Annotated in this window: 101 protein-coding genes, 2 tRNA genes, 4 rRNA genes and 3 pseudogenes (2 of these 110 only partly in view); 53 read left to right on the plus strand and 57 right to left on the minus strand. The window is 58.0% G+C overall.

What is annotated here, in order from left to right; all coding sequences use genetic code 11:
- The 4 genes in view from RHP74_RS00245 to RHP74_RS00260 are tightly spaced (at most 1 nt apart) and all read left to right on the plus strand, a layout consistent with a single transcriptional unit that may run on beyond the window.
- Positions 1-546, plus strand: the end of a protein-coding gene (locus RHP74_RS00245; RefSeq protein ID WP_010465565.1) for an ABC transporter permease. It extends 603 nt beyond the left edge of the window; the window shows 546 of its 1,149 coding nt (coding positions 604-1,149); its start codon lies off the left edge, out of view; the stop codon is at positions 544-546.
- Positions 543-1,346, plus strand: coding sequence for an ABC transporter ATP-binding protein (locus RHP74_RS00250; RefSeq protein ID WP_010465567.1), 804 nt, complete (start codon positions 543-545; stop codon positions 1,344-1,346). The genes RHP74_RS00245 and RHP74_RS00250 overlap by 4 nt, the downstream gene beginning before the upstream one ends.
- Position 1,347: 1 nt before the next feature.
- Entirely contained in the window at positions 1,348-2,286 is a 939-nt protein-coding gene (locus RHP74_RS00255; protein WP_010465569.1) for an MlaD family protein, read from the plus strand.
- The gene (locus RHP74_RS00260) at positions 2,283-2,918 is read left to right on the plus strand and encodes an ABC-type transport auxiliary lipoprotein family protein (RefSeq protein WP_154502403.1); all 636 of its coding nucleotides are present in this window, start codon (positions 2,283-2,285) and stop codon (positions 2,916-2,918) included. The genes RHP74_RS00255 and RHP74_RS00260 overlap by 4 nt, the downstream gene beginning before the upstream one ends.
- Before the next feature lie 97 nt (positions 2,919-3,015).
- On the opposite strand, the gene RHP74_RS00265 is transcribed toward RHP74_RS00260, so the two are convergent.
- The 5 genes from RHP74_RS00265 to RHP74_RS00285 all read right to left on the minus strand — a co-directional run bounded on the left by RHP74_RS00265 (position 3,016) and on the right by RHP74_RS00285 (position 7,480).
- Positions 3,016-4,245: a nucleoside recognition domain-containing protein gene (locus RHP74_RS00265; RefSeq protein ID WP_010465573.1), complete on the minus strand. Its 1,230-nt coding sequence runs from the start codon at positions 4,243-4,245 to the stop codon at positions 3,016-3,018.
- A 202-nt stretch (positions 4,246-4,447) separates the two neighbouring features.
- Positions 4,448-5,779, minus strand: coding sequence for a glutamate/aspartate:proton symporter GltP (gene gltP / locus RHP74_RS00270; RefSeq protein WP_010465575.1), 1,332 nt, complete (start codon positions 5,777-5,779; stop codon positions 4,448-4,450).
- Positions 5,780-6,478: 699 nt separating this feature from the next.
- Positions 6,479-6,943: an inhibitor of vertebrate lysozyme family protein gene (locus RHP74_RS00275; protein ID WP_102594694.1), complete on the minus strand. Its 465-nt coding sequence runs from the start codon at positions 6,941-6,943 to the stop codon at positions 6,479-6,481.
- 2 nt (positions 6,944-6,945) lie between these two features.
- Positions 6,946-7,110: a DUF1328 domain-containing protein gene (locus RHP74_RS00280; protein WP_003177151.1), complete on the minus strand. Its 165-nt coding sequence runs from the start codon at positions 7,108-7,110 to the stop codon at positions 6,946-6,948.
- An 82-nt stretch (positions 7,111-7,192) separates the two neighbouring features.
- A complete protein-coding gene (locus RHP74_RS00285; protein ID WP_010465600.1) occupies positions 7,193-7,480 on the minus strand; it encodes a hypothetical protein in 288 nt (95 codons plus the stop codon).
- A 442-nt stretch (positions 7,481-7,922) separates the two neighbouring features.
- Here RHP74_RS00285 and algB point away from each other — a divergent pair, with 442 nt between their 5' ends.
- Both algB and RHP74_RS00295 read left to right on the plus strand, forming a co-directional pair.
- The gene (gene algB, locus RHP74_RS00290) at positions 7,923-9,269 is read left to right on the plus strand and encodes a sigma-54-dependent response regulator transcription factor AlgB (RefSeq protein WP_010465602.1); all 1,347 of its coding nucleotides are present in this window, start codon (positions 7,923-7,925) and stop codon (positions 9,267-9,269) included.
- Between the two features lie 7 nt (positions 9,270-9,276).
- Positions 9,277-11,064 carry an ATP-binding protein gene (locus RHP74_RS00295; RefSeq protein WP_311097118.1) on the plus strand — a complete coding sequence of 596 codons (1,788 nt, stop codon included), beginning with the start codon at positions 9,277-9,279 and terminating at the stop codon, positions 11,062-11,064.
- Positions 11,065-11,078: 14 nt separating this feature from the next.
- On the opposite strand, the gene RHP74_RS00300 is transcribed toward RHP74_RS00295, so the two are convergent.
- The 7 genes from RHP74_RS00300 to RHP74_RS00330 form a co-directional block, all read right to left on the minus strand.
- The gene (locus RHP74_RS00300) at positions 11,079-12,692 is read right to left on the minus strand and encodes an EAL domain-containing protein (RefSeq protein WP_311097120.1); all 1,614 of its coding nucleotides are present in this window, start codon (positions 12,690-12,692) and stop codon (positions 11,079-11,081) included.
- Between the two features lie 75 nt (positions 12,693-12,767).
- The gene (locus tag RHP74_RS00305; RefSeq protein WP_077748832.1) at positions 12,768-13,547 is read right to left on the minus strand and encodes an N-acetylmuramoyl-L-alanine amidase; all 780 of its coding nucleotides are present in this window, start codon (positions 13,545-13,547) and stop codon (positions 12,768-12,770) included.
- Between the two features lie 103 nt (positions 13,548-13,650).
- Complete coding sequence (locus RHP74_RS00310; protein ID WP_311097123.1) at positions 13,651-15,654, minus strand: diguanylate cyclase; 2,004 nt, start codon at positions 15,652-15,654, stop codon at positions 13,651-13,653.
- Positions 15,655-16,530, minus strand: coding sequence for an endonuclease/exonuclease/phosphatase family protein (locus RHP74_RS00315; protein ID WP_010465613.1), 876 nt, complete (start codon positions 16,528-16,530; stop codon positions 15,655-15,657).
- Positions 16,531-16,544: 14 nt separating this feature from the next.
- Entirely contained in the window at positions 16,545-17,186 is a 642-nt protein-coding gene (locus tag RHP74_RS00320; RefSeq protein WP_311097127.1) for a thiol:disulfide interchange protein DsbA/DsbL, read from the minus strand.
- 200 nt (positions 17,187-17,386) lie between these two features.
- On the minus strand, positions 17,387-17,998 hold the full coding sequence (locus RHP74_RS00325; protein ID WP_010465618.1) for a cytochrome c4: 612 nt from the start codon (positions 17,996-17,998) through the stop codon (positions 17,387-17,389).
- A 46-nt stretch (positions 17,999-18,044) separates the two neighbouring features.
- Positions 18,045-18,335, minus strand: coding sequence for a cytochrome c5 family protein (locus RHP74_RS00330; RefSeq protein WP_010465620.1), 291 nt, complete (start codon positions 18,333-18,335; stop codon positions 18,045-18,047).
- Between the two features lie 191 nt (positions 18,336-18,526).
- Between RHP74_RS00330 and yihA the strand changes: the two genes are divergently transcribed.
- Positions 18,527-19,171: a ribosome biogenesis GTP-binding protein YihA/YsxC gene (yihA, locus tag RHP74_RS00335; RefSeq protein WP_010465622.1), complete on the plus strand. Its 645-nt coding sequence runs from the start codon at positions 18,527-18,529 to the stop codon at positions 19,169-19,171.
- Positions 19,172-19,455: 284 nt separating this feature from the next.
- On the opposite strand, the gene polA is transcribed toward yihA, so the two are convergent.
- The gene (polA, locus tag RHP74_RS00340; RefSeq protein WP_102594698.1) at positions 19,456-22,227 is read right to left on the minus strand and encodes a DNA polymerase I; all 2,772 of its coding nucleotides are present in this window, start codon (positions 22,225-22,227) and stop codon (positions 19,456-19,458) included.
- A gap of 74 nt (positions 22,228-22,301) precedes the next feature.
- Between polA and RHP74_RS00345 the strand changes: the two genes are divergently transcribed.
- Positions 22,302-22,592: a DUF2782 domain-containing protein gene (locus tag RHP74_RS00345; protein WP_010465626.1), complete on the plus strand. Its 291-nt coding sequence runs from the start codon at positions 22,302-22,304 to the stop codon at positions 22,590-22,592.
- Between the two features lie 58 nt (positions 22,593-22,650).
- On the plus strand, positions 22,651-23,601 hold the full coding sequence (locus RHP74_RS00350; RefSeq protein WP_083375345.1) for a homoserine kinase: 951 nt from the start codon (positions 22,651-22,653) through the stop codon (positions 23,599-23,601).
- A gap of 116 nt (positions 23,602-23,717) precedes the next feature.
- On the opposite strand, the gene RHP74_RS00355 is transcribed toward RHP74_RS00350, so the two are convergent.
- Positions 23,718-24,638 carry a metal ABC transporter solute-binding protein, Zn/Mn family gene (locus RHP74_RS00355; protein WP_311097132.1) on the minus strand — a complete coding sequence of 307 codons (921 nt, stop codon included), beginning with the start codon at positions 24,636-24,638 and terminating at the stop codon, positions 23,718-23,720.
- 66 nt (positions 24,639-24,704) lie between these two features.
- Here RHP74_RS00355 and zur point away from each other — a divergent pair, with 66 nt between their 5' ends.
- From zur to RHP74_RS00375, 4 genes are read left to right on the plus strand one after another with little or no spacing between them, the layout of a single operon-like run.
- Positions 24,705-25,187 (plus strand): zinc uptake transcriptional repressor Zur, encoded by a 483-nt coding sequence (gene zur / locus RHP74_RS00360; protein WP_010465632.1) that lies wholly within the window; start codon positions 24,705-24,707, stop codon positions 25,185-25,187.
- The gene (gene znuC, locus RHP74_RS00365) at positions 25,187-25,972 is read left to right on the plus strand and encodes a zinc ABC transporter ATP-binding protein ZnuC (RefSeq protein ID WP_010465634.1); all 786 of its coding nucleotides are present in this window, start codon (positions 25,187-25,189) and stop codon (positions 25,970-25,972) included. The genes zur and znuC overlap by 1 nt, the downstream gene beginning before the upstream one ends.
- Positions 25,965-26,753 carry a zinc ABC transporter permease subunit ZnuB gene (znuB, locus tag RHP74_RS00370; RefSeq protein ID WP_010465635.1) on the plus strand — a complete coding sequence of 263 codons (789 nt, stop codon included), beginning with the start codon at positions 25,965-25,967 and terminating at the stop codon, positions 26,751-26,753. The genes znuC and znuB overlap by 8 nt, the downstream gene beginning before the upstream one ends.
- A gap of 37 nt (positions 26,754-26,790) precedes the next feature.
- Entirely contained in the window at positions 26,791-27,507 is a 717-nt protein-coding gene (locus RHP74_RS00375; RefSeq protein ID WP_154502437.1) for a PA5502 family lipoprotein, read from the plus strand.
- A gap of 122 nt (positions 27,508-27,629) precedes the next feature.
- On the opposite strand, the gene katE is transcribed toward RHP74_RS00375, so the two are convergent.
- A complete protein-coding gene (gene katE, locus RHP74_RS00380; RefSeq protein ID WP_311097137.1) occupies positions 27,630-29,768 on the minus strand; it encodes a catalase HPII in 2,139 nt (712 codons plus the stop codon).
- Between the two features lie 260 nt (positions 29,769-30,028).
- On the opposite strand from katE, the gene RHP74_RS00385 reads away from it, so the two are divergent.
- The 3 genes from RHP74_RS00385 to RHP74_RS00395 all read left to right on the plus strand — a co-directional run bounded on the left by RHP74_RS00385 (position 30,029) and on the right by RHP74_RS00395 (position 32,572).
- Positions 30,029-31,036 carry a methionine ABC transporter ATP-binding protein gene (locus RHP74_RS00385; RefSeq protein WP_010465641.1) on the plus strand — a complete coding sequence of 336 codons (1,008 nt, stop codon included), beginning with the start codon at positions 30,029-30,031 and terminating at the stop codon, positions 31,034-31,036.
- A complete protein-coding gene (locus RHP74_RS00390; protein ID WP_010465643.1) occupies positions 31,036-31,710 on the plus strand; it encodes a methionine ABC transporter permease in 675 nt (224 codons plus the stop codon). Before RHP74_RS00385 ends, RHP74_RS00390 begins: the two co-directional genes overlap by 1 nt.
- 91 nt (positions 31,711-31,801) lie before the next feature.
- Entirely contained in the window at positions 31,802-32,572 is a 771-nt protein-coding gene (locus RHP74_RS00395; RefSeq protein ID WP_154502443.1) for a MetQ/NlpA family ABC transporter substrate-binding protein, read from the plus strand.
- A gap of 151 nt (positions 32,573-32,723) precedes the next feature.
- Here the strand turns inward: RHP74_RS00395 and RHP74_RS00400 are convergent, their stop codons facing one another.
- The 5 genes from RHP74_RS00400 to RHP74_RS00420 are packed head-to-tail and all read right to left on the minus strand — an operon-like array spanning position 32,724 to position 36,632.
- A complete protein-coding gene (locus RHP74_RS00400) occupies positions 32,724-33,359 on the minus strand; it encodes an SCO family protein (RefSeq protein WP_010465646.1) in 636 nt (211 codons plus the stop codon).
- Positions 33,356-34,255 carry a heme o synthase gene (cyoE, locus tag RHP74_RS00405; protein WP_083375341.1) on the minus strand — a complete coding sequence of 300 codons (900 nt, stop codon included), beginning with the start codon at positions 34,253-34,255 and terminating at the stop codon, positions 33,356-33,358. The genes RHP74_RS00400 and cyoE overlap by 4 nt, the downstream gene beginning before the upstream one ends.
- Entirely contained in the window at positions 34,243-35,322 is a 1,080-nt protein-coding gene (locus RHP74_RS00410) for a heme A synthase (RefSeq protein ID WP_077748827.1), read from the minus strand. The genes cyoE and RHP74_RS00410 overlap by 13 nt, the downstream gene beginning before the upstream one ends.
- A 10-nt stretch (positions 35,323-35,332) precedes the next feature.
- On the minus strand, positions 35,333-35,926 hold the full coding sequence (locus RHP74_RS00415; protein WP_042932974.1) for a hypothetical protein: 594 nt from the start codon (positions 35,924-35,926) through the stop codon (positions 35,333-35,335).
- Positions 35,892-36,632, minus strand: a complete 741-nt coding sequence (locus RHP74_RS00420) for an SURF1 family protein (RefSeq protein ID WP_083375340.1) — start codon at positions 36,630-36,632, stop codon at positions 35,892-35,894. Before RHP74_RS00420 ends, RHP74_RS00415 begins: the two co-directional genes overlap by 35 nt.
- Before the next feature lie 70 nt (positions 36,633-36,702).
- Between RHP74_RS00420 and RHP74_RS00425 the strand changes: the two genes are divergently transcribed.
- Positions 36,703-36,906, plus strand: coding sequence for a twin transmembrane helix small protein (locus RHP74_RS00425; RefSeq protein WP_010465658.1), 204 nt, complete (start codon positions 36,703-36,705; stop codon positions 36,904-36,906).
- Between the two features lie 4 nt (positions 36,907-36,910).
- On the opposite strand, the gene RHP74_RS00430 is transcribed toward RHP74_RS00425, so the two are convergent.
- The 4 genes from RHP74_RS00430 to coxB form a co-directional block, all read right to left on the minus strand.
- Positions 36,911-37,798: a cytochrome c oxidase subunit 3 gene (locus tag RHP74_RS00430; RefSeq protein WP_154913656.1), complete on the minus strand. Its 888-nt coding sequence runs from the start codon at positions 37,796-37,798 to the stop codon at positions 36,911-36,913.
- A 25-nt stretch (positions 37,799-37,823) separates the two neighbouring features.
- A complete protein-coding gene (locus RHP74_RS00435; protein WP_010465661.1) occupies positions 37,824-38,375 on the minus strand; it encodes a cytochrome c oxidase assembly protein in 552 nt (183 codons plus the stop codon).
- A 126-nt stretch (positions 38,376-38,501) separates the two neighbouring features.
- Positions 38,502-40,088, minus strand: coding sequence for a cytochrome c oxidase subunit I (gene ctaD / locus RHP74_RS00440; RefSeq protein ID WP_010465663.1), 1,587 nt, complete (start codon positions 40,086-40,088; stop codon positions 38,502-38,504).
- Positions 40,089-40,170: 82 nt separating this feature from the next.
- Positions 40,171-41,298: a cytochrome c oxidase subunit II gene (gene coxB, locus RHP74_RS00445; protein ID WP_010465665.1), complete on the minus strand. Its 1,128-nt coding sequence runs from the start codon at positions 41,296-41,298 to the stop codon at positions 40,171-40,173.
- A 372-nt stretch (positions 41,299-41,670) separates the two neighbouring features.
- Between coxB and RHP74_RS00450 the strand changes: the two genes are divergently transcribed.
- The gene (locus tag RHP74_RS00450; RefSeq protein ID WP_010465667.1) at positions 41,671-42,321 is read left to right on the plus strand and encodes a hypothetical protein; all 651 of its coding nucleotides are present in this window, start codon (positions 41,671-41,673) and stop codon (positions 42,319-42,321) included.
- A 124-nt stretch (positions 42,322-42,445) separates the two neighbouring features.
- On the opposite strand, the gene RHP74_RS00455 is transcribed toward RHP74_RS00450, so the two are convergent.
- From RHP74_RS00455 to RHP74_RS00465, 3 genes and pseudogenes are all read right to left on the minus strand, one after another.
- Positions 42,446-43,972 carry a SulP family inorganic anion transporter gene (locus tag RHP74_RS00455; RefSeq protein WP_010465670.1) on the minus strand — a complete coding sequence of 509 codons (1,527 nt, stop codon included), beginning with the start codon at positions 43,970-43,972 and terminating at the stop codon, positions 42,446-42,448.
- An 84-nt stretch (positions 43,973-44,056) separates the two neighbouring features.
- On the minus strand, positions 44,057-44,788 hold the full coding sequence (locus tag RHP74_RS00460) for a carbonic anhydrase (RefSeq protein WP_010465672.1): 732 nt from the start codon (positions 44,786-44,788) through the stop codon (positions 44,057-44,059).
- Positions 44,789-45,031: 243 nt separating this feature from the next.
- A pseudogene (locus tag RHP74_RS00465) lies at positions 45,032-45,871 on the minus strand (PA0069 family radical SAM protein); the annotation flags it as partial.
- A 30-nt stretch (positions 45,872-45,901) separates the two neighbouring features.
- Here RHP74_RS00465 and RHP74_RS00470 point away from each other — a divergent pair.
- The 12 genes from RHP74_RS00470 to RHP74_RS00525 all read left to right on the plus strand — a co-directional run bounded on the left by RHP74_RS00470 (position 45,902) and on the right by RHP74_RS00525 (position 56,442).
- Positions 45,902-47,605, plus strand: a complete 1,704-nt coding sequence (locus RHP74_RS00470) for a recombinase family protein (RefSeq protein WP_311097152.1) — start codon at positions 45,902-45,904, stop codon at positions 47,603-47,605.
- 804 nt (positions 47,606-48,409) lie between these two features.
- Entirely contained in the window at positions 48,410-48,988 is a 579-nt protein-coding gene (locus RHP74_RS00475; protein ID WP_311097153.1) for a hypothetical protein, read from the plus strand.
- Positions 48,985-49,197 carry a hypothetical protein gene (locus RHP74_RS00480; protein ID WP_311097154.1) on the plus strand — a complete coding sequence of 71 codons (213 nt, stop codon included), beginning with the start codon at positions 48,985-48,987 and terminating at the stop codon, positions 49,195-49,197. Before RHP74_RS00475 ends, RHP74_RS00480 begins: the two co-directional genes overlap by 4 nt.
- Entirely contained in the window at positions 49,197-49,553 is a 357-nt protein-coding gene (locus RHP74_RS00485; protein ID WP_311097155.1) for a hypothetical protein, read from the plus strand. The genes RHP74_RS00480 and RHP74_RS00485 overlap by 1 nt, the downstream gene beginning before the upstream one ends.
- Positions 49,553-49,948 (plus strand): hypothetical protein, encoded by a 396-nt coding sequence (locus RHP74_RS00490; protein WP_311097156.1) that lies wholly within the window; start codon positions 49,553-49,555, stop codon positions 49,946-49,948. The genes RHP74_RS00485 and RHP74_RS00490 overlap by 1 nt, the downstream gene beginning before the upstream one ends.
- Positions 49,945-52,170, plus strand: coding sequence for a hypothetical protein (locus tag RHP74_RS00495; RefSeq protein WP_311097157.1), 2,226 nt, complete (start codon positions 49,945-49,947; stop codon positions 52,168-52,170). The genes RHP74_RS00490 and RHP74_RS00495 overlap by 4 nt, the downstream gene beginning before the upstream one ends.
- Positions 52,170-52,412 carry a hypothetical protein gene (locus tag RHP74_RS00500; protein WP_311097158.1) on the plus strand — a complete coding sequence of 81 codons (243 nt, stop codon included), beginning with the start codon at positions 52,170-52,172 and terminating at the stop codon, positions 52,410-52,412. The genes RHP74_RS00495 and RHP74_RS00500 overlap by 1 nt, the downstream gene beginning before the upstream one ends.
- Positions 52,409-52,618, plus strand: a complete 210-nt coding sequence (locus tag RHP74_RS00505; RefSeq protein ID WP_311097159.1) for a hypothetical protein — start codon at positions 52,409-52,411, stop codon at positions 52,616-52,618. The genes RHP74_RS00500 and RHP74_RS00505 overlap by 4 nt, the downstream gene beginning before the upstream one ends.
- Before the next feature lie 329 nt (positions 52,619-52,947).
- Positions 52,948-54,078, plus strand: a complete 1,131-nt coding sequence (locus RHP74_RS00510) for a hypothetical protein (protein WP_311097160.1) — start codon at positions 52,948-52,950, stop codon at positions 54,076-54,078.
- Positions 54,079-54,353: 275 nt separating this feature from the next.
- Positions 54,354-55,166, plus strand: a complete 813-nt coding sequence (locus RHP74_RS00515; protein WP_311097162.1) for a hypothetical protein — start codon at positions 54,354-54,356, stop codon at positions 55,164-55,166.
- 291 nt (positions 55,167-55,457) lie between these two features.
- Positions 55,458-55,673, plus strand: coding sequence for a hypothetical protein (locus tag RHP74_RS00520; protein WP_311097163.1), 216 nt, complete (start codon positions 55,458-55,460; stop codon positions 55,671-55,673).
- A gap of 148 nt (positions 55,674-55,821) precedes the next feature.
- A complete protein-coding gene (locus tag RHP74_RS00525; protein WP_311097165.1) occupies positions 55,822-56,442 on the plus strand; it encodes a recombinase family protein in 621 nt (206 codons plus the stop codon).
- Positions 56,443-56,847: 405 nt separating this feature from the next.
- On the opposite strand, the gene RHP74_RS00530 is transcribed toward RHP74_RS00525, so the two are convergent.
- The 3 genes and pseudogenes from RHP74_RS00530 to RHP74_RS00540 all read right to left on the minus strand — a co-directional run.
- Positions 56,848-57,393 (minus strand): hypothetical protein, encoded by a 546-nt coding sequence (locus tag RHP74_RS00530; protein ID WP_311100616.1) that lies wholly within the window; start codon positions 57,391-57,393, stop codon positions 56,848-56,850.
- 168 nt (positions 57,394-57,561) lie between these two features.
- Positions 57,562-57,864, minus strand: coding sequence for a hypothetical protein (locus RHP74_RS00535; RefSeq protein WP_311097166.1), 303 nt, complete (start codon positions 57,862-57,864; stop codon positions 57,562-57,564).
- 456 nt (positions 57,865-58,320) lie between these two features.
- Positions 58,321-58,548: pseudogene (locus RHP74_RS00540) on the minus strand (radical SAM protein); the annotation flags it as partial.
- Positions 58,549-58,770: 222 nt separating this feature from the next.
- Between RHP74_RS00540 and RHP74_RS00545 the strand changes: the two are divergent.
- Together RHP74_RS00545 and RHP74_RS00550 are read left to right on the plus strand one after the other, a co-directional pair.
- Positions 58,771-59,072: pseudogene (locus RHP74_RS00545) on the plus strand (hypothetical protein).
- 234 nt (positions 59,073-59,306) lie between these two features.
- Positions 59,307-59,954, plus strand: a complete 648-nt coding sequence (locus RHP74_RS00550) for a dual specificity protein phosphatase family protein (RefSeq protein WP_145306388.1) — start codon at positions 59,307-59,309, stop codon at positions 59,952-59,954.
- A 3-nt stretch (positions 59,955-59,957) separates the two neighbouring features.
- Here the strand turns inward: RHP74_RS00550 and RHP74_RS00555 are convergent, their stop codons facing one another.
- From RHP74_RS00555 to prlC, 3 genes are all read right to left on the minus strand, one after another.
- Positions 59,958-62,006 (minus strand): M3 family metallopeptidase, encoded by a 2,049-nt coding sequence (locus RHP74_RS00555; protein WP_311097169.1) that lies wholly within the window; start codon positions 62,004-62,006, stop codon positions 59,958-59,960.
- Positions 62,007-62,118: 112 nt separating this feature from the next.
- Positions 62,119-62,406: a YheV family putative zinc ribbon protein gene (locus RHP74_RS00560; RefSeq protein WP_010465685.1), complete on the minus strand. Its 288-nt coding sequence runs from the start codon at positions 62,404-62,406 to the stop codon at positions 62,119-62,121.
- Positions 62,403-64,481 (minus strand): oligopeptidase A, encoded by a 2,079-nt coding sequence (prlC, locus tag RHP74_RS00565; RefSeq protein WP_311097170.1) that lies wholly within the window; start codon positions 64,479-64,481, stop codon positions 62,403-62,405. The genes RHP74_RS00560 and prlC overlap by 4 nt, the downstream gene beginning before the upstream one ends.
- A gap of 62 nt (positions 64,482-64,543) precedes the next feature.
- Here prlC and RHP74_RS00570 point away from each other — a divergent pair, with 62 nt between their 5' ends.
- The 3 genes from RHP74_RS00570 to RHP74_RS00580 all read left to right on the plus strand — a co-directional run bounded on the left by RHP74_RS00570 (position 64,544) and on the right by RHP74_RS00580 (position 66,400).
- Positions 64,544-65,089, plus strand: coding sequence for a gamma carbonic anhydrase family protein (locus RHP74_RS00570; protein ID WP_010465689.1), 546 nt, complete (start codon positions 64,544-64,546; stop codon positions 65,087-65,089).
- Between the two features lie 26 nt (positions 65,090-65,115).
- A complete protein-coding gene (locus RHP74_RS00575; RefSeq protein ID WP_145306384.1) occupies positions 65,116-65,766 on the plus strand; it encodes an HAD family hydrolase in 651 nt (216 codons plus the stop codon).
- Between the two features lie 175 nt (positions 65,767-65,941).
- Positions 65,942-66,400 (plus strand): REP-associated tyrosine transposase, encoded by a 459-nt coding sequence (locus RHP74_RS00580; RefSeq protein ID WP_311097173.1) that lies wholly within the window; start codon positions 65,942-65,944, stop codon positions 66,398-66,400.
- Between the two features lie 102 nt (positions 66,401-66,502).
- On the opposite strand, the gene RHP74_RS00585 is transcribed toward RHP74_RS00580, so the two are convergent.
- Entirely contained in the window at positions 66,503-67,579 is a 1,077-nt protein-coding gene (locus RHP74_RS00585; RefSeq protein ID WP_311097174.1) for an aminopeptidase, read from the minus strand.
- 60 nt (positions 67,580-67,639) lie between these two features.
- On the opposite strand from RHP74_RS00585, the gene RHP74_RS00590 reads away from it, so the two are divergent.
- Together RHP74_RS00590 and RHP74_RS00595 are read left to right on the plus strand one after the other, a co-directional pair.
- Positions 67,640-68,062, plus strand: coding sequence for a hypothetical protein (locus RHP74_RS00590; protein ID WP_077748817.1), 423 nt, complete (start codon positions 67,640-67,642; stop codon positions 68,060-68,062).
- A gap of 40 nt (positions 68,063-68,102) precedes the next feature.
- Positions 68,103-68,525: a hypothetical protein gene (locus RHP74_RS00595; protein ID WP_311097175.1), complete on the plus strand. Its 423-nt coding sequence runs from the start codon at positions 68,103-68,105 to the stop codon at positions 68,523-68,525.
- A 6-nt stretch (positions 68,526-68,531) separates the two neighbouring features.
- On the opposite strand, the gene RHP74_RS00600 is transcribed toward RHP74_RS00595, so the two are convergent.
- Complete coding sequence (locus tag RHP74_RS00600; protein WP_010465702.1) at positions 68,532-68,765, minus strand: DUF1161 domain-containing protein; 234 nt, start codon at positions 68,763-68,765, stop codon at positions 68,532-68,534.
- Positions 68,766-68,958: 193 nt separating this feature from the next.
- Entirely contained in the window at positions 68,959-69,390 is a 432-nt protein-coding gene (locus RHP74_RS00605; RefSeq protein ID WP_008152515.1) for an OsmC family protein, read from the minus strand.
- A 242-nt stretch (positions 69,391-69,632) separates the two neighbouring features.
- Between RHP74_RS00605 and RHP74_RS00610 the strand changes: the two genes are divergently transcribed.
- Positions 69,633-70,634, plus strand: coding sequence for an LLM class flavin-dependent oxidoreductase (locus tag RHP74_RS00610; RefSeq protein ID WP_010465706.1), 1,002 nt, complete (start codon positions 69,633-69,635; stop codon positions 70,632-70,634).
- Between the two features lie 64 nt (positions 70,635-70,698).
- Here RHP74_RS00610 and RHP74_RS00615 read toward each other — a convergent pair whose 3' ends face one another.
- A complete protein-coding gene (locus tag RHP74_RS00615) occupies positions 70,699-70,923 on the minus strand; it encodes a DUF1161 domain-containing protein (RefSeq protein ID WP_282411264.1) in 225 nt (74 codons plus the stop codon).
- Positions 70,924-71,046: 123 nt separating this feature from the next.
- Positions 71,047-71,262 carry a dodecin gene (locus RHP74_RS00620; RefSeq protein ID WP_010465710.1) on the minus strand — a complete coding sequence of 72 codons (216 nt, stop codon included), beginning with the start codon at positions 71,260-71,262 and terminating at the stop codon, positions 71,047-71,049.
- 156 nt (positions 71,263-71,418) lie between these two features.
- Between RHP74_RS00620 and RHP74_RS00625 the strand changes: the two genes are divergently transcribed.
- Positions 71,419-71,745 (plus strand): YqjD family protein, encoded by a 327-nt coding sequence (locus RHP74_RS00625; RefSeq protein WP_010465712.1) that lies wholly within the window; start codon positions 71,419-71,421, stop codon positions 71,743-71,745.
- Here the strand turns inward: RHP74_RS00625 and RHP74_RS00630 are convergent.
- A complete protein-coding gene (locus tag RHP74_RS00630; protein WP_311097177.1) occupies positions 71,718-72,635 on the minus strand; it encodes a LysR family transcriptional regulator in 918 nt (305 codons plus the stop codon). The two genes, RHP74_RS00625 and RHP74_RS00630, sit on opposite strands and share 28 nt — an antisense overlap.
- Before the next feature lie 112 nt (positions 72,636-72,747).
- Between RHP74_RS00630 and trpB the strand changes: the two genes are divergently transcribed.
- The 3 genes from trpB to RHP74_RS00645 all read left to right on the plus strand — a co-directional run bounded on the left by trpB (position 72,748) and on the right by RHP74_RS00645 (position 75,357).
- On the plus strand, positions 72,748-73,968 hold the full coding sequence (gene trpB, locus RHP74_RS00635; RefSeq protein WP_010465716.1) for a tryptophan synthase subunit beta: 1,221 nt from the start codon (positions 72,748-72,750) through the stop codon (positions 73,966-73,968).
- On the plus strand, positions 73,968-74,780 hold the full coding sequence (gene trpA, locus RHP74_RS00640) for a tryptophan synthase subunit alpha (RefSeq protein WP_010465718.1): 813 nt from the start codon (positions 73,968-73,970) through the stop codon (positions 74,778-74,780). Before trpB ends, trpA begins: the two co-directional genes overlap by 1 nt.
- 121 nt (positions 74,781-74,901) lie before the next feature.
- The gene (locus RHP74_RS00645) at positions 74,902-75,357 is read left to right on the plus strand and encodes an anti-virulence regulator CigR family protein (protein WP_083375334.1); all 456 of its coding nucleotides are present in this window, start codon (positions 74,902-74,904) and stop codon (positions 75,355-75,357) included.
- A gap of 54 nt (positions 75,358-75,411) precedes the next feature.
- On the opposite strand, the gene RHP74_RS00650 is transcribed toward RHP74_RS00645, so the two are convergent.
- The 11 genes from RHP74_RS00650 to RHP74_RS00700 all read right to left on the minus strand — a co-directional run bounded on the left by RHP74_RS00650 (position 75,412) and on the right by RHP74_RS00700 (position 85,512).
- Positions 75,412-77,373, minus strand: a complete 1,962-nt coding sequence (locus tag RHP74_RS00650) for a DUF4105 domain-containing protein (RefSeq protein WP_311097182.1) — start codon at positions 77,371-77,373, stop codon at positions 75,412-75,414.
- Positions 77,370-77,690: a DUF2388 domain-containing protein gene (locus RHP74_RS00655; protein WP_010465724.1), complete on the minus strand. Its 321-nt coding sequence runs from the start codon at positions 77,688-77,690 to the stop codon at positions 77,370-77,372. Before RHP74_RS00655 ends, RHP74_RS00650 begins: the two co-directional genes overlap by 4 nt.
- 28 nt (positions 77,691-77,718) lie before the next feature.
- Positions 77,719-78,036 (minus strand): DUF2388 domain-containing protein, encoded by a 318-nt coding sequence (locus tag RHP74_RS00660; protein WP_010465727.1) that lies wholly within the window; start codon positions 78,034-78,036, stop codon positions 77,719-77,721.
- A 106-nt stretch (positions 78,037-78,142) separates the two neighbouring features.
- Positions 78,143-78,460, minus strand: coding sequence for a DUF2388 domain-containing protein (locus tag RHP74_RS00665; RefSeq protein WP_010465729.1), 318 nt, complete (start codon positions 78,458-78,460; stop codon positions 78,143-78,145).
- Positions 78,461-78,604: 144 nt separating this feature from the next.
- Positions 78,605-78,814 carry a DUF1127 domain-containing protein gene (locus tag RHP74_RS00670; protein ID WP_304817396.1) on the minus strand — a complete coding sequence of 70 codons (210 nt, stop codon included), beginning with the start codon at positions 78,812-78,814 and terminating at the stop codon, positions 78,605-78,607.
- A gap of 260 nt (positions 78,815-79,074) precedes the next feature.
- Complete coding sequence (locus RHP74_RS00675; RefSeq protein WP_370694728.1) at positions 79,075-79,227, minus strand: DUF1127 domain-containing protein; 153 nt, start codon at positions 79,225-79,227, stop codon at positions 79,075-79,077.
- A 382-nt stretch (positions 79,228-79,609) separates the two neighbouring features.
- Positions 79,610-81,103, minus strand: coding sequence for an acetyl-CoA hydrolase/transferase family protein (locus RHP74_RS00680; RefSeq protein ID WP_010465734.1), 1,494 nt, complete (start codon positions 81,101-81,103; stop codon positions 79,610-79,612).
- Between the two features lie 180 nt (positions 81,104-81,283).
- Complete coding sequence (locus RHP74_RS00685) at positions 81,284-82,720, minus strand: NAD(P)(+) transhydrogenase (Re/Si-specific) subunit beta (RefSeq protein ID WP_311097187.1); 1,437 nt, start codon at positions 82,718-82,720, stop codon at positions 81,284-81,286.
- Entirely contained in the window at positions 82,720-83,040 is a 321-nt protein-coding gene (locus RHP74_RS00690) for an NAD(P) transhydrogenase subunit alpha (RefSeq protein ID WP_003187417.1), read from the minus strand. The genes RHP74_RS00685 and RHP74_RS00690 overlap by 1 nt, the downstream gene beginning before the upstream one ends.
- 15 nt (positions 83,041-83,055) lie before the next feature.
- The gene (locus RHP74_RS00695; RefSeq protein WP_010465739.1) at positions 83,056-84,177 is read right to left on the minus strand and encodes a Re/Si-specific NAD(P)(+) transhydrogenase subunit alpha; all 1,122 of its coding nucleotides are present in this window, start codon (positions 84,175-84,177) and stop codon (positions 83,056-83,058) included.
- A gap of 435 nt (positions 84,178-84,612) precedes the next feature.
- Positions 84,613-85,512 carry a LysR family transcriptional regulator gene (locus RHP74_RS00700; RefSeq protein ID WP_010465740.1) on the minus strand — a complete coding sequence of 300 codons (900 nt, stop codon included), beginning with the start codon at positions 85,510-85,512 and terminating at the stop codon, positions 84,613-84,615.
- A gap of 157 nt (positions 85,513-85,669) precedes the next feature.
- On the opposite strand from RHP74_RS00700, the gene RHP74_RS00705 reads away from it, so the two are divergent.
- The 9 genes from RHP74_RS00705 (at position 85,670) to RHP74_RS00745 (ending at position 96,385) form a co-directional block, all read left to right on the plus strand.
- Positions 85,670-86,851, plus strand: a complete 1,182-nt coding sequence (locus tag RHP74_RS00705) for an acyl-CoA dehydrogenase (RefSeq protein WP_010465741.1) — start codon at positions 85,670-85,672, stop codon at positions 86,849-86,851.
- Between the two features lie 13 nt (positions 86,852-86,864).
- The gene (locus RHP74_RS00710; protein WP_010465742.1) at positions 86,865-88,085 is read left to right on the plus strand and encodes a CaiB/BaiF CoA-transferase family protein; all 1,221 of its coding nucleotides are present in this window, start codon (positions 86,865-86,867) and stop codon (positions 88,083-88,085) included.
- A gap of 636 nt (positions 88,086-88,721) precedes the next feature.
- Positions 88,722-90,260 (plus strand): 16S ribosomal RNA (locus RHP74_RS00715).
- Between the two features lie 82 nt (positions 90,261-90,342).
- Positions 90,343-90,419, plus strand: a tRNA-Ile gene (locus tag RHP74_RS00720).
- 27 nt (positions 90,420-90,446) lie between these two features.
- Positions 90,447-90,522: transfer RNA gene (locus tag RHP74_RS00725), tRNA-Ala, on the plus strand.
- A gap of 249 nt (positions 90,523-90,771) precedes the next feature.
- Positions 90,772-93,663 (plus strand): 23S ribosomal RNA (locus RHP74_RS00730).
- Between the two features lie 158 nt (positions 93,664-93,821).
- Positions 93,822-93,937 (plus strand): 5S ribosomal RNA (rrf, locus tag RHP74_RS00735).
- A gap of 107 nt (positions 93,938-94,044) precedes the next feature.
- A 5S ribosomal RNA gene (gene rrf, locus RHP74_RS00740) occupies positions 94,045-94,160 on the plus strand.
- Together the 16S, 23S and 5S rRNA genes with 2 tRNA genes alongside form the textbook arrangement of a ribosomal RNA operon.
- A 344-nt stretch (positions 94,161-94,504) precedes the next feature.
- A complete protein-coding gene (locus RHP74_RS00745; RefSeq protein WP_172791990.1) occupies positions 94,505-96,385 on the plus strand; it encodes a methyl-accepting chemotaxis protein in 1,881 nt (626 codons plus the stop codon).
- 126 nt (positions 96,386-96,511) lie between these two features.
- On the opposite strand, the gene RHP74_RS00750 is transcribed toward RHP74_RS00745, so the two are convergent.
- The 5 genes from RHP74_RS00750 to RHP74_RS00770 form a co-directional block, all read right to left on the minus strand.
- Positions 96,512-96,979 (minus strand): SRPBCC family protein, encoded by a 468-nt coding sequence (locus tag RHP74_RS00750; RefSeq protein ID WP_169857441.1) that lies wholly within the window; start codon positions 96,977-96,979, stop codon positions 96,512-96,514.
- A gap of 27 nt (positions 96,980-97,006) precedes the next feature.
- Complete coding sequence (locus tag RHP74_RS00755) at positions 97,007-100,417, minus strand: non-ribosomal peptide synthetase (protein WP_311097192.1); 3,411 nt, start codon at positions 100,415-100,417, stop codon at positions 97,007-97,009.
- A 13-nt stretch (positions 100,418-100,430) separates the two neighbouring features.
- Positions 100,431-101,360: a diiron oxygenase gene (locus RHP74_RS00760; RefSeq protein WP_083375329.1), complete on the minus strand. Its 930-nt coding sequence runs from the start codon at positions 101,358-101,360 to the stop codon at positions 100,431-100,433.
- The gene (locus tag RHP74_RS00765) at positions 101,357-102,133 is read right to left on the minus strand and encodes a DUF3050 domain-containing protein (RefSeq protein WP_077750431.1); all 777 of its coding nucleotides are present in this window, start codon (positions 102,131-102,133) and stop codon (positions 101,357-101,359) included. Before RHP74_RS00765 ends, RHP74_RS00760 begins: the two co-directional genes overlap by 4 nt.
- 697 nt (positions 102,134-102,830) lie before the next feature.
- Positions 102,831-103,541 (minus strand): GntR family transcriptional regulator, encoded by a 711-nt coding sequence (locus tag RHP74_RS00770; RefSeq protein ID WP_102594829.1) that lies wholly within the window; start codon positions 103,539-103,541, stop codon positions 102,831-102,833.
- A 220-nt stretch (positions 103,542-103,761) separates the two neighbouring features.
- Between RHP74_RS00770 and lapG the strand changes: the two genes are divergently transcribed.
- Both lapG and lapD read left to right on the plus strand, forming a co-directional pair.
- On the plus strand, positions 103,762-104,454 hold the full coding sequence (lapG, locus tag RHP74_RS00775) for a cysteine protease LapG (protein WP_010464935.1): 693 nt from the start codon (positions 103,762-103,764) through the stop codon (positions 104,452-104,454).
- 14 nt (positions 104,455-104,468) lie between these two features.
- The gene (gene lapD / locus RHP74_RS00780; protein ID WP_200667390.1) at positions 104,469-106,415 is read left to right on the plus strand and encodes a cyclic di-GMP receptor LapD; all 1,947 of its coding nucleotides are present in this window, start codon (positions 104,469-104,471) and stop codon (positions 106,413-106,415) included.
- 137 nt (positions 106,416-106,552) lie between these two features.
- Here lapD and RHP74_RS00785 read toward each other — a convergent pair whose 3' ends face one another.
- Both RHP74_RS00785 and RHP74_RS00790 read right to left on the minus strand, forming a co-directional pair.
- Positions 106,553-106,891, minus strand: a complete 339-nt coding sequence (locus tag RHP74_RS00785; RefSeq protein ID WP_083375326.1) for a tryptophan synthase subunit beta — start codon at positions 106,889-106,891, stop codon at positions 106,553-106,555.
- A 147-nt stretch (positions 106,892-107,038) separates the two neighbouring features.
- Positions 107,039-113,590, minus strand: the 3' end of a protein-coding gene (locus tag RHP74_RS00790) for a LapA family giant adhesin (RefSeq protein WP_311097200.1). 9,990 nt of this gene lie beyond the right edge of the window; 6,552 of the gene's 16,542 nt are visible here — the last part of the coding sequence; its start codon lies off the right edge, out of view; the stop codon is at positions 107,039-107,041.

Raw genomic sequence — 113,590 nt, forward strand, 5'->3', positions numbered from 1 at the left:
TTCGGTGCGAGTATTTTTACCGTGGACCTGGTGGCGTTCTCCTTCCTGCGAGAGTTCGGTGTGTTGCTGACCGCGATTCTGATGGCCGGCCGCACCGCCAGTGCGTTCACCGCGCAAATCGGTTCGATGAAGGCTAACGAAGAAATCGACGCGATCCGCACACTGGGCCTCGACCCGATGGAATTGCTCGTGGTGCCACGGGTGCTGGCGCTGCTGGTGGCGTTGCCGATGCTGACCTTCCTGGCCATGCTCTCGGGGATCATCGGCGGTGGCGTGGTCTGCGCCGTGTCGCTGGGTATCTCGCCGGCGATGTTCTTGTCGCTGCTGCAAACCGATATCGGCGTTCAGCACTTTCTGGTGGGGATCGTCAAAGCGCCGATCTTCGCGTTCCTGATCGCTGCAATCGGTTGCCTCGAAGGCTTCAAGGTCAGTGGCAGCGCCGAGTCCGTGGGCGCGCACACCACGTCGAGTGTGGTGCAGTCGATTTTCGTGGTGATCGTGCTCGATGCCGTGGCCGCGCTGTTTTTCATGGAGATGGGCTGGTGAGTCGTTTACCCCGAGCGCCCTCCGAGGCGGTGATCGAAGTCCGTGGGCTGTGCAATCGCTTCGGCAGCCAGAGCGTGCACGAAAACCTCGACCTCGATTTGTACAAAGGTGAAATCCTTGCCGTGGTCGGCGGTTCCGGCAGCGGGAAATCGGTGCTGCTGCGCAGCATCGTCGGCTTACGCCAGCCCAGCGAGGGTGTGGTGAAGGTCTTTGGCAAGAACCTGCCGACGCTGCCCGAACATGAACGCTCGATGGTCGAACGGCGTTTCGGCGTGCTGTTCCAGAAAGGCGCCCTGTTTTCTTCGCTGACCGTGACCGAGAACGTCGCCCTGCCCCTGATCGAACACGCCGGCCTGAGCCGTGAAGACGCCGAGCATCTGGCGGCGGTGAAACTGGCGTTGGCCGGGTTGCCGCTGTCCGCGGCGGACAAATACCCTGCCTCGCTGTCTGGCGGCATGATCAAGCGCGCGGCGCTGGCCCGGGCGTTGGCGCTGGACCCGGACATTCTGTTTCTCGACGAACCCACCGCCGGCCTCGACCCGATTGGCGCCGCAGCCTTTGATCAATTGATCCTGACGTTGCGCGATGCGTTAGGCCTGAGTGTGTTTCTGGTGACCCATGACCTCGACACGCTCTACACCATTACCGACCGGGTGGCGGTGCTGGCGCAGAAAAAGGTGCTGGTGGCGGACGCCATCGACAAGGTTTCGGAAACCGACGACCCGTGGATTCACGAATACTTCCATGGCCCTCGCGGCCGCGCGGCGCTGACCGCCGCTCAACAGTTGAAAGAGGTCTGACATGGAAACCCGAGCCCATCATGTATTGATCGGCCTGTTCACCGTGATTGTGGTGGCAGGTGCCCTGCTCTTCGGCCTGTGGCTGGCCAAGTCCAGTGTCGACACCGAGTTCAAGGATTACGAAGTCGTCTTCAACGAGGCGGTCAGTGGCTTGTCCAAGGGCAGCGCCGTGCAGTACAGCGGGATCAAGGTCGGTGATGTGGTGACGTTGCGCCTGGACCCGAAAGACCCGCGCCGGGTGCTGGCGCGGATTCGCCTGGGCGGCGATACGCCGATCAAGGAAGACACCCGGGCCATCCTGGCGCTGACCGGGATCACCGGTACATCGATCATTCAACTCAGTGGCGGTACGCCGCAAAGCCCGACCCTCAAAGGCAAGGACGGCCATCTGCCGGTGATTGTCGCTTCACCCTCGCCTATCGCTCGCTTGCTCAATGACAGCGGCGACCTGATGGCCGGTGTGAACACACTGATGCATAACGCCAACCTGATGTTTTCCACGGAGAACGTCGAGCGCATCAGCAAGACGCTGGAACATCTGGAACAAACCACCGGGACCATCGCCGACCAGCGCGGTGATATTCGTCAGGCGATGCAGCAACTGGCCTCCGTCGGCAAGCAGGCTGGCGCCATGCTGGAACAGACGTCGACGCTGATGCGCAACGCCAACGGCTTGCTCAACGATCAGGGCAAGCAGATGTTCGGCAGCGCCGAGCAGGCGATGAAATCACTGGAACAAAGCAGCGCGACCATCAACAAGTTGCTCACGACCAACCAGGATTCCCTGAACAGCGGCTTGCAGGGCCTCAATGGCCTGGCGCCAGCGGTGCGCGAGCTGCGCGACACCCTGACGTCGTTGCGAGCGATCTCCCAGCGCCTGGAAGCCAACCCCAGCGGTTATTTGCTGGGCAATGACAAGAACAAGGAGTTCACGCCATGAAGCTTGCGACCTTCGCCCTCCTCGCCAGCTTCACGTTGGTCAGCGCCTGCTCGATCCTGCCCAAGTCCGAGCCCTCCGATGTCTATCGCTTGCCGTCGGCCCAGAGCAGCGTTTCGGCCAGCCACGGCACGCCGCAAGGCTGGTCGCTGCGCCTGACCAAGCCGCAGGCCAGCGAAGCCTTGAACAGCCCGAAAATCGCCGTGATCCCGCAAGGTGATCTGATCAGCAGCTACACCGCCTCGCGCTGGAGTGATCCGGCGCCGGTGTTGCTGCGTAATCGGTTGCTGGATGGTTTCCAGCGGGACGGCCGGGTGCCGTTGCTGAGCACGGATGACAGCAACTTCCAGGCAGATCTGGAGTTGGGCGGGAGCCTGCAAGCATTTCAGACTGAGTACCAAGGCACCGCTGCGAGCGTGGTCGTGCGGCTGGATGCCTTGCTGGTGCGCGGGTATGACCAGCGCATCCTCGCCAGCCGCCGCTTTGAAGTGCGTCAGCCATTGAGCGATGTGAAAGTGCCGGCGGTGGTGGCCGGATTTGGCCAGGCGAGTGATCAGTTGACGGCGCAGGTGGTGGCTTGGACGGTAGAGCAAGGCCAGAAAGTCGCCCTTAAAGCCAACACGGGACCCCTGTAGGCGTGAGCCTGCTTGCGATAGCGGTAAATCAGTCACCACTAATGTTGACTGTCACACCGCTATCGCGAGCAGGCTCGCTCCCACAGGGGATCGTTGGTTAACCGAAGAACCAGTAGCAAACGCCGATGGCGCCCAGTACGCCAGCAAACTCCGCCAGCAACGCACACCCCACCGCGTGCCGCGCCCGCTGGATGCCCACCGCGCCGAAGTACACCGCCAACACATAGAATGTCGTTTCCGTACTGCCCTGGACCGTCGCCGCCACCAGCGCCGGGAAGCTGTCCACGCCAGAGGTCTTCATCGTTTCGATCAGCATCGCCCGCGCGGCGCTGCCGGAGAACGGTTTGACCATCGCTGTCGGCAGTGCGTCGACGAAGCGCGTGTCCCAACCGGCCCACTCCACCAGATGCCGAATCCCGTCCAGACCAAAATCCAGCGCCCCGGACGCCCGCAGTACACCGACGGCGCAGAGCATCGCCACCAGATACGGCAGCAGGTTCTTGGCCACGTCGAAGCCCTCCTTGGCGCCTTCGACGAACGCTTCGTAGACCTTCACTTTGCGCAATGCGCCAACCACCAGAAACAGCATGATCAACCCGAACAGCGTCAGGTTGCCGAGGATCGATGACAGGCCGGCCAGAGCGGTCGCCGAGAGCGTCGCCAGCAGCGCCATGAAGCCACCGAGGGCCAAGGCACCGGGAATCAGGTACGCGAGCACCACGGGGTCCCACAGTCGCAGACGTTGCATGAACGCCACCGACAGCAGGCCCACCAGTGTCGAGCAGCTGGTTGCCAGCAAAATCGGCAAGAACACCAGCGTCGGATCGGGCGCACCTTGCTGGGCGCGGTACATGAAGATCGTCACCGGCAGCAGGGTCAGGGAGGAGGCGTTGAGGACCAGGAACAGGATCTGCGCATTGCTGGCGATGGTGGCGCTGGGGTTGAGTTCTTGCAGCGCCTTCATGGCTTTGAGGCCGATTGGCGTGGCGGCGTTGTCCAGGCCCAGGCCGTTGGCGGCAAAGTTCAGCGTGATCAGGCCGATGGCCGGGTGACCGGCCGGCACTTCCGGCATCAGGCGCAAAAACAAGGGGCCCAGCGCCTTGGCCAGCCATTCGACGATCCCGGCCTTCTCGGCAATTCGCAGAAAGCCCAGCCAGAGGGTCAGGGTGCCGAACAGCAGGACCATGACTTCGACCGATAACTTGGCCATGGCGAAAATGCTTTCCACCATCGCCGCGAAGATCCCGGCGTTACCGCCGATCAGCCATTGCGCCAGTGCCGAAACGGCAGCCACGATGAAAAAGCCAAGCCACAGGCCATTGAGCACAGTTAAATCCCCCGAAGAATGCCGCGAATGATAGCGGGGTGTGCAGAAACGACAAACCCCGGATTTCTCCGGGGTTTGTTTGTTCGGCTTACACCGGACCTTTGTAGGAGTGAGCGTGCTCGCGATGGGGGCGGCACTTCCAACATCTCTGTTGTTTGATGCACCGCTATCGCGAGCAGGCTCACTCCTGCAAGGTTTTGCGTTAGTTCTTGGAAACCTCGCCAACTGGCAGCTTTTCCTTGCTGCGCCAATGCGGCAGCGAATTCCAGTAGCGTTGGCCCTTGGCGTCGTCGTACATGCCTTCCCAGCGGGAGATGACCAGCACGGCCAAGGCATTGCCGATCACGTTCAAGGCAGTACGCGCCATGTCCATGATGCGGTCTACACCGGCGATGAAGGCCAGGCCTTCCAGCGGAATACCCACGCTGCCCAAGGTGGCCAGCAGCACTACGAAGGACACGCCCGGTACGCCGGCGATGCCTTTGGACGTCACCATCAGGGTCAGCACCAGCAGCAATTGCTGGCTGATCGACAGGTCGATGCCGTACAACTGGGCAATGAAGATCGCCGCGATGCTCTGGTACAGGGTCGAGCCGTCGAGGTTGAACGAGTAACCGGTCGGCACCACGAAGCTGCAAATGGCTTTCGGCGCGCCGTAGGCTTCCATCTTCTCGATCACGCGCGGCAGCACGGTTTCGGAACTGGCGGTGGAGTAGGCCAGCACCAGCTCATCCTTGAAGATGCGCATCAGCTTGATCACCGAGAAGCCAAACATCCTGGCAATCAGGCCGAGAATGACAAAGGCGAAGAAGGCGATGGCGACGTAAACCAGGATCACCAGTTTGGCCAGCGGTATCAGAGAAGCGAAACCGAAGTTGGCCACGGTCACCGCGATCAGTGCGAACACGCCGATCGGGGCATAGTTCATGATCATGTGGGTGACTTTGAACATGCTCTCGGATACGCCCTGGAACATCTTCACCAGCGGCTCGCGCAGGTCCGATTGCAGGCTCGACAGACCGAGGCCGAACAATACGGAGAAGAAGATGATCGGCAGCATTTCGCCGCGGGCCATGGCCGCGAAGATGTTCGACGGGATCAGGTTGAGGATGGTTTCGATGAACGCGTGTTCATGCTGAACCTCGGCAGCTGTGGCCTGGTACTTGGAAATATCCACCGTACCCAGGGTGCTCATGTCGATGCCGGTGCCCGGATGGAACACGTTGGCCAGCACCAGACCGACCACGATGGCGATGGTGGTGACGATCTCGAAGTAAATGATGGTCTTGAGGCCGATACGCCCGAGTTTCTTCGCATCGCCTACGCCAGCGATGCCGACGATCAACGAGGAGATGACGATCGGGATCACGATCATCTTGATCAGACGGATAAAGATATCGCCTGCCGGTTGCAGGACGTTGCTGATCCACCAGGCTTTTTCGGCACTGAAATGGTTGAGCAGCGCACCGATTGCTATCCCCAGAACCAGACCGATGAGGATCTGCCAGGCGAGGCTGAGCTTTGCCTTCTTCATATCTTTACCCTTACTTGCGTTTGACTCAGGCGAATGCAAGAACTGGAACGCTCGTGGCGAAAAAGTCTGCGCATCTGCCCCCGTATAAGGTGCCCCGGAGCGCTTTGTTTCGGCTCTCTGGCAGGCGAAAAAAGGCGCAACTATTCCGATGCAAGGATGCGACGTCTAATGCCGTAAACGCCTACCCTATGCCGAATCGGCATGAGCTTTTTTAATTGAAACTCGCGTCCCAACCGGTTCGAATACGACATTTCGGCAGGCATAAGTGCCGTGAACCGGCCATTTCAGAGGAGGTTGGTTGTTTTTTAAACAGTTGAATTCATGACGAAATTTCGGAAAAAGCCTACGTTTGGCAGCGAAAACTCTTCTGCCGAAAGTCGAAGGTTTCTCGATATACGGTCGTGAAGAAACACCGCGAAACGGTTTTGTGGGGAATATGCAGCAGGGGGAATAGGGTGCAGTGCTCTAGATCAACGCTTTGCACGTTGAAGCTCTTCGCAAGTCCGTCCAGCCACTCTGGGCTGGCGAACTTGCGTCGCAGCTTTATTACCTGACCCGGCCCTTGCGCAGACACTCCATGTGCCCGTAGGTCACTCCGACCCTGAAACAGTCAGAACGTCCCGACCCCTTGGTCATGCGTCTACCTTCCTCGGGTAGCGCACTGGAAAGAAGCGATGCTGCTCCTTTCGTGTTTCAAACTCAGTACCAGTTCGGATCTTTCTTGAGCTGTTCCATCAACATGTCCTGCATGCCTTGGTTCGGTTTCCCGAGGAAGCGGTAGTCGGCATGTCGCGTTGGCGACTTGTCGGCCGGCAATCCTGCAGGTACTTCGACCAGCATGGCGTAGGCGTCCTGTTTGTCGAAGCTGAAAGCCACGATCAAGCGCTTGCTCAGGCACGTCGGTTGCGTTTCGCAAAGCGGCCCGACCAGGTACTTGTCGCCATCCTCTTCAACAGCATTCATTTGCTCGGCATCGCCAGACAGGTTCATCACCCATTCCGGCAGTCGTTCTTCCTTTTTAACGACTTTAGTCCACGTTTCACGGTACTGCGGGTCCGAATTCAATAATTCGCTGGCCCGCGTCTGGCCGTCATTGGCCGCCATCGCCATGGCACTACCGCCCAGAAGCAGGGCGGCTGCCAGTGTCTTTAACAAAACGCTCATGTTCAGCCTCGACCGCGACGGCCAAAGAAGAAGGAAGCAATAAACATCACCAGGAACACGACAAAGAGAATCTTGGCGATACCCGTGGCGGTGCCCGCGATACCACCGAAGCCCAGTACTGCAGCAATGATGGCAATGATCAAGAATGTGATTGCCCAGCTCAACATGGTGATTCTCCTTACGCTTCTATATTAGAGGTGCAGCTTGTGTTGCTTTTCCCGGCGCATTGAGCGCGCCAAGTCCGGTTGCTCAGAACACCCAACGTTCCTGACGGGGCATCTCATCCACAGGCTGCGCCTGGTCGACGTCCATCATTCGCATCGGTGCGAGGTCAGCCTGGCTGCTGCTGACGGCGCTGAAATGGGTCTGGGTAGCGCGTTGAATCGACAGGTGCGGAGCCTCTGGTTGCTGGCTCTGTTCCCAAAGCAAAAACTGCTGACCTGCGATCAGCGTGATCAGCAGCGCCAGAATGCCAAACAGTCCTTGTTGGATATGCAACGGCGAGATACGCAATTGGGCGACACGTTGGCGATTCATCCTGAAACTCCTCCCACTCTGGTGGTGATCTTGTTTAGTGGGCGTCGATTCAAAATGGCCCTGGTTATCTAGGCTATTGCAGCCTGCATGCCAGCTTTTTCAAAGAAAAAAATCGTTTTAAATCAATATGTTAGATCTGGCGTATAAATCATGAGGGACGCATCCTGCACGATGGGCCGTGCAGGGTCGTGCGTATTGCACGATCGTTTCCCGGCAACTTTGATTATTTTTGAATTGAGAGGAGGGCGCGGATGTCAGAAAAGAACGCAGGTAATCGCCTCAACGGCGATTTTTGTGCAAAAAACCAGAGAAATCAGTCCATTAGCTAATGGATGAGTAGAGAGCTACCCTGCCATGGCCGGAATGGATCAGAATCAACCATGCAACTTGCCCGATTTTTCCGGGACTAACTCAAGATCATTCAATAAAGGAGCGCAGGAACATGGAATCAGCCACTGAGCATCAAGGCCGCATTCTGCTGGTGGATGACGAATCCGCCATTCTGCGAACCTTCCGCTATTGCCTTGAAGATGAAGGCTATAGCGTCGCCACCGCGAACAGTGCAGCGCAGGCCGATGCGTTGCTGCAACGTCAGGTGTTTGATCTGTGCTTCCTCGATCTGCGCCTGGGTGAAGACAATGGCCTGGATGTGCTGGCTCAGATGCGCATTCAGGCACCCTGGATGCGGGTGGTGATCGTCACCGCTCACTCGGCTGTCGACACCGCCGTGGATGCGATCCAGGCCGGTGCCGCCGACTACCTCGTCAAACCTTGCAGCCCCGACCAGTTGCGTCTGGCCACCGCCAAACAGCTGGAAGTTCGGCAACTCTCGGCACGGCTGGAAGCCCTTGAAGGCGAAGTGCGTAAACCCAAGGACGGACTGGATTCCCATAGCCCGGCCATGAAAGTGGTTCTCGAAACCGCACGGCAGGTCGCCAGCACTGACGCCAACATTCTGATTCTCGGCGAGTCCGGTACCGGTAAAGGTGAACTGTCCCAAGCCATCCACGGTTGGAGCAAACGCCAGAAGAAATCCTGCGTCACCATCAACTGCCCGTCGCTGACGGCGGAATTGATGGAAAGTGAACTCTTCGGCCACAGCCGCGGCGCCTTCACCGGTGCCAGCGAAAGCACCTTGGGTCGGGTCAATCAAGCGGACGGCGGTACCTTGTTTCTCGACGAGATCGGCGATTTTCCCCTGACGTTGCAACCCAAGTTGCTGCGATTCATTCAGGACAAGGAATACGAGCGCGTGGGGGACCCCGTGACCCGCCGCGCCGATGTGCGCATCCTCGCCGCGACCAACCTGAACCTCGAAGACATGGTGCGCGACGGTCGTTTCCGTGAAGACCTGCTCTATCGCCTGAACGTCATTACCTTGCACTTGCCGCCACTGCGCGAGCGCCGGGAGGACATTCTGAACCTGGCCGACCGTTTCCTGGCGCGTTTCGTCAAGGAGTACGCACGTCCGGCACGTGGCTTTAGCGACGAGGCTCGCGAAGCGTTGCTGGGTTACCGCTGGCCCGGCAACATCCGCGAACTGCGTAACGTGGTGGAGCGGGCGAGCATTATCTGCCCTCAGGAACGTGTCGAGATCAGCCACTTGGGCATGGCCGAGACCCCGACCAACAACGCCCCTCGAATTGGTGCGGCGTTGAGCCTGGATGAATTGGAGAAAGCCCACATCGGTGCCGTCCTCGCCACCGCCGATACCCTCGATCAGGCGGCCAAGACACTTGGCATCGATGCCTCGACCCTGTATCGCAAACGCAAGCAGTACAACCTGTGAGCCGGCAATGAAACTGGCGATGAAGCTGCGTACTCGGCTGTTCCTGAGTATTTCGGCGCTGATTACCGTGGCGCTGCTCGGGCTCTTGCTCGGGCTGGTCAGCGTGATGCAGATGGCTGGTACCCAGGAAGTGCTGGTTCGCAAAAACTTTGTCACGCTGGACCTGGGCTTGAAATTGCGTCAGGCCTTGGGCGATCAACTGATGATCATGATCGACGAAAATCCCGATCCCGCAGCGTTCCAGGCCTCCAGGCAGCACTACCTCGAGCTGCTTGACGAAGGCACTTCCCTTCAGCAATCCGGCAATGGCGGCTACGGTTTCACACAGGCGAAGGCTGACTACCTCGACTTTCTTCAGGCCTACGATCAAACACCAGCCTCGGTGCCCGTATTGACCGGCAACGAGGCGCTGTTGGAAAAATTCAATACCCTGCGCAGCGGTCTCGTCTCCGAACAAAAGCGTTCCCTGGATAACATCAATGACATCGAACGCCAGGCCCGGGAACGCGCGTTGCTGATTGCCGGGCTGCTCGGTTTGATAGGGCTGGCCGTGCTGATCATCGGGTTCGTGACCGCCCATGCAATCGCCCGGCGGTTTGGCGCTCCGATTGAAGCGTTGGTCCAGGCTGCCGACGACATCGGCCAGGGTAATTTCGAGGTGACACTGCCGGTTTCCTCCGCCGAGGAAATGAACCAGCTGACCAAGCGCTTCGGCATCATGGCAGAGGCGCTGCGTGAGCATCAGGCGATGAACATCGACGAGCTGCTCGCCGGTCAGCAGCGTTTGCAAGCGGTACTCGACAGCATCGACGATGGGTTGTTGATGATCGACCGCGAAGGGCATCTGGAACACCTCAACCCCGTGGCCCAGCGTCAGTTGGGGTGGGACACCGACCGACTCGGTCAAGGGCTGGGCACAGCGCTCGATCGTCCTGAACTGGATGAGCAGCTGCAATTGGTGCTGCGCGGCGGGACCCTGGAGCGGGCGCCGGAAGACCTGAGTATTGAGGTCGACGGTGAGTCGAGGTTACTGACGTACAGCCTGACCCCTGTCAGCCATACGCAGGGCCACATTCTTGGCGCCGTGATGGTGCTGCATGACGTCACAGAACAGCGTGCATTCGAACGGGTGCGCAGCGAGTTCGTCTTGCGCGCCTCCCATGAGTTGCGCACCCCGGTGACCGGGATGCACATGGCCTTCGGGTTGTTCCGCGAACGGGCGAAATTTCCTGAAGACTCTCGCGAAGCCGATTTACTGGACACCGTGAACGAAGAAATGCAGCGCTTGATGCAGCTGATCAACGACCTGCTGAATTTCTCGCGCTACCAAAACGGGTTGCAGAAACTCACGCTGGCGCCTTGTTCCATTGAAGAGTTACTGGAACAGGCTCAGGCACGCTTTGCCGGGGCTGCGGCGCAGAAGGGTATTGAGCTGCGGGTGGAAGTGCAGGGGCCGTTACCCCGATTGCAGGCCGACCAGGCGCAATTGGACCGGGTGCTCGATAACCTGATCGATAACGCTTTGCGTCATACCGCCCAGGATGGACTGATACGTTTGCAGGCGCGGCGCCATGGTGAGCGAGTGATTATCAGCGTTGAAGACAACGGTGAAGGCATTGCCTACGGTCAGCAGGGGCGGATCTTCGAGCCCTTCGTCCAGGTCGGACGCAAGAAGGGCGGTGCCGGACTTGGTTTGGCGTTGTGCAAGGAAATCGTGCAGTTGCATGGCGGGCGAATGGGCGTTTATTCGCGGCCGGGACAGGGCACGCAGTTCTACATGGCGCTGGCGGTGTAGACCCAGCAGTCTGCTCAGGCTTCATCATCCAGGCGTCGATTGCTCAGTCGGCGCCCACGGGTAATCAATTCGATGAACTGCACGGCGCTCAGTGCATGGGCGAACAGCCAGCCCTGACCATACTTGACGCCTTCGCTGCTCAGAAACGCCGCTTGGGCTTCATGTTCTATGCCCTCGGCAATCACCCTGAGTTGCAGGGCCTGGGCCATATGAATGATGTGCGGTGCCACGCCGCTGCTGGCGGCATCATGGCCCAGCGCATCAATGAACGCCTTGTCGATTTTCAGGCAGTCCACCGGCAGGGTTTGCAGGTAGGCGAGGCTGCAATAGCCCGTGCCGAAATCATCGATCAGCACCTGATGCCCGACATCGCGCAAGGCTTGCAGGTTTTCCCTGGCCACCACTACATCGATCAAGCCCCGCTCAGTCACCTCAAAAGCAATCTGCTTTGCCGCGACCCGGTGCAAGGTCAGCAGGCGTGCCATCACCTGGCCGATACGCGGCACCATGACGTCGCAAGCTGCAAGGTTGACGGAGATGTACAACTGCGGATTGGCGCGTAGCAGTTGCCCCAGTTGTTCGAGAAGTCGCTGCAATACGAAGTCGGTCATCTGGCGGATCTGGCCGGTGTTTTCCGCCATCGGGATAAACAGGTCGGGGCTGGTCAGCGTGCCGTCCGGCCTTCGCCAGCGCAGCAAGGCTTCGGCCCCGACACAGTTGCGGCTGTCGAGATCGAAGATCGGCTGATACAACACCTGCAATTCGCCCCGTCGAATGGCGCCGTTCAGTTCAGCGTCCAGTGACTGACGCTGGCGCACCAGCAGAAACACCATGAAACCGACCAAGGCACTCAGCGCCAGACTGGCCGGCAGCAGCCACCACCACACGGCTGGCACATGCATGTTCGTGCGTGGGGTGATCAGCACCAATTGGTATTCGGGGTTGTTGGTGGGCATGCGGTAAATCAAGCGGGTTTGTGTCACCTGCAGCGCATCGCGGCTTTCCAGGGGCCAGAATTCCGTGGGCGGCCAGGCCTGTGCGGCACCGAGGACAGGAATCGCACGAGTGCCATGGGAGAGCACCACCAGCAGGCTACTGCCCGGGGAGAGATCGACCATGTCGGTCAAATGGCCACGAGAGGTAGCGACCCGAAAGTTGCCGCGTCCCAGCATCAGCGCAGCACGGTTTTCATCGGGTTCGGTGGTGGTGTTCAGCCAGTAACTGTAGGTGGGGCCTTTGATGTCTGGTGGTCGACTTAATGACAGCCCTACCTGGCGAGGTCGATTCGAGCAAATCCGCGAGGCGTCCATGTAGGCCGCTTCGTAAACAAATCGGTAGTTGAAGCTGACCTGTTGCAAGGTTGCGATCATTTCATCATCGCAGCCACGCAGGGGCTGGGCTTCCAGATCGTCGAGGCTTTCGCGTAGCTGCCCGAATAGCTGTTCAAGCCGGGCGAGGAAACGCTCGCCCTGGGCATTCATTTCCTGGCTTTCCCGCTGCTCCACTTGATGCATCGCCAGAAACAGGCTGGCGGTCATCAATAGCGTTGCACTCAAGGCAGCAGCCAGCGTCGCCAAAAACCAAGGGCGATAGAACCAGCTACGGAGCGTCTCTCGAGCTACAGCCATTATGGATATCCGAAGAATTACCAATGAGTTATAGCTGCTGATTGAGAAAAAGCCCTTACCGTCGGGCGGCCGTCATTATTTTGTCTGATTCAAAACTTGTAGAAGCGCCGCCGTCTGAGCGTCAGGAGTGCCATCGAATCGAGCGGGGCGGAAATGCATTTGAAAGGCCGCCAGTACATGGCGCGTAGCGACATCAAGCTCGCCCGTTTGTGGCGTGGCATAACCCAGTCGGGCCAGCTGTCCCTGATACCAGCTGATGCTCGGCAGTTCTGCCGCGAACTGGGTTTGCTGGCGTGCGACGGCCTGCTCGTTTGGCCAGACGCCTATGCCTTCGCCGGCCAGGCGCTTCCAGGGGAACAGCGGGCCGGGATCGAGCTTGCGCAGCGGCGCGATGTCGCTGTGCCCGATGATGGAACGAGGGTTGATGTTGTAACGCTTGCTGATGTCTTTGAGCAGGAAGATCAGCGACTGAACCTGATCTTCACTGTAGGGATACCAAAGGCGGCCCGTCGGAGTGTCTTTGAAGCCAGGATTGACGATCTCGATGCCGATGGAGCTGGAGTTCAGCCAGGTCCGGCCTTGCCATTCGCTTTCGCCTGCGTGCCAGGATCGAAGATTTTCATCCATCAGCTTATAGATGGTGGCGCCTTTGTCGTCACCGATCAGGTAGTGACTGCTGACCTCGCCGTGGGTCAGCAATTGCAGGGAGCGCTCGAGGGAGGCGGAGGTGTAATGCACCACCACGAACTGAATACGACTGTCGTGATTGGCTGAAGGGTGGCTGGTGTCGATCCGCGGGCCGCTGGCACAACCGGCCAACAGGAGCAGCGACGTAAAGAGGGCAAGACATTTCATGGCAGGAGGCAGTACACGCAAGTCAGTAATGCAACAGTGTAACGTACTGACTTGCGCGAAGAGGGCAAAAGCGCTGTTTTAAATAAAATGGAACAATTGGCTGTCAACCAGCCTCGACGCGATTGCGACCACCATTTTTCGCACGGTATAGCGCCTGATCGGCTCTTTTAAGCACCAGGTCGCTGTGTTCTCCGGGTTTGAATGCCGTAAAACCTACGGAAATGGTGATGGTCACCCGCTCGCCCTTGAAGTGAAAAGGGCAGGCTTCAATCGATGCGCGCAAAGTATCCAGCAGTTGTGCGCCATTTATCGGTGACGTGTCGGGCATCAGCAAGACAAATTCTTCACCCCCGAACCGCGCAATGAAATCCGTCCCGCGCAGGCGTTTGCGCAACACGTTGGCAATGATTTTCAGCACTTTGTCACCTGCCAGGTGACCGTAGTTATCATTGATGCGTTTGAAGTGGTCGAGGTCGAGCATCGCCAGCAACAGGATGTTGCCGTGTTGCTGCCATTCGCGGACTTCGTGTTCCAGCCGCTCACTCCAGGCCGCGCGATTGGGCAGGCCGGTGAGGGGATCGAGCAGCGCTTTCTGCCGTTGTTCTTCAAGGTGTTCGCGGTAGCCCAGCGCTTCCTGTTCCATGTGCGCCACGCGTTCGGCCAGGCTTTGCAACCGAGCCGCGACTTCCTGCTCACGTTCGTCGCGCTGTTTCTGGTGTTGATCCATGGTGCCGAGCAGGCCTTCGAGGCGGTTCTCCAAGACGTGCTTGAGGTCTTCCAGGTCCGCCGCTTCTTGCACGCTGCTCTGCAGGCCGTCGACTTGCTCGCGAATCTGCGTATCCATCTCGCGTGCAGCCGAGCGGTTGTCGGCGTGGCCGTCGCTGGCAGCTTGCAAGTTGCTCTGGAACGATTCGAGACGTTCGTTGAGTTGTTGCAGGTACGCTTCGAATTCGTGCTGGCCGCTGTCGGTGATCGCCAGCATCAACGTCGCCAGATCATCGAGGATCGGGATCAGTTCGTACCAGTTCAACCCGTTTTGCAGACGATCACGCATCGCTTCGGCTTGTGGTCGATGGCGTTCGGGCAGCGTCAGGTCGTCGAGGAGGCCAAGGAGCGTATCTTCGATATGCTTGGCGACTGAACTATAGGACGGCTCGGGTGAGTCGGGCAGGGCGTAGAGAACTTCCTCTGGCGCCAGGTGCTCTGTCTCGATGGTCACCGGGGTCAGTTCATCCGGGTTGACTGCCTGTGGCTCTTGCTCGGCTGGAGTTGGGTCTATCGGTTGTTCGATGTTCGGCTGGGTCTGTGGCTCTACCGCTTGCGCAGATGCAGTCTCTGACTGAAGCACAGGCGGGACAAACACCACCAATTCCGGAGCAGGTTCTATTGCCTGTACTTCCAGTGATTCAGGGATCGCAGCGGCAGGTTGGACGTCGATGACCGTTGGCTGTTCGACTGGCGGATGCTCCACCGCGGGTGCGAGATCAACCGTTGCCGGCGGGGTCTCGGCAATCGGTTCGACAGTTTGCAGGGGCGCCGCTTGCACCGCAGGAACGGTGGCCTGTGGGGTGGCCTCATCCGCTTCCCGGTTACCAAACAGGCGCTGCAGAAAACCGGGGCGATCAGGTTCTGCCGGGTTATCCAGTTGACGTAAGGCTTTGCCTTGCAGGCCACTCAGTTCGCTGAGCAGCAACGGAATCTCACGGGCCTGACTGACTCGACCATCCAGTTGTTTGGCAAAGTTCTTCAGCGTCCGGCTGACTTCTCGAGGCAGTGGCAGTGTTTGCAGCTGAGTCACCAGCGCAGTCAATGCGGCGCTGGTCTGATTGACCCGGGTTTCCCGGCGCTGCTCGGAGTCGAGTACGGCTTTTTCCAGGCGTGGAAGCAGGGCGGCCAGGCCGGCGTCCATGTCATCGGTGCGCACGACTTCGCGCATTTCCTTCATGCACTGGTCAACGGCGCGATCGGTGCCTTCTGCGGCCAGGGTGCTGCGCACCAGCCCACGGCGCAGCAAGTCGAGCCGGGCATCCCATCGGCGTTCGAGCTTTTCCTGTTGTTCGATGCTTTTAAGGTATTTCTCTTTCCAGCGCTGTGTTTCGTCGCTCATTCATGGGATCCGCGAAGGGGCAGGACTCAACGCGGGGAATGCATCGGCCGTGAGCGAACCCGGCAGACGAATCTCTACCGCGACGGGCAGGTGATCTGAAATCGGTTGTGCCAGCACCTCGACCTTTTCAAGGGTCAGTGTGGGGCTGAGCAGAATATGGTCGAGGCAGCGCTGCGGGCGCCAGCTGGGGAAGGTCGCTTCCAGTTGCGGTGCTAGCAGACCGAGGTCACGCAACGGGGAGTTCTGCAGCAAATCACTGGCGTGGGTATTCATGTCGCCCATCAGCACCTGGTGTTTGTAACCGCCGATCAACTCGCGGATGTAAGCCAGTTGCATGCTGCGAGCCCGGGCACCCAGCGCCAGGTGCATCATCACCACCACCAGCGCCTCCGGACCTTCGCCGAAACGCACCAGAATCGCCCCGCGGCCCTTGGGCCCCGGCAGCGGATGATCTTCGATTGCCCACGGGCGCAGGCGGCTGAGCACGCCATTGCTGTGCTGGCCGAGGCGACCGAGATTGCGATTGAGTTGTTGATACCAGTAGGGAAAGGCGCCGAGCTGCGCCAGGTGTTCAACCTGATTGACGTAGCCTGATCGCAGGCTGCCGCCATCGGCTTCCTGCAAGGCGACCAGATCGAAGTCGCCCAGCAGATTGCCGATCTTTTGCAGATTGTCGGCACGCCCGGTGTGCGGCAGCAGATGCTGCCAGCCTCGGGTCAGGTAGTGCCGATAGCGCTCGGTACTGATGCCGACCTGGATATTGAAACTGAGCAAGCGCAGACGGCTGTCTGCGGGCAATCCCGTCGATTCCAGGTGATGCTCGTTGACCCGCGGATCATGCAGGCCAACGACACGTTCAGTTCCCCAGCGGCGCATGGCGGGCCCCGCGCTTAGTTGGCAGCAGCCTTGTTAGCCGCTCGCTCTTTGTTGACGAGTTTGTCGGCCAATTGCAGCGCTTGTTCGGCACCGCCGGCAGAGCCCACGTCAAAGCGGTATTTGCCGTTGACGATCATGGTTGGAACGCCGGAGATTTCATATTTCTTTGCCAGTTCTTTGGCTTTGTTGATCTGGCCTTTGATGGCAAAGGAGTCGAAGGTGGCCAGGAACTTGTCCTTGTCTACGCCTTGAGTGGCCAGGAAGTCGGCCATGTCGTCTTTGTCGGTCAGTTTCTTGTGTTCTTTCTGGATTGCGTTGAATACCGCAGCGTGAACCTTGTTCTCTACGCCCATCGCTTCAAGGGTCAGGAACATCTGGCCGTGTGCGTCCCATGGGCCGCCGAACATGGCAGGGATACGGACGAAGTTCACGTCGGAAGGCAGTTTCTCGACCCAAGGGTTGATCACCGGTTCAAAAGCGTAGCAATGCGGGCAGCCGTACCAGAACAGCTCCACGACTTCGATCTTGCCAGGCACGGCGACCGGAACCGGATTGGTCAGTTCGACATAAGGGGCGGCGGGTGCTTCGGCGGCTTGGGCAGTCATGCCGAACAGGCTGGCAGCGACGAGTGCGGCGCTGATGATCAGATTACGCATGCTTTACTCCTGGACAATTTGGGTCGCCTCGCGCGACCTGTTTTCAGACAGGTCCTGGCGGGCTTGAGTTCTGTAGTGTAACGGCAGCGGCCACAAAAAAGGGCGGCCTGAGCCACCCTTTTTATACTTGCTGCGACGGATTAATAGAGCGTTAACGTTGCACGAGATGTACTTCCCGCGGCACGCCCTGTTCGCCGGTCTTAGTGCAGGCCTTGAATGTAGCTGGACACCGCAGCGATATCTTCGTCGCTGAGCTTTTTGGCAATGCTTTGCATTGGTTTGGTATCGCCATCGTTGGCACGACCGCCTTCTTCCTTGCGGAAGTCGGTCAATTGCTTGGCAACGTATTGAGCGTGCTGACCACCCAGATGCGGGAAGCCGGCAGCCGCGTTGCCCTTGCCATCCGGAGAGTGGCAGCCGGTGCAGGCTGGCAGGCCCTTGGCCAGGTCGCCGCCGCGGAACAAGGCTTCACCGCGAGCCACGACTTTCGGGTCGGCGGCGCCAACGCTGCCTTTCTGGCTGGCGAAGTAAGCGGCGATATCAGCCAGGTCCTGATCGCTCAGGTTGGTCAGCAGGCCGGTCATTTCCAGAACGGTGCGTTTGCCGGACTTGATGTCGTGCAGCTGCTTGTTCAGATAACGCTCGCCCTGTCCTGCCAGTTTCGGAAAGTTAGGCGCCATGCTGTTGCCATCCGGGCCATGACAGGCGCCACATACTGCGGCTTTCGCCTGACCAGCAGTTGCATCACCTGCAGCATGGGCTACGCCGGAGATCCCCACGGTCAACAGCAGACTCACGATCAATTTGTTCATCAGCTAATCCAACTACGGCTAAGGGTTAAAGAGTTATGGACCGGGATCACTCGCTCATCCACTGGATGATTGCCTGGTAATCCTCGGCACTGCAGTCCATGCACAAACCACGCGGCGGCATCGCCTTGAAACCCTGGGTCACGTGTTGCACCAGCGTCCCCATACCTTTCGCCAACCTCGGCGTCCAAGCTTCCTGGTCGCCCTTTTTGGGCGCCATGGGTAGTTGGCCGGAATGACAGGCACCACAAACACGGTTGTACACAGCTTCCGGATCCTGTGTAGCCTGAGCGCTGTAAAGCGGCATCAAGACACCGGCAGCTAGCAGCCATTTCGTCATAAAACGACCTTTTCAGGGTTGAGAGCGTTCTGCGTTCTAATGCGCAATCAAGGTCAATCGCTCTCGTGAACTTCATCCTACGCTGGGACAAAGCGCACACAAAATCTGCGGCATTATATACTGGCGTCACTGAAACGGAAACGACACCGCTTGCCGCGTCCATTCCCGGCGCCGCCCACATCGGAAATCCCATGCAACTCAAGAACCCCATCCTCGGTCTGTGCCAACAGTCCACCTTCATGCTCAGCGCTGCCAAAGTCGATCAATGTCCCGACGACGAAGGCTTTGAAGTGGCCTTCGCCGGGCGTTCCAACGCCGGCAAATCCAGCGCGCTGAACACCCTGACGCACGCCAGCCTGGCGCGAACCTCGAAAACTCCGGGTCGCACGCAGCTCTTGAACTTCTTCAAGCTAGACGATGATCGTCGTCTGGTCGACCTTCCGGGTTACGGTTACGCGAAAGTGCCTATCCCGTTGAAGCTGCACTGGCAGCGTCACCTGGAAGCTTATCTGGGTGGTCGCGAGAGTCTGAAAGGCCTGATTCTGATGATGGACATCCGTCATCCAATGACCGATTTCGACCTGTTGATGCTCGACTGGGCCGTCGCCAGTGGCATGCCGATGCACATTTTGCTGACTAAAGCTGACAAGCTGACCTATGGCGCGGCGAAAAACGTGCTGCTCAAGGTTCAGGCAGACATCCGCAAAGGATGGGGCGATGCGATTAGCATCCAGCTGTTCTCGGCGCCAAAGCGCATGGGTCTGGAAGACGCCTACACTGTATTGGCAGGCTGGATGGAGCTGGCGGACAAAGGCTCCGAGGTTGCGGAGCAATAAATCGCAGGCAAAAAAAACCCCGGACTTCTTATGGGGAGGGGGAAGTTCCGGGGTTCAAGTTCCGGACCGCTAGGGCGGGGTCCAGATATCTGCCAACACTTAACACAACATAGGAGCATCGAAGGGCTTCACCAGCCATTCAGTAACTCTGAGTGGCAGTTCACAGGTTTAGTTCCGGAGCTTCAGAAACCATTTGTAATAAGTGTGATTTCTTTCCGAAATAAGGGCTCTTGACCCATCTGCCGCGGCACTATGCCGCAGCAGAAAACGCCCTTTCAGACGGCTCAGTGAGCCTCATCCCAGTTATTGCCTACGCCAACCTCGACCAGAAGCGGTACATCCAGCTTCACGGCGTCGCTCATGTGCACGCGAATTTCATCGCGGACCTGGTCGACCAGATCTTCACGCACCTCAAGCACCAATTCATCGTGCACCTGCAGGATGACTTTGGCGTCGAGGCCCGAGGAGGTCAGCCAGTTATCCACCGCCACCATGGCTTTTTTGATGATGTCCGCCGCCGTGCCCTGCATCGGGGCGTTGATCGCCGTGCGTTCGGCGCCTTTACGCAGGGCCGGGTTTTTCGCGTTGATTTCCGGCAGGTACAGGCGTCGGCCGAAGATCGTTTCGACAAAACCTTGCTCGGCCGCCTGGGTGCGGGTGCGTTCCATGTACGCCAGAACACCCGGGTAGCGGGCGAAATAACGGTCGATGTATGCCTGGGATTGCTTGCGATCAACGCCGATCTGCTTGGCCAGGCCAAACGCGCTCATGCCGTAGATCAAACCGAAGTTGATCGCCTTGGCGCTGCGACGTTGGTCGGTGGTGACGTCGGCCAGTTCCACGCCGAACACTTCGGCGGCGGTGGCCTTGTGCACGTCCAGGTCATTGCGGAAGGCGTGCAGCAAACCTTCGTCCTTGGCCAGGTGCGCCATGATCCGCAGCTCGATTTGCGAATAGTCCGCCGCCAGCAGCTTGTAGCCCTTTGGCGCGACGAACGCCTGACGAATCCGCCGCCCTTCGGCCGTGCGGATTGGAATGTTCTGCAAGTTCGGATCGCTGGACGACAAGCGCCCGGTCGCCGCGACAGCTTGATGATAGGACGTGTGAATCCGCCCGGTGCGCGGGTTGATCTGTTCCGGCAGGCGATCGGTGTAAGTGCTTTTCAGCTTGCTCATCGAGCGGTACTGCATCAGCACTTTGGGCAACGGGTAATCCTGCTCGGCCAGTTCCGCCAGGACGGCTTCGGCGGTGGACGCCTGGCCCTTGGCGGTTTTGCTGAGGATCGGCAACCCGAGCTTTTCGTACAGGATCACGCCCAATTGCTTCGGCGAGCCCAAGTTGAATTCTTCACCGGCGATGGCGAATGCCTCACGCTCCAGCGCGACCATTTTGTCGCCGAGCTCGACGCTTTGGATGCCCAGCAGGTTGGCATCGACCAACGCGCCCTGGCGTTCGATTCGCGCCAGTACCGGCACCAACGGCATTTCGATTTCGCTCAGAACTTTGCTCAGGCTCGGAATGGCATTGAGCTTTTCCTGCAAGGTCTGGTGCAGGCGCAGCGTCACGTCGGCGTCTTCGGCGGCGTAAGGCCCGGCCAGTTCCAGCGAGATCTGGTCAAACGTCAGCTGCTTGGCACCCTTGCCGGCGATGTCCTGAAAACTCGTAGTGGTGTGGTTCAGGTACTTGAGCGCCAGGCTGTCCATGTCGTGGCGGGTCGCGGTGGAATCCAGCACGTAAGATTCGAGCATGGTGTCGAACGCGATGCCTTGCACGGTGATGCCGCAATTCTGGTCGCCACCGATGGCGCAGTTGGCGAGGATGTTCATGTCGAACTTGGCGTGCTGGCCGACCTTGAGTTTGTTCGGATCTTCCAGAATCGGTTTCAGCGCGCGCAGCACGGTGTCGCGATCAAGCTGATCCGGCACACCCATGTAGGAATGGGTCAGCGGGATGTAGGCTGCTTCGTTGGCCTGTACAGCAAACGACAGGCCGACAAGCTGCGCCTGCTGCGCATCGATGCCGGTGGTTTCGGTATCAAAGGCGATCAATTTGGCGTCGTTGAGCTTCTTCAGCCACAGGTCGAAATCGGCCTGGGTCAGGATCGTGGTGTACTTGAGCTCGGTCTCGACAGCGGCTTCTTCAGCCACCGGCACGGTAACTTCCTGGCCGGAACGCTTGGCATCACGCTGGTTTTCTTCAAACCAGCTCTTGAATTCGAGCAGGGTGTAGAGCTCGGCGAGTTTGTCGTGATCCGGCCGGCCCATTTGCAGGTCGTCGAGCCCGATGTCCAGCGGCACGTCGATCTTGATGGTTGCCAATTGATAGGAGAGGAATGCCATCTCCTTATGCTCTTCGAGCTTGGCCGGCAGGGTCTTGGCGCCGCGAATCGGCAGGGTCGGAACGATGTCGAGCTGTGCGTACAGCTCGGTCAGACCGCCGTTCACACCCACCAACAGGCCGGAAGCGGTTTTAGGACCAATGCCCGGAACGCCCGGAATGTTGTCGGAAGAATCGCCCATCAGTGCCAGATAATCGATGATCTGCTCGGGAGCGACGCCGAATTTCTCCTTCACGCCCTCCACGTCCAGCGCGCTACCGGTCATGGTGTTGACCAAGGTAATGTGGCCGTCGACCAGTTGCGCCATGTCCTTGTCGCCGGTGGAGATCACCACTGGTCGGTCAGCTGCTGCGCTGCTGCGGGCCAAAGTGCCGATCACGTCATCGGCCTCGACGCCTTCGACGCACAATAACGGGAAGCCCAGCGCGATCACGCTCTGATGCAGTGGCTCAATCTGTACGCGCATGTCGTCGGGCATGCTCGGACGGTTAGCTTTGTACTCGGCGAACATTTCGTCACGGAATGTCCCGCCCTTGGCGTCGAACACCACGGCGAACGGACTGTCCGGGTACTGCTTGCGCAGACTCTTGAGCATGTTCAACACGCCTTTGACCGCTCCAGTCGGCAAACCCTTGGAAGTGGTCAGCGGCGGCAGGGCGTGAAAGGCGCGGTACAGGTAAGAAGAACCGTCCACCAGGACGAGGGGGGCTTGGCTCATGAGCAGGATCAACCTTTTCGGCGGGTCCGGCGCTAGAATAGCGGGACCGTTGACGACAAAGGGACAAGGTTATCATGCGCACACTAAATCGCCTGTTGCTGGCTGGCTTGTTTGCAACCGTTCCCCTGGCCGTCATGGCGGCGGATGATGCGCCCACACCGGAGCCGGAAGTCACGATCCGCACGGAAGGGGACAAAACGATTCAGGAGTACCGCCAAAACGGTTTCCTGTACGCGATCAAGGTCACGCCGAAGGTCGGACCGCCGTATTTCCTGGTGCGTGCGGATGGGACAGATGCAAACTTCATCCGCTCGGATCAGCCGGATATGCTGATTCCGTCGTGGAAGATTTTTGAATGGAAGTAGTTTCTTAATTTCAATCGGCGCTGGCTCATGCAGCGGCGCCCGTACTGGCAGTTTAAACATGTCTGTGTTCACCCCGCTGGCTCGGCCCGAGCTGGAAACCTTTCTCGCCCCATACGGGCTCGGCCGCCTGCTTGATTTCCAGGGAATTGCCGCCGGTAGTGAAAACACCAATTTCTTCATCAGCCTGGAGCAGGGCGAATTTGTCCTGACCCTGGTCGAGCGCGGTCCGGTTCAGGAGATGCCGTTCTTCATCGAACTGCTCGATGTGCTGCACGAGGCCGACTTGCCGGTGCCTTACGCACTGCGCACCACCGACGGCGTGGCCTTGCGCGAACTGGCCGGCAAGCCTGCGCTGTTGCAACCACGCCTGGCCGGCAAGCACATCAAGGAAGCCAACGCGCAGCATTGCGCCCAAGTCGGCGAGTTGCTGGGCCATCTGCATCTGGCGACCCAGGCCAACATGATCAAGCGCAAAACCGATCGTGGCCTGGACTGGATGCTGGAGGAGGGCACGCAGTTGCTCTCCCACCTGAATGCCGAGCAGAGTGATTTGTTGCAGCGGGCGCTGGACGAAATCACTCAGCAGAAGACGAAAATCCTGGCGTTGCCACGGGCCAACATCCACGCGGATCTGTTCCGCGACAACGCGATGTTTGAAGGCACGCACCTGACCGGGTTGATTGATTTCTACAACGCCTGCTCGGGGCCGATGCTCTATGACGTGGCGATTGCCTTGAATGACTGGTGTTCGGATGACGACGGGCTGATCGACGGGCCGCGGGCGCGGGCGTTGCTCGGGGCCTATGCCGCGTTGCGTCCGTTCACTGCCGCAGAGGCTGAACTGTGGCCGACCATGTTGCGCGTGGCGTGTGTGCGGTTCTGGTTGTCACGGTTGATTGCCGCGGAGTCGTTTGCCGGTCAGGACGTGTTGATTCACGATCCGATGGAGTTTCAGCAGCGGTTGGCGCAGCGGCAGAAGGTCAGTACGCCGCTACCGTTCGCCCTTTAACAGCTTCGCGGGCAAGCCTCGCTCCTACAGGTTTGTGTCGTGCACATTATCTGTGAACGGCACAAATTCCGTAGGAGCGAGGCTTGCCCGCGGATGGGGCGTCGCAGATCCCGCCGTTACAACGACTCCAGACACCCCGCCAAATCATTCCCCAACTTCTCCAGCACCTGCTCATACCCCTGCGCAGTCGCCGGCGTGTACCCGCCCAACGCATCCAGCTCCGCCAATTTCACCGGCAGGCCTGCCACCAGGGTTTCCGCCAGGCGCGGACGCAACGGCGGTTCACTGAACACACAGGTCTTGCCGACTTCCTGCAACCGCGTGCGCATCGCTGCGACGTGCTGGGCGCCCGGCTGGACTTCGGCGGCGACGCTGAATACGCCGGCGTGATTGAGGCCGTAGGCGTCTTCAAAGTAGTCGAAGGCCTCGTGGAATACGAAGTACGGTTTGCCTGCGATGCCGGCCAGACGCGCTTTCAAGCGAAGATCCATTGCATCCAGACGCTCATCGAACGCCTTGAGGTTGCTCTGATAACGCATGGCGTTGGCCGGATCGGTTGCACTCAAGTCAGCAGCCATTTTTGTGGCGATCACGCGAGCGTTTACCGGAGACAACCACAAATGCGCGTCCAGGCTGCCAGGGCGATGATCGTGGTCATGCTCATCGGCTTCTTCCGCGTGCGAATGGTTGTCTTCGCCGAAGTGGCGAAGTTTCAGTCCCGGCAGATCCTGCACAGCGATGCTCGGCAGCGTTCGACCGTTCAGCACGCGAGGCAGGAACCCTTCCATGTCCGGACCGATCCAGTAAACCAGATCCACCGATTGCACCTTCCGTACGTCGGAAGGACGCAAGGCATAGTTATGCGGTGAAGCGCCCGGTGGTAGCAGCACTTCCGGGATTGCCACGCCGTCCTGCACCGCAGCGGCAATCAGCTGTAGCGGCTTGATGCTGGTGAGGACTTTGACGTCGGCTTGAGCTGAGCCAATGAACAGAAAACTTGCGGCAAATGTGACAAAGATAGAAAAAAGTCGGGACACGATGACCACTCGAAGAGGCGAGAACGGGTAACATAATAACGTCTCTCACAAAACTCGTCGCCGCTCATGCCTAAAACACCGATTGCCAGCCGTCCCCACGACCACTCTCATTGCGTACATAGCGCACTGACTGAGGCCGATGCCTTGTGCGCACGTCAAGGCCTGCGCCTGACCGCCTTGCGTCGGCGGGTGCTGGAGCTGGTGTGGCAAAGTCACAAGCCGTTGGGTGCCTACGACATTCTCGCGGTACTCAGTGAGCAGGATGGCCGCCGCGCTGCGCCGCCTACCGTGTACCGTGCGCTGGATTTCCTGTTGGAAAACGGCCTCGTCCACCGCATCTCCTCGCTCAACGCCTTCGTCGGCTGCAATCACCCGGAGCATGCCCACCAGGGTCAATTCCTGATCTGCCGCGAATGTCACGCCGCCATTGAGCTCGAACAGAAATCCATCAGCGACGCGATCATCAGCAGCGCCAAGGATGTCGGTTTCGTCGTCGAAGGCCAGACCGTTGAAGTGGTCGGCCTCTGCTCGGGTTGCCAGGGGGCTTGATGAGCAATGCGCTGATTCGCCTCGAGCAGGTTGTCGTCACCTTTGCCGGGCAAAACGTGCTGGATAACATCGAGCTGAGCGTCGAGCCGGGGCAGATCGTCACCCTGATCGGCCCGAACGGCGCGGGCAAGACCACGCTGGTGCGCGCGGTGCTCGGTCTGTTGAAGCCGGACAGCGGCAGCGTCTGGCGCAAGCCGAAACTGCGGGTCGGTTACATGCCGCAAAAACTTCACGTCGATCCGACGCTGCCGTTGTCGGTACTGCGCTTTTTGCGTCTGGTGCCCGGCGTGGACCGTGCCAGGGCCTTGGCGGCACTCAAGGAAGTCGGCGCCGAGCAGGTGATCGACAGCCCGGTGCAAAGTGTTTCCGGTGGCGAAATGCAGCGCGTGCTGCTGGCTCGAGCCCTGCTGCGTGAGCCGGAACTGCTGGTGCTCGACGAACCGGTGCAAGGCGTCGATGTGGCCGGCCAAGCCGAGCTCTACAGCCTGATCACGCGGCTGCGCGACCGTCACGGCTGCGGGGTATTGATGGTCTCCCACGATTTGCACCTGGTCATGAGCACCACCGACCAGGTGGTCTGTCTGAATCGTCATGTCTGCTGCTCCGGGCACCCGGAACAAGTCAGCGGCGATCCGGCTTTCGTCGAGCTGTTCGGCAAGAACGCACAAAGCCTGGCGATTTATCACCACCACCACGACCACGCCCATGACCTGCATGGTTCGGTGGTCAACGCGGCCCCGACGGCCCAACCCCATGTCCATGGAGATAGCTGCAAGCATGGCTGATTTTCTGCTCTACGCCCTGCTTGCAGGTCTGGCTTTGGCGCTGGTCGCAGGACCGCTGGGTTCGTTCGTGGTCTGGCGGCGCATGGCCTATTTCGGCGACACCTTGTCCCACGCGGCCTTGCTCGGCGTGGCATTGGGCTTTCTGCTGGATGTCAGTCCTACCGTTGCCGTCACCGTCGGTTGCTTGCTGTTGGCGGTGCTGCTGGTGACGTTGCAACAGCGTCAGCCGCTGGCGTCCGACACGCTTTTGGGAATTCTCGCACCAAGCACGCTCTCTCTGGGCCTGGTCGTACTAAGCTTCATGCACGAAGTGCGGATCGACCTGATGGCGTATCTGTTCGGTGACTTGCTGGCGATCAGCCCGACCGACTTGGCCTGGATACTCGGTGGCAGCGCCGGTGTTCTCGCGTTGCTGGTGACGTTGTGGCGGCCATTGTTGGCGATCACGGTGCATGAAGAACTGGCCCGGGTGGAAGGTTTGCCCGTGCCGGCGCTGCGCCTGGCCCTGATGTTGCTGATCGCGGTGGTGATCGCTGTGGCGATGAAAATCGTCGGTGTGTTGCTGATTACTTCGCTGTTGATCATCCCGGCGGCTGCGGCACAACGTCACGCTCGCTCGCCGGAACAGATGGCGCTGGGCGCGAGCCTGCTGGGCATGCTCGCGGTCTGTGGCGGGCTGGCGTTGTCGTGGTTCAAAGACACCCCGGCGGGCCCGTCGATTGTTGTGACGGCCGCCGCACTGTTTCTGCTGAGTTTTGTCCTGCCCCGTCGAGGGGTGTAGACTTGCTCGTTTTTTGCGCAAATAGAGAGTCGCAGGAATGAAGCTGTCAGCCTCCCGTTATCTGCTCCTTGTCGCATTTTCGCTGCTACTGGGCGCTTGCCAAAGCACGCCATCGGCCACCACTGCGGCGACCGATGCCCGGGCCACGGCCATCGCGCAGCTGGAACAAAACCTGGCCAGCAGCGAGCTGGCCACCGCCGAAGACCAGTTGGCGACCTTGCAGGCCCAGTCGCCAGACGATCCGTCCCTTGTGCAATATCAGCGGCAATTGGCCGAAGCCTACCTGCGTCGCAGCCAGATCGTGCTGCAAAAGGGCGATGTAAATGCGGCCGCTACGGCGCTGGCCCGGGCCCGGGCATTAATGCCCAAGGCTCCGGCGCTGACGGGTGGGGTCAACAACGCCATCGTCAATGCCCGTAAAGCTGAACTGGACAGGGCTGAAGCGGCGCTCATGGCAGCCGAGGCCAAGCCACCGGCCAAAGTCATTGATCCTACGGCTGAGAGCACCACAATTGCGTTGAACCTCACGGATATGAGCAAACTTCGCCGTCAATTGGATGCGATTGCCGCCGATGTGGTGAATTACCAGTGCGATGTCAGCATTCAGGCGCCGCGTACCCAGGATTACCCATGGTTGGCGACGTTGCTGACTAAACGGGTGAAGAAGCTGGATTCGGAGTTCGATCTGAATCTGCAGAAGCAGATCCTGCGCAACGTTCCGGCGCAGATCGTCTTGAGTCCGCGTAAACCCTGAAAGCTTCGCGAGCAGACTCGCTCTCACAGTGAATTGGGGTTGATTACACTTTCTATGATCAAACCCAAACCCTGTGGGAGCTAGCCTGCTTGCGAAGGCGCCCTCCCTAACGATACAAAACCTTAAGCCGGAATCGCCTTGGCCTTAGGCTCCCGATCCCAAACCCGATGCTGCCCGATGGCGGCAAAGAACGGTTTGATCAACTGGGTATCCGCACCCACGACCAGCCCCGCATCCACCTCAAGCTTCAACACGTCCAGCAACTGCTTCGCCTCGCCATGCAGCGCAATCGCTTTCAAGTGTTTGTAAGCTTCCAACAGGTAATGCAGCGCTACGCCATCGCCACTCAACGCCTTGATCGACGCCGCGCCACCGGGTACGAACACCGCATCGAATGCCACCGAAGGCAAGCCTTCCATTGAAGCGTCCACTGGCAGTGTCTTGCCATCGGCGGTGGTCACTGGCGCGGAAGTCGGGCCGAGCAGCTTGGCGTGCGCACCTTCTGCCTTCAGCGCCTTCTTCATCGCATCAATCGCAGCACCATCGACACCGTTGGCCGCCAGAATCGCCACTTTCCGCGTTTTGATATCCCCCGGCAGCAGGTTGGCCTGGCTCAAGGCCGGTGAGCGATCGGGTGAAGTTTTACGCACTTCGACGGTGCCAGCCTTCGGCGCCGGCAAACCAAGGTTCTGCGCCACGCGTTTGGCCAGTTCCAGATCGATATTGGCCAGGATCTCGTTCACCTGACGTGCACGGATGAATTCACGCTCAACCTTGCCCAGCTCAAAGCTGTACGCCGAGATGATGTGTTCCTGCTCGTGCTTGCTCATGCTGCGGAAAAACAGGCGCGCCTGGGAGAAGTGATCGCCGAACGACTCGCTGCGCTGGCGAATCTTGTTGGCGTCGATGCGCTCCGGATAGGTCTCGAATCCACCGTCCTGCGCGGCAGGCGGCGTTTCTTTCGGCCAACCGCCATCGATGGAATTCGGCTCGTAGGAGGCGCGCCCCTTGTCGATGGTGGTGCGATGCAGCGCATCCCGCTGGCCGTTATGGAAGGGTGCTACGGGACGGTTGATCGGGATCTCGTGAAAATTCGGCCCACCGAGTCGGCTGATCTGCGTATCGGTGTAGGAAAACAGCCGCCCTTGCAGCAGCGGATCATTGGAGAAGTCGATGCCCGGCACGATATGGCCCGGGCAGAACGCAACCTGCTCGGTTTCGGCGAAGAAATTATCCGGGTTGCGGTTGAGCACCATCTTGCCCAGCGGGGTAATGGGCACCAGTTCTTCCGGGATCAGTTTGGTCGGGTCGAGGATGTCGAAGTCGAAGTTATGTTCGTTTTCTTCTTCGATGACCTGCACGCCCAACTCCCACTCCGGGTAGTCGCCCATCTCGATCGACTCCCACAGATCGCGGCGGTGGTAATCGGTGTCTTTACCGGCGAGCTTCTGTGCTTCATCCCACACCAGTGAGCAAGTACCGGCGGTAGGGCGCCAATGGAATTTGACGAAGCGTGATTTTCCTTCGGCATTGATCAAGCGGAACGTGTGTACGCCAAAGCCCTGCATGCTGCGCAGGCTTTTCGGTATCGCCCGGTCGGACATGGCCCAGATCACCATGTGCGCCGACTCTGGCACCAGCGAGACGAAATCCCAGAAGGTGTCGTGAGCCGAGCCGCCGGTAGGGATTTCGTTGTGTGGCTCCGGTTTCACCGCGTGCACGAAGTCAGGGAACTTGATTGCATCCTGAATGAAAAACACCGGCATGTTATTGCCCACCAGGTCGAAGTTGCCTTCGTCGGTGAAGAACTTCACGGCGAAACCTCGCACGTCCCGCACGGTATCGCCTGACCCACGCGGACCCTGCACCGTGGAAAAGCGCACGAAGACCGGGGTTTTCTTGCCGGGATCTTGTAGGAAACCGGCTTTGGTCAGTACGGAATGGTTTTCATAGGTCTGGAAAAAACCATGAGCGCCAGTGCCCCGAGCATGGACGATGCGCTCTGGAATGCGCTCATGGTCAAAATGCGTGATTTTTTCACGCATGATGAAGTCTTCCAGCAACGACGGCCCGCGCGCGCCGACCTTCAACGTGTTCTGGTTGTCCGAAACCTTCACGCCCTGATTGGTGCGCAGGGCTTGTTCGGTGGCGTCGGAGCGAAACTTTTCCAGGCTATCGAGCTTGGCATTGGTGTTGCCGCGGTCCAGGGTATCGGTCCCGGCCAGTGCGCTTTTAGGTGCGGCAGGCTTTTTAGTACTCATCAGTCGTAAACTCCTCGTTGCGATCCCGTAGCCAGGACTTATATGCATTCCCCAGGCACGGCACCGGGGGCGTTTTCGAGTTGCCTTATTAGTGACTGGCGAGCTTTTTAGCCGTTCCTTTTTTCTAACCTTCGATCGCGTTATTGCCAAATGGAAGGTTGAATGCGGAATAAATGCTAATAACCTCTATACGGACAGGCTAAAATGCGCGCCCGGCTAACCGCTGACCCTTTTCCAACGCGCCCCACAAGGTTCGCTACGTGATCGAGTTTCAAAACGTCCACAAAACCTACCGCGTCGCCGGTAAGGATATTCCCGCCCTGCACCCGACCAGTCTGACGATTGAGAACGGTCAGGTCTTCGGCCTGATCGGTCACTCCGGCGCGGGAAAAAGTACCCTGCTGCGTCTGATCAATCGCCTGGAAGAATCCAGCGGCGGCAAGATCTTCGTCGACGGCGAAGAAGTCACCGCGCTCGACGCCAACAGCCTGCGCCGCTTCCGCCAGCAGGTCGGGATGATTTTCCAGCACTTCAACCTGCTGGCGTCCAAGACCGTCGCCGACAACGTCGCGCTGCCGTTGACCCTGGCCGGTGAACTGTCGCGCAGCGAGATTGACCAGCGTGTCGCCGAGTTGCTGGCGCGGGTCGGTCTGTCTGACCACGCCAAGAAGTACCCGGCGCAGCTGTCCGGCGGCCAGAAGCAGCGCGTCGGCATTGCCCGCGCCCTGGCGACCAAGCCAAAAATCCTGCTGTGCGATGAAGCCACCAGCGCCCTGGACCCGCAGACCACGGCGTCGGTCCTGCAATTGCTGGCCGAGATCAATCGCGAGCTGAAACTGACCATCGTCCTGATTACCCACGAGATGGACGTGATCCGCCGGGTCTGCGACCAGGTCGCCGTGATGGACGCGGGTGTGATCGTCGAGCAAGGTTCGGTGGCCCAGGTGTTCCTGCATCCGAAACACCCGACCACCAAACGTTTCGTGCAAGAAGACGAGCAGATTGATGAAAGCGAACAGCGTGACGACTTCTCCCATGTGCCGGGCCGCATCGTGCGTCTGACCTTCCAGGGCGAAGCGACCTACGCACCACTGTTGGGGACCGTCGCTCGGGAAACGGGCGTGGACTACAGCATCCTGGCCGGTCGTATCGACCGCATCAAAGACGTCCCTTACGGGCAATTGACCCTGGCTGTTACCGGTGGCGACATGGAGGCGGCGTTCGCCCACTTCACCGCAGCTGACGTCCACATGGAGGTCCTGCGCTAATGGAAGTCCTGACAAGTTTCTTCGTCAACATCGACTGGTTCGAAATCTGGCTGGCTACCGGCGATACCCTGCTGATGCTCTTCGGTTCGTTGTTGTTCACCGTGTTGCTCGGCCTCCCGCTGGGCGTGTTGTTGTTCCTGTGCAGTCCGCGTCAGTTGCTGGAATCCAGAACGCTATACGCCGTGCTGTCGCTGGTGGTGAACATCCTGCGTTCGCTGCCGTTCATCATTTTGCTGATCGTGATGATCCCGTTCACCGTGCTGATAACCGGCACCTCGCTCGGCGTCGCCGGTGCGATCCCGCCGCTGGTAGTGGGTGCCACGCCGTTCTTCGGGCGACTGGTGGAAACCGCCCTGCGTGAAGTGGATCGCGGCATCATCGAAGCCACCCAGGCCATGGGTGCGACGACCCGGCAGATCATCATCAACGCCCTACTGCCAGAAGCCCGCCCGGGCATTTACGCGGCGATTACGGTGACGGCTATTACACTGGTGTCCTACACGGCGATGGCCGGTGTGGTCGGTGCCGGTGGGTTGGGCGACCTGGCGATCCGTTTTGGTTATCAGCGTTTCCAGACCGATGTGATGATCGTCACCGTGGTGCTGTTGCTGGTGCTGGTGCAGGTTCTGCAAATGGTTGGTGACAAACTGGTCGTCCATTTCTCCAGAAAATAAACAGTTCTCGTAAACATGACATGAGCCGGCCATTCGCTGGCAGGCGCCAAATCCAGGCGCCGCAAGCGGGTACCCACAAGGAGTTAGCTGAATGAAAAAACTACTCGTCGCGTTCGCAGCCGTTGCAGCGTTTTCCGCTCACGCTGACACTCTGACCGTTGCAGCCACCCCGGTGCCGCACGCTGAAATCCTCGAATTCGTCAAACCGGCCCTGGCCAAAGACGGCGTGGACCTGAAGGTCAAAGTCTTCACCGACTACATCCAGCCGAACGTGCAGGTTGCCGAAAAACGCCTGGACGCCAACTTCTTCCAGCACCAGCCGTACCTCGATGAGTTCAACAAGGCCAAGGGCACCGACCTGGTCGCCGTTGCTGGCGTACACCTGGAACCGCTGGGCGCTTACTCCAGCAAGTACAAGGCCCTGACCGAACTGCCAGGCGGCGCCAACGTGGTGATCCCGAACGACGCCACCAACGGCGGTCGCGCGCTGTTGCTGCTGGCCAAGGCCGGCCTGATCAAGTTGAAGGATTCCAACAACATCCTGTCGACGGTCAAGGACATCACCGAGAACACCAAGGACCTGAAATTCCGTGAGCTGGAAGCCGCGACCATCCCGCGCGTGCTGACCCAGGTCGACCTGGCGCTGATCAACACCAACTACGCGCTGGAAGCCAAGCTCGATCCGTCCAAGGATGCGCTGGTCATCGAAGGCAACGACTCGCCTTACGTGAACATCCTTGTTGCCCGCCCGGACAACAAGGACAGCGAAGACATGAAGAAACTGGTTGCTGCGCTGCACAGCCCGGAAGTGAAGGCCTTTATCCTCGAGAAGTACAAAGGCGCGGTATTGCCGGCGTTCTGATCTGAGTCGTTAACAAAAAATGGGGCGCATCGAATGCGCCCCATTTTTTTATGCCTGAAACACCGTCCCCTGTAGGAGCCAGGCTTGCCGGCGACGGCAATCTCACGGGCGCTTTCGCCGGCGAGCCTGGCTCCTACAGGGGGCGTGGTGTTTATTTGCGGTTGAGCATCACCGGCAACTGCGCCACCAACTTGGCGTTATTCAGCGGTGCACGAATGAAGCCACGCTGTGTCCCGTCCGGCCCGATCACCGCGAGGTTGCCGCTGTGATCAACCGTGTAATTCGGCTTGCTGGTGTCTGCCGGAATGAACGGAATGCTCACCGCATTGGCCAGTTTCTGAATGTCTTCAATCGACGAAGGCGTCAGGCCTGTGAACTGCGGATCGAAGTAGCCCAGGTACTGCTTGAGCTGCTTGGGCGTGTCGCGGTTCGGGTCGACGCTGACCAGGATGATCTGCAACTTCGCCACAGCCTCTGGCGGCAGTTCACTTTTGATCTGGCGCAGCTGGGCGAGGGTGGTCGGGCAGATGTCGGGGCAGAAGGTGTAGCCGAAGAACAACAGTGACCATTTGTCTTTCAGCTCGTTGACCATCACCGGCTTGCCGTCCTGATCGGTCATCGTCACGTTTGGCAGGTTGCGGCTTTGCGGCAGCAAAATGATCCCGGCATCGATCAATGCCGTAGGATCGCCCTGGCCTTTTCCGGACAGCACTTTGTTGATGGTCAGGCCCAGAACCAGCGCGATCAGGGCGACGAGGATAAAGACGGTTTTCTGAGTTCGAGTCATAGGTTCAACAGTAAGTAGTGGTCTACGAGCAGCGCGATAAACAGCAGGAACAAGTAGTAGATAGAGTACTTGAAGGTGTTGATCGCCGCGTGCGGCCGAGTGCCACGGTACAGCACCACGGCCCATTGCAGAAACCTTGCGCCCAGTCCCAGGGCGCAAATCAGGTAAAGCATGCCGCTCATGTGGATCACGTAGGGCATCAGGCTGACCGCCAGCAGCGCGAAGGTATAAAGCAGGATGTGGACCTTGGTGTAATGCTCGCCATGGGTCACCGGCAACATCGGGATGTTGGCCTTGGCATATTCCTCTTTGCGGTGAATGGCCAGGGCCCAGAAGTGAGGCGGGGTCCAGGCGAAAATGATCAACACCAGCAACAAGGGTTCGGCGCTGACATGACCGGTGGCCGCGGTCCAGCCGAGCAACGGCGGGGCAGCGCCGGCCAGGCCACCGATAACGATGTTCTGCGGCGTCGCGCGCTTCAGGAAACCGGTATAGATCACCGCATAACCGAGCAAGGACGCGAGGGTCAGCCAGGCCGTCAGCGCATTGGTGAAGGCCAGCAGCACGGCTTGCCCAAGCACCGCCAATACCAGGGCAAATGTCAGCGCCGCCGCAGGTGAAACGCGCCCTTCAGCCAAGGGACGTTTGTGGGTACGCGCCATCACTGCATCGATACGCCGGTCCACCACATGATTCACCGCCGCCGCACCCCCGGCACACAACGCGATCCCCAGGTTGCCGAACACCAGCACCGTCCACGGCACCCCGGCGCGGGTCGCGAGGAACATGCCGACCAGCGAGGTGATGAGCATCAGCACCACCACTTTCGGCTTGGTCAGCTCCAGGTAGTCACGCCAGATCGCCTGACTGTGACGTTCGCCGATCAGAGTCGCCATGGCATCTCTCCTTTTATTGTTATGGGCCCGGCTGAGTGTTTACGCGGGCTGAACCGCCAGCGTGCAAGGTTTTGCTGTTTGACCCGAACCAGGCTGGTTCGCGCGTGATAATTGACCAGCACCATCGTGAGCAACAGCGCTGCGCCCCCCGCGTTGTGCGCGACCGCAACAGGCAGCGGCAGGTGGAACAAGACGTTGCTGATGCCGAGGGTGATTTGGGCCGCAAGGGCGATCAGCACCATTGCGGCCAAGCGCGTCATGCCAACCACTTTCAGTTGCCAGGCCAGCCCCAGCAGCACGAGCGTCACCAGCAACGCGCCGATGCGGTGAGTCAGATGGATCGCTGTGCGGGCATCACTGTCCAGTTGCCCGCCCAGGTAATTGGGGCCGATGTGTTGGGTCAGGTGAAAACCATTGGCGAAATCAGCCGGTGGCAGCCATTGCCCATGGCAGGTCGGGAAGTCGATGCAAGCCACGGCTGCATAGTTGGAACTGACCCAGCCCCCGAGGGCGATTTGCAGGATTACCAGCAGCAACCCGGCCGTCGCCCAATGCTGCAAACGCCGTGGCACGGTCAGCGCCGGCAGTACGCCGGACAGGCGCAAGGTCAGCAAAAACAGCAGGCTCAAGGTCGCAAAACCGCCGAGCAAATGCCCGGTCACCACCTGCGGCCAGAGCTTGAGCGTCACCGTCCACATGCCGAACGCCGCTTGGGCGATGACAACCACCAGCAGAAACAGCGGCAGCTTCACCGGTTGCCCCGGATGACGACGATGCACCCAGGCGCGACCGGCCAGCACTGAAATCAACAACCCGAGGGTGCCGGCGAAATAGCGGTGGACCATCTCGTTCCAGCCTTTGTGGGCTTCGACGGGTGCATCGGGAAAATGCAATTCGGCATGGGCCAGTTGGGCTTCGCTTTTCGGCACGCTGATAAAGCCGTAGCAACCCGGCCAGTCCGGGCAGCCGAGGCCGGCGTGGGTCAGGCGGGTGTAGGCGCCGAGCAACACCACAATCAGTGCCAGCAAGGTGGCAAACAGCGCGAGGCGAAATCCAGGTTTGGCCATGACGATGCCCTTATCCGATGTTCGACAGTTTCAGCAAATGACGCAGGTCGTTGAGCAGGTCCTTACCCTTCACCGTCGGGTCGTAGCGCAGCACCAGATTGCCGTGCGGGTCGATGATCCACAGTTGCGGTGCGGTTTTGCCTCCCGCTGTTTTGGTGAAAGTGGTCAGGTCCATTGGGTAGCGTTGCAGTTGCGGGTATTCGCGGGTCAGCTTGGCGTCGTAATCGGCCGCCAACGGTTGGGCCGCGGCCAGGGCGTGACTGGCACGCCCGGCATCGCGACCGAGGCCGATCTGGATCTGCCGCGCCAGATAAACCAGCTGCTGGCAGTCCACCGAACACTCCTTGGGCGCCGTGACCAGCAATTGCCAACGGTCCTCCTGCGCTTGCACGCCAAGGTCGGCGCGGGTCTGGCCGTTGCCGATCAGCTCGCCGTGATAACTGCGGCCTTCCGGCACCCAGAACTGCAACTTGTACATGCCCGTGGCGAGGATCATCGGACCGATCACCCCCAGCAGGATCAGCAATAACTGCAACCGGCCCTTGCGCCGACTCGCCGGCGTTTTCGCCTCAGACATGCTGGGTGGATTCATGGCCGCTCCCATGGTGTTTCTCCTTTGCGTTGTGCCAGCCGAGATAGAGATAAAGGCCGAACAGGGCGATCGACATGGCGAACCACTGCACGGCATAAGCGATATGTTTTTCCGGCCCCATGGCCACTACCGGCCAATCGGCCTGGTAGGACGCGGGGCCGGCTTCTGCGCGTAATTCGTAGGCAAAACCGTCACGGTCGAGCGCCGTCCACAGCTTGGCGGGTTCGACGGCAGTGATCAGTTGTGGCCAGGTGGCGGTGCTCGGGTCGGCGTGCAATTGGAAGGTGGCGCCGGGGGAGACGTAGACCCAGGCATCCAGGCTCAGGGCCTGAGTCGGTGTCGTGAACTGCGGCGGGGTACGCCGATCCGGCCACGGCAGCCAGCCGCGATTGACCAGCAACCAGAGCCCGGTCGCCTGGTCCTGAAACGGTTGCAGCAGTTCGACGCCGACCTTGCCGTCGCGCTGGCGGTTATCCAGCAGCAGGCTGTGTGCGGCATCGAACTGGCCGTGAATTTGAACCCGGCGAAAGGCTGGATCGTCGGTGTGTAGCAGCTCGGTGCTGGCCATCGGTTCAGCCGTGCGGCGCTCGGCGTAGCTGTGCAGCAGCGCGCTTTTCTCCGCGCCCCGGCTCAATTGCCAGAACCCCAGTGACACCAGCATGGGCAATAGAAGTGCGACCACCAGGGTCGGCACGATGCCCGGCCGGAAGCGCTTCATGGCGTCGCCAGAAAGTCGCTGGTTGCGATAGCTATACTCAAGTGCATCGCCTTTCCCCCGGAGTCCCACCATGCTCAAAGCAGCCATCGTCCTGATGCTGATTGCCACGGTTGTCAGCCTGTTCAGCGGCCTGTTTTTTCTGGTCAAGGACGACAGCAGCTCGAACCGCCTCGTCATTGCCTTGAGTGTTCGTGTTGCCCTGGCCGCTATCACCGTCGGCTTGATTGCCTGGGGTTTTTTCAGCGGCCAGTTGGTTTCTAGTGCGCCTTGGTAAAGCCTCAGAGCACGTAGACGAAAACGAACAGCCCGATCCACACCACGTCCACGAAGTGCCAATACCAACTCGCCGCCTCGAAGCCGAACTGGTGCTCGTTATCGAAGTGCCCGCGCAGGACCCGCATCAGCATCACAAACAGAATGATGGTGCCCATGGTCACGTGGGCGCCGTGGAACCCGGTGAGCATGAAGAACGTCGCGCCGTAGATGCCGGAACCCAGGGTCAGGCCCAGTTCGCGATAGGCGTGGATATATTCTTCGGCCTGAAAACCGAGGAACGCACAGCCGAGCAAGACAGTGATCGCCAGCCAGATTTTCAGCGCACCGCGATGGCCCTTTTTCAAAGCGTGGTGGGCGATGGTCACGGTGACGCTGGAGCTCACGAGCAACACGGTATTGAGCAGCGGCAGGCCCCAGGGGCTGATAACGTCCTTGGGTGCCGGGAAGAGTTTCGGATCCGGGTTGTTCAACAGCGGCCAGACGAACTCGAAGTTCGGCCACAGCATGTGCGCCAGGCCTTTCGCGCCTTCACCGCCGAGCGCCGGACCGGACACATGCCGCACATAAAACAGTGCACCGAAGAAGGCGATGAAGAACATCACCTCCGAAAAGATGAACCAGCTCATGCCCCAGCGGAACGAGCGGTCCATCTGGGCGCTGTACAACCCGCTGCGACTTTCCTTGATTACCGTGCCGAACCAGCCGAACAGCATGTAAGCCAACAGCAGGCCGCCGACGAAAAAGATCAGCGGGCCGTGGGATTCCGGCCGCGCAGCCTTCAGGTCGTTGAACCAGGTGGCCAGGCCGAACACGGTGACGAACATGCCGACGGTGGCGATGATCGGCCATTTGCTCTGGGCCGGTACGTAATAGTGTTCATGAGTTGCCATTTATTGTTCTCCTTATCGGGCACGCTCAGCCGCCAGTGTTTACAGCTACCGGTGGATGTCGGGCGGTGATATCGAACAGCGTGTAGGACAGCGTCAGGTGCTTCACTTCCTTGGGCATGTCGCGGTCAACGATGAAACGTACCGGCATCTCGATCCGTTGACCGGGCTGCAGCACTTGCTGGGTAAAGCAGAAACATTCGGTCTTGTGGAAGTACGCTGCCGCGTTGCTGGGTGCGATGCTCGGCACTGCCTGGGCGCTCATCGGTTTGTCGGTCGGGTTGTGCGCGATAAAAATCATCTCGTTCACTGCCCCCGGGTTGGCCGTCAGTTCGTCACTTTTGGGATAGAAATCCCAGGACATGTCGGCGGAATTGGTCGACAGGAACTGCACACGCACCTGTCGCGAAGTGTCGACCGTCTGCTCGCCCTCGTACTGCCCGGCGGTCTTGCCATTGATGCCGAACGCCTTGCACATCACGTCATAGATCGGCACCAGGGCAAACCCGAAGATAAACATCGCCACCACGACCAGCAGCAGGCGGGTGACGAGTTTTTTCATCGAAATCGAATCAGCCATGGTTTCCAACCTCTTCGCCGAACCCTGTGGGAGCGAGCCTGCTCGCGAAGCAAACACCGCGGTTTAACAGGCAGACCGCGTCATCGTTCTTCGCGAGCAGGCTCGCTCCCACATAGGTTTGTGTGTTCATTTCACTTCCGGCGGCGTAGTGAAGGTGTGATACGGAGCTGGTGACGGAATGCTCCACTCCAGGCCTTCCGCGCCATCCCACGGTTTGGCGGGTGCTGGCGGGCCGCCGCGGATGGTCTTGATTACGATGAACAGGAAGAAGATCTGCGTGGCGCCGAACATGAACGCACCAATCGACGACACCATGTTGAAGTCGGCGAATTGCAGGTTGTAGTCCGGAATCCGCCGCGGCATGCCCGCCAGGCCCACGAAGTGCATCGGAAAGAACGCCATGTTCATGCCGATGAACGAGAGCCAGAAATGCAGCTTGCCGAGGGTTTCGTCGTACATGTGGCCGGTCCATTTCGGCAACCAATAGTAGGCCGACGCGAAGATCCCGAAGATCGCCCCCGGCACCAATACATAGTGGAAATGCGCGACCACGAAGTAGGTGTCCTGATACTGGAAGTCCGCCGGGGCAATGGCAAGCATCAGCCCGGAGAAGCCGCCGATGGAGAACAGGATCACGAACGCCACCGCGAACAGCATCGGTGTCTCGAAGGTCAGCGAGCCTTGCCACATGGTGCTGGCCCAGTTGAACACTTTCACCCCGGTTGGCACCGCGATCAGCAGTGTGGCGTACATGAAGAACAACTCGCCCACCAGCGGAATGCCGACCACGAACATGTGGTGCGCCCAGACGATGAACGACAGGAACGCGATGCTCGCCGTGGCGTAGACCATCGAGGTGTAGCCAAACAGCGGCTTGCGCGAGAAGGTCGGGATGATCGAGCTGACGGCACCGAAGGCCGGCAGGATCATGATGTACACCTCGGGGTGACCGAAGAACCAGAACACATGCTGGAACAACACCGGATCACCGCCACCGGCGGCACTGAAGAAGCTGGTGCCGAAGTGGATGTCCATCAGCATCATCGTCACGCACCCGGCCAGCACCGGCATCACCGCAATCAGCAGGAAAGCGGTGATCAGCCACGTCCAGACGAACAGCGGCATCTTCATCAACGTCATGCCGGGGGCGCGCAGGTTGAGGATGGTGGCAATCACGTTGATCGCACCCATGATCGAACTGATCCCCATCAAGTGGATGGCGAAGATGAAGAACGTCACGCTTTCCGGTGCATAGGTCGTCGACAGCGGGGCGTAGAACGTCCAGCCGAAGTTCGGTCCGCCACCGGGGGTGAACAGGGTCGACACCAGCAGGATGAACGCCGCCGGCAACAGCCAGAAGCTGAAGTTGTTCATCCGTGGCAGGGCCATGTCGGGCGCGCCGATCATCAACGGGATCATCCAGTTGGCGAGGCCGACGAACGCCGGCATCACCGCGCCGAACACCATGACCAGACCATGCATGGTCGTCATCTGGTTGAAGAATTCCGGCTGGACGATTTGCAGTCCCGGCTGGAACAGCTCGGCGCGAATCACCATCGCGAACGAGCCACCCAACAGGAACATGGAAAACGCAAACCACAGGTACAGCGTGCCGATGTCCTTGTGGTTGGTGGTCAGCACCCAACGCATCAGGCCTTTGGCGGGACCGTGGGCGTGATCGGCATGACCATGGTCATCGATGACGGCGCTCATGGCGTGTCTCCTGCAAACAGATGGGCTGGGCAGGCCGGGGCGCGCTGCCCCGACCGGTTCCTTGGTTGCGCAATAGACCGGGTCATTTGCTTTCCGCCTGTTTCAGCTCCAGCACTTCTTTAGGAGTGACCATGTCGCCTTTGTTGTTGCCCCAGGCGTTACGTTCGTAGGTCACCACCGCCGCGATATCGACTTCCGAGAGCTGCTTGCCGAACGCCGCCATCGCGGTCCCCGGCTTGCCGTGGTAGACAATGCTCAGGTGACCTTCCTTCGGTCCGGTGGCGATTTTCGAGCCTTTGAGCGCCGGGAACATCGGCGGCAAGCCCTGACCTTCGGCCTGGTGACAGGCGACGCAGGCGGTGTGATAGACCTTGTCGCCGCGCTCCTTGAGCTCGTCGAGGGTCCATTCCTTGCTGGTCAGTTCTTTAAGCTGCAGGGATTCGGCTTTGCGTTCGGCCAGCCATTTTTCGTAATCGGCCTTTTCCTTGACCTCGACCACGATCGGCATGAAGCCATGGTCCTTGCCGCACAGTTCGGCGCACTGGCCACGATAGATGCCGGGTTTGTCGACGCGGGTCCAGGCTTCGTTGACGAACCCCGGAATCGCATCGCGCTTGACCGCAAAGGCCGGCACCCACCAAGAGTGGATAACGTCGGCGGACGTCACGAGGAAGCGCACCTTGGCGCCAATCGGCAGCACTAATGGCTTGTCGACCTCAAGCAAGTAATGCTCGCCCTTGGTTTCCTTGTTGTGGATCTGGTCGGCAGGGGTCGTCAGGTTGCTGAAGAATTCGACGTCCTGGCCCAGGTATTTGTAGTGCCACTTCCACTGATAGCCGGTGACCTGGATATCGATATCCGGCTCACTGGCGTCGTACATCTTGATCAGGGTTGCCGTCGCAGGAACCGCCATGGCCACCAGAATCAGGAAGGGCACGATGGTCCAGAGGATTTCGACGGTGGTGCTTTCATGAAATTTTGCGGCCACCTGCCCGGTGGAGCGGCGGTGGACCATCATCGACCAGAACATGGCGCCGAAGACGATGATGCCGATCACTACACAGATCCAGAAAATGGTCATGTGCAGGTCAAATACTGCGTGACTGATTTCAGTCGCTCCCGGCGCCATATTCACAGTCCAGGCGGCTTGCGCCTGGCTGAAAATCGACCACAACAGGAGGCCCATCCAGACGTGTGGATGTCGCATCATTGCGGGTTCCCCTTATCGTTCTTGTTATCCCGCCGGCTTTCACCTGCGGCAAGGGAGCGGCTTTTTCAGACTACGAAACTTGAATCGCCGAGCCTTGCTGCGTGTGCAGTCGGGCGTCATCAGCTAACTCCATTCCCACCCGAGTATAGACAGCGACTGCTACCTCGCAACGTGATGGCGTAAATGATCTGAAACAGCTGGGACTTGCGTTCAAGGTCACGAATGGAGAAGGATGCAGACGAGTGGTGGCAAATCGATATAACGGAGGCGTCTCAAGGATGAAACAATTATGACAAATGCGTCTTAGCATTTTTCATAAGCCAGCTAAGTTATGTCTTCCCTATTTCATTGCCTTTGTTTCCTGGAGTTTTCATGAACACCGCCGCATTGCGCGAGCAGATCCAAAAAGCCCAACAACACGAGGCCGAGACCGGCCTGCTGACTCGTCAGCTTGAAACTCAATTGCCACACCTTCACTCCGCCATCCAATTGCCGGATGCCGACGCCAACGGCGTGATGACGCGTTTTGTGGCCGCGTATATAGAGCAAGTGCCAGACCTGCTGGACGCAGCCAATGAAGTCGCCAGGGAAGCGGGTATCGAATCACAGATCAAGCCGGTGCTGACAATCGCCGAGCAGTTCTTCCTCCAGCCACCGGCAATCATGGCCGGTCATGTCGGCCTGGACAGCCTGCTGGATGAAGCCTATCTGGCGCATCGGTTGGTGGAAGAGGTCAATGACCTGTACATCAAGCATTTTGGCCAGCCACTGATCCCCTTGGACATGACGGTCGCCAACCTGATTGCCCACCAACTGATCGGCGAGGATTTTGCCAACCAACTGGATGAGGCGGTGCATCACGCTGTGGATGAGATGCTCAATGAAGACAGTTTCGCGCTGGAGTCCGTGGAGGCCTACCGCGAAAAACTCAACAGCCCGGACACCGGCGCCGCCTGGAAGCGCTGGCCGTGCCTGTCGCGCCAGCTGGGCGTAGGGCTGGAGCTGGATCAGCCGGCGGCTTGATTCTTTAGAATCAGCACCGTCCCCTGTGGGAGCGAGCCTGCTCGCGATTGCGATATGTCATTCAACATTTATGTCGATTGATACACCGCCTTCGCGAGCAGGCTCGCTCCCACATTGATTACTTCTATGCCGTAGAGCCCACTCCGGAGGTGGTTCGTAAACGCCCCTCCAACCGACGCTTCAACCCCCGCGCTTCAATAATCAGCTTCGACCCCTTGGCCGCATTGGCCCGACCCCATTCCTCAAGCAACTCCAGACACGAGTGATCGATGTAGCTCAGGTTATTGAGCGGCACATGCACCGTCGCGCCTGGGGGAATGGTCCCCAGCACCTGGGTCAGCGCCGGCACCTTGAGAAAGGTTGCGGCCCCCGTCAGTCGTAACTCCATCTCACCGTCGGCCGGCAGGTCGATCAGGCTGATTTTCAACCGCGAGGCCTTCCAGGCCAGTTTGGCCAGGGTCAACCCGAAGCCGATCAGCACGCCGGTCAACAGGTCGGTGAAGATGATTGCCAGCGCCGTCGCCGCGTAGGTGAACATCGGCATCCGGCCATAACGGCCCAGACCGCGAAAGGCCTTGAGGTCGACCAGTTTGAAACCGGTATACACCAGCACACCCGCCAGGCTTGCCACCGGAATGCTTTGCAGCACGCTGGACAGCAACAACACGAAAGCCAGCAACCACAGACCGTGGAAGATCGCCGACATTCGCGTGGTGGCGCCAGCCTGGACGTTGGCCGAGCTACGCACGATCACGCCGGTCATGGGCAGCGCGCCAAGCAGGCCGCAGAGCATGTTGCCGACGCCCTGTGCCGACAACTCCCGATCGAAATCGGAGCGCTGGCCGCTGTGCATGCGATCCACCGCCGCTGCGGAGAGCAGGGTCTCGGCGCTGGCGATGAAGGCCACGGCGAAAGCGGCGATCAATAACGTCGGGTCGGCCAGATTGAGCAAGTCGGCGGGCTTCAGCCAGTCGATGGCTTCTGCCAGGTTGGCCGGGACTTCCACGCGTTTGACCTGCAAGGCGAGCATCAGACTCGCGACTGTCGCCAGGCCTACGCCAAGCAGCGCGCCGGGTATGAAGCGAAGAGAGTGCGGACGGAATTTTTCCCACAGCCACATCACCGCAATCGTCGACAGCCCAAGCAACCCAGCCTGCCAGCCAAGGGAAGGCAAGGCCTGGATCACGGCCGCCGGAAAGGCTGCGAGGTTATCCAGCCCCGAAGGCTTGGGCACGGCGTCCAGCATCACATGCACTTGCGACAACACGATCAGCACGCCAATCCCGGCGAGCATGCCGTACACCACCGCTGGCGCCGTGACCCGAAACCAGCAGCCCAGCTTGAAGCGCCCGGCCATCAGTTGCAGAAAACCCGCCAACAGCAGGATGGGACCGAGCATGGCAACACCATGCTGGCGCACCAGTTCAAAGACCAGCACCGCCAGACCCGCCGCCGGGCCGCTGACTTGCAGAGGCGAACCTGCAAGCCAACCGACGACCAGTCCACCGATGATCCCGGTGATCAAACCCTTGGCCGGCGGCAGGCCCGAGGCGATGGCGATGCCCATGCACAAGGGCAGGGCGACCAGAAACACAACCACGGACGCCAGCAGCTCCCGTGGCAGAACAGCTTTGAGTTGAGCAGCACGCATGGTGACTCTCCCGAAGTTTTCTTCAGGCGTGGCAAAGCCAGGCTGCTTGATCAGCAACCTCGGCTAAACCACACCTGGGAGTATTTAGAAGCGCGCTTTGGGCGTCGCCACGGGGATCGGATGGCTGCCATCAAGCGGCAGGAAACACCCTTTGTCCGCGTCGTAAGCTCTGATTTCGCTGGTTTCGATGTTGTAGATCCAGCCATGGATAAACAGCTGACCGTTAGCCATGCGCGAGGCGACCGAAGGGTGCGTGCGCAAATGCTGAAGCTGGGCGATCACGTTTTCTTCGGTGAGGACATGCATGCTTTCGCTTTCGTCAGCGCAATGGCAGTTTTCCTGGACCATCGATTTCGCCACTTCGGCATGACGCAGCCAGGCTTTTACCGTGGGCATTTTTTCCAGGCTTTGCGGGTTGAGCACGGCACGCATCGCGCCACAGTCGGAGTGCCCGCAAATGATGATGTGCTGTACGCCGAGGGCCAGGACCGCGTATTCGATGGCCGTGGAAACACCGCCGTTCATCTGCCCATAGGGCGGCACAACGTTGCCGACGTTACGGGTCACGAACAGGTCGCCGGGGGCGCTTTGGGTGATCAGTTCAGGAACGATGCGCGAATCGGCGCAGGCGATAAACATCGCTCGAGGGCTCTGAGCCGTGGCGAGTTTTTTGAAGAGTTCTTCCTGCTGGGGAAAAACTTCGTGATGAAAATGCAAAAAGCCGTCAACGATATGCTTCAGCGCTGCATCGGCGGTTTCCGCCTCGGGTTGGGCTGAAGCCGACGCAGCCAACGGCTGTTTATCCTTGTCACTCATGATTCATCCTCTTTGGCGGAGTCAGGGAATTTTCCCGTTTTGTCCGGTGTGAAGCCAGTGGCTGTTTAAAAAACATCCAGGCCGAAGATCTCGACCCGTCAGTCACTCGATGAACAAGGTATCTATCGAAACTTAACTCAAACTGAATCAAGCGCTCTAGGACGTGTGTTCCAGGTCACAAAAAACGTGACCAGCCTAATGGCCAAGTGCTTTTCCTCCTACTCAACCATAGGCCAATTGTCCTCAAATCAACGACATCTGGCGACCTGGCGGACAGAAGGCGTCGCAGTCCAGGTTAAAACCTTCGCGATGATTGAGCCCCAACCGTTTGATCGATTTGGCAAAGCGTTGCGCCAACAGATCGGCAAACGGCCCCTCTCCGCGCATTCGGGCTCCGAACCGACTGTCGTAGAGCTCCCCGCCACGGCTCTGGCGGATCAGGCTCAACACATGAGCGGCACGCTGCGGATAGTGGGCGGCCAGCCATTCTTCGAACAGCGGCGCCACTTCCAGCGGCAGCCGCAACATCATATAGGCGGCGCTCTGGGCACCGGCAGCATGGGCTTCGTTGAGCAGGCTTTCGAGTTCGCTGTCGTTGATCATCGGAATCATCGGCGAACACAGCACGCCCACCGGTATCCCGGCTTCGCGCATGACCCGGATGGCACGTAGCCGGGCCTTGGGCGCAGCCGCGCGCGGTTCGAGGATGCGTTTGAGTTCATCGTCGAGGGTGGTGAGGCTGATCATCACCGCCACCAGCCGTTGCTCGGCGAGTTCGGCCAGCAGGTCCAGGTCCCGAAGAATCAGCGAGCCCTTTGTAATGATGGTCACCGGATGCCGATAACGCAGTAGCACTTCAAGGGTCTTGCGGGTGATTTTGTGTTCGCGCTCGATCGGCTGGTAGGGATCGGTGTTGGAGCCCAGATTGATCGGCGCGCATTGATAGCCGCGCTTGGACAGCTGTTCTTCCAGCACATCGGCGGCGTTGGTCTTGGCGATCAGTTTGGTTTCGAAATCGAGCCCGGGTGACATGTCCCAATAGGCATGGCTGGGGCGCGCGTAGCAGTAGATGCAGCTATACTCACCGATAAGAACCAATGCACGGTGAGCCCAATGTCAGGCAACGTATACAGCTACATGCGGTGGAGTACAGACCGCCAGTCAGACGGGTCTACCGAAGCCCGCCAGCGTGCGGCTCAGGAAGCATTCTGCAAGCATTACGACATGACATTGGTGGAAGAGATCGCCGACCCCGGCATGTCCAGCTTTCGCGGGAAGAACGCCCATGAAGGCAAGCTACGTGAATTCATCAACCGTGCAAAACGTGGCGAGATTCCACCCGGTAGCCTTCTCCTGTTTGAGAACGCCGACCGCATGTCACGGATGCAACTCGCTCACGCCGTCCCCCTGTTCTTTGAAATCCTTGGTGCTGGCCTGAGGATTGGTATTGCCGACCGCCTACAGGTGTATACGCCGGGAACACTCGATTTGGGTGGCCTCATGACCATCCTTGTCGATATGGAACGGGCCAACGCTGAGTCGAAACGGAAGAGCGATTTTGGCCGTGCTGGTTGGGCCAAGGCACATGTACGGATGGAAGCAGGGGAGGTGACGACAGACAAGGTGGCGCAGTGGCTTGAGGTTGAGGGTAAAGGTACGGAACGCCGTTTCAAGGTGAAGGAAGACATTGCCAAACAGATACGGGCCCTGTTCACCGCCTCTCTCCAATACGGTGTGGCTGAGTCATGCCGAAGGGTAAACGAGCAATACGGTTCAAGCTGGAAGATTCACCAAGTGCAATACTTCCTCAAGAATCGCCGTCTGATCGGTGAACACACCATCACCAACTACAGCGAGTCAGCAGGCAAGAACATGCCATCCGACCGGGTGCTAACTGACTATTACCCGGTGGTTGTGGATAAGAACCTGTTCGCCGAGGTGCAGGCAGTAATCAGCCAGCGTAAGCCCTTCGCCGGTAAGCAGGACGCCAGCAATCTCAACATCTATAGGGGGCTGGTGAAGTGTGCCGCCTGTGGTGGAAGCGTCCGGTTCATGTTCAAGACGAAGAAAGAGTACTTCATGTGTACCAACAGCATGAGTAACAGTTGCGCAGGGCCAGGAATTCGCAGCATCCGGGGTGAGCACCTTCGCCGCCTCCTGTTCAAGTTTGAGCACTGGGCAGACCTGAGACAGTATTTCATGCAGTCCAGCGAAGACCTCAAGACCCTACGTCGTGAGCGTGACGCCTTGCTGGCGCTGATAGACAAGATCGCCACACGTACCACCCAGACACAACAGCGCCTCATGGATGAAGACGACACAGACCGCCAATCGGTGCTGCTGGACATGCTCACCAAGGCCAAGGGAGACGACAGAGAAGCACGGGCCAAGCTGGCGACTGCTGAAACGCAACTGTCAGAGCTGGAAGACGCCTTCACCATTGCCGGGTTGGATGTGGGCAATCGTGTTGAATGGATGCTCAACGACCGTAGCGAAGCGGCTGCACTGGAACGTGCCCGTATCAACCGCTACCTGTCGAACGTCTTTGAAAAGCTGGTGATCGACTTCGAAGCCAAGACCTTATCCACAGTGGTGAAATCAGCGCTCAAGGGTAAGGTGACGGAGTTTCAAGCCACCATCACCAGTCCACCAGACAGACGCTTCACAACGCCTACAGGCCCCGTCAGGATCGCCGGGAAGAGTCAGCGTGTACCGGGTGCAGCGGGTGAGGTGTTCACGCCGGAAGAGCTGGAAGCGCTCAAGGATGTGACATGGGAGACGCCCGTGCAGCTCGTGCCGAGCAAGCTGGGAGGGTGAATTCCATAGAAAACCCTATACCATTCGGACTCCAATTTGCTGTCAGATGAAAGGTAGTTGACATTTCAGACGAAAGGTACTATGCAAGATCGGAATATCATGGTACAATACAGTAAAGAGGGAGAGGTTTTTTCTACGCGCTTCACCCCCCAGTTTTGCCATCACTAAACCAAATCCAGAACACCAAACCGGGCCAGCCGACGCTGAGTTTGGTTTTCGTCGTTTCCAAAACATCCGCACCGAGCCTGTGTTGCCATAGAGTTCGGTGCTGCTGTATGACCAAGGCCCTTAGAATGCCTTCTGACTCCAGTTGCAAGTCTGGTGGTCAACAACTTGTAGATCAGGCTGGGAAGCCTCCGAGTCGCTGACAGGGCGATGATCGAACCTCTGTCACAGGCCGTACTGCACGCAAGGCAGTCATTTACACCGTGACAACTCCGGTGGGCCACGAGTTGAGAGGGAGTTGTTAGATTTCTCCCTCGATCCAAATTCGCAACATCCTTCATGGTGATACTTTTATAGGGCACGACGTAACAGTCCTGCCCTATCTGTTTGCCTTTTATCCTATCTGTGACATCAAACCAACCCATTCAGCATCTGTGACAACTTCAATTCAGGAGGTGGCCCCTTATGGCCTTAGTCTTTCAACTTTGTGAAACTTGCGGAATTCGCTACGCCAGTCGAACAGTACGTAGCAAGACCTGTTCAAGTGCATGCCGTCAACGAGCATGTAGAGCAGCCAAGCAACAAAGTGCAACACCCACAGCAACACAACCCAACATAAAAACAGAAGGAAACAACACCATGAGTAACAAACCAACACAACCCCAAGCACCACAAACACCAATGCTTCACACATTCAGCGACTCGGAATACCGAGAACGCTGCCAGAACGCAAAAGGCTTCTACGAATCACGAATCGAAAAGCCATACGCCGGTATCCTCGGTGCAATCGTAGAGTTCACTCCCGCGAATCTGATAGATGCGCTGGAACTCTACCATGAGTACCGAAAAGCGAGCTGGCTACCACTTGACTCAGTGGGAGGACTACCAACTGCAATGTTGATTGAGAGCCCTCAGGCATCATTCATTACTATCTACTTGAAGAAGCCACCGCACCAACAAGAGAGTGACCTTGTTAAAGTTTGCAAGCAAGTGAAGGCAGACTACGAAGCAGAGCTTGAAGCCGCTTTGAATGCTGAAATTGACCGCCAAGTGGCGATGTCGCTGGCTAAAGATGAACGTGACCGCCTACAGGCCGAACAACAACAACGCTTGAACCGTGAACAAGAAGTGCGTGATGAACTCGCTGCATCACGTGCCAAGCTTCGCGATGAACTAATAAAGTCAGGAAGATTGACCAAAGAAGGCACAGCACAATGAGCCGACGACTATCGCTAACAAAACCATCCCAGACAACACTACTAACCGAGGATGAAATCAGCGCTATGGTGGATCAGTTCTTGGGTAATGAACTGGCCAGAAGTAAGGACGGCACTCTAACCCAAGAGCAGCAGATGGGCATTGCCGCCGAAGAACTGAGAATCCAGTTGGATAACTTGGAAATGGCAAGACACAGGGAGGACCAATAATGGATAACCTAACTCGTATCTTGCTCACCAAGTATCAACCTGATAGCCCGCTATTGCAGGAGGCTCTACAAGCCGCTACAGAGGCTGTAATTAAACAAGCGCTACCCGAGCCTAAAGAAGTTGCTGTAGCGCCTCCAGAGTTCCCACAGAAGGCCGTAGCAATGAGTAACGGGCGCACCGGTGTTATCAACATCGTAATGAGCGCGGATGAATACAGTGACGCGGTGATTAGTGCAGCGTGCCACAAGTTCAATGCAGAGAATCGTCAAGCAATGAGTCACAGCTATCAACTACCCGTCACATATGAAGGTATCCCCGCAGGTTCGTGGGTTTACGTAGAATTCGAGGAGCTTTAATGGAAAAAACTGTTTCACCGATTCAACGGCTGCATAAAGCCGGTCACACATATCACGCTGTTTTCACCGTCCTGTCAGCAAGCGTTGCCGGAGTCGGTGATGATATTTCCACCCGAGATTTCATGAGTCAATTCGGTGATTTTGCCAATCGCTGGCACGGATTCAAAGTGACATTTGAATATAAGTGGATTCGACATGAATCCGGCACTCTGTTCTATGCAATCACTGGAACTCGATCTGTCTTGAAAGCATTTGAAGCATACCTCCAACATTTGGGCATTGCCGGTAGAACACACGTTGAGCATTACGGGCGTAGACATTCAGAATTTGAACAAGATGTCGCGCTACTGTTTCACCCAGTTCATGGGCGCTATGGAAGAGGGGGAAGACGTTGAATTCGGAAATCATTGCCAAACTCGTTGGCGCCCTTACGTTTCAAGTTGATATTTCAGGTCTTCAACGCTTTGAGCGTGGATTGGCTCAAGCACGCCAAAAGATGATGGCTCTGTCTCGTGAGGCAGATGTTCTCAGTAAGAAACTCGGCACCAAGATGGGCATCAAGGTTGATAGCGCCGCACGCGACAAACTAGACAAGTCTGTCCGTGCAAGTCTTGATCGTGAATTGAAGTTGGAACAATCGCTACAGCGTACCAAGCGTGCAACATTCGCTGCTGAGTTGGCTGGTATGAAACTCACCAGCGCGGGCAACAAGGAAAACGCAGCGCTACAGGGCCAGGTCTTGAGAGACAAGATCGGTCAAGCCGTCCTTGAGGCGAAGAGTGCAAAAGCTGCACAGGAACGATTGAAGGCGTCAGGGCTGGAAGTTAAACAGGCTCAGTCCCTTGAAGCGCACAAGCTGCGTCAAGCCAAGATGGAAGCAGTGCTAGCCACTGCCCAGCAACGCACCGTTCTATTGCAACAACGTCAACAGGCTGGCATGACAGCAATGCAGCGTGCGGAACTAGCGCTGCAACAGAGTAGAACTCGCGCCCAGAGAGCCACCGAGAAGCATCAAGCCTCTGTGATCGCCCAGAAGGTGCGAGAAGATCGCCTAGCTACACGGACTCAGCAGCAGGCAGAGAAACACGGATGGGCCACACAGAGACAGGCTGCTTGGGCCGCGAAGCAGGCAGCACCAGCGCCTTCAACCGGCTTCATGGGCCTCGGAACAGGTGCATTGGCCCTAGGTGGTGTGACGGCTGGCCTTGCCGCTGTTGTAGCTGCTGTGGGCGCTCTTGGTGATCGTCTGTCGGCAACTCAGGCCCGAGTTTCTGACAGTCAGCAGTTCTCCAACATCTTGGAGCAGGCAGCAGGAAAGAACCCAGCAAACAAGGATTTTGCAAAGGCTGAGTTCCTTCGCATCAGCCAGAAATATGGCACCGCTGTCGATAATGACTCAGCCAAAGATTACCGCACCTACTTGCTCGCCCAGATGGCCCGAGGCAAATCACTCAGTGCCGCTACCGAAGACTTTGAAACCACAATGTCAGCCTATCGCGGTGCGGGTTTGACGCGTGACGAACAGCGTAGAACTTCCCTGCAATATCAACAAGTTAGGTCGAAAACGGTCGCTGATCGGGAGGATCTGAACACATTCAGTGAGGCCGCACCATTGCTCGTTGAACCTATCCGCCGTGCTTGGGCTGAGCGCAACAAGCATGCCCTTGATGCCAATCTGGAGAAGGATTTCAGAGCATCCACCAAGACGAGCAACCTGAAAGCTATCGACTTTGAAAACGGTATCAAGCTGTTCGTGAAGGAGAACGCCGCTGCAATTGAACGGCAGAACGGGAGCATCGAGGCAAACGCCACACGCTTGGCTAGCCAACAATTCTTGCAGCAACAGGGACTAGATGAGAGCCCCGAGCTAATCGGTGCAATCAATGAGCGCATCAAAGCAGAAATGGATTTGACAGAGGCAATGAAGCCCTTCAAGGAAACAATGGTGCAGTTCGATATCGGGCTTGCCCGTGTAGCAGCTTCGATGCTTCGTCTCACCGCTGGTAAGAATGGTGACGGCACCGAGAAGACGGAAAAAGACCGAGCACAAGAAGTTGGTAGTGCTGGATTTCCAGAAGGGGCGGGGGCTATCGATCCAAGTGTAATGGGTGGTGGGCCAAGACCATCTACCGGCGAGAAAGTGAAAGACCCAATTAGCTTGTTGTTTAGATGGCTAACCAATACGCCGGATTATGAAGAGGGGCCATTCAAAGCGAATAAGGTAGATGTGGGGGGGATGTTCAACAAGCTGGATTTGTCGAAGTTTGGCGCTGAGCCACCAGATGAAACTGGCCAGATGAGACAGTTCCGCCCATACCAACCGTTCACGAGCGCCGATATTATGAGTGCAGCGGAAGAACGCCAGCTCCAGAAACAACCAGCCCCTTCGTGGTTGGGGGCAATGGATATCAATGGGCAGGTGATTAACAAGCCAGATGAGAAAAACATTGATCAATCCATGCACACAGACATCAAGATTGATGTAGTCGTTAACGCAATCGATCCTAACGGCAAGGCACTTGGCGATGCTATTGGTGATGCTGTAACAGAGAAGGTTGATGCCAAGGTGAGCCAGTTGTTGCAAACAACTCGTTCTGCACAGAAAGAGGTCGAGTGATGAAAGGAATCATCCGCGCCATTATGTTGGCCTGTTTAGTTCAAATCTTAGCCAGTGGGGTGTTTGCTACTTACATGTTAGACCGTGCAAACATCGTCTCCCAGAGCTACACCGACACAGCACTACGATTGCAATACAACCAAATGCAAGTTCAGTTCAGCGATGAGCGCAGCAGTATGAAAGAATACGTGGAGAAGATTGTTGCTCTCCGTATCAACCAATCAAGGGGAAGCAAACAATGAAATACGATGAAATCGCTAGTCAACCCAACTACATGCAGGCGTGTAGAGATTATCTCGCCGAACAATACGGTGAAGCTGTTCCACTTCAATTGCCTTCTACGACAGAAACGCTGTGGAATTCAATCTTGTCAGGTGCAACAGAAGAACTCGCCCAGTTACATATCTTGAGTGACCATCGTCTACCACCACCAAACAAGAGGGATTAACAATGAAACAACTTTACACAAGTGCAGCAGAAGCAATGAGAGCAGCATTCGAACTATCTAAACTCCTGGGGCGGCCTGTATGGCGCCATATGGGCGTGGATAGACGTGGAACCACAGTTTGGGTTGTCTCGTTAGATAACAACGCTCAGAGCGCACTACAGGAGGTTCTAGCATGATCCATAGACCACGTAACCAACGAACTTGCCAATGCCGTCATTGCGGCAATGGTTTTCTAACTTTCAAAGCCACAGCGTTCTGTGGTTCGGCTTGCCGACATTCATACATTGCCATTCACGGCACAAACAAACCAGAAACAGGAGCGTACCTAGATGGCGCTAGCACTACCGGCAACAACACCCCATAAGAAAGACCTACGCAAGACCTGCACTGTCTGCAAAGCCAAGTTTCTCCCGTCGCACCACAGTACATTGACTTGTAGTGACGAATGCAAACGTATCCGACGTAACAAGTCGACTAAAGTTGTTCTCCGCAAGAAACGCAAACCCAAGCCGTTCCCCATCAGTAACATCTTTGTTCAACTGTTAATCCGCCACGCCAAACAGGCTGGTACGGTGCAGATTGTTCAATACGTCACTGCTGAGGAATTGTTAGAACTTCGTGAAATGCAAAAGACGCAACTGGCGACAAACTGCTACTCCGTAAGGTGCTTTGCAGATTATCACTTCTGTCATATCTACCCGGCTAACGGGATGCCTCACATCGGTAAGTTCACCCCTCAGAACCTTGTCCTTGGTAGCGCTGCACTGAACAGGAAACATGGGAGCCATTACTTCGGTGGTGGGGAGTTCATCAGTCCGGCACACAAGACGAACCGGTTTGATGTAGAGAAGTGGATGTCTGACAAGGATATCGTAGAGCTGATGATTAAATGCATTGGCCGGGATGTGTGGGATGCTTTCGCCAAGGTGGCTAAGCTTCAACCAAGTATGAAGCAAACCTATATTGATGTGCTAGTTACGATGTTAGATCGAAACAACCCGGCTCACCGTCAATATCTCAAGGTCTTTGATGATCCACGTTCAACTGCAAATGAACTGCGTAACGTGCTGGAATCAATCACTGACAAGAAGGTGTACATGTTCGGGCACAGTCGTTACATGTCCCCTATGGGCTTGATGATTGCTGAGTTTGATCGTATGGCGAAGTATCGTCCAGACCTGGCCCCTGTGTTAAAAGCACTAGAGCAGATTGAGCAGACATCGCGGTATTTCACCTTTGAAAGCTTCGACTTGAGTGAGGTGGAAGGCTTCTTCTTCGACATCTTGCACGGTGTTGCTGTTACTGACTCAGTGCTAGCAGAGCTTGCGGATATCGTTGTGGGTGCGCTCACTACATCCACTGCCAAGATGAAGAACTTCGATAGGGCTGCTGGGTATGATTGCTTCGAACCTGAACAGGTGGAAGCTCGACGTGCAAGGATGGCTCAGATTGCTGCGTAACCTAAGCCCTGCCAGTGATGGTGGGGCTTTCCTTTGCGCGGGGAAAAGCTCTCACGCCACACCTATTGCTCATGTTTTGTATGTCGTCAAAAGTTGATCCCATTCACCCACAACCGTTGATTTAGACGCTCGCAAGGGGTTAGAAATCTGGGTAGTAATCACCGCCCCCAAGCTAGCACCATGAGCACTGCTTTGCGCCATAGCGTGAGCTATAGTCCTTGCTCTGCTGGAGTGGGCGAAGCCAGCCTACAAACTCTCACGCTGAGGTGACACGGATGACTGATAACAAGAACGGCAATGATGACGAGAAGATCCCACGCGATCATTTTGTAATCGGCCACACTGCTGAGGTAGTAGAGCATTTCACCATTAGTTACGATCCTGTCACCGGCGTTCCCAGTATCCAAGAACTTGACCCAGAGTCTTTACGTAGCCAGATTTCCTACGAGAGACAAAACGGCAAAGACAAAGTGATCTACTCAACGCCAGTCGAGGATTTCAAGGCGCTGAATAAAACTCACCTCGATCAGTTGAAAGAGCAATTCGATTACCTGATTGCGATTGATACCAATACAATAAAAGAACCAGAACGTACTCAAGGGTGCCGTGTCGGTGTATGTGCAAGTAGTGCGATTGCAGAGCCTCTAGCGTCTGTGTCCTCTGATGTCATGTTACGGCCAGTTGCAGCCTACTTGATTCTTGATCCTGGCCCTGTGGTGAACCTTGAGCCTTTAGGCTGGCATCTGATTATAAGTCAGCTCTCCCGTATTCCTGCTTTGAGTTCAAAGCGGGTAGGGGTAATCGTAGACAGTGAGCTAGGGCAGCACGTTGATATCAACGCTCGCAAAAAGCCGTACTACGGTGAACACATGCTACCAGCGAACATGACGTTGGTTTACGCCTCAAGTGATAAGCCTGAGATCTTCGTCAACCAAATGCTCAAGCACTGCGATGCAATGGGCAAAATCGGCATTGAAGAGTTCAAGAAGAGCGACCCTAGTTTTATGTCGCGTGTTCGTGGCCAGAAGCACGGTACGGCCATCTGTGTTCCGATTGTCCAGAAACAGGCAAAGCCTCCTGTGGCGTAACCTCGCCTATAACCTCTGGAAACTACCCGGAAACCCTTTGGAAACCTTCACCCAGTAAGCCCGGTTAGAACGTGAGTTCTAGGGTAGCTGCCTTGAGAGCCAGTGTTTCCGGGCCTTCCCCTATTCCACGGACAAGCTCGCAACGGTGAGAACGTCTCAACCCGAGGTTTCCGCACCAAAACGGCAGATTTGAGCTGGAATCACTAATTTGTGCGGAACAGCCTCATTGACAGGCACTGGGCTGCCACCTTCACTGAGGGTTCGCCCACACCGGGCTCAAGGAGAGTTGAAATGACTGCATACGGACCAGAAGTGTTTGATGAGCTGCTGAAACGAATCCACGGAGGACAGAGCGAGGTATCTGGGACTGATCTTGGACCGTTTCGAAACCTACTCAGCATGGGGCTCGTTGAATTCAACGGTGATGGTGGTCCCGACCGTTACACGGGTGTTTTGCTCACGATCTCAGGTACGCGCCGTGTGCTTGATCCCAATGGCGAGCTGTGACGGCTGACTATCAAAGAAGTCTACTAATCTGGTAGTGCGATAACCGTCCGTCTGGGGGCTGATTCTGCTATCAAATATCTATAGTTGATTGGCTATCTGATAGATTATCCTTGGTCTATCAAATCAATAGACTAAAGGATAGCCAGCCATGAACGCCCACCTCTACCTCCGTGCCAGTACTAAGGATCAAGACGCCAACCGTGCCAAGACCTCTCTTGAGACCTTCGCCGCCACTCAGGGCCTGTCCGTTGTAGGCATCTACAGCGAGAACATCAGCGGCACCAAGCTTGAACGCCCTGAGCTGATGCGCCTACTGGACACTGCCAATCCCGGCGAAATCCTCCTGTGCGAATCCGTAGACAGGCTGTCGCGTCTTTCACAGGCTGACTGGGAGACCCTCAAGGCAACGATCAAGGCCAAGGGCCTACGTTTGGTAGTGGCCGACCTTCCAACAAGCTGGCAGATGGCGGCAGAGGGTATTGCTGGTGAGGTGCTGAGGGTGATCAATGACATGTTGATTGAGCTGATGCAGACAATGGCCCGTCTCGACCAGGCCAAGCGTGTGGAGCGCATCAACGAAGGGTTGAAAAACAAGCGTGCTGCTGACCCAGATTGGAAGCCAGCGGGGAAGGGTAAGAACCCCGAACTCTGGAAGAAGGTGCAAGACGCAATGACCAAGCATCCAACCATGAACGCTGATGAACTGGCCAAGCTGGTGGGGTGTGGAGTTGCCACGATCTACCGCATCAAGCGTGAGCTTAAAGCCTGACTCCCAAGAGATATACCCAGATGCCCGCCTTGAGCGGGCTTTTTATTGTCAGTTGACATAAGCCACGTCAAACGATAGGGGTAATGCCTTCTGTAAGCTCTTGAGAGACTGCTACAGGCGCTATATCCTATAGATGGCTACATGGGTAGCTGTTGGCTCTCAGAGAGGCTTGTAGAGGCTCTGTAGGTGATCCTATCAAATGAGAGCCATTGTTATTTCTGCTTTTCTAGCGATCAGACAAGGCCATGGTGCACACCGTTAAGAGGCGCGGCTGGTTTTCCAGAATCTCGCCAGCGTTATTTTCTAGCCAAGAATTCCAAGCGCCGCAAGAGTTGTACCTTGTCCGGCGAAAAAATTGGGAATCTGGGAAAATCGGCCTTGGCTGCATTCAGTGTGAAGCCAGTGCTACCCAGCCATGAGGATTGTGGCGGCCTGTTTTAAAATCGACTTCTCTCGTTCTAAGCATTCAATCCGGGCTTCAAGTTCTAGAATCTTCTGCTGATCAGGTGTCAGTGTCTCGCTACGGTGGGGGGCGTTATTTTGCTCCAGCAGATCAACATTGCCCATATCTAAAGGCAGCTCCGTCCCGTCGCCTTCAGCCTTGAGAAACTCTTTTATCGCTACACGAGCCAAGACGCTGTGTCGGACATTTAGCTTCTTAGAGATCAATCGCCACTCTTTGAAATCTTCTGTGGTGAGCCGCACTTTGACTTCGCGCCCTCGGGTCTCAGGGATTCCCGTAGCCATCTCTGCCGCTACCTTTAAGGCTTGCGTAAACGGTGCGTTGCTTTCACGTAGGGCCTTGAGGGAAGCCATGATGATCATCCTCCCAAGCGGACTGCGTTGTTGTTTCCGGCGCTCTGCGCTATCAAGTAACGCTTCGTATGTTTCCTTGCTCATGAGGACTTTGATTTGATCAGGGGTTTGCAGCGCTTTCTGTTTGAATGCCATCTCGTTTCGTCCTTGTAGGGCTTGCTAGCGTTGTCGGTGGTGCTAATGCGGGCATCCGAGAGTTCGGCTGATCGTGCGTGCCAAGCAATGGTACTTCGGGATATCCCTAGGTCTCAACCGTACGTACCCCCTCTTCGCCGAGGCTCCTCGTGTCCATAGGCCCTGTGCTCACTTCTTTTCGTAATCGCCGTATCGATACGCCATCCTCGCCGCCTCCTGAGTACGATCAGCTTCGTAAAACTGGCTCAAGCGCTGGGTGATCCTCTGGTGATCAACCTTAAGGGCGGAAAGCTCCTTGGATAGCTCTCGGTGCATGACGATCAACCCGGCAATGTTCTGGTGGGCTCGTCGAAGGTCACACCGTGTCGTGTCCAGCTCAGCTTCCAGCACACAGCAGTAGTGCTTGAGCATGTCCACATGGGAGGGCATGCCCAGCTCAAACCCAGAATCATCAATCAAATCATCATCCATCACACCGCTACCATCTGCCAGATCACTGTATGTGCGTACAGTATCGTTTCCAGTGCATGGGCTTCAAGGCTGGCGTGACGAAGGGCGATGCTTATGCACCGATGATCTTAGGATTGCTTCTGTAATGCCCTAGTGGAATACCGTCGCATTATATAAAGGCGAAGCCCAGCTCTTGACCTTGCCCTTCACGTTGTCAGCGGAGCTGACGGGTAATCCCCTGTGACCTTCGGTCACGAGTAAACCTGACAGCGTTCGCTGTCGTGTCTGCACCTACCTCAAGTGCAAGAGCAAGAGCTTGATTTGTGTTGAGGTGTATTTGTTCGGGGTACACCCGCACCGTTGAGGTGTTCCCGCTGCTGGGGTTGGTCCTGACCTTCGGTCAAACGTGTATCCCCTGTCAGCGGAGCTGACGTTTAACCGATTCCATGTATCAGTTCCAATCACCCAATACAGTCAACCGTGCTCGCAGCCACGATAGGGATTGATCGAGCGATCAAAAGGCAGGTCCGGGGAAGTGTTGCGGGTGATGATGGTTTTCGCCGTTTCGATGCGCACTTCCGTGCCTTGGGTGATCGGCGCTTCCTGATACCAGCCGTCATCCTCGGCCACCGAGCGATTCGGCGCGAAGCGGTTGTGCGGGTTGGTTGCGGTGCCGCGACCGCGAGGTGGCAGAGGAGTAGCCATCGACATGATCCTTAAGCTGTATATTCATACAGTAAATGACCGCAGCCGAATAGGCCAGTGCCGTTCGGCGCCTGAACATTTTTCAATTGACTAGTTGTCTCTTATTAGTGAGTTTCTTGTAATTATGAGAAACAGATAGAAAGTGGCTTAGTTAAAAGCGGTCGGTATTATTGCGCTTCGCACGAAGTTGTCGTGTTATCACTATTAAAAGGATTTGGTTTGATGTCGAATTACAATCAGCGTGGTGTTTTCTTCAACTGCTGACCCCGTCCACTTCTAGTCCGAAAGAAGTTCGGGTGTCCATGCAGTTTGCTTTGAAAGAAGAAGGTTACGACCCGGAAAACCGTAGCGCCACATACTCCCTGCTGGATTCGACCTCCCGCGAGGCTGTGTCGAATGATGGCGGCGTGACCTTCACCATGGGAAACACACCTGATGTGGACGGTGATGGTGATTTCGACGCGCAGGACAAGGCTGTTCTGATTGCGCTGGCGAAAGCGTATTCGAAAATCATCAATCCTTGATTACTATCGAGTACCTGCAACTTATAAGTTGGGGTGTGAGTGTACGTTAACCAAGGTTGAATAAAGCGATACGGAAATCTGTATCGCTTTTTTGTTGCTCGTTACTTACCCTGACTAAGCCAGGTGCGAACGGTTCAATTCACGATTCTTTGACAGCTGACTCACAGGACTTTGACTGCCCAGTGTCGAAACTATGCGGCATCTAACCACCTTTCCCCACACGGTCGTCCGAGCATGTCACGATTGCGCCTTTTACCTGCGACATTCCTGTTGTCGCTGGCCACCCTTTTTAATCTGACACTGGCCTGCGCAGATGAAACCGCCCCACCCCGCCCGGCGGAATGGGCTCAATCGGTCGAGGTGCAATACAACCTCTACCAAATGACCCCGACGCTTTACCGCAGCGCCTTGCCCGACAGCGGTGCCGTACCGTTGTTGAAGAAACTCAACGTCGCGACCGTCATCAATTTTTTGCCCGAGTCGGATTCAAGCTGGCTGTCCACGCCGGGCATTGCCCAGGTGCAGTTGCCCTACCGCACCAATCACGTGGATGACGCGGACGTACTCAAGGCCCTGCGTGCCATCCAGACCGCCGAATCCCACGGCCCGGTGCTCATGCATTGCAAACACGGTTCAGACCGCACCGGCCTGATGGCGGCGATGTATCGGGTGGTGGTGCAAGGCTGGAGCAAGGAAGACGCCCTGAACGAGATGACCCAAGGCGGCTTTGGTGACAGCACCCATTTCAAGGACGGTGTGCGTTACATGATGCAGGCCGATGCCGACAAGCTTCGGACCGCGCTCGCGAACGGCGATTGCAGCACCAGTCCGTTTGCGGCCTGTTCCATGAAGAGTTGGTTCCAGTCCGCCCACGTCGAATAAGCATCAGTTCAGCGGGCAGCGGCTGCTGGACGGCGTTGCGAAAAAGCTGTCGGCGATCGGTTGTCCGAGGAATTCTTCCAGGGCGACCAATAGCGATCGCGAATCCCCCGGCGAAAAAAAGGCTTCGCGAAAGGCCTTGCCGGTTTGCGGGTTGAATACCCACTCGCGTTGAAACCGTTTGAACACCTCGGTCGCCAGTACACCCGACCATTTGTAGGCGTAAACCGACGCTGCGTACCCGGTCACCAGGTAATCGAAGCTGTTGGCGAACCGACAGTAAGGCGGCAGTTGCAGGTGAGGGATCTCGCGCTGTACGTCATCGAAGATCTGTTCAACGCTTCGGCCATCGCCTTGGCTGCGGTGCAATTCGAAGTCAAACAACGCGGACATTAACAGCTCTGCGGTTTGCCGGCTGGTCTGGGTCTGGATGGCTGCCAATGCGGCGTCGACTCGCGCTTCGGCCAGGCGCTCGCCGGTCTGGTGGTGAGCGGCCAGCCACAGCAGAAACTCCCCTGACAGGCACCAAAGCTCGAACAATTGCCCGGTGAACTCTGCCGAATCGCGTCCCAGCTGGGTGATACCGGACAGGCGATGGTGAGGCGAGCGGGTCAGAACGTGCTGCAGGCAATGGCCGAATTCATGGAACAAAACCCGCAGGTCCTTATGAGCGAGAAGGCAAGGATGCTCGGCAATTCCGGGCGTGAAGTTGCCATGAAGCACGGCGATCGGCAGCGTCAATCGACCTTCGGCGTTCACCCGTCGATTACGTGGCGTGGCGGTCCAGGCAAAGTCCGGCGCTTCGTCCCGATGAAAAGGGTCGAGGTAAATGTGCCCGACGACCTGGCCATGCTCGCTGATTTCAAACAGACGCACGTTGTCATGCCAGCGACTGCACTCTTTCTGTTCGACGATCCGGATGCCAAACATGCGCTCGCTGAACAGGCAGAGCCGCTGCAAAGTCCCGTCCAGTGGAAAGTACGTTCGCAGGTTTTTCAGCGCCCCGCCGAGACGTTGCTGGCGCAATTGTTCGGCGAGAAACTCGTGGTCCCAAGGGGCAACTTCAGTCATGCCGCGCTCAAGCGCAATCGTCTTGAGTTCTTGTGCGTCCTTCTCGAGTTCCGGTGTTGCCTGCACGATTTGCCGCCGCAGGAAACCGGTGACTTGCTCAGTGGACTCGGCCATTTCCGTTACGAGGCTGAGTTGCGCAAAGTTCTCATACCCCAGCAACCTGGCTTTCTGATGACGCATGGACAACAGCAGCTCCAGCACCGGACCATTATCGAATTGCCGGTCGTGGGGGCCTTGATCGGAAGCCCGGGTGGAGTAAGCGACAAAGTATTCTTCGCGCAGGGATCGGTCTTCGGCATAGGCCATGACACGAGTGTAGGTGTCCTGGTCCAGACGCATCAGCCAGCCGTCGTGCCCTGCCTGTTGCGCGTTGACTGCCAGACGCTCCAGTGTCGCCGCAGACAAACCGCGCAACTGCGAGATGTCATCGATGCGCTTGCTCCAGGCTGCGCTGGCGCCTTCCAGGTTGGTCAGGAACAGGCTTTGCAGCACCCCGATGTCACGATTCAGCCGGGCCAGCGTCTGCTGTTGTTCGATGGTCAAGTCGATGCCGGACAAGCGAAACCGGCGCAGAATTTTGTTCAAAACCGCTTTGCGCGGTTCATCGTAATTCGCCGCAGCGGGACTTTGCGCCAGCCGCTGATAAGCCCGGAACAGTGCGTGATTACCCATCTTTTCAGATTTGTACTGCGCAGCGGCATCGCGGCAAGTCCCGCTGGCTGCGTCCCAGGCCTTACCCTCATGTTTCACCATTGAAAGGGTTTCGATGACGCCCATGGCCTCATCCAGACGCGCATCGGTTTCATCAACGGCCAATACCAGATCATCCCAGTTCGGGATCGTGGATTGGCTCGCGATAATCCCGGCAATGGCCTTGCGGTTGTCGGCAACAAGGGTGTCGATGGCATGCACCAGGTGCTCGGCGCGAATGTCCGGCCAGGGCGGCAGGTCCCAGTGTTGTAGCAGCGGATTGTTATCAGGCATGGCGTCTTCCTTGAGTAGGGCTGAAGGATTCAGCCTAAGGAGGAAGCGCGGGGGAAGGGTGGTAAATAGATACCACCTTCCACCCGGTCAAAGGGTGGAAGGTGATGTTGACTCAATGGTGCTCGTCAGGCTTCTTCTTCAGCTTCGGGTTCGGGAAGAACTGCACCGCCTGAACCTTGGCGTCCGGCACCTTGAGCGCCGAAGTGTTGACCCGCGTGCCCAATTCCTTGGGCACCGACAGACCTTGTTCATTGAGCGTATCCGAATAACCGCAGGCCACGCATTCGCGATGCGGGACCTCGTCTTCGTTCCACATCATCAATTTGTCCGGCTCGCTACAGGCCGGGCAGACCGCCCCGGCGATAAAGCGTTTCTTCGTGATCACAGGCCCCTCGCTCATGCTGCCGCGTCCTCACTCAGGCCGCTATGGCGCAAGAGTGCGTCAATCGATGGCGCACGGCCACGGAAGTCGACGAACAGCACCATGGGTTCCTGCGAACCGCCACGCGCCAGAATCGCTTCGCGGAACGCACGACCTGTTTCGGCATTGAGCACGCCGTCTTCTTCGAACTTCGAGAAGGCGTCGGCCGACAGCACTTCAGCCCACTTGTAGCTGTAGTAACCCGCTGCGTAACCGCCGGCAAAGATGTGGGCGAAGCTGTTCGGGAAGCGGTTGTAGGCCGGTGGACGCATGACCGAGACCTCGTCACGCACACCTTCGAGCACTTGCAGCACGCTGCGACCGTCGCCGTGGGTGGCGTGCAGTTCGAAGTCGAACAGCGAGAACTCGAGTTGGCGCACCATCATCAGGCCGGACTGGAAGTTCTTCGCCGCGAGCATTTTCTCCAGAAGATCCTGAGGCAGCGGCTCGCCGGTTTCGTAGTGACCGGAGATCAGCGCCAGGCCTTCCGGCTCCCAGCACCAGTTTTCCATGAACTGACTTGGCAGCTCCACCGCATCCCAGGCCACGCCGTTGATGCCGGACACGCCGGCGTGTTCTACGCGGGTCAGCAGGTGATGCAGGCCGTGACCGAATTCGTGGAACAGGGTGGTCACTTCATCGTGGGTCAGCAGGGCCGGTTTGCCGCTGTCGGCTGGGGTGAAGTTGCACACCAGATTGGCCACCGGGCTTTGCAGCACGCCGCTGATGGTGCGGCGACGGTCACGGGCGCCGTCCATCCAGGCACCGCCGCGTTTGTTGGCGCGGGCATAGAGGTCGAAGAAGAAGCGGCCGACGTGCTGGCCGTTTTCCTTGATTTCGAACAGGCGAACATCCGGGTGCCAGGCGTCGAAGCCTTTCATTTCGGCGATCTCGATGCCGTACAGGCGCTGGACGATAGCGAACAGGCCGCCCAGCACTTTGTCGATCGGGAAGTAGGCGCGCAGTGCTTCCTGGGCAACGCTGTAACGTTGTTCGCGAAGCTTTTCGCCGTAGAAACCGCTGTCCCAGCTTTGCAGGTCCGGGCAGCCTTGTTCGGCGGCGTAGGCCTTGAGCTGTTCCAGGTCCTGGGCGGCGAACGGTTTGCTGCGTTTGGCCAGATCGCGCAGGAAGCTGAGGACCTGATCGCTGGATTCAGCCATTTTGGTGGCCAGGCTCAGTTCCGAGAAGCTGGCGAAGCCGAGCAGCTTGGCCAGTTCCTGACGCAGGTCGAGGATTTCTTCCATGACCGGGCCGTTATCGTTCTGACCGGCGTTCGGGCCTTGGTCCGACGCACGGGTGCAATAGGCGGCGTAGACTTCTTCGCGCAAGGCACGGTCCTGGGCGTAGGTCATCACCGCGTAATAGCTCGGGAATTCCAGGGTGATGAGGAAGCCATCCAGATCTTTGGCCTGGGCTGCGGCGGCCATTTGCGCCTTCGCCGAATCGGTGAGGCCTGCGAGGGCGGCTTCATCGGTCACGTGCTTGGTCCAGGCTTGAGTCGCGTCGAGCAGCTGGTTGGAGAAGCGGCTGCCCAGCTCCGACAATTTGCTTTGCACTTCGGCGTAACGCTTTTGCTCGGCGTCCGGCAGATCGATACCCGACAGACGGAAGTCTCGCAGGGCGTGTTCCAGGATGGTTTTCTGCGCCACGTCGAAACCGGCGGCTTCCGGGCTGTTGGCCAAGGCTTCGAAGGCCTCGAACAGCTCACGGTTCTGGCCCAGCTCGGTGGAGTAGGCGCTCAAGGCCGGCAGGCAGGACTCGTAGGCTTCGCGCAATTCGGCGCTGTTGCACACGGCATTGAGGTGGCTGACCGGGCTCCAGGCGGCGCCCAGACGATCATTGAGTTCGTCCATCGCCAGCACCAGGCCGGCCCAGGTCGGTTGTTTGCCCTGGCTGTTGAGGATCTCGATAATGGCGGCACGGTTGTCAGCCAGGATCTGTTCAATGGCCGGTTGTACGTGTTCGGCCCGGATCGCCGAGAAGGGCGGCAGGTCGTAGGACTGCAAAAGAGGGTTGTTCACGCTCACGGTTGGCACCTTGGCTGGAAGAAACATGGGGCCATCTTAATTACAATCGACGCTCACCGCAGCTATCAGCAAAAGAGAGAGAGCCTATCGTGACCCTTCGCAAGTATCAGAACCACACGCCGCTTCTGGGTAAAGGCGCTTTTGTCGACGGCTCGGCGGTGGTGATCGGCGACGTTGAAATCGGCGAAGACAGCTCTGTCTGGCCGCTGACGGTGATCCGTGGCGACATGCACCGCATCCGTATAGGTGCGCGCACTAGCGTTCAGGATGGCTGCGTGCTGCACATCACGCATGCCGGGCCGTTCAATCCCGATGGCTTTCCCTGCTTGATCGGAGACGACGTGACCATTGCCCATAAGGTCATGCTGCATGGCTGCAGTGTCGGCAACCGGATTCTGATCGGCATGGGTAGCATCGTCATGGATGGTGCGGTGATCGAGGACGATGTGATTGTCGGCGCTGGCAGTCTGGTGCCGCCGGGCAAGCGTCTGGAAAGCGGCTTCCTGTATGTGGGCAGCCCGGTGAAACAAATCCGCCCGCTGACGGACAAGGAAAATGCCTTTTTCACCTACAGCGCGGCGAACTACGTGAAGCTCAAGAATTTGCATCTGGCTGAAGGCTACGACCAGCTCTGACCCCGCGCCCTTATTCAGGATTCAACATGCATTACCAAACCGTTTTGTTTGATCTCGATGGGACCCTGACCGATCCGCGCGAGGGCATCACCCGTTCGATCCAGTTCGCCCTGAGCAAACTGGGGATCGATGAACCCGACCTGACCAAGCTCGAACACTTCATCGGCCCGCCGTTGTTGCAGGCGTTCATGCAGTTCTACGATTTCGACGAGCCCAAGGCCTGGGAAGCGGTGAATTTCTACCGCGAACGCTTTAAGGTCACAGGCCTGTACGAGAACCGTGTGTTCGACGGCGTCACACCGCTGCTGGAAACCCTCGGCGGGCAAGGGCGACAGTTGTTCATCGCAACCTCAAAGCCGTGGGTGTTCGCCCGGGAAATCGCCCGGCACTTTGACTTCGCCAGGCACTTCAAGGTGATTTACGGTAGCGAACTGGACGGGACACGCACCAACAAAGTCGAGTTGATTGCCCACCTGATGGCCGAAGAAGGCCTGGACCCGGCCAACACCCTGATGATCGGCGACCGCAAACACGACCTGATCGGCGCGCGCAGCAATGGGCTGGATGCGGTGGCGGTCGGTTATGGGTTTGGCAGCCGGGAAGAATTGAGCGCAGAAGCACCGGCCTATCACTTTGAGACGCTGGAAGAGATGCATCAGGCGTTTTTGCGGCGTTGATCAGTACGCCTTCGCGGGCAAGCCTCGCTCCTACAAAAGCAACATAGATCCCGTAGGAGCGAGGCTTGCCCGCGAAGAGGCCCGCCCAGATACATCCTGTGCAACAGTTACCACCCAAGTCCCTTCTAGTCGTCCTAGGCTCAAAGTCTGAGGTCACGATCAAGGAGGATCATTAATGACAGAGCTAAAACATGCTCATCGATTGCGCACCGGCCGATATTCGGAGCCCGGACAGATTTACCTCCTGACAGCCGTCGTTTTGAACCGGCAACCGTTATTCCATGACTTCAAGATTGGGCGACTGGTAGTCGATGCCCTGAAAACTGCTGAGCAGGAAGGGTTTGCGACGTCACTGGCCTGGGTCGTCATGCCAGATCATTTCCATTGGCTGATCGAGTTACAGAATATTCAGTTACCCAGTTTGATGGCTCGAACCAAATCACGCATCGCAGTAACGCTTAATCGCTCGGCAGGACGCCAAGGTCCGGTTTGGCAACATGGTTATCACGATCGCGCCATTCGTAAGGAAGAAGATCTACAGGCAGTTGCTCGCTACATCGTCGCCAATCCGTTGCGAGCTGGCTTGGTCGAGAGGGTAGGGGATTATCCGCTATGGGACGCGATCTGGTTGTGAGGTTGAAAACGCCTTCGCGGGCAAGCCTCGCGCCTACAAAAGCAACATAGACCCCGTAGGAGCGAGGCTTGCCCGCGAAGAGGCCCGCCCAGCCACCAGATTTTATGACCCCGTCAATGCCTTCAGCGCTACCTTGCGCTCAACCACTGGCAACGCACCAAGCTGCTCGACGGCGGCATAAAACTTCAGCCAGTCCCCACCCTCCTGCCTGAACAGCGCCGCAAACGCCGGCACCCATTGGTCATACAACCCAAACGGCAACAACCGGGCGTTGTTCATTGGCGCTTTGATCCACGCGTCATAGCGTTTATCCCCGGCCCATTGGCTATCGCGCAGCTGTTGATAGTCATGGCGCAGACGTTCGAATTCCGCCGCTTTGCGTTGGCGCATCTGGTCGGCGGGCAGTGGCAGGGCGTAGAGCTTTTCAAGCCGCGTGCGCGTATCCAGAACCAATTGAATAAATTGGTCTCGATGCTGCGCCTGCGCGCCATTGTCCGCTGCCAGACCGCGTGATGCCCGCCATTGCCGGGTGCCTTCCTGCTCGACGAAGGTGGCGAAGGACTCGTTGAACTCGGTGTCGTCCTTCACATAAAAGCGCTGGTGCGCGAGCTCGTGGAAGATCAGCGTTGCCAGCCGCTCGTCGCCCCAACCCATCATTGAGCTGAGAATCGGATCGTTGAACCAGCCGAGCGTCGAATAGGCCTCGACGCCGCCAATGGACACGTCCATACCTTTCAGGCGTTGCAAGGCCGCTTCGCCGCGGGCAGCACTCTGGCTGTAGTAACCGCGATAGGCGACGCAACCGGCGATAGGGAAGCAATGGTTTTGTGCTGTCAGGGAAAATTCCGGGGTGGCAAAGACGTTCCAGACCACGAACGGCCGGCCAATGTCGGCGTACAGACGGTAGCTCTGGTTATCCGGCAGATGCAGCTGTTGGCTGGCGAATGTCCGTGCCTTTTGCGACTGGGTCAGGTGCGCACGCAGCATCGGATCGCGAGACGGATCGGCAAGCACCTGGGCCACCGGCTCCCTGGCCCGCAGCAATTGCAGCTGACCGCTGGCCAACTGGCTGTAATAGCTGACGCTGGCGCAGCCGCTGAGGAATAAAAGCAACATACCCGGAAACAAAATCCGCAAAACGCGATCAAGTAACCCAAGGCTTGGAAGCGGCCTGATCAAAATAAAATCATCCCTGGAGAGTCTGCCCGCAAGACTATCCCGCCCGACTGGAGCTCCGCTATGCGCAAATTGATGCTGACGGGAGGCTTGTTGATGCTGACCGGCTGTGCTGGTTTCGGTTTACCTCACCATGATCCGTCGCAAGCATGGATCGAACTGGACTCACAGCAAGAAGACACCGCCCTGCAAGCGCTGGAAGTCGATGACAAGGCCTCTACCGACAAGCGGTATTTCGAGGTGCATCCGGGCCGTCATGAGCTGACGGTGCGCTACCAGTTTGCGGTCCAGCCCACCAACATCGGCCCCGACGCCGAGCCGCTGTGGCGTGACTGCCAGTTAAACGTGAAATTCAACGACTTCAATGCCGGTGAGCGATATCAGCTGCAAGCGGGGAATATCGGCTTCCGGCCATGGGCAAAGCTCTATGACCAGCAACGAAAAGTGATTGGCCAAGGCACGCCGGCTGGCTGCCAAAGCAGCTGATCGGCGCTATGCTGAATGACCATCCTTTGGGACATTCATCATGCGCAGATTGATGCTGTTGCTCGCGGCAGGCGTGGTTGCCGGCTGCCAGAGTCCGTTACCGGCGGTAAATCCGCAGATGGCCTGGATCGACTTCTCGACGCCATTCCCCAACGACAGGTTGCTGATGGCAGAGCGACTGGACAAACAGCGATTGCGTGACGGGCGCTTTTTCCAGGTGACGCCCGGCAGCCATGAGCTGGTCGTCAGGTTCGACTTTGAGGTGCCCGGTGGTGGGGGCATGAACATGATGAACACCCCCACGGAACGGCTGTGCTACCTGACCGTCAAATACGATCATTTCGAAGCCGGCCAGCGTTATGTGCTGGAAGGCCGTTCGATCGCCTTCACCCCAAGCGCCCGATTGTTCAACGCAAAGCGGGAGATCGTCGCTGAAGATCGGCAGACCAATTGCGTCCCGTGAGGTGAATCAGCGGTCGTTTTTCTGGTAGATGATTTTCTTTGTGCCGTTTTCACAGCTGCCGACGACCATGTTCTGATCGTGGACTTCATCATTGGTGACGATTTCCAGGGTGTAGGACGAGACGTTATTGGCCTGGATCTTGGCCTCGATCTCGGCCTTGAGTTCTTCACAGGATTTCGGTGCCGCCAGGGCCGAAGTGGCCAGCGTGCAACCGATAATCGCCAAGGCAAAACGTTTCATGGTTGAAGCTCCCTTGAGGCCGCGCGCAGTTTTTGCGCTTGAGCGGCTGTCATTTATTCGACCACAGTTTTGCAAAGCGAGTTCTGACACCGCTCACAAAGCGCAGCTTTATCGTTGGAATTGTGTTGTTTACAAGTTCGCCTTCGCGAGCGGGTCGGGTCGCGAAGGCGTCAGTACATTCAGCGCCTGATCATCAGCTGACCAACGTCGCATCCAGGCTGATTTTCGCATTCAGCACTTTGGACACCGGGCAGCCTTCTTTGGCCTTGTTGCTCAGCTCCTCGAACTGCGCCTGAGTCGCCCCGGGGATTTTCGCCTTGAGGATCAATTTCACCGCGGTGATCGCAAAACCACCGTCGACTTGATCCAGGGTCACTTCAGCATTGGTATCGATGCTGTCAGCCTTGAGCCCGGCATCACCCAGGATCATCGAAAACGCCATCGAGAAACATCCCGCATGCGCCGCGCCGATCAGCTCTTCCGGATTGGTGCCTTTGCCGCCTTCGAAACGAGCCTTGAAGCCGTAGGGCGCTTCTCTGAGTACACCGGTTTCAGTAGAGATCGAGCCGATGCCGGTTTTCAGATCGCCTTCCCAATGAGCCGATGCTTTCTTCGTAATAGCCATGTCTGCCTCCTCAAGATCCGGTGCGAGCGTCGCACCTTCGTGGTTTTCGGTTGCTAGGGTTCTGAGGGTAGACGGTTGTGCAAAGTTCACCTCATCTCATAAAGTCCTACTGCTTTCGTAGGATTTTTTGGCCTGGCTATTGAATCTCGGGTATATGCCCTCATTGCATGAAGCACGCTTATAGATTCGGCAGGTTTTCGTTCGCAAGAAAAACCTGCGCCCACCATTGGAGAAGCAGGCTTATGAAACGACTGTCCGATATCAAGTTTTCGACCCTTGATCTGGTGCCCGTGCGCGAGAACGGCAGCGCGGCCCAGTCGCTGCGTAATTCCCTGGACCTGGCGCAGCATGTCGAAAAATTAGGCTATACCCGCTTCTGGGTCGCCGAACACCACAACATGGACGGCATCGCCAGTTCCGCGACCTCGGTACTGCTCGGGTACCTCGCCGGTGGCACGTCGACCATTCGTGTCGGCTCCGGCGGCGTGATGCTGCCCAACCACGCGCCGCTGGTGATCGCGGAGCAATTCGGCACACTCGAAAGCCTGTATCCAGGCCGGATAGATCTGGGTTTGGGGCGCGCCCCCGGTTCCGATCAAATGACTGCACGCGCCCTGCGTCGCGAACGTTCCGGCAGCGCCGACGAGTTTCCGGAGGATGTTACGGAGCTGATGCGATATCTCGGCCCACGCACGCCTGACCAGCGAATCATCGCCATGCCGGGCACCGGCACCAATGTCCCTGTCTGGTTGCTGGGCTCCAGCCTGTTCAGTGCACAATTGGCCGGTGAGCGCGGTTTGCCCTACGCCTTCGCCTCGCATTTCGCACCGCGCTTCATGCACGAGGCGATTCGCGTCTACCGTAATCACTTCAAGCCTTCGGCGGTGCTGGATAAGCCGTATGTGATGCTCGGTGTGCCGCTGGTCGCCGCTGACACTGACGAGCAGGCGGATTACCTGGCGACATCGGTCTATCAGCGCATCCTGGCGTTGATGCGTGGCCAAAGCCTGGTGCAGCGTCCGCCGGTGAAAACCATGGATGGCCTGTGGCTGCCCCATGAGAAAGAAGCCGTCGGCGATTTCCTCGGGCTGGCGATGGTGGGCAGCCCGCAGAAGATCCGCGCCAAGCTTGAAGTGCTGATCGAGCAGACTCAGGCGGACGAGCTGATTTTCACCTGCGACCTTTATGAACATGCGGATCGGGTGCATTCCTACGAGCTGCTGGCGCAGGTCATGAAGGGCTGAGGCGCCGACGCCGCCACACAAAAAAGCCGACGCATTGCGTCGGCTTTTTGATTTGTAAGGGACATCAGTCTTTCTTGTAGACGATTGCCTTGGTGCCCTTTTCACAGGTACCGACGACTGTTCCGCCGGCCTCAGCGCCTTTATCGACGATTTCCAGTGAATAGCCGGCAACGCCCTTGGCATCGAGTTTTGCTGCGATTTCGGCTTTCAGCTCTTCGCACGATTTGCCGTCAGCAAAGGCTGTTCCTGCAAGGCTCAACAAACCTACCGCTAAAATAAAATACTTCATCTGTCGCATTCCCTGGTCGGATCAAAGGGAGCATCCAGCCATCAGCCGGAGGCACTCATGTAGCGCTTTGCCATTTCCCTATGGCACTCGGCCAGCGCGCAAGTTCAGGAGACTAGCTCAAACTCAGCTGCTGGCAATCCGGAACCCGACTTTGAGCGTCACCTGAAAGTGCGCGGCCTTGCCATCCTTGATGTGCCCGCGGGTTTCGGTCACTTCAAACCATTCCAGGTGCTTGATGCTCTTATTGGCTTCGGCCAGCGCGTTATTGATGGCGTCCTCAATGCTGCTGGTGGACGAGCCAACCAATTCGACTTTCTTGTAGGTGTGATGGTCAGTCATGGCGTTCTCCTTGGGTGTGAAATACAGCCTAGCAGTGATTTTTCGTATTACTTCTGTCGGCTAATGCCATGCAGAAGTTCAGATTTACTGCACTTTCTCGAACCGTTGAAGTCCCAACCAACACACGCTACTCATCATCAATGAAGGAGAGCCACCATGGCCAACACCTCTTTACGTAAAGCCTCATTGCAAAGCATGGAAGCCGAGATCGAGAGTCTGCTGAAATCTTTGGAAAATCTGAAAGACGACGCCTCGGACGAGTCGCGTAAAACCCTCAAAGCGCTGAAAGGCAACGCCGAGAACGCGCTGAAACATTCGCGCCATCTGCTCAGCGATGCGTATGAAGAAGTCAAAGTCAAAACCCGCGAAACCGGGATTGCCACTCGGGACTACGCCCAGGAACACCCTTGGACTACTGCGGGCGTCGCTGTCGGCGCACTGGGTCTGCTTGCGGCTTACCTGCTGTTCAAGCGCGGCGACTGATCGGTTCGGTGCAGCTCGGCCTTGAGCCACTGCGCCAACTGTCGAGCGCGCCCGTCCGCGGCGCGCTTGGGTAGCCACAAGGCCAGTTGCGCCGGGGTTTCACTGAATCCCCAGGGCGCAACCAGGCGACCGGCCTTCAAGTCCTCAGCCACCAGCGGCTCAGGCGCAATCGCCACCCCCAGCCCCGCTACGGCTGCTTCCAGCAAATAATACAAATGCTCGAAACTTTGACCGTACTTCAACGCCTTGGCGTCGAGGCCACTTTGCTGTGCCCAGCTCGGCCAAGCCTGTGGGCGCGAGGTGGTGTGCAGCAAGGGTTCGTTCAATAACGCTGTGGCCTGCGCAGCTTGCAGCTTTTCATAACCCGCGAAACGCGGACTCATTACCGGGCCAATTCGTTCGCTGGCCAACTCATACACTTGCATGTCCGCCGGCCATGGCGGCTCGGCAAACACCAGCAGGGCATCGAGCCCCGGCCGTCGCGGATCGAGATCGCCTTCCCCGGCCGACAGGTGCAGGCGCAGGTCGGGCAAGTCCGCATTCAGTCGTCCCAGGCGTGGAATAAACCAGCGCGCCAACAAACTGCCCGAGCAACCCAAAACAAATGGAGCGTCAGCGGTGCTTTGGGTCAGCTCTGCGCAAACGGTGCGTAGACGTTCAAAGGCCTCACCGCTGGCATCGCGCAAACGCACGCCGGCATCTGTGAGTTTCAAGCCGCGTCCATCCTTGATGAACAGGCTCACACCGAGGTGTTCTTCGAGCACCTTGAGTTGTCGGCTGACCGCACCATGAGTGACGTGCAGCTGTTCGGCAGCCTGACTGACGCTGTTCAGCCGTGCCGTGGCTTCAAAGGCGCGAAGGGCGTTGAGCGGGGGAAGGTCGTGGCTCATGGGATCTGTGAGTTTTCCTGACAGGTTGTGGCGATCTTATCGGTTTTCAGGCTGGGACGTCAGGGGTAGAGTGACCGTCATTGTCATCTCACGAATCCCACTGGAGCGACCCATGACCCAGACTAATCTGCGCAACGGCCCCGACGCCAACGGCCTGTTTGGCTCGTTCGGCGGCCGTTACGTCGCCGAAACCTTGATGCCGTTGGTGCTCGACCTGGCCCGTGAATACGAATTGGCCAAGGAAGATCCAGCATTCAAAGAAGAATTGGCCTACTTCCAACGGGACTACGTCGGACGTCCAAGCCCGCTGTACTACGCCGAACGCCTGACCGAATTCTGCGGCGGCGCAAAGATTTATCTGAAACGCGAAGAGCTGAACCACACCGGCGCGCACAAGATCAACAACTGCATCGGCCAGATCCTGCTGGCGCGGCGCATGGGCAAGAAACGCATCATTGCCGAGACCGGCGCCGGCATGCACGGCGTGGCGACGGCGACCGTGGCTGCACGTTTCGGCCTGGATTGCGTGATCTACATGGGCACCACCGACATCGAACGTCAGCAGGCCAACGTGTTCCGCATGAAGCTGCTGGGCGCCGAAGTGATCCCAGTGGTCGCCGGGACTGGCACCCTGAAAGACGCGATGAACGAAGCGTTGCGTGACTGGGTGACCAATGTCGACAGCACCTTCTACCTCATCGGCACCGTGGCCGGCCCGCACCCTTATCCAGCGATGGTTCGCGACTTCCAGTCTGTTATCGGCAAAGAAACCCGTACTCAACTGCAAGCCCAGGAAGGTCGTCTGCCGGACAGCCTGGTGGCGTGCATCGGTGGCGGTTCCAACGCCATGGGCCTGTTTCACCCGTTCCTCGATGACAAAAGCGTCGAAATCATTGGCGTGGAAGCCGCCGGTTACGGCATTGAAACCGGTAAGCATGCCGCCAGCCTGAACGGCGGTGTTCCGGGTGTGCTGCACGGCAACCGTACTTTCCTGTTGCAGGACGACGATGGCCAGATCATCGACGCCCATTCGATCTCGGCCGGCCTCGACTATCCAGGCATCGGCCCGGAACACGCTTGGTTGCATGACATCGGCCGCGTTCAGTACACCTCGGTGACCGACGACGAAGCCCTCGATGCGTTCCACAAATGCTGCCGCCTGGAAGGGATTATTCCTGCACTGGAAAGCGCCCACGCCTTGGCCGAAGTGTTCAAGCGTGCACCGACCCTGCCCAAAGATCACCTGATGGTGGTCAACCTGTCCGGTCGTGGCGACAAAGACATGCAAACCGTGATGCACCACATGGAACAATCGAAGCAGGAGAAACACTGATGAGCCGCCTGCAAACGCGCTTTGCCGAACTCAAGGAACAGAATCGCGCCGCCCTGGTGACCTTCGTCACCGCTGGCGACCCGAGCTATGACACGTCCCTGGCGATCCTCAAAGGCTTGCCCGGTGCGGGTGCCGATGTGATCGAGTTGGGCATGCCCTTCACCGATCCAATGGCCGATGGCCCGGCCATCCAGTTGGCCAACATCCGCGCCCTTGGCGCCAAGCAGAACCTGGCGAAAACCCTGCAAATGGTTCGCGAGTTCCGTGAAGGCAATACCGAGACGCCGCTGGTGCTGATGGGGTATTTCAACCCGATCCACATGTACGGCGTGCCGCGCTTCATCGCCGACGCCAAGGAGGCCGGTGTTGATGGTTTGATCGTGGTCGACCTGCCGCCGGAGCATAACGGTGAGCTGTGCGAGCCGGCGCAGGCCGCCGGACTGGATTTCATCCGCCTGACCACGCCGACAACCGACGATGTGCGCCTGCCGACTGTTCTGAACGGCAGCTCTGGCTTCGTCTACTACGTGTCGGTTGCCGGTGTGACCGGGGCGGGCGCGGCGACGCTGGAACACGTTGAAGAAGCGGTTGCTCGTCTGCGTCGCCACACCGACCTGCCGATCAGTATCGGTTTCGGCATTCGCACACCGGAGCAAGCGGCGTCCATCGCGCGTCTGGCCGATGGTGTGGTGGTGGGTTCGGCATTGATCGATCACATCGCCAACGCCTCAACGCCGGCGCAGGCGGTTGATGGCGTGCTGAGCCTTTGCTCGGCGTTGGCTGAAGGCGTGCGTAAGGCCCGCGTCAGCTGAAGGTAAAGTTCCTGATACAGAGGAATTAGAGCCTCGCGGCACAGACTAAACAGCAAGACCGAGGGCTTCAGGACTACGTTCTGAAGCCCTTTTTGCTGTGTGTGCAGTGAGGAAAGACCTGATGAAAATGCCGAAACGTCTGATTGCCAGCCTGGGCGTGCTGATGCTCAGTGCCACGCCGCTGCTGCATGCGAGCGCCGATCAGCGCGACGATCACGACCGCGGCGGCCCGCCGCAGGGCCATTACGATAACCGTGGTGACAACCATGGCGATGATCACCGTGGCCCGCAGGACAATCATCGCGGCGGCCCTCCGCCACGGGACTTCGGCCCGGTGCGCCAGACTATTCACGATAACCACGGCTATTTTGTACGCGGGGCACCACCTCCTCCAGGTGTTCATCTGGTGCGTGGTCGACCATTGCCTCACGGCTATTACGGTGAGCGTCTGGATAATCGTGCCTTGGGGCGGCTGCCGCATTACCCGGGCTACGAATGGCGCCGTGCAGGGGGCGACATTGTGCTGATCGCCGTGGGCACCGGGATCGTCTATGAAATTCTGGAAGGGGTGCTTTGATTTAACGTGCAGGCAAAAAGAAGGCGTCATGGATCATCCACGACGCCTTCTTGCTTATGGCAACTCCAGCCCGCCTGCTGCTTTATGCAATTTGCGCAAATGTTCGCCAACCAGTTTCAGGTTGGCTTCATTGGCGGCCATCTCCGCTGCCCGGCCTGGTTCGAGCAGCGCTCTGACTTCCTTGTCCAGATCGCCGGTCAGCAGCTGAAGCTGCTTCTGCCGCAGATTGCTTTCCGATTCCAGGCGCTGCCATTCATTCGGTTGAGGCAATCCGTAACCGCCGGTGCCGAGCAGCTCTGCGGGACGACTGAGGAAGCCGCTATTAGCGAGAATTTGCTGCAAGGTCGCGTTTGCCTTGTCCATACCGCCGTTCTTCAATTCTCGTGCGCCCAGATAACGCTGCTTCACTTCATCCTGGGCCAGCACCAGTTGTTGACGGAAGCTTGCCTGCTCCAGCAATAACAACGCCGCACTGGTGCGCAAGTCAGCCTGCCCAAACCATTGCCGGCGCTCGTCAGCTTTTAATGCCAGCCAGTCTTCGACTTTTTCCTGCTTGATCGGCAAGTGCTTTTTCAGCACTTCGAACATCGCTTGGTAACGATCACGGAAGGAGTCGAAGCGGTAACCCAGGCGCAACGCTTCGCGTGGGTCATCCAGCACGCTGGTATTCGCCAGTCCGCGGCCCTTCATCACTTCCAGCAAGCCGTTGGGCATGATGCTGTCGAGCCCGACCAGTTTCGCGTTGTTGCTGCCGCTGCGCAGCAACTTCAAGCCTTCCACCGCGCAGTTGTTGGAGAGGAAATAATAATTGCCGTCGTAACTCCAATGCATCTCGGCGGCGTGTTCCACCACGTCTTCAATTTCGTTGCGCGACAAGTTCAGCGGTACCGAGGCCAGGCTGCGCAGTTCAGTCTTGGTGTATTCGTCGATCACTTGGGCCAACGGCAGTACAAACAGGCGCGAGGGGTATTTACCCACCAGCCCATCCCAGCTCGAGAGCTGCACGTCGCCGACGAAGGCGCGGTAGGACAAGACCAGGTGCTGGTCGAGATCCAGTCGGCAATCTGGCCCGCGAGGCCGACCCGGCGCGCAGATCACCAGGCGCAACATGCTGTGCCCCCAGCGACTGACCCAGTTCTGGTTGGCTTCGGCCAGCAGATAGTCGACGGCGTACACCCGTTCCGGATCGACTTGGCCCAGCGGTTGTTTAGCAAAGTCGTTGCCGGCATTGAGGAAGGCAAAGGATTTGCTGCACGCGTCCTTGGCGGCGGGAGCCCAGCCGAAATGTTCTTTGTAGTAGCGATACAGCGCGGGGCGACGGCAGGCATAGCTCGGGTCGAGGAGGAAATACTCCATGTTGACCGCGACAAACTCTTTGGGACTGCTCGTTTCGTAGATGTCCGGGCTGCGGGCGATCTGCCGGTTGTGCTGCTCGCGCTCGCCACGGCGACCGACGTATTGCGGCCAACCGGCCAGGTCGAGCAAGCGCGGATCATCGCTCAGGGTAAAGCGGCGGTCGGATTGACCACGGCATTCATCCGGGATGCCGATCAGGCCGGAACTGTTGTTGCGCCGGGTACAGCGCTGGATCAGCGTACGTTCCGCGTCCGGCCACAGGCGCGAACGGTCGTAAATATGGGTGAGTTCATGCAACACCGTTGCGAGCATTTCGCGGCGGACGGTGCCGTGGGGGCGATAGGTTTTCTTGGTGGCAGCGCTGCCGTCCGTGAGGCTGGCGAGCAGGTTGCGGTTCAGGTCGAGTTCGGACACCAGCGAAGCCTGGCCATAGGCATTGCTCGGCATGTCGTCGGTCCAGCCAACATCAATGCGCCGGTCCAGTTTTTCGATAAAACGTGGCGGCAAGGCCTGCATGGCTTCATCGAGCAACGCCTGACTGGCTTGCTGTTGTTCGGCGCTCAGACCCTCGGTCTTGAGTCGTAATTGCAAGCCAGCCTGGGCCGTGTTGCACAGCAGCAACATCAGCCCGGCCAGCAGCCAGGCGTTTGGCGACCTCACAGTGCGAGGATGGCTTCGGCGAGCACCTGATCACTTGCGTCCCGGGCTTCCGGCACACGGGTGCGCAATGTACTGAAGGCGGCCTCCAGATGCGCACCACGAATATCACCATCGCTGGCGACGAAACTCGCGGCATCATCGTGGGCTTCGCGAATAATTTTCGAGTCGCGAATGGACGTCGTGGTATCGGAAGTGAAATCAAGTGTGCGTTGGGTGGCATTGATGAGGATGTTGCTGGTGGCAACCAAGGTGTGCGCCTGGGTCACATCGGCCAATAAAAGCAGGCCAAGGGCAACAGCAATCAGAGGGCTACGCATGGAACGACTCCGCAAGGACAAAGGATAACTATTGGACGAGAATTGCCTGCGCCAGTTCAAGGTCGCTTGCATGAAGTTTTGGCTGGCTGCGGCGCAAGTAAATCAACGCGGATTCCAGTTGCGCTCCGCGTAGTTGGCCGTCACTGGCAATGAACGCCGCAGCGTCATCGTGTGCGGCGATCAGCAGCTTACGGTCGAAGGGGGCGGCGGTCACCATGCTGGTGGCGTAACCCGTGACGACGATGCCTTGGGTCGACAAGTTGAACGCGTCGAAGGCATAGGTCGGGGCCGACCAGCAGGCCGCGAGAAATACTGAAATGAAAAGCTGCTTTGAAAGAAGACGCATGAGACTCGATTGTCGAAAGCGAGTCCAAAGGCTAGCGCAATCCCCGGGCTAGAGCCAGTGCCGAAACATTGGGACACGACAGGCGTGTCCCATGTGACAGCGTTGCTTAGATCGTCAGGATGGCTTGTGCCAGCTGTGCATCAGTGGCGTTCAGCTGAGGAGCCTGGTGGCGGATGTGGTCAAGTGCGCTTTCCAGTTTCACGCCACGAATGGCGCCTTCGCTGGCGACGAAGCTGGCGGCGTCGTCACGGGCAGCGCGCACGATCTTGTCATCGCGAAAGGAGGAAGTGACATCGGAGGTTGCATCGGAACTGGACTTAAGTGCGCCTACGACGGCATCCGTGGTCACGATAAAGCTGGTCGCGTGGGAATTGGCAGCCACGGCAAGCAGGGCTGCAGCGCTGAGCAGACGAAGACGGGACATGGTGTAACTCCTTTGGATAACCGATTGAGAGGTGTTGAGGTAGCTGTTGAGTCAGACGCCTGTCGAACAGCGCTCGCCACGTTCTGGCTTGATATTAGGCCTGCTTTTATCGGTTCGAACAGTCCCTTCTGTTAAAGCCGCGGCCTAGCGCCAGAACGGTTTATCCAATTCATTAATCCGATCCGCGTGGCTGATGCCCAGGTCCGAGAGTTGCTGATCATTGAGCTGACCCAGCAAACGCCGGGTTCTGGCTCTCTCAAGGGCGGCGGCGAGCGACTTCAGCAATCGTTTAAGTCTGTGGAGTCGAGGCTTCTTTAGAAGGGCGGGGGCAGAAACATTCAGTAAGTTATCCATGGCGCGAAGTCCTTTTGCCGGAGAGTCAGGACTTCATGTTGAGCGCAGCGACACTGGGCCTACAGATACACTGTCGTAAAATTGTACTGGTGCAATGTGATAAATATTCAAACTGTACTCATTGTCGGCTAACCCTTTTGTACGGCCGCCGACTAGGGCCGAAAACGACAAAGCCCGTCGTGGTTTCCCACGACGGGCTTTGTTTTTTCAATTTGGAGTGCTGGCGGTGGACCCGGTGGGTCAGAGCCAGCGACGCTAACTTAGCGCCAGAACGGCTTGCTCAGCTCTTCGTAGCGTTGTGCTTCGCTAATCCCGGCATCAGCCAGCAGACGCGAATCCAGACGAGCCAGTTGATGGCGGCTGGAGATGCGGCGCTGCCACAGCATCAGGTTGGCAATAACGCGAAGAGGCATGGAAGCCTGGGTTTTTGCAGCGGTATCTTCGAAGAACAGTTCGGAACTGAGTGTACGTTCCATGGTTGACATCCTTCCGCTTGTGGCGGGATTAGGTAGTGGTTTAACTGATGCCAATGATCCTCTCGTTTAGCTAGTCTCTGTAGATACAGTTCACCTGTATTGTGAGGGACCAGTTAACTGTTAATAGGGGGTGTACTGGTCGAAATTGAGGCAACTGTACCTGTCGGCACTATATTGGTGCGATTTTGATGTTTTCGCTTGAATGGGTAGGCAAATACGGTAGGAAATGACCAGTACAGCAGTACAGTTTTAAACAAAATCTAGGGTGGCCAAAGCCAGCTGACGCAACTGTGTTTGCGTCAGCTGTTTTTTTGCTGAATCAGACCGCCAGCATTCGCCCGGTTTCTTCCAGGTTGATGTGCCAGCGCAGGGCATCGCGCAGGATATGTGGGGTGTGCCCGCCCAATGCGCAGGCCGACGTAAAGTAGTCATCCAGCGCCTGGCGATAGTCCGGGTGCACACAGTTGTCGATGATCACCCGTGCTCGCTCCCGTGGTGCCAGGCCACGCAGGTCGGCCAGGCCAATCTCCGTCACCAGGATGTCGACGTCATGCTCGGTATGGTCGACGTGGCTGACCATCGGCACCACGCTGGAGATCGCGCCACCCTTGGCGATGGATTTGGTCACGAAGATTGCCAGGTGCGCGTTGCGCGCAAAGTCCCCGGAACCGCCGATGCCATTCATCATGCGTGTGCCGCAGACATGGGTAGAGTTGACGTTGCCGTACAGGTCGAACTCCAGAGCGGTGTTGATGCCGATGATGCCCAGGCGCCGCACGACTTCCGGGTGGTTCGAGATTTCCTGTGGCCGTAGGACCAGTTTGTCCTTATAGCGCTCGAGGTTGCCAAAGACGTCGGCGTTGCGCCGGCTCGACAGGGTGATCGAACTGCCTGACGCAAAACTCAGCTTGCCGGCGTCGATCAGGTCGAAGGTCGAGTCCTGCAGCACCTCGGAATACATGGTCAGGTCTTCGAATGGCGAGTCGATCAGGCCGCACATTACCGAGTTGGCGATGGTGCCGATACCGGCCTGCAATGGGCCAAGCTTGTTGGTCATGCGCCCGGCAGCCACTTCTTGCTTGAAGAAGTCGATCAGGTGATCGGCAATGGCTTGGGTGTCGACGTCCGGCGGCAGGACAGTGGAGGGCGAGTCGGACTGGTTGGTGATCACGATCGCGACAATCTTTTCCGGCGGGATGGGGATGGCGGTGCTGCCAATGCGATCGTCGACCTTTACCAGCGGAATCGGCGTGCGAGTCGGGCGATAGGTCGGGATATAGATGTCGTGTAGACCTTCGAGATTCGGGTTGTGCGCGAGGTTGATCTCGACGATCACCTGTTTGGCGAAAATCGCGAAGCTGGCCGAGTTGCCAACCGAGGTGGTCGGCACGATATGGCCCTGCTCGGTGATCGCTACGGCCTCAATCACGGCGATGTCCGGCAGCGTGAGTTGCTGGTTGCGCAATTGCTCCACGGTTTCCGAGAGATGCTGGTCAATGAACATCACTTCGCCGGCGTTAATCGCCTTGCGCAAAGTGCTATCAACCTGGAATGGCATGCGTCGCGACAGGACGCCGGCTTCGGTGAGCTGTTTATCGAGGTCATTGCCCAGACTGGCGCCGGTCATCAACGTGATTTTCAGCGGGGTGATTTTGGCACGCTCGGCCAATGCGTGGGGGACGGCTTTGGCTTCGCCAGCGCGAGTGAAACCACTCATGCCGACGGTCATGCCGTCCTGAATCAGAGCGGCAGCGTCAGCGGCGCTCATCACCTTTTCCAACAACGAAGGCAAGCGAATACGATCACGGTACATGGATGGTTATCTCGGGCAACGGAAGCAAGGTGTGCAGTCTAGTGATTTGAAAAAAATCCGTCCCGCTACCATGGTCGAATGCAGAGGCCTGATTTAGAGCCTTTGGTCGGGTTTCACGGGGAATAAAAAAACCCCAGCCTACTAAAGGCTGAGGTTTTGGGTATTGCGTTGGAGCAGGTTTTACTCGACAGCTTTGACCATGTCTTCGATGACTTTCTTGGCGTCGCCGAAGACCATCATGGTTTTGTCGAGGTAGAACAGTTCGTTGTCCAGGCCGGCATAACCGCTGGCCATCGAGCGTTTGTTGACGATGATGGTCTTGGCCTTGAACGCCTCGAGAATCGGCATACCGGCAATCGGCGATTTCGGGTCGTTCTTCGCGGCCGGGTTGACCACGTCGTTGGCGCCGAGCACCAGCACCACGTCGGCCTGACCGAACTCGGAGTTGATGTCTTCCATCTCGAACACCTGGTCGTAAGGCACTTCGGCCTCGGCCAGCAGCACGTTCATGTGGCCAGGCATGCGACCGGCAACCGGGTGGATCGCGTACTTCACGGTCACACCGCGATGGGTCAGCTTCTCGGTCAACTCTTTAAGCGCATGTTGCGCCCGAGCGACCGCCAGGCCGTAACCCGGAACGATGATCACGGTGTCGGCGTTGGTCAGCAGGAAGGTCGCGTCGTCAGCCGAACCGGATTTAACCGGGCGGGCTTCTTTCGAATCGGCCGGGCCAGCCGCGTCTGCCGTATTGCCGAAACCACCGAGCAGTACGTTAAAGAAGGAGCGGTTCATCGCCTTGCACATGATGTACGAGAGGATCGCACCGGACGAACCCACCAGCGAACCGGCGATGATCAGCATCGAGTTGTTCAGCGAGAAGCCGATCCCCGCGGCTGCCCAGCCGGAGTAGCTGTTAAGCATCGACACCACCACCGGCATGTCGGCCCCGCCGATCGGGATGATGATCAGCACACCCAGGACGAAGGCCAGGGCCAGCATCAACGCGAAGGCACTGAGGTTGCCGGTCAGCATGAAGGTGATGCCCAGCGCCAGAGTGGCCAGGCCCAGCAACAGGTTCAGCTTGTGCTGGCCACCGAACTGTACCGGTGCGCCCTGGAACAGGCGAAACTTGTACTTGCCCGACAGCTTGCCGAAAGCGATCACAGAGCCGGAGAAGGTGATTGCACCGATGGCCGCACCCAGGAACAGTTCCAGACGGTTGCCCGCCGGAATCGCATCACCGAGCTGTTTGACGATGCCCAACGATTGCGGCTCAACGACCGCCGCGATCGCAATAAACACCGCAGCCATACCGATCATGCTGTGCATGAAAGCGACCAGTTCCGGCATCTTGGTCATTTCAACGCGCTTGGCCATGATCGAGCCGGCAGTGCCGCCGACCAGCAATCCGACGATGACGTAACCGATACCTGCGGTGGCCAGCTCAGCGCCCAGCTTATAGATGAGGCCTACGGTAGTGAGAATCGCCAGGCCCATGCCGAGCATGCCGAACAGGTTGCCACGGCGTGACGTGGTCGGGTGCGACAGGCCTTTGAGCGCCTGGATGAAGCAGATGGACGCAATCAAGTACAGCGTCGTTACGAGGTTCATGCTCATTACTTGGGCGCCTCTTCTTTTACTTTCGGGGCTTTTTTCTTGAACATCTCAAGCATTCTGCGGGTGACCAGGAAACCACCGAACACGTTTACCGCGGCCAGCGCCACGGCGAGGGTGCCCATGGTTTTGCCCAGTGGCGTCACGGTCAACGCGGCGGCCAGCATGGCGCCGACGATGACAATCGCCGAGATGGCGTTGGTGACTGCCATCAGGGGGGTGTGCAATGCGGGCGTTACGTTCCAGACCACGTGATAACCGACATAAATCGCCAGCACGAAGATGATCAGGTTGTAGATACCGGGGGAGATAAGCTCTTCCATCGTCTGAATCCCTGCTTAGGCGTTTTTGCGGATGACTTGGCCGTCGCGGCACATCAGGCACGCGGCGACGATGTCGTCTTCGAGGTTGATCTCGAACTGGCCTTCTTTGTTGAAGACCAGCTTCAGGAAGTCCAGCAGGTTGCGTGCGTACAGGGCCGAAGCGTCTGCCGCGACCGCGCCCGCCAGATTGGTCGGGCCGCAAATGGTCACGCCATTCTCGACCACGACCTGGTCGGCCACGGTGAGCGGGCAGTTGCCGCCCTGTGCTGCGGCGAGGTCGATGACCACCGAGCCTGGCTTCATCTGCGCCACGGTTTCCGCGCTCAACAGCGTCGGCGCCTTGCGGCCCGGGATCAGTGCGGTGGTGATGACGATGTCAGCCTGCTTGGCGCGTTCGTGCACGGCCAGGGCCTGACGCTGCATCCAGCTGGCGGGCATTGGCCGGGCGTAACCGCCGACACCGACAGCGCATTCGCGCTCTTCATCGGTTTCATACGGTACGTCGACGAACTTGGCGCCGAGGGATTCGATCTGCTCTTTAACTGCAGGGCGCACGTCGGACGCTTCGATCACTGCCCCCAGGCGTTTCGCCGTGGCGATCGCCTGCAAACCTGCAACGCCGGCGCCCAGAATCAGCACGCGCGCCGCTTTCACGGTGCCCGCAGCCGTCATCAGCATCGGCATGAAGCGCGGGTAGTGGTGAGCGGCCAGCAACACGGCTTTATAGCCGGCGATGTTCGCTTGGGAGGACAGCACATCCAGGCTTTGAGCGCGGGAGGTGCGCGGAGCCGCTTCCAGCGCGAACGCGGTAATGCCGCACTCGGCCAGCTTGGCAATGGTTTCATTGCTGAACGGGTTGAGCATGCCGACCACAACGGTGCCGCTTTTAATCAGCGTCAGCTCGCTGTCGCTGGGGGCGACCACCTTGAGAATCAGCTCGGCACCAAACGCGTCGTTGGCGCTGCCAATTGTTGCGCCTGCCGCTTCATAAGCACTGTCGACAACGCTGGCGTTAATGCCGGCGCCGCTTTGCACAGTGACCTTATGACCCTGGCCGATCAGCTTCTTGATGGTTTCCGGGGTTGCAGCAACCCGCGTTTCACCCGTCTGGGTTTCGAGAGGAACACCAATGTGCACGTCAAATCTCCTGCGTGATCTTATTGAGTAAACCCAGGCACTTCGGATGGTGCGGCTGGGGCGGCCGATCAGCACGATCCCGCCAAATCTGGGCGGGGCGCGGCATTTTGCAGGCGAACTTTGTGCCCTTCAAGGGATTATGACGGGTGACGGAAAATTAACTACAAGTCACCCCGTGACCGAATGTCGCAACCGACCGCCTCAATCCCTTGCAGGCCGTGCCTTGTAAGGATTTTGGCCGAATTTCAAGAATTTACACATCGGCACGGTGAATGTGGCGTCATTGCTGGTGAATGGAGGCTCAAAGCCACGTCGGCAGGCACTTGTGGGACGTTTGTACTGCTTGTCGGTACAGTCTGCGAATATGCGACAAAAACGTATATCTGTAGGGCTTTGGTTTTATTGACTACGAGGTCAGCTAACACCGGTAAGCCTTTACCCTTCTAGGCTGTAGCTCTGTGCTTGGGTGACCAGCCAATCGCGAAATGCCCGTAGAGACGCCGATTCGACCTTTCGCTCCGGAATCATCAGGTAATAGGCCTTGATGCTCGACAGCGCCTGAGTGTTGGCTATCACCAGGCGCTTCTCCGTCAGTTCGCGTTGAATCAGGAATGGCGGAATCAGCGCGATCCCCATGTCGTGCATCGCCGCTTGGGCAAGCATGGAGAATAGCTCGTAGCGCGGTCCTGTCATGTCCCGTGGCACATTCAGGTGCTGAGAGTTGAACCACTGGCGCCAGGCATAAGGGCGCGTGGTCTGTTGCAGCAGGGGCATTTCGGCGATTTCATCGGGCGTCAGATTGGCTTTTTTGCCCAGTAGCGTAGGGCTGCACACCGGCATCGGATTTTCGCCCATTAGCCTGTGGGATTCGGTACCCGACCAATCCGCATCACCAAAGTAAATCGCGGCATCGAAGTCGGTATCGGCGAACAGGAAGGGGCGTGTGCGGTTGGTGAGGTTGACCGTCACTTCCGGGTGTTTGTGCTGGAAGTCTTTGAGGCGTGGCAGCAGCCATTGGGTGCCAAAGGTCGGTACGACGGCCAGCTCGATCACATTGGCGCCCTGTTGCCCCATCACGGACAAGGTGTCCCGCTCGACCGCGTCAAGCTGGGTTGCTACGCGGCGACTGTAGGAAAGTCCGGCTTCCGTCAGCTTCACTCCGCGCCGCGAGCGTCGGAAAAGTTCTACGCTGAGGAACTCCTCGAGGCTGGCGATCTGTCGGCAAATGGCGCCTTGAGTGAGCGAAAGCTCCTGCGCCGCTTTGGTAAAGCTCTCGTGGCGCGCTGCCGCTTCAAAGCTGATCAGGGCGGTGGTGCTAGGGATTTTCCGGCGCATGTACTCCAACCTCACTAATACATCGCATAAAGGCTATTTCGCGACGTTACGGAGTGAGAAATTAGCACAACAGTATGCAAAATCCTCGTTTGCCGTAATGCCGGACCAGGCCTAGGATCAGTCCACGTTATTTGACCCGATTCGAGAGGACACACTCATGGGCGGTAAAGCTAGCTTCAACTGGATCGATCCCCTGCTGCTGGATCAACAGCTCACCGAAGAAGAGCGCATGATCCGCGACACTGCCGAGCAATTCGCTCAGCAGAAGCTCGCACCGCGCGTGCTTGAAGCTTTCCGTCATGAAAAGACCGATCCGGCGATCTTCCGCGAGATGGGCGAAGTGGGTCTGTTGGGTGCGACCATTCCCGAGCAGTACGGTGGCAGCGGTCTGAACTACGTCAGCTACGGGCTGATTGCTCGTGAAGTTGAGCGTGTCGACTCCGGCTACCGTTCGATGATGAGTGTGCAGTCCTCGCTGGTCATGGTGCCGATCAATGAATTCGGCACTGAAGCCCAAAAGCAGAAGTACCTGCCGAAACTGGCCTCGGGCGAGTGGATTGGCTGCTTCGGCCTGACAGAGCCTAACCATGGTTCCGACCCGGGCGCGATGATTACTCGTGCACGCAAAGTGGAAGGCGGCTACAGCCTGACCGGCAGCAAGATGTGGATCACCAACAGTCCGATTGCCGATGTGTTCGTGGTTTGGGGTAAGGATGATGCGGGCGACATCCGTGGCTTTGTTCTGGAAAAAGGCTGGAAAGGCCTGAGTGCTCCGGCGATCCATGGCAAGGTTGGCCTGCGTGCATCAATCACCGGCGAGATCGTCATGGACAACGTGTTTGTTCCTGAAGAGAACATTTTTCCTGACGTCCGCGGTTTGAAAGGCCCTTTTACTTGCCTCAACTCCGCGCGCTACGGCATTTCCTGGGGCGCTTTGGGCGCTGCCGAGTTCTGCTGGCACACCGCTCGCCAGTACACCCTGGATCGTCAGCAGTTCGGTCGCCCGTTGGCCGCCACTCAGCTGATCCAGAAGAAGCTTGCCGACATGCAGACCGAGATCACCCTGGCACTGCAGGGCTGCCTGCGTCTGGGTCGAATGAAGGATGAAGGCACGGCGGCAGTCGAGATCACCTCGATGATGAAGCGCAACTCCTGCGGCAAGTCCCTGGACATCGCGCGTATGGCGCGTGACATGTTGGGCGGTAACGGCATTTCCGATGAATTCGGTGTTGCTCGCCACCTGGTCAACCTGGAAGTGGTGAATACCTATGAAGGTACGCACGACGTCCACGCACTGATCCTCGGTCGCGCGCAAACCGGCATCCAGGCGTTCTATTAATAGGAGAACGTCCATGGGCGCGCTTTCGCATCTACGGGTACTGGATTTATCGCGGGTGCTGGCCGGGCCTTGGGCCGGGCAGATCCTTGCCGACCTTGGCGCCGAAGTGATTAAGGTTGAGCGTCCGGGCAATGGCGACGATACGCGTGCCTGGGGACCGCCCTTCCTGAAAGACGCCTATGGCGAGAACACCAGCGAGGCCGCCTATTACTTGTCGGCCAATCGCAACAAGCAATCGGTGACCATCGATTTCACGCGTCCAGAAGGGCAAAAGCTGGTGCGTGAGCTGGCAGCCAAGTCGGACATCCTGATCGAGAACTTCAAGGTCGGTGGCCTGGCGGCTTATGGGTTGGACTATGAGTCGCTTAAAGCCATCAATCCGAATCTGATTTATTGCTCGATTACCGGGTTTGGTCAAACCGGGCCTTACGCCAAGCGCGCGGGTTATGACTTCATGATCCAGGGTCTGGGCGGGCTGATGAGCCTGACCGGTCGACCTGAGGGAGATGAGGGCGCAGGGCCGGTGAAAGTCGGTGTGGCGCTGACAGACATCCTGACGGGGCTCTATTCGACGGTAGCGATCCTTGCCGCGTTGGCTCATAGGGAACATGACGGTGGTGGTCAGCATATCGATATGGCGTTGCTGGATGTTCAGGTTGCGTGCCTGGCCAACCAGGCGATGAACTATCTGACTACGGGTAATGCGCCCAAGCGCCTGGGTAATGCACATCCGAACATCGTGCCCTATCAGGATTTTCCTACGGCGGATGGAGACTTCATTCTCACTGTGGGTAATGACGGGCAGTTCCGCAAGTTTGCGGAGGTGGCTGGGCAGCCTCAGTGGGCGGATGACCCACGCTTCGCGACCAACAAGCTGCGGGTGGCGAATCGCGCGGTGTTGATCCCGCTGATTCGTCAGGCGACTGTCTTCAAGACCACCGCTGAGTGGGTGTTACAGCTGGAGCAGGCGGGTGTGCCATGCGGACCTATTAATGACTTGGCTCAGATGTTTGCTGATCCTCAGGTCAAGGCGCGTGGTTTGGCGATCGAGCTACCCCATGTGCTAGCAGGCATGGTGCCGCAGGTAGCGAGCCCCATTCGTCTGTCGGAAACGCCGGTGGAGTATCGTAATGCGCCTCCGTTATTGGGCGAGCACACGCTGGAGGTTCTGCAGCGAGTGTTGGGTCTGGATGCAGAAACGGTCGCCGCTTTCAAAGTGGCGGGGGTCCTCTGAAGATTCCTTCTATATAGAGGAGGTGGTTTTGCTCTCCTATAAGGAAGCGGTCTGTTTTCCGGCTTTCTGCAAGTTATTGATAGAAAAGCCAAATCAGGGGTTGACGGCAGATTCTGGAAGTCTATAATTCGCCCCACTTCCGGCGCAGTCGAAACGGAAAACTCCTTGGTAAACAAAGAGTTACGCAGTTTTCGACAGCGAGTTGCTTCAGGTCATCGAAGCCCAGAAGGAGTTGATCAAGCAGGGTTGTTTGGCTTGATTGACGGTTCGATCTTCTCGGTCGAAAGCGGAGAAAAAGAGGTGTTGACAGCAGCGAGTAACGCTGTAGAATTCGCCTCCCGCTAACGAGAGATCGGAAGCGCAAGTGGTTGAAGTTGCAAAGGAAACTTTGAAAACTTCTGAAATAACCGCTTGACAGCAACAGAGGCTGCTGTAGAATGCGCGCCTCGGTTGAGACGAAAGATCTTAACCAACCGCTCTTTAACAACTGAATCAAGCAATTCGTGTGGGTGCTTGTGGAGTCAGACTGATAGTCAACAAGATTATCAGCATCACAAGTTACTCCGCGAGAAATCAAAGATGTAACCAACGATTGCTGAGCCAAGTTTAGGGTTTCTTAAAAACCCAAAGATGTTTGAACTGAAGAGTTTGATCATGGCTCAGATTGAACGCTGGCGGCAGGCCTAACACATGCAAGTCGAGCGGCAGCACGGGTACTTGTACCTGGTGGCGAGCGGCGGACGGGTGAGTAATGCCTAGGAATCTGCCTGGTAGTGGGGGATAACGCTCGGAAACGGACGCTAATACCGCATACGTCCTACGGGAGAAAGCAGGGGACCTTCGGGCCTTGCGCTATCAGATGAGCCTAGGTCGGATTAGCTAGTTGGTGAGGTAATGGCTCACCAAGGCGACGATCCGTAACTGGTCTGAGAGGATGATCAGTCACACTGGAACTGAGACACGGTCCAGACTCCTACGGGAGGCAGCAGTGGGGAATATTGGACAATGGGCGAAAGCCTGATCCAGCCATGCCGCGTGTGTGAAGAAGGTCTTCGGATTGTAAAGCACTTTAAGTTGGGAGGAAGGGCAGTTACCTAATACGTATCTGTTTTGACGTTACCGACAGAATAAGCACCGGCTAACTCTGTGCCAGCAGCCGCGGTAATACAGAGGGTGCAAGCGTTAATCGGAATTACTGGGCGTAAAGCGCGCGTAGGTGGTTTGTTAAGTTGGATGTGAAATCCCCGGGCTCAACCTGGGAACTGCATTCAAAACTGACAAGCTAGAGTATGGTAGAGGGTGGTGGAATTTCCTGTGTAGCGGTGAAATGCGTAGATATAGGAAGGAACACCAGTGGCGAAGGCGACCACCTGGACTGATACTGACACTGAGGTGCGAAAGCGTGGGGAGCAAACAGGATTAGATACCCTGGTAGTCCACGCCGTAAACGATGTCAACTAGCCGTTGGGAGCCTTGAGCTCTTAGTGGCGCAGCTAACGCATTAAGTTGACCGCCTGGGGAGTACGGCCGCAAGGTTAAAACTCAAATGAATTGACGGGGGCCCGCACAAGCGGTGGAGCATGTGGTTTAATTCGAAGCAACGCGAAGAACCTTACCAGGCCTTGACATCCAATGAACTTTCCAGAGATGGATTGGTGCCTTCGGGAACATTGAGACAGGTGCTGCATGGCTGTCGTCAGCTCGTGTCGTGAGATGTTGGGTTAAGTCCCGTAACGAGCGCAACCCTTGTCCTTAGTTACCAGCACGTAATGGTGGGCACTCTAAGGAGACTGCCGGTGACAAACCGGAGGAAGGTGGGGATGACGTCAAGTCATCATGGCCCTTACGGCCTGGGCTACACACGTGCTACAATGGTCGGTACAGAGGGTTGCCAAGCCGCGAGGTGGAGCTAATCCCAGAAAACCGATCGTAGTCCGGATCGCAGTCTGCAACTCGACTGCGTGAAGTCGGAATCGCTAGTAATCGCGAATCAGAATGTCGCGGTGAATACGTTCCCGGGCCTTGTACACACCGCCCGTCACACCATGGGAGTGGGTTGCACCAGAAGTAGCTAGTCTAACCTTCGGGGGGACGGTTACCACGGTGTGATTCATGACTGGGGTGAAGTCGTAACAAGGTAGCCGTAGGGGAACCTGCGGCTGGATCACCTCCTTAATCGACGACATCAGCTGCTCCATAAGTTCCCACACGAATTGCTTGATTCATTGAAGAAGACGATAAGAAGCAGCCCGAAATTGGGTCTGTAGCTCAGTTGGTTAGAGCGCACCCCTGATAAGGGTGAGGTCGGCAGTTCGAATCTGCCCAGACCCACCAATTTTGTGTGGGAACCTGTAGAAATACGGGGCCATAGCTCAGCTGGGAGAGCGCCTGCCTTGCACGCAGGAGGTCAACGGTTCGATCCCGTTTGGCTCCACCACTACTGCTTCTGTTTGTTGAAAGCTTAGAAATGAGCATTCCATCGTGATGATGGTGAATGTTGATTTCTAGTCTTTGGCTAGATCGTTCTTTAAAAATTTGGGTATGTGATAGAAAGATAGACTGGACGTTACTTTCACTGGTAACGGATCAGGCTAAGGTAAAATTTGTGAGTTGCTCTTAATTGAGTATTATCGAATTTTCGGCGAATGTCGTCTTCACAGTATAACCAGATTGCTTGGGGTTATATGGTCAAGTGAAGAAGCGCATACGGTGGATGCCTTGGCAGTCAGAGGCGATGAAAGACGTGGTAGCCTGCGAAAAGCTTCGGGGAGTCGGCAAACAGACTTTGATCCGGAGATGTCTGAATGGGGGAACCCAGCCATCATAAGATGGTTATCTTAAGCTGAATACATAGGCTTAAGAGGCGAACCAGGGGAACTGAAACATCTAAGTACCCTGAGGAAAAGAAATCAACCGAGATTCCCTTAGTAGTGGCGAGCGAACGGGGACTAGCCCTTAAGTGGCTTTGAGATTAGCGGAACGCTCTGGAAAGTGCGGCCATAGTGGGTGATAGCCCTGTACGCGAAAATCTCTTAGTCATGAAATCGAGTAGGACGGAGCACGAGAAACTTTGTCTGAATATGGGGGGACCATCCTCCAAGGCTAAATACTACTGACTGACCGATAGTGAACTAGTACCGTGAGGGAAAGGCGAAAAGAACCCCGGAGAGGGGAGTGAAATAGATCCTGAAACCGTATGCGTACAAGCAGTGGGAGCCCACTTTGTTGGGTGACTGCGTACCTTTTGTATAATGGGTCAGCGACTTATTTTCAGTGGCGAGCTTAACCGAATAGGGGAGGCGTAGCGAAAGCGAGTCTTAATAGGGCGTCTAGTCGCTGGGAATAGACCCGAAACCGGGCGATCTATCCATGGGCAGGTTGAAGGTTGGGTAACACTAACTGGAGGACCGAACCGACTACCGTTGAAAAGTTAGCGGATGACCTGTGGATCGGAGTGAAAGGCTAATCAAGCTCGGAGATAGCTGGTTCTCCTCGAAAGCTATTTAGGTAGCGCCTCATGTATCACTGTAGGGGGTAGAGCACTGTTTCGGCTAGGGGGTCATCCCGACTTACCAAACCGATGCAAACTCCGAATACCTACAAGTGCCGAGCATGGGAGACACACGGCGGGTGCTAACGTCCGTCGTGAAAAGGGAAACAACCCAGACCGTCAGCTAAGGTCCCAAAGTTATGGTTAAGTGGGAAACGATGTGGGAAGGCTTAGACAGCTAGGAGGTTGGCTTAGAAGCAGCCACCCTTTAAAGAAAGCGTAATAGCTCACTAGTCGAGTCGGCCTGCGCGGAAGATGTAACGGGGCTCAAACCATACACCGAAGCTACGGGTATCACTTAGGTGATGCGGTAGAGGAGCGTTCTGTAAGCCTGTGAAGGTGAGTTGAGAAGCTTGCTGGAGGTATCAGAAGTGCGAATGCTGACATGAGTAACGACAATGGGTGTGAAAAACACCCACGCCGAAAGACCAAGGTTTCCTGCGCAACGTTAATCGACGCAGGGTTAGTCGGTCCCTAAGGCGAGGCTGAAAAGCGTAGTCGATGGAAAACAGGTTAATATTCCTGTACTTCTGGTTATTGCGATGGAGGGACGGAGAAGGCTAGGCCAGCTTGGCGTTGGTTGTCCAAGTTTAAGGTGGTAGGCTGGAATCTTAGGTAAATCCGGGATTCTAAGGCCGAGAGCTGATGACGAGTGTTCTTTTAGAACACGAAGTGGTTGATGCCATGCTTCCAAGAAAAGCTTCTAAGCTTCAGGTAACCAGGAACCGTACCCCAAACCGACACAGGTGGTTGGGTAGAGAATACCAAGGCGCTTGAGAGAACTCGGGTGAAGGAACTAGGCAAAATGGCACCGTAACTTCGGGAGAAGGTGCGCCGGTGAGGGTGAAGCATTTACTGCGTAAGCCCATGCCGGTCGAAGATACCAGGCCGCTGCGACTGTTTATTAAAAACACAGCACTCTGCAAACACGAAAGTGGACGTATAGGGTGTGACGCCTGCCCGGTGCCGGAAGGTTAATTGATGGGGTTAGCTAACGCGAAGCTCTTGATCGAAGCCCCGGTAAACGGCGGCCGTAACTATAACGGTCCTAAGGTAGCGAAATTCCTTGTCGGGTAAGTTCCGACCTGCACGAATGGCGTAACGATGGCGGCGCTGTCTCCACCCGAGACTCAGTGAAATTGAAATCGCTGTGAAGATGCAGTGTATCCGCGGCTAGACGGAAAGACCCCGTGAACCTTTACTATAGCTTTGCACTGGACTTTGAATTTGCTTGTGTAGGATAGGTGGGAGGCTTTGAAGCGTGGACGCCAGTTCGCGTGGAGCCAACCTTGAAATACCACCCTGGCAACTTTGAGGTTCTAACTCAGGTCCGTTATCCGGATCGAGGACAGTGTATGGTGGGTAGTTTGACTGGGGCGGTCTCCTCCTAAAGAGTAACGGAGGAGTACGAAGGTGCGCTCAGACCGGTCGGAAATCGGTCGTAGAGTATAAAGGCAAAAGCGCGCTTGACTGCGAGACAGACACGTCGAGCAGGTACGAAAGTAGGTCTTAGTGATCCGGTGGTTCTGTATGGAAGGGCCATCGCTCAACGGATAAAAGGTACTCCGGGGATAACAGGCTGATACCGCCCAAGAGTTCATATCGACGGCGGTGTTTGGCACCTCGATGTCGGCTCATCACATCCTGGGGCTGAAGCCGGTCCCAAGGGTATGGCTGTTCGCCATTTAAAGTGGTACGCGAGCTGGGTTTAGAACGTCGTGAGACAGTTCGGTCCCTATCTGCCGTGGACGTTTGAGATTTGAGAGGGGCTGCTCCTAGTACGAGAGGACCGGAGTGGACGAACCTCTGGTGTTCCGGTTGTCACGCCAGTGGCATTGCCGGGTAGCTATGTTCGGAATAGATAACCGCTGAAAGCATCTAAGCGGGAAACTAGCCTCAAGATGAGATCTCACTGGGACCTTGAGTCCCCTGAAGGGCCGTCGAAGACTACGACGTTGATAGGTTGGGTGTGTAAGCGCTGTGAGGCGTTGAGCTAACCAATACTAATTGCCCGTGAGGCTTGACCATATAACACCCAAGCAATTTGCTGACCTGAAAGGGCACCAGATTGCGGTGTGTGAAGACGAAATGAACCGAAAGTTCGATTGTTCACAAACACCGAGATCTATCACATACCCATTCGCTGGAGCGTGCGCCGTAAGGCAAGCGACCTGGCTACCGAATTTCTTGACGACCATAGAGCATTGGAACCACCTGATCCCATCCCGAACTCAGCAGTGAAACGATGCATCGCCGATGGTAGTGTGGGGTTTCCCCATGTGAGAGTAGGTCATCGTCAAGATTAAATTCCGAAACCCCTATCTGCGTATGCAGGTAGGGGTTTTGTTTTAGTAGAAGTCACCAATTTTGCTGGCACGTTACGACTGTAACGGGCTGGTCACAGAATTTCTTGACGACCATAGAGCATTGGAACCACCTGATCCCATCCCGAACTCAGCAGTGAAACGATGCATCGCCGATGGTAGTGTGGGGTTTCCCCATGTGAGAGTAGGTCATCGTCAAGATTGAATTCCGAAACCCCTGTCTGCTAACGCAGACAGGGGTTCTGTCGTTTTGGCTCCTAAAAACGTCAGGTCATCATCCCCTGCGAGTCATGCCACTTCTGCGCCACACCCTTGCCCAGTGTTGATGTCCAATAAGCGCATCGAGCTCCAACGGCTCTAGAGCGCCGTTCGGCGGGAATGTCGGTCATTTCATACAAACCCCTAAGATTTCTCCGACTAGTGCCGAAAGACTAGTGAGACATGCGTGCACCAAAGTAGCGCGACCGAAGAATTCCGCCTGCGCTGTTACATGGAATGTTGCACCTGGAACGCATCCCCACTTTTTGCATAAGAAGTCCCATGAAATGAATCTCAAGTTCAGCCATAAAATCCTTCTGGCCGCCTCTGGCGTCGTGGTGCTGGCTTTTGCGTTGTTCACTTTGTACAACGACTATCTGCAGCGAAACACCATCCGGCAAAACCTCGAGTCCTCCGTCCAGCAAGCTGGTGATCTGACCGCCAGCAGCGTGCAGAACTGGATGAGCGGCCGTGTGCTGGTGCTGGAAAACCTCGCCCAGAACGTCGCTCATCAAGGCGCCAATGCGGACCTTCCCGGACTGGTTGATCAACCGGCCTTCACCTCGAACTTCCAGTTCACTTACGTCGGCCAGGCCAACGGCGTGTTCACCCAACGCCCTGACGCGAAGATGCCGGACGGTTACGATCCGCGTCAGCGTCCCTGGTACAAACAAGCCGTGGCTGCCGACAAGACCATGCTGACGCCGCCGTACATGGCCGCCGTCGGTGGGTTGGTGGTGACCATCGCCATGCCGGTGAAAAAGAACGGTGAATTGCTCGGCGTGGTCGGCGGTGATCTGAGCCTGGAGACCCTGGTAAAGATCATCAACTCGGTGGACTTCGGTGGCATCGGCCACGCGTTCCTGGTCAGTGCCGACGGTCAGGTGATCGTCAGCCCAGACAAAGACCAGGTGATGAAAAACCTGAAGGACATTTATCCAAACTCTGGCGTGCGCATCGACAAGGGCAATCAGGACGTCACCCTGAACAAGCAGGACCGCATCCTCTCGTTCACCCCGGTGAGCGGTTTGCCGAATGCCGAGTGGTACATCGGTCTGTCGATCGACAAGGACAAGGCCTACGCACCACTGAGTCAATTCCGCACTTCGGCGTTGATTGCAATGTTCATCGCCGTCAGTGTGATTGCCGTGCTGTTGAGCCTGCTGATCAACGTGCTGATGCGTCCGCTGACCACCATGGGCCGCGCGATGCAGGACATCGCCCAGGGCGAGGGCGACCTGACCCGTCGTCTGGCCGTGGAAAGCAAAGATGAGTTCGGCGAGTTGGGTGGTTCGTTCAACCAGTTCGTGGAGCGGATTCACGCATCGATTTCCGAAGTGTCCTCGGCGACCCGCCAGGTCCACGATTTGTCGCAGCGCGTAATGGCATCGTCCAACGCTTCGATCGTCGGCTCCGATGAGCAAAGCGCGCGCACCAACAGCGTGGCTGCCGCCATCAACCAATTGGGTGCCGCCACCCAGGAAATCGCCCGCAATGCTGCCGATGCTTCGCAGCATGCAAGCGGTGCAAGCGAGCAGGCGGATGATGGTCGTCAGGTAGTAGAGAAAACCATCCTGGCCATGACTGAGTTGTCGCAGAAAATCAGCCTGTCCTGCACCCAGATCGAAACCCTGAACGCCAGCACTGACAACATCGGGCACATTCTGGATGTGATCAAAGGCATCTCCCAGCAGACCAACTTGCTGGCGCTCAACGCCGCCATCGAAGCGGCGCGTGCCGGTGAAGCCGGTCGTGGTTTTGCGGTCGTGGCGGACGAAGTGCGCAACCTGGCGCATCGCACACAGGAGTCGGCGGAAGAGATCCACAAGATGATCACCTCGCTGCAGATCGGTTCTCGCGAAGCAGTGACGACCATGAATGCCAGTCAGGTCTCCAGTGAAGAGAGTGTCGAAGTGGCGAATCAGGCGGGCCTGCGATTGGTCAGCGTGACGCAGCGCATCGGCGAAATCGACGGCATGAACCAGTCGGTGGCCGCGGCGACCGAAGAGCAGACGGCGGTAGTGGAAACCCTCAATGTCGACGTCAACCAGATCAACTTGTTGAACCAGCAGAGCGTGGCGAACCTCAATGAAACGTTGAAGGATTGTGATGCGTTGTCGTTGCAGGCGAACCGGTTGAAGCAATTGGTCGATAGCTTCAAGATCTGATTCGGGTCAGTTCTACTGCGTTATCGTTCTTCGCGGACAAGCCTCGCTCCTACAGGGCATGGAAAACCCTGTAGAAGCGAGGCTTGCCCGCGATAGCGGTAGAAAAGTCACCGCTGAACCAAAGCTCTACACAAACAGCTTCAACACATTATTCATCGCGTCATCCGCAAAGCCCTGCACGAAATCCTTGAACCCCGGCAACGCCTCGGCACCTCCCTGCGCCGGTTCGGCAATGATGGTCCAGGTCGCCCGTGACGTGTTCGCACCCAGCGGTTCAACACTCATTGCCGCCCACAAATTGGCCACGCCCAGTGTGTTGTAAATGGTCGTCCACGTGATGTTCAACGCCTGGTCATCCCGGGAGTTGAGTTGCTCGACCACCAGGTTGCCGTCCTTGAAAAATTTCTTGCGCAGCGACGACACGCCTTCGCCCGTCATCTCGATGTGCGACAGCGCCGGAATGAACTGATCGAAGCCGGCAAAGTTGCCGACCACCGCCCAGACCTGCGCGGCATCCGCCGGCACCTCCACCGAGGACACGACATGGCAGCCTTGCGGGTTTTTGATCAGGGTATCGGGTTGCAGATTGTTCATGGTCTTGCTCCATTGGGTTTGAATGAATCAGATGAAATTGATTTCTTTGAGGTAGTCGCAACCGCGACGCAGCAGTGCGGGTGATTTTTCCGGGTAGTGCGCGCCCATCTGCCGAACGCCGGCCTGGGCGTTGTCGTGGCCGATCATCGAGATGTCGCCGATGTCTTCCTCGAAGCCGTTGAGGTAGAAACCGAGTACGCCGAACAGCGCGTTGTCGCTGTCGACCCGACCCAGTTGCTGTTGCCAGTCGGCGACGCTGACCATGGAGAACTCCCGGCCCGCCTCACGGAATGACGCGACGTAATCGTCCCAACTCAGGGGCTCGGGGTTGTGCAGGTTGAACACCGCTTTTTCAGACGAATAACGGCTGGCATGGAAGCCAATGAAGCGAGCGAGAAAGTCCACCGGCATCAGGTCGAAATTCAGCGAAAACTCCGGCACCTGGCCGAGCTGGATCGAGCCCTTGAGCATCAGCATCAAGCGGTTTTTGTGCGGCTGACAGACGCCGGAGAGGCTGTTGAAGCTGATGTTGCCGGGGCGATAAAGATTGACCCGCACCCCACGTTCACGCGCTCGTTCGAGGATCCGTTCGCCGACCCACTTGGACAGGTTGTAGCCGTTCTTGATGTAGATCGGCGGTGTCTGCGCTGCGGGTAATTCCAGCACTCGGCCATCGTCGGCAATCGTGCTGGACGCCGACAGCGTGGAGACAAAATTGAAGATCTTCTTGCTGCGCCCCTCGCACAGCCGCAGGCATTCGAAAATCGGCTCGACGTTGTCCCGCGCCAGCGACTCGTAATCGAGCACGTGATTGACGTTGGCGGCGTTGTGCACCAGCGCGCCGAACTCTCGATCGAGGCGCTCGTAAACGTGCGCATCAAGCCCCAACGCCGGGCGAGTGATGTCTGCCGCGTAAACCTGCACCCGACTCAGGTCCAGGTGCTCCAGACGGTTTTCCCGCAACGCATGAGCGAAGCGCTCAGCCGCCGATTGCCCACCGCCATCGCGCACCAGGCAGGCCACTTCAGTGACGCCCCACGCCAGCAACGCTTCGACGATGTGCACACCGACAAAACTGTTTGCGCCGGTGACGATCACCTTGTGCACATCGCCCATGCGGCTGATGGGCAGCGGCTGAATATCCAGCTCGCGAAAGGCATCCGCCAGTGCTTGCGCGCTCAGGACTTCCTCGGTGCCGGAGCCGCGCACCAATGTCGCCAGCTTCGCAATAGTCGGCAATTCAATGAAGCGATTGATCGAGATGCTGCGGCCGAATTCTTCACGCAATCGCAGCAACATCCGTGACAACAGAATCGAGTGGCCGCCCAGATTGAAGAAACTTTCGTCGGTCGAAATATCGCTGGCCGGCAACTCCAGCAGCTCAGCCCAGATCTCCAGCAACAGCGCTTCATCGGCGCTGGCGGGCAAGCGCCGTGTCGTGTTTTCGGCAACATTCACCGGCATCGCCAGCAGCGCTTTACGGTCGACTTTGCCGTTACTGGCGAACGGCATGCTCGGCAATTCAGTCCAGGCGATGGGTTGCATGTAGTCCGGCAAAAACTGCATCGCATGAGCCTTCAAGGCTTCGCGCGCGGCGCCCGTTTGGTTCTCCTGAGGTTGTGCGAGGAACGCCAGAATCCGCCGTTGGCTGTCGATAACCACCGCCACCTGGCGGTACAACTGACTGTCGCGCAGGCAGCGTTCGATCTCTTCCGGCTCGACGCGAAAGCCGCGGATTTTCACCTGATTGTCCCGCCGTCCACACAGCTCGATACCGTCGCCGGTCCATTTCGCCATATCGCCGGTACGGTAGGCGCGCAGGCGCTGGCCGTCTGGCAAGTTCATGTCCAGGTAACGTTCGGCAGTCTGCTGCGGGTTGTTCAGATAACCCAGGCACACCCCCGGCCCGACAATGTACAACTCACCGACGACCTGCTCGGCCACCGGCTGAAAAGCCTCATCGAGAATCAGCACCTGGCTGTTGGCAATCGGCGACCCGAGGGTGCGGTTGCTGTCGCCAGCGCGCAGTTGGCGCGCGGTAATAAGCACCGTGGCTTCGGTCGGGCCATAGAGGTTGTAGAGATTGCCCTGACGGGTGAGCTGCTCGATAACGTAGGGTTCGCAGACATCACCGCCGGTCATTACATGATCCAGGACCTGCAGCTGATCCAGCGGCAGAATGCTCAACAGTGCTGGCGGTAAAAATGCATGGCTGAGGCGTTGATGGCGAATCAGCTCGACCAGTTGCAACGGATCGCGACGCTGGTCGTCGTTCGGCACGATCAGTTCGGCGCCCTGAAGCAGGGTCGGGAAAATATCGATCAGCGACGAGTCGAAACTCAACGACGAAAATTGCAAGGCCCGACTGTGTTCGGTCAGCTGCACATAGTCGGCATACCACGCGGTGAAGTGCGCGAGGTTAGCCTGGCTGAGCAGCACGCCTTTGGGATGCCCGGTGGTGCCCGAGGTATAGAGCGCCATGCAGGGCGCGTCGAGAGCGGGGCGCTGGCGCATCAAGGGTTGACCGAGAGCGACGTCAGCGAAGTCGATGCGACTGATGTCCAGCCCCGGCATTTCATCGGCGAGGGGATGCTGGCCGTCATGCAGCAACAACACCGCTCCTGCATTCGTAAGGATGTACTGCTGACGTTGCAGCGGATGGCTCGGCTCCAGCGGCAAGTACACCGCGCCGCTGCCCAGAATCGCCAGGATCCCTGCATACAACGCACTGCTTTTCGGCAGGCAGATCCCGACCACCAACGGGCCTTGATGCTGTGCGAGCAACGGCAGCAAGCGTTGCTGGATCGCACGGCTCTGGGCGTGTAATTGCCGATAACTCAGCGATGTGCCGTCGATGTTCAGCGCAGGTCGTTCGGCGGACTCGATGAAGCGTTGTTGCAGACGCTCGATCATCGGGATCCGGGCGAGTTCTTGCAGCCACGGTTGAGCGGTGTTGTTGAGTTGATGAACGAACGCCAGGCGTTCTAAAAACAGCAGATTGTCCACCTGTTCAAAATGGGCTGCCGCAGCCGGTTCAGCGCAGAGAAAATACTCGGCGTCCCGGGAGAATCGACTGACCAGCAGTGAGACGTGATCCACCAGTTCCGCCACCGCTCGCAGGCGCAAGGCCTGGCCGTTTCCGCTAGGTTCATCGGCAATCGGCACGCGCGTGAACAGCGTTGATCCCTGCATGCACAGCAGGTCAATCGGCGGTAGACCGGTGACGTTCGGCACGCCAATTCCCAGTTGCAGTGTCAGATGCGGCGCATCACTCGGGACTGAAAACGCCTGGCTGGCGTCGTCAATCAGCAGATCAAACAACGGCGCCTCCTCGAACACCTCGAGCCGCACCAGCGAATGACCCTGTTGTTCAAGTTCCAGCGCCAGGTCGGTCAAGGCCTGGCTTTGCCCAATGAGCAGAATGTCGAGACGTCTCATGATGTTCTCCTCGTTAAACCAGGTAGTCGCTGAGGGTGTCTTGCACGCACGGCGAATCCAGCAGCGAACTGCTGCGGAAAAACCGCACGATGTTGGCGACCAGCGGGTGATGACGATTGATCGGGAAGGCCAGCCCCGAGATCTCGTTCTTGAGTGCCTGGCGTGCCGCGTCGCTGATCTGCAAGGCTTCGATCAAGCGGAAATCGAAGGACTTCTGGATGTCGTTGGTCAGGTAATGGCCGATGAACACTGGCAGGATTTGCGCGATGAGCTGGCGGTCGTCTTCGCTCGCGGTGTGCCAGTAAATGCGCACCATCCGCGACCAGAACCCGGAATGGCGGCCCTCGTCGAGCAAGTGATCGGCCATCAGGCCCTTGATCGACTGCTTGACCGTGTCGTCCTTGGCGAACGCCGCGACATCGCCGGTTACGGTGTTCTCGGCGATGGCCACGCAGATCAGTTCTACCGCGCTGCGCAGATGCTCTGGTGCGAGGGCCACGGCCGCCGGGATCGCCCGACTCAGCTCGATTTCATCCGGCAGCTGGATTGGCGTAATGCCGGTCATGGCGACGGTCTGCTGCATGAAGTCCATGGCCACCAGCGCGTGGTAATCCTCGTCCACCACCACAGTCATGGCGTCATAGCGACAGGCAAACGGGAACGCCACGGCGAAGCGATTTTTGGCGATGCTGCGGGCGGTCTTGTCGACGATCTCGGTTTCGAAAATAACCACGTCGTTGATGAATTTGTAGAGCGTCTGCACCAGCGCGAAGTCCCGTTGTTCCGGGCATTCGCGCAGGAAGGTCTCGCTCAGCACCAACGGTTGGCGGCTCAACGGATAGATCAGCTTGCCGTCATTCTCCAGCACGCGCCGCGGGCGGGTGCGGATGGTCGCGCGACTTTCCCAGGCGTCGGCGAAGGATTGGTAGTCGGCGGCGTTCATGCGTTCACCTCCGCAACCGGTTCGCTCATGCTCAGGCGCAGGCCGTCCCACAAGGCAATGCGACTTTCCACGGCGGCAATGGCGCTGGCGTAGACGTCCGCTTCGCGTTGCGGATCGCCGTCGACCAGCCGGGCGAGGAGTTTTTCAGCGGCGGGGCCGTGGTCCTCGGAGTCGACTTCGATGTGCCGCTCCAGGTAGTAACGGAAGGTGGGCGCCTGCTCGATGCCGATGCCCCAGTCGTCGAGAATCCGTTGGAACATCTGCGGAATAACGCTCTCACGACCGTGCAAAAACGCTGCGGCAACGCTGTGTCCCGGCGCATGCAGCGCAGTGTGCAAGGTGTGCCGTACAAACTGCGCAGCCGCCGGATCGACATCAACGCTTTGCAGCGCCACGTCGTAACTCACGCCTTCTTGTTGCAACGCCACGAAGCGTTCCACGGCCGCCGTGCTGGCACCGACTTCGCGCATCGCATCCAGGTACAACTCGAAATGACTGTAATGACCTTGGGCCGGGCGATCATCGGACTCTTCACCCAGCACAATCTCATTGATAAGACGCGCGGCCTGCGGATCTCGCGGCGGCAACCAGGGCAGTTGGACGCAGGTCAGCTCCTGTTGCAGGCGTTTGGTCAGCGACATGAAATCCCACACCGCAAAGACATGGGTTTCCATGAACCGTTGAAGTACCGACAGCGAATGTATTTCAGAAAAGATCGGGTGTGCACTAAGTTCTGCTTTCTTCTGGTTGAGTCGGTCTTTATTCGTTTTCATGAGCGAGCCTATAAGTGATCTGAAATGCCGTTAAGGGTGTTGTGATCAATAAGTGACGGTCGTCTAACGTTTTTGTTGGCGAGCGAATGCCTCAACTAAATTGATCTCATTAAGTGCGATACAGTCGTATGGGTGCCGTGTTTTCTGGTGGCGGAGAAAAACTAATACACGAATAAAGTATCGGGCAAGTTATTTTTATATTATTTGAAAGTTCAACTTTCTTGAGTGCGACAAGTTCTAATAAAACTATAAATATCAGTTTTATTTGGGCGTAGTTGCTCCTTTCGGCGAAGTGTCGTCAAAATTCAAATGAAGAGTGAATGCCTCACTCAAAGCAACTTTCAAAGTTGTTCCGTTGAATGCTTCAAGGGGGTGGAAGTTGGCTGGGATTGACGCCGGTGCTTCCTTTCCCGTGACAAGACTCCTTCCGTAGGTTCTTGGTGCGAGGACTGTGCCGCCATGGCGGCGCGTCGCCCGTTCATTATTCGTTGGCAGCCCAAGAGTGAGCGTAAATCACGGCCGCCGCTATCGCCCGGCCGTCATCTTTGCTGGCGTATTGATGGAACCTGAGGGAGGCGAATCGAAGGCAGGCTTGGGGAGGGGGCGTGCGGTGGCTGAAGCGGGGATGTGTAAGTAGATTATTCACAGCAAGCGCGGCGCGCAGTTCGAACTGCGCGCCCAGGCTTGGCGCCGGGAGTTACCTGGGGGTTTTCTTGTTAAGCGCTTCGGGGCTGTTGAGGTAGCGCGTGATGACCTCGACACCGCGATTGAGGTGATGCTCGAGCAGCTCGACCGCAAGCTCGACATTGCGGTCTTCGGCGGCCAGCAACAGCGCTCGGTGGTCTTCCTGGGACAACTTGCCCAAGCCCATGGCTTCCAGATTAAAGCGCAGAAAGCGCTCTTCTTCGTTCAACCCGTCCTCGACCAGCCGCAATAGCCGCTGGTTAGGGGCCTTGCAATAAAGCGCCATGTGGAAGAGCCGATTGAGGCGGCCGATTTCGCTGTAATCGTGCTCCATTTCCAGGTCGTCGATATGCTTGGCTGCCCGCTCGACGTCTTCCTTTTCCAACAAGGGAATCGACAAACGCAGCGCTTCTGATTCCAACAGAATCCGTAATGCATACGTTTCGACGGCATCGCCCTGGACCAGCGGTGCAACCACCGCGCCTTTATGGGCGATAACATTCAACAGCGCCTGGGCTTCTAGTTGGCGCAAGGCTTCACGCACCGGCATGCGGCTGACGCCGAACAGGTCGGCCAAATCTTGCTGGCGCAACGCGGTGCCGCAGGGAATGCGCCCGTCTAGAATGGCCGATCGCAGGGTTTCTTCGATCACCGAGCGTGCCAAGTGAGCGGGAATCGGCCCGTTGACCTTGATACTGCTGAGGGGGTTGGGCTTCTGTGTCACAACTACGCACCCTGATTGGCTGAAATATTTGGATCCAAATGGACACTAGTGACTGCCATGCAGCTTGTCAAACGGACAAAAGACCGCAGCCCGCGACGTTTCATGTCACCTACCATTCAAAGTCTAGCGCGTTGCCAGTGATTGCACCGTGCCATTGTCTTTTAACGGGCTAACCTGCACCATCAACCGAATTTCACCTGCCTGACCTGGATGCCTCGCATTGGCGGTACGTTTCGCGATCCCTCGGACTTTGCGCTGGCTGTGCTGCGCGTTGCTGCTGGCTGGCGCCATGCTGGGCGGGCTGCATGCCGATTGGGATTTTTCGCTGATCAGCCGCAAGGCGCAGGCCTTGTATGGGCCATTGGGTGACGGGAAGCCGCGCATCGATGCCTGGCAGCATCTGCTGGCCACGCAGAAGCAGGCCAGCGAGCTGGAACAGCTCAATGTGGTCAACCAGTTTTTCAACAAGCAGGTGCGTTACGTTGAGGACATCGACCTTTGGCATGAGGTCGATTATTGGGAAACACCCATCGAAGCCCTGTGGAAGGGCGCCGGCGACTGCGAAGACTATGCGATCGCCAAGTACTTCAGCCTGCGCCATCTCGGCGTTTCCAGTGACAAGCTGCGCATTACCTACGTCAAGGCGTTGCGCCTGAACCGGGCGCACATGGTGCTGACTTACTATTCGAGCCCCGAGGCCATGCCGCTGGTGCTCGACAGCCTGATCGATGCAATAAAACCGGCCAGCCAACGAACCGACTTGCTGCCGGTCTACTCTTTCAATGCCGAAGGGTTGTGGTTGCCGGGCGCCAAGGGCAACAAAAAGGTCGGAGATACCAAACGCCTGTCTCGCTGGCAGGACGTGTTGAAGAAAATGCAGGCCGAAGGTTTTCCGGTCGAAACGACTAACTAGGAGCACGCGCTCAGATGTCTTTGTTCAAACAGCTGTTGATCGCTATCTGTCTGTTTCTGGTGGTCGCCTTCACCGGCAGCTTCATGGTCAGCCTGGAAAGCTCGCGGACCCAGTACGTCAACCAGTTGCGCTCCCACGCCCAGGACGCCGCGACGGCATTGGCGCTGTCCCTGACGCCGAACATCGACGACCCGGCGATGGTTGAGCTGCTGGTCAGTTCGATCTTCGACAGCGGCTATTACGCGAGCATCCGCGTGGTCGACCTCAAGACTGACCAGACCATCGTCGAGCGCAGCGGCATTCCAGCGGTGAACAACGTGCCGGACTGGTTCGTCAAAATGATCGGCCTGGAACCGGCCGGCGGCGATGCGCTGGTCAGCCGTGGCTGGGAACAGGCGGCGCGGGTCGAGGTGGTCAGCCATCCGATGTTCGCCTTGGCCAAGCTTTGGCAGAGCGCGTTGGGCAGCCTCGGCTGGTTGCTGATCTGCGGCGCGGTGAGCGCGGTATTGGGCGCGCTGTTGCTGCGTCGACAACTGAAGCCGCTGGATTACATGGTCAAGCAATCCCACGCCATTGCTCGCCGCGAATTCCTCAGCCTGCCGGAACTGCCGCGCACACCGGAACTGCGCCGAGTGGTGCAGGCCATGAATCAGATGGTCGAGAAGCTCAAGGCGCTGTTTCAGGAACAGGCCGAGCGCAGTGAAAAACTGCGGGTCGAGTCCTACCAGGACAACCTCACGGGCCTGGCCAACCGTCGTTATTTCGAGATGCAGTTGAACGCCCGGGTGAGCAATCCGGAGCAGGCGAGTTCGGGTTATCTGCTGCTGTTGCGGGTCAAGGACCTGGCCGGTTTGAACCAGCGTCTGGGCGGTCAGCGCACCGACCAATTATTGCAGGCCGTGGGCGAGCAACTGTCCCGCGAGTGCGCCAAGTACCCGGAAACACAGAACCTCGTCACCCGGATCCGTGGCGGTGAGTTTGCCGTGCTGGCGCCGGGGCTGGTGCGCGAAGAAGCGCTGCAACTGGCGCAGAATCTGGACAGCGCCTTGGCCAGCCTGCATGCGACCGGTGCCACGGATGTGGCCTCGGTCGCGTCGATCGGTCTGGCGCCGTTTGTTCATGGCGACTCGCCCCAAGCGGTGTTGGGTTTGGGCGACCAGGCGCTGGCTCAGGCTGAAGGCCAGGGCGAACAGAGCTGGGCATGCCTCGATCACAGCGCCTCGGCCAGCGTCGGGGATGACCATCACGCCTGGCATACATTGCTGGATCAGGCGCTGAATCAGCAGCGGTTTCAGTTGTATTTCCAACCGGTGGTGGCCAGCCAGGACACGCAAGTGGTGCTGCATTACAAGGTGCTGTCGCGGTTGATCGACGACGAGGGCCAGACCATTCCCGCTGGACGCTTCCTGCCGTGGCTGGAGCGCTTTGGCTGGACCGCGCGCCTGGATCGGCTGATGTTGGAGTTGGTGCTTGAGCAGATGGCCGAGCATGAAGAATCGCTGGCGCTGAACCTGTCTTCGGCGACGTTGGCCGATCCGCAGGCGCTGAATAAAGTCTTCGAGATTTTGCGTGCCCACTCCGATCTCGGACCGCGGCTGACCCTGGAAATCGGCGAGGAACAACTGCCCGAGCAAGCGATGCTGGAAGAACTGACACGGCGCCTGCGTGAGCTTGGGTTCTCGTTGAGCCTGCAACGGTTTGGCGGACGCTTCAGCATGATCGGCAACCTGGCGCGGCTGGGGTTGGCGTACCTGAAAATCGATGGTAGTTACATCCGCGCGATTGATCAGGAAAGCGACAAGCGCCTGTTTATCGAAGCGATCCAGCGAGCGGCACATAGCATTGATTTGCCGTTGATCGCCGAGCGGGTGGAGACCGAAGGGGAGTTGTCGGTGATTCGGGAGATGGGGTTGTATGGGGTTCAGGGGCAGTTGTTTGGTGAGCCGAAGCCTTGGCAGTGAGGCTTTAGGATTTGGTCGTCTGGGAGTCCGTCTTCGCGGGCAAGCCTCGCTCCTACAAGATCGTGCGTTGGCGTAAACCTGTAGGAACGAGGCTTGCCCGCGAAGGCGTCAGCACAGCCAACATCGAAGGCTGAGGTTTAAATCAACCCCGTCTCATCATCATCAATCAAGTGACTCAACCCACCCAACGCCTCACGCGCCTGGGTCCGGTCCATCAGCTTGGCCTGGGCGGCGGCCGGCAGGTCGGTGACGCGGATAACGCCTTTGCTGGTCAGCACCTGGATCAAGTCGTCGAGTACCCGGATCATTTCCAGGTCGCTCTGCTTGAGCTGGGTCAGGCTTTTTTCCACAGCTTCGTTGGCGTACCAAGCCTGGATTTCATGGTTGTCGGCCGGCAGCGTTTCCGTGGCTTCGGCGTAGGCCGCAGCTTCCACGCGCACTAACTGACCTTGCGCATCTCGTTGCACGTAGAACATTGAGCATCCCTCAGAAATGAACCAGCGTCATGCTGTCAGCAGCATAGGCCAACTGGGCACGAGTATGCGGTGCGGCGACGAAATCGTCACCGGGGGGATGGGCACAACGTGACGGCCGCCCCATAAGGGCGGCCGTTTTTCGTGGGATCAGCTGTTGTTGTGATCGACTTTGATGGTCGGGTCACTGCCGGCAATCAACGAGTTCAGGTTGGCGCTGGACCAGTTATTGCCTTCCAGTTTGATCGTCACATCCGGCGTTGCGGCCGCGGCATCGCCTGAGTTGAACTTGCCGCCGGAGCTGACTTGCAGCGACGACACGCCATCCACGGTGCTGATTTTCAGGAAGTTGTCGATGGTGCTGCCGGTTTCGCCTTGCAGCAGATCGCGCAGGTCGATGCGGTCACCTTCGCTGGCCTTGAAGTCCTTGATCACGTCGTTGCCGGTGTCGCCAGCCTTCCAGACGAAGGTGTCGGCACCCGAACCGCCAATCAGGATGTCGTTACCCTGACCGCCCATCAGCGAATCGTTACCCGAGCCGCCGAGCAGAATGTCATTGCCCTTGCCGCCGTCGAGCAGGTCGTTGCCGCCCTGGCCGAAGATAATGTCATTGCCCGAACCGCCCAACAGCGTGTCGTTGCCGTCATGGGCGCCGGACACGTCGAATGCGCTGTAGTGCTCGGTGATGAACTGGTGCACGTTGCTGGTGGTGACTTTGCTGACGTCCACACCGGTTTCTTTGGCGACGAACGCCTGCATCGCCTGGTAACCCTCGCCGGCGATGCCGTTGAAGCTCACCAGGTCGCCGAACAGGATGTCGTTACCATTGCCGCCATTGACCGTGTCGGCACCCGGCATGGTCGCTTCGGTGTGACCGATGATCGAGTTGGCCAGGTCTTTCGGATCAATGTTGGTTTGCGGCGTCTTGTCCGAGTCGTATGGCTTGAGGTCGCTGAGGGTGACGTCTTTGTTCAGGCCGATGGCTTCAACCGTCGACACCTTGTCCAGCAGCGCGAAACCGTTGGTCGAGTTGTCGATGGCGCTGGAGCCAGTGCTGCTGCCGTTGCCGTCGCGATAGGACAGCTCGTAAGTGCCGTTGCCCTCAGCGCGAATGGTGCCCAGTTCGGAACTGCTCCAGTAACCGCCCCACGAGTTCTTGTACGTCTGCAGTGTGACGGTGCCGGAGTTATCGATGCTCAGGTAGTGAGTGCTGTCCAGATAACCGGAGTAGGTCTGCCCCAACTTGTAATTGGTGGTGGTGATCACATCATCGAGCTTCACGTTGCCGAACAGGGTCGGGTTGGTCTGCTCACCGCTCTGGTAATAGGTCGGCTTGCCATCGGTGATGAAATACGTGAGGTTTTTCGCCCCGGTGTTGGCCATGGCGTCGGCACTCTGGAACCAGTTCGCCGTGGTTTTGAATACGTCTTCGTAGTTGGTGCCGCCGCCCGACGACATGGAATCCAGCACCGCTTTGAGCAGGATCAGTGCATTCGGATCGTTCAGGTTCACCGAGACAGACTTGTTGACCTGGTTATCGAAGTCCGCAAGGAAGATGTTCACCGTCCCGGAATTACCACCCATGCTCTGCTTGAGGGTGTTGAATACCGACGTCAGCGAGTCCTTGGCGGCGCTGATCGACGAGGCGCTCATGCTGCCCGAACTGTCGACCATGAAGGCGATGTTGTAGTTGGTTCCCGGCACCACGGTCAGCCCGCCGATGTCGGCGACCATGATGTCGTTGCCGTCGGTGCCGGTGATGGTGTCATCGGCCGCCGTGGCAGTAACGGCGTTGTAGACCGCCGGGTAAACCGTGACCGGGATTGTCGCGGTGCTGGCCGCAGAGCCGCCGAGAACTTCGGTGGAGGTCGAGGTCACGGTCAGGTTGAACTGGCCGTTGTAGTACGGCGGCGGGGTCACGGTCAGGGAGCCGAGGTTCCAGCCAGTGACGTTGGCCTCACCCGACGAGGTGCTGGCGGTGAAGGTGTGGCCGGCGCCATCGGTGAGCACGGAGCCCGCCGGGATGCCGCTGATCTTCACGACCAGGCTTTCGGAGCCGTCGGTATCCGTGAGCGCAGTTTTGATCGCAGACAGGTGAACGCTGGTGCCTTCGGCCGCTTCGTTGAGCTTGTAGCCGTCGTAGTAGCCTTCGCCGTTGGTGCCGTGCAGGTCGGAAACTGTCACGCCGGAAGCGGCCAGATCTGCCACGCCGGTGTACAGCGGCACACCAGCGCTGCTCAGGTCGACCGCCGCGCCGCCGTTGACCGACAGGTTGACGTCATAGCTGCCCGGGCCGCTCTGGTTGTGGTGGTAGATATCCAGGGTGTAGTAGCCGCTGGCGGTCGGGGTGAACGAACCGCTCAGGTTGCCGCCCGCGCCCCAGAGCGCGCTGGCCACGTTTTTGCCGCCGATGGTCACGAGCAGGCTGTCATCACCGGTGCCGCTGAAGCTGTAAGTCTTGCCGGCTTCAAGGTAGATCAGGCCGGACGTTTTTGATGCGGTGCCAGCGGTCACGCTGCCGTCGGACTGCACGTTGGTCACGGTGGTGCTGCTGTTCGGTTTGCCGGCCGCATCGATCACCGACTTCAGCGTGTTCGACGCCGCGCCGCTGCCATCAGTGCCGAGGCCCGACAGGCCGGTCCAGACTTCCTTGATCAGCCCGGTGGATTTGACACTGTTGTCCGCCACGCTCAAGGACGGCGCGTCAGCCACCGGCGTGATGTCGATCTTGATCGTGCCGATGTTGCCCAACGTCGTGCCGTCAGTAGGCTGGAACTTGATCTGTGCGTAGTCCGCCAGATTGTTGCCGACGCCGGTGCCGCCGTAGCCATTGGCGCCGGACTCGTTGGCATCCGGCAGGAAGCGCACTTTACCCGCGTCGATGTCAGCCTTGGACAGGGTCTGATTGGTCGTCACGTCGGTCCAGGTCGAACCGTTCAGGTACTGCAATTTGCCTTCGCCCGGCAGGCCGGTGATTTTTACGCCGAGGCTGGCGGCCGGACTGTCGACGTCGCTGACGCCGAAGGTCGACCAGCCGAGGATCAGCGGGGTGTCCTCGGTGCCGGTGAGGTTAACCGGCGCGGCGGTTGGCGCATCGTTCACTGCCACGACGTTGACGGTGGTGGTCGCAGTGTTGGAGTAGTTGCTGCCATCGGTCACCGTCACGGTGATGATCCGCGGCACGGTGCTCGGGTCTTCACTGCTGTTGGTGAAACTGATGTTCTTGATCTGCTGCATGTAGTCGGCCAGCGTCGCATTGCCGGACAACGTCAGCGTGACGGTGCCGTCCTTGCTGTTGGCATTGATGGAGATGCCGTTGACGCTGTTGCCCAGGTTCAGCGCGTCGCCCGGTTGACGGTTGGTCAGCACGATGGTCGCGCCGGTCAGCAGGGTGCTGTCCGGGTCGGTGATTTTCAGGTCGGTGTCGCCGATCGATACACCTTGGCCCGTGGTGCCTTCGGTGAAGGTCACGTTGTAGTTGGCCCCGGTGGCGCCGCTGGAGTTGTTGGCGTCCAGGTCGAGCACGGGCGGCGCATCGTTGTCGATGATCGAAGTGCTGATGCTGCCGTTGGACGCGCTGATCGCCAGGTTCTCGAAGTTGCCGCCGGTGGCCGAGTCGATCTTGACCACGAAGTTTTCGGTGCCCTCGGTGATCCTGTTGTCCAAGGTCGCAACATTGAAATTCGCCGTGCTGGCACCCGCCGGAATTTTCACGGTGTACACGCCGGTGAAGTCCGAACCGTCGGCGGCGGTGCCGCTGTAGGTGATCTTCAGGGTGACTTCGGTCTGCGCCGGGCTCGTCAGGCTGACGGTGTAACTGGCGGTCTGGCCCTCAGTCACCGAGGTGCTGCCGGTGATGCTGACTTCGGTCCGGTCGAGGGTGTCGGTGACGTTGGTGACGGCCGCCGCCGGGCTTTTGACCAGGTTCTCGAAATTACCACCGGTGGCGTTGCTGATGGTCGCCTGGACCGTGCCCGCGTCTTTGTAGACGTCGTCGGCCGGCGCCTTGACGGTCACGGAGCCGCTGGTGGCGTTGGCGGCGATGGTGATCACTGCGCCGTTGCTCAATGTCACGGTGACCGGAGTGCCGGCGGCATGGGTCAGGTTCGCTGTGTAGACGATCGAACCGCCTTCAGCGACCGAATCGGTTGCTGTCAGGCTAAGCGTGGTGGTGTCCGCCGAGTCGGTGACCGAGGTGTCGGCCGACTTGCCATCGACATCCAGCTTCTCGTAGTTACCGCCTTTGGCGTCGTCGATCTTGACGCTCAGGGAGCTGCCGCCGGCCAAGGCATCGTTCGGTGCGATGAAGTTCACACTGGCGCTGCTCGCGCCGACCGGAATGGTGATGGTCTGGTTGTTGGAGAGGGTCACGACAACCGGGGAACCGGTCACTGGCGCAGTCACGGACGCGGTGTAAACCACGGTGCCGCCTTCGGCCACGGAAGGCGTGGCGGTCAGGCTGACGGTCGAGGTGTCGATCGTGTCGGTGACGTTGGTGACGGCCGCCGCCGGGCTTTTGACCAGGTTCTCGAAATTACCACCGGTGGCGTTGCTGATGGTCGCCTGGACCGTGCCCGCGTCTTTGTAGACGTCGTCGGCCGGAGCCTTGACGGTCACGGCGCCGCTGGTGGCGCCGGCGGCGATGGTGATCACGGCGCCGTTCGACAGGTTTACGGTGACTGGTGTGCCGGCCGCATGGGTCAGGTTAGCGGTGTAGACGATCGAGCCGCCTTCAGCGACCGAATCGGTTGCTGTCAGGCTGAGTGTGGTGGTGTCCGCCGAGTCGGTGACCGAGGTGTCAGCCGACTTGCCATCGACGTCGAGCTTCTCGTAGTTACCGCCCTTGGCGTCGTCGATCTTGACGCTCAGGGAGCTGCCGCCCGCGAGGGCATCGTTTGGTGCAACAAAATTCACGCTACCCGAACTTGCGCCAACCGGGATGGTGATGGTCTGGTTGTTGGAGAGGGTCACCACTACTGGTGAACCGGTCACTGGCGCGGTGACGGACGCGGTGTAAACCACGGTGCCGCCTTCGGCGACGGAAGAAGTCGCAGTCAGGCTGACGGTCGAGGTGTCGACGGTGTCGGTCACATCAGTGACCGCTGCCGCTGGGTCTTTAACCAAGTTCTCAAAGTTGCCGCCAGTGGCATCCTTGATGGTTGCTTCGACTTTGCCGGCGTCTTTGTAGACGTCATCGGCCGGTGCCTTGACGGTCACGGCGCCGCTGGTGGCGCCGGCGGCGATGGTGATGACGGCGCCATTGCTCAGGTTCACGGTGACCGGCGTGCCGGCCGCGTTGGTCAGGTTGGCGGTGTAGACGATGGAACCGCCTTCAGCGACCGAGTCGGTTGCTGTCAGGCTAAGCGTGGTGGTGTCCGCCGAATCGGTGACCGAGGTGTCGGCCGACTTGCCATCGACGTCCAGCTTCTCGTAATTGCCGCCCTTGGCGTCGTCGATCTTGACGCTCAGGGAGCCGCCACCGGCCAAGGCATCGTTCGGTGCGATGAAGTTCACACTGGCGCTGCTCGCGCCGACCGGAATGGTGATGGTCTGGTTGTTGGAGAGGGTCACGACAACCGGGGAACCGGTCACTGGCGCAGTCACGGACGCGGTGTAAACCACGGTGCCGCCTTCGGCCACGGAAGGCGTGGCGGTCAGGCTGACGGTCGAGGTGTCGATCGTGTCGGTGACGTTGGTGACGGCCGCCGCCGGGCTTTTGACCAGGTTCTCGAAATTACCACCGGTGGCGTTGCTGATGGTCGCCTGGACCGTGCCCGCGTCTTTGTAGACGTCGTCGGCCGGAGCCTTGACGGTCACGGCGCCGCTGGTGGCGCCGGCGGCGATGGTGATCACGGCGCCGTTCGACAGGTTTACGGTGACTGGTGTGCCGGCCGCATGGGTCAGGTTAGCGGTGTAGACGATCGAACCGCCTTCAGCGACCGAATCTGTTGCTGTCAGGCTGAGTGTGGTGGTGTCCGCCGAGTCGGTGACCGAGGTGTCAGCCGACTTGCCATCGACGTCCAGCTTCTCGTAGTTACCGCCCTTGGCGTCGTCGATTTTGACGCTCAGCGAGCTGCCGCCCGCCAGGGCATCGTTTGGTGCAACAAAATTCACGCTACCCGAACTTGCGCCAACCGGAATGGTGATGGTCTGGCCGTTGGACAAGCTCACGACGACCGGCGAGCCGGTCACTGGCGCAGTCACGGACGCGGTGTACACCACGGTGCCGCCTTCAGCCACGGACGAAGTTGCGGTCAGGCTGACGGTCGAGGTGTCGATGGTGTCGGTCACATCAGTGAGCGCTGCCGCTGGGTCTTTAACCAGGTTCTCAAAGTTGCCGCCAGTGGCGTCCTTGATGGTGACTTCGACCTTGCCGGCATCCTTGTAGACGTCATCGGCCGGAGCCTTGACGGTCACGGCACCGCTGGTGGCGCCGGCGGCGATGGTGATGACGGCGCCATTGCTCAGGGTCACGGTGACCGGAGTGCCGGCCGCGTTGGTCAGGTTGGCGGTGTAGACGATCGAACCGCCTTCAGCGACCGAGTCGGTTGCTGTCAGGCTGAGTGTGGTGGTGTCCGCCGAGTCGGTGACCGAGGTATCCGCCGACTTGCCGTCGACGTCCAGCTTCTCGTAATTGCCGCCCTTCGCATCATCAATCTTGACGCTCAGCGAGCCGCCGACCGCCAGGGCATCGTTTGGCGC

The organism is Pseudomonas sp. SG20052, assembly GCF_031766055.1.
In the GTDB taxonomy this organism is placed as follows: domain Bacteria; phylum Pseudomonadota; class Gammaproteobacteria; order Pseudomonadales; family Pseudomonadaceae; genus Aquipseudomonas; species Aquipseudomonas mandelii.

Excerpts from the sequence above, each read along its gene's own strand:
- RHP74_RS00255 (WP_010465569.1), top strand. The coding sequence starts at position 1,348 with ATGGAAACCCGAGCCCATCATGTATTGATCGGCCTGTTCACCGTGATT.
- RHP74_RS00260 (WP_154502403.1), top strand. The coding sequence starts at position 2,283 with ATGAAGCTTGCGACCTTCGCCCTCCTCGCCAGCTTCACGTTGGTCAGC.
- gltP (WP_010465575.1), bottom strand. The coding sequence starts at position 5,779 with ATGAAGAAGGCAAAGCTCAGCCTCGCCTGGCAGATCCTCATCGGTCTG.
- RHP74_RS00275 (WP_102594694.1), bottom strand. The coding sequence starts at position 6,943 with ATGAGCGTTTTGTTAAAGACACTGGCAGCCGCCCTGCTTCTGGGCGGT.
- RHP74_RS00280 (WP_003177151.1), bottom strand. The coding sequence starts at position 7,110 with ATGTTGAGCTGGGCAATCACATTCTTGATCATTGCCATCATTGCTGCA.
- RHP74_RS00285 (WP_010465600.1), bottom strand. The coding sequence starts at position 7,480 with ATGAATCGCCAACGTGTCGCCCAATTGCGTATCTCGCCGTTGCATATC.
- algB (WP_010465602.1), top strand. The coding sequence starts at position 7,923 with ATGGAATCAGCCACTGAGCATCAAGGCCGCATTCTGCTGGTGGATGAC.
- RHP74_RS00295 (WP_311097118.1), top strand. The coding sequence starts at position 9,277 with ATGAAACTGGCGATGAAGCTGCGTACTCGGCTGTTCCTGAGTATTTCG.
- RHP74_RS00300 (WP_311097120.1), bottom strand. The coding sequence starts at position 12,692 with ATGGCTGTAGCTCGAGAGACGCTCCGTAGCTGGTTCTATCGCCCTTGG.
- RHP74_RS00305 (WP_077748832.1), bottom strand. The coding sequence starts at position 13,547 with ATGAAATGTCTTGCCCTCTTTACGTCGCTGCTCCTGTTGGCCGGTTGT.
- RHP74_RS00310 (WP_311097123.1), bottom strand. The coding sequence starts at position 15,654 with ATGAGCGACGAAACACAGCGCTGGAAAGAGAAATACCTTAAAAGCATC.
- RHP74_RS00315 (WP_010465613.1), bottom strand. The coding sequence starts at position 16,530 with ATGCGCCGCTGGGGAACTGAACGTGTCGTTGGCCTGCATGATCCGCGG.
- RHP74_RS00320 (WP_311097127.1), bottom strand. The coding sequence starts at position 17,186 with ATGCGTAATCTGATCATCAGCGCCGCACTCGTCGCTGCCAGCCTGTTC.
- RHP74_RS00325 (WP_010465618.1), bottom strand. The coding sequence starts at position 17,998 with ATGAACAAATTGATCGTGAGTCTGCTGTTGACCGTGGGGATCTCCGGC.
- RHP74_RS00330 (WP_010465620.1), bottom strand. The coding sequence starts at position 18,335 with ATGACGAAATGGCTGCTAGCTGCCGGTGTCTTGATGCCGCTTTACAGC.
- yihA (WP_010465622.1), top strand. The coding sequence starts at position 18,527 with ATGCAACTCAAGAACCCCATCCTCGGTCTGTGCCAACAGTCCACCTTC.
- polA (WP_102594698.1), bottom strand. The coding sequence starts at position 22,227 with ATGAGCCAAGCCCCCCTCGTCCTGGTGGACGGTTCTTCTTACCTGTAC.
- RHP74_RS00345 (WP_010465626.1), top strand. The coding sequence starts at position 22,302 with ATGCGCACACTAAATCGCCTGTTGCTGGCTGGCTTGTTTGCAACCGTT.
- RHP74_RS00350 (WP_083375345.1), top strand. The coding sequence starts at position 22,651 with ATGTCTGTGTTCACCCCGCTGGCTCGGCCCGAGCTGGAAACCTTTCTC.
- zur (WP_010465632.1), top strand. The coding sequence starts at position 24,705 with ATGCCTAAAACACCGATTGCCAGCCGTCCCCACGACCACTCTCATTGC.
- znuC (WP_010465634.1), top strand. The coding sequence starts at position 25,187 with ATGAGCAATGCGCTGATTCGCCTCGAGCAGGTTGTCGTCACCTTTGCC.
- znuB (WP_010465635.1), top strand. The coding sequence starts at position 25,965 with ATGGCTGATTTTCTGCTCTACGCCCTGCTTGCAGGTCTGGCTTTGGCG.
- RHP74_RS00375 (WP_154502437.1), top strand. The coding sequence starts at position 26,791 with ATGAAGCTGTCAGCCTCCCGTTATCTGCTCCTTGTCGCATTTTCGCTG.
- katE (WP_311097137.1), bottom strand. The coding sequence starts at position 29,768 with ATGAGTACTAAAAAGCCTGCCGCACCTAAAAGCGCACTGGCCGGGACC.
- RHP74_RS00390 (WP_010465643.1), top strand. The coding sequence starts at position 31,036 with ATGGAAGTCCTGACAAGTTTCTTCGTCAACATCGACTGGTTCGAAATC.
- RHP74_RS00395 (WP_154502443.1), top strand. The coding sequence starts at position 31,802 with ATGAAAAAACTACTCGTCGCGTTCGCAGCCGTTGCAGCGTTTTCCGCT.
- RHP74_RS00400 (WP_010465646.1), bottom strand. The coding sequence starts at position 33,359 with ATGACTCGAACTCAGAAAACCGTCTTTATCCTCGTCGCCCTGATCGCG.
- cyoE (WP_083375341.1), bottom strand. The coding sequence starts at position 34,255 with ATGGCGACTCTGATCGGCGAACGTCACAGTCAGGCGATCTGGCGTGAC.
- RHP74_RS00410 (WP_077748827.1), bottom strand. The coding sequence starts at position 35,322 with ATGGCCAAACCTGGATTTCGCCTCGCGCTGTTTGCCACCTTGCTGGCA.
- RHP74_RS00415 (WP_042932974.1), bottom strand. The coding sequence starts at position 35,926 with ATGGGAGCGGCCATGAATCCACCCAGCATGTCTGAGGCGAAAACGCCG.
- RHP74_RS00420 (WP_083375340.1), bottom strand. The coding sequence starts at position 36,632 with ATGAAGCGCTTCCGGCCGGGCATCGTGCCGACCCTGGTGGTCGCACTT.
- RHP74_RS00425 (WP_010465658.1), top strand. The coding sequence starts at position 36,703 with ATGCTCAAAGCAGCCATCGTCCTGATGCTGATTGCCACGGTTGTCAGC.
- RHP74_RS00430 (WP_154913656.1), bottom strand. The coding sequence starts at position 37,798 with ATGGCAACTCATGAACACTATTACGTACCGGCCCAGAGCAAATGGCCG.
- RHP74_RS00435 (WP_010465661.1), bottom strand. The coding sequence starts at position 38,375 with ATGGCTGATTCGATTTCGATGAAAAAACTCGTCACCCGCCTGCTGCTG.
- ctaD (WP_010465663.1), bottom strand. The coding sequence starts at position 40,088 with ATGAGCGCCGTCATCGATGACCATGGTCATGCCGATCACGCCCACGGT.
- coxB (WP_010465665.1), bottom strand. The coding sequence starts at position 41,298 with ATGATGCGACATCCACACGTCTGGATGGGCCTCCTGTTGTGGTCGATT.
- RHP74_RS00450 (WP_010465667.1), top strand. The coding sequence starts at position 41,671 with ATGAACACCGCCGCATTGCGCGAGCAGATCCAAAAAGCCCAACAACAC.
- RHP74_RS00455 (WP_010465670.1), bottom strand. The coding sequence starts at position 43,972 with ATGCGTGCTGCTCAACTCAAAGCTGTTCTGCCACGGGAGCTGCTGGCG.
- RHP74_RS00460 (WP_010465672.1), bottom strand. The coding sequence starts at position 44,788 with ATGAGTGACAAGGATAAACAGCCGTTGGCTGCGTCGGCTTCAGCCCAA.
- RHP74_RS00470 (WP_311097152.1), top strand. The coding sequence starts at position 45,902 with ATGTCAGGCAACGTATACAGCTACATGCGGTGGAGTACAGACCGCCAG.
- RHP74_RS00475 (WP_311097153.1), top strand. The coding sequence starts at position 48,410 with ATGAGTAACAAACCAACACAACCCCAAGCACCACAAACACCAATGCTT.
- RHP74_RS00480 (WP_311097154.1), top strand. The coding sequence starts at position 48,985 with ATGAGCCGACGACTATCGCTAACAAAACCATCCCAGACAACACTACTA.
- RHP74_RS00485 (WP_311097155.1), top strand. The coding sequence starts at position 49,197 with ATGGATAACCTAACTCGTATCTTGCTCACCAAGTATCAACCTGATAGC.
- RHP74_RS00490 (WP_311097156.1), top strand. The coding sequence starts at position 49,553 with ATGGAAAAAACTGTTTCACCGATTCAACGGCTGCATAAAGCCGGTCAC.
- RHP74_RS00500 (WP_311097158.1), top strand. The coding sequence starts at position 52,170 with ATGAAAGGAATCATCCGCGCCATTATGTTGGCCTGTTTAGTTCAAATC.
- RHP74_RS00505 (WP_311097159.1), top strand. The coding sequence starts at position 52,409 with ATGAAATACGATGAAATCGCTAGTCAACCCAACTACATGCAGGCGTGT.
- RHP74_RS00510 (WP_311097160.1), top strand. The coding sequence starts at position 52,948 with ATGGCGCTAGCACTACCGGCAACAACACCCCATAAGAAAGACCTACGC.
- RHP74_RS00515 (WP_311097162.1), top strand. The coding sequence starts at position 54,354 with ATGACTGATAACAAGAACGGCAATGATGACGAGAAGATCCCACGCGAT.
- RHP74_RS00520 (WP_311097163.1), top strand. The coding sequence starts at position 55,458 with ATGACTGCATACGGACCAGAAGTGTTTGATGAGCTGCTGAAACGAATC.
- RHP74_RS00525 (WP_311097165.1), top strand. The coding sequence starts at position 55,822 with ATGAACGCCCACCTCTACCTCCGTGCCAGTACTAAGGATCAAGACGCC.
- RHP74_RS00530 (WP_311100616.1), bottom strand. The coding sequence starts at position 57,393 with ATGGCATTCAAACAGAAAGCGCTGCAAACCCCTGATCAAATCAAAGTC.
- RHP74_RS00535 (WP_311097166.1), bottom strand. The coding sequence starts at position 57,864 with ATGGATGATGATTTGATTGATGATTCTGGGTTTGAGCTGGGCATGCCC.
- RHP74_RS00550 (WP_145306388.1), top strand. The coding sequence starts at position 59,307 with ATGTCACGATTGCGCCTTTTACCTGCGACATTCCTGTTGTCGCTGGCC.
- RHP74_RS00555 (WP_311097169.1), bottom strand. The coding sequence starts at position 62,006 with ATGCCTGATAACAATCCGCTGCTACAACACTGGGACCTGCCGCCCTGG.
- RHP74_RS00560 (WP_010465685.1), bottom strand. The coding sequence starts at position 62,406 with ATGAGCGAGGGGCCTGTGATCACGAAGAAACGCTTTATCGCCGGGGCG.
- prlC (WP_311097170.1), bottom strand. The coding sequence starts at position 64,481 with ATGTTTCTTCCAGCCAAGGTGCCAACCGTGAGCGTGAACAACCCTCTT.
- RHP74_RS00575 (WP_145306384.1), top strand. The coding sequence starts at position 65,116 with ATGCATTACCAAACCGTTTTGTTTGATCTCGATGGGACCCTGACCGAT.
- RHP74_RS00580 (WP_311097173.1), top strand. The coding sequence starts at position 65,942 with ATGACAGAGCTAAAACATGCTCATCGATTGCGCACCGGCCGATATTCG.
- RHP74_RS00590 (WP_077748817.1), top strand. The coding sequence starts at position 67,640 with ATGCGCAAATTGATGCTGACGGGAGGCTTGTTGATGCTGACCGGCTGT.
- RHP74_RS00595 (WP_311097175.1), top strand. The coding sequence starts at position 68,103 with ATGCGCAGATTGATGCTGTTGCTCGCGGCAGGCGTGGTTGCCGGCTGC.
- RHP74_RS00600 (WP_010465702.1), bottom strand. The coding sequence starts at position 68,765 with ATGAAACGTTTTGCCTTGGCGATTATCGGTTGCACGCTGGCCACTTCG.
- RHP74_RS00605 (WP_008152515.1), bottom strand. The coding sequence starts at position 69,390 with ATGGCTATTACGAAGAAAGCATCGGCTCATTGGGAAGGCGATCTGAAA.
- RHP74_RS00610 (WP_010465706.1), top strand. The coding sequence starts at position 69,633 with ATGAAACGACTGTCCGATATCAAGTTTTCGACCCTTGATCTGGTGCCC.
- RHP74_RS00615 (WP_282411264.1), bottom strand. The coding sequence starts at position 70,923 with ATGAAGTATTTTATTTTAGCGGTAGGTTTGTTGAGCCTTGCAGGAACA.
- RHP74_RS00620 (WP_010465710.1), bottom strand. The coding sequence starts at position 71,262 with ATGACTGACCATCACACCTACAAGAAAGTCGAATTGGTTGGCTCGTCC.
- RHP74_RS00625 (WP_010465712.1), top strand. The coding sequence starts at position 71,419 with ATGGCCAACACCTCTTTACGTAAAGCCTCATTGCAAAGCATGGAAGCC.
- RHP74_RS00630 (WP_311097177.1), bottom strand. The coding sequence starts at position 72,635 with ATGAGCCACGACCTTCCCCCGCTCAACGCCCTTCGCGCCTTTGAAGCC.
- trpB (WP_010465716.1), top strand. The coding sequence starts at position 72,748 with ATGACCCAGACTAATCTGCGCAACGGCCCCGACGCCAACGGCCTGTTT.
- trpA (WP_010465718.1), top strand. The coding sequence starts at position 73,968 with ATGAGCCGCCTGCAAACGCGCTTTGCCGAACTCAAGGAACAGAATCGC.
- RHP74_RS00645 (WP_083375334.1), top strand. The coding sequence starts at position 74,902 with ATGAAAATGCCGAAACGTCTGATTGCCAGCCTGGGCGTGCTGATGCTC.
- RHP74_RS00655 (WP_010465724.1), bottom strand. The coding sequence starts at position 77,690 with ATGCGTAGCCCTCTGATTGCTGTTGCCCTTGGCCTGCTTTTATTGGCC.
- RHP74_RS00660 (WP_010465727.1), bottom strand. The coding sequence starts at position 78,036 with ATGCGTCTTCTTTCAAAGCAGCTTTTCATTTCAGTATTTCTCGCGGCC.
- RHP74_RS00665 (WP_010465729.1), bottom strand. The coding sequence starts at position 78,460 with ATGTCCCGTCTTCGTCTGCTCAGCGCTGCAGCCCTGCTTGCCGTGGCT.
- RHP74_RS00670 (WP_304817396.1), bottom strand. The coding sequence starts at position 78,814 with ATGGATAACTTACTGAATGTTTCTGCCCCCGCCCTTCTAAAGAAGCCT.
- RHP74_RS00675 (WP_370694728.1), bottom strand. The coding sequence starts at position 79,227 with ATGCCTCTTCGCGTTATTGCCAACCTGATGCTGTGGCAGCGCCGCATC.
- RHP74_RS00680 (WP_010465734.1), bottom strand. The coding sequence starts at position 81,103 with ATGTACCGTGATCGTATTCGCTTGCCTTCGTTGTTGGAAAAGGTGATG.
- RHP74_RS00685 (WP_311097187.1), bottom strand. The coding sequence starts at position 82,720 with ATGAGCATGAACCTCGTAACGACGCTGTACTTGATTGCGTCCATCTGC.
- RHP74_RS00690 (WP_003187417.1), bottom strand. The coding sequence starts at position 83,040 with ATGGAAGAGCTTATCTCCCCCGGTATCTACAACCTGATCATCTTCGTG.
- RHP74_RS00700 (WP_010465740.1), bottom strand. The coding sequence starts at position 85,512 with ATGCGCCGGAAAATCCCTAGCACCACCGCCCTGATCAGCTTTGAAGCG.
- RHP74_RS00705 (WP_010465741.1), top strand. The coding sequence starts at position 85,670 with ATGGGCGGTAAAGCTAGCTTCAACTGGATCGATCCCCTGCTGCTGGAT.
- RHP74_RS00710 (WP_010465742.1), top strand. The coding sequence starts at position 86,865 with ATGGGCGCGCTTTCGCATCTACGGGTACTGGATTTATCGCGGGTGCTG.
- RHP74_RS00745 (WP_172791990.1), top strand. The coding sequence starts at position 94,505 with ATGAATCTCAAGTTCAGCCATAAAATCCTTCTGGCCGCCTCTGGCGTC.
- RHP74_RS00750 (WP_169857441.1), bottom strand. The coding sequence starts at position 96,979 with ATGAACAATCTGCAACCCGATACCCTGATCAAAAACCCGCAAGGCTGC.
- RHP74_RS00755 (WP_311097192.1), bottom strand. The coding sequence starts at position 100,417 with ATGAGACGTCTCGACATTCTGCTCATTGGGCAAAGCCAGGCCTTGACC.
- RHP74_RS00760 (WP_083375329.1), bottom strand. The coding sequence starts at position 101,360 with ATGAACGCCGCCGACTACCAATCCTTCGCCGACGCCTGGGAAAGTCGC.
- RHP74_RS00765 (WP_077750431.1), bottom strand. The coding sequence starts at position 102,133 with ATGAAAACGAATAAAGACCGACTCAACCAGAAGAAAGCAGAACTTAGT.
- lapD (WP_200667390.1), top strand. The coding sequence starts at position 104,469 with ATGTCTTTGTTCAAACAGCTGTTGATCGCTATCTGTCTGTTTCTGGTG.
- RHP74_RS00785 (WP_083375326.1), bottom strand. The coding sequence starts at position 106,891 with ATGTTCTACGTGCAACGAGATGCGCAAGGTCAGTTAGTGCGCGTGGAA.